Source organism: Rhodopila sp. (assembly GCF_965277165.1).
GTDB lineage: Bacteria > Pseudomonadota > Alphaproteobacteria > Acetobacterales > Acetobacteraceae > Rhodopila.
Genome location: NZ_CBDICE010000005.1, coordinates 1973621 through 2085346 on the forward strand (window position 1 = coordinate 1973621; position 111726 = coordinate 2085346).

The 111726-nt window shown below is 65.9% G+C and carries 112 protein-coding genes (2 of these 112 only partly in view); 72 read left to right on the forward strand and 40 right to left on the reverse strand.

Going from position 1 to position 111726, the window contains the following annotated elements:
• Positions 1 to 803: the 3' portion of an L-threonylcarbamoyladenylate synthase gene (locus ACQY4Y_RS09765; RefSeq protein WP_428490349.1), read on the forward strand. Its footprint begins 166 nt before the window's first position; 803 of the gene's 969 nt are visible here — the last part of the coding sequence; its start codon lies off the left edge, out of view; it ends in the stop codon at positions 801 to 803.
• A 55-nt stretch (positions 804 to 858) separates the two neighbouring features.
• Positions 859 to 1476 (forward strand): HAD family hydrolase, encoded by a 618-nt coding sequence (locus ACQY4Y_RS09770; protein WP_428490350.1) that lies wholly within the window; start codon positions 859 to 861, stop codon positions 1474 to 1476.
• Positions 1477 to 1627: 151 nt separating this feature from the next.
• Here the strand turns inward: ACQY4Y_RS09770 and ACQY4Y_RS09775 are convergent, their stop codons facing one another.
• On the reverse strand, positions 1628 to 2431 hold the full coding sequence (locus tag ACQY4Y_RS09775; RefSeq protein ID WP_428490351.1) for a glycosyltransferase family 2 protein: 804 nt from the start codon (positions 2429 to 2431) through the stop codon (positions 1628 to 1630).
• 263 nt (positions 2432 to 2694) lie between these two features.
• Here ACQY4Y_RS09775 and ACQY4Y_RS09780 point away from each other — a divergent pair, with 263 nt between their 5' ends.
• From ACQY4Y_RS09780 to fabG, 12 genes are all read left to right on the forward strand, one after another.
• Positions 2695 to 2982: a phosphopantetheine-binding protein gene (locus tag ACQY4Y_RS09780; RefSeq protein WP_428490352.1), complete on the forward strand. Its 288-nt coding sequence runs from the start codon at positions 2695 to 2697 to the stop codon at positions 2980 to 2982.
• A 24-nt stretch (positions 2983 to 3006) separates the two neighbouring features.
• A complete protein-coding gene (locus tag ACQY4Y_RS09785) occupies positions 3007 to 3636 on the forward strand; it encodes a hypothetical protein (RefSeq protein WP_428490353.1) in 630 nt (209 codons plus the stop codon).
• Entirely contained in the window at positions 3633 to 5327 is a 1695-nt protein-coding gene (locus ACQY4Y_RS09790) for an AMP-binding protein (RefSeq protein WP_428490354.1), read from the forward strand. The genes ACQY4Y_RS09785 and ACQY4Y_RS09790 overlap by 4 nt, the downstream gene beginning before the upstream one ends.
• Before the next feature lie 50 nt (positions 5328 to 5377).
• Positions 5378 to 6220 (forward strand): hypothetical protein, encoded by an 843-nt coding sequence (locus ACQY4Y_RS09795; RefSeq protein ID WP_428490355.1) that lies wholly within the window; start codon positions 5378 to 5380, stop codon positions 6218 to 6220.
• 106 nt (positions 6221 to 6326) lie between these two features.
• Entirely contained in the window at positions 6327 to 6929 is a 603-nt protein-coding gene (locus tag ACQY4Y_RS09800) for a LolA-related protein (protein ID WP_428490356.1), read from the forward strand.
• A 14-nt stretch (positions 6930 to 6943) separates the two neighbouring features.
• The gene (locus tag ACQY4Y_RS09805; RefSeq protein ID WP_428490357.1) at positions 6944 to 9304 is read left to right on the forward strand and encodes an MMPL family transporter; all 2361 of its coding nucleotides are present in this window, start codon (positions 6944 to 6946) and stop codon (positions 9302 to 9304) included.
• Positions 9288 to 9959: a hypothetical protein gene (locus ACQY4Y_RS09810; RefSeq protein WP_428490358.1), complete on the forward strand. Its 672-nt coding sequence runs from the start codon at positions 9288 to 9290 to the stop codon at positions 9957 to 9959. Before ACQY4Y_RS09805 ends, ACQY4Y_RS09810 begins: the two co-directional genes overlap by 17 nt.
• Complete coding sequence (locus tag ACQY4Y_RS09815) at positions 9959 to 11242, forward strand: hypothetical protein (protein WP_428490359.1); 1284 nt, start codon at positions 9959 to 9961, stop codon at positions 11240 to 11242. The genes ACQY4Y_RS09810 and ACQY4Y_RS09815 overlap by 1 nt, the downstream gene beginning before the upstream one ends.
• Positions 11243 to 11261: 19 nt before the next feature.
• Positions 11262 to 12446 (forward strand): beta-ketoacyl-ACP synthase, encoded by a 1185-nt coding sequence (locus ACQY4Y_RS09820; RefSeq protein WP_428490360.1) that lies wholly within the window; start codon positions 11262 to 11264, stop codon positions 12444 to 12446.
• Positions 12443 to 13258 carry a beta-ketoacyl synthase chain length factor gene (locus ACQY4Y_RS09825; RefSeq protein WP_428490361.1) on the forward strand — a complete coding sequence of 272 codons (816 nt, stop codon included), beginning with the start codon at positions 12443 to 12445 and terminating at the stop codon, positions 13256 to 13258. The genes ACQY4Y_RS09820 and ACQY4Y_RS09825 overlap by 4 nt, the downstream gene beginning before the upstream one ends.
• Complete coding sequence (locus tag ACQY4Y_RS09830; protein WP_428490362.1) at positions 13252 to 13689, forward strand: hypothetical protein; 438 nt, start codon at positions 13252 to 13254, stop codon at positions 13687 to 13689. The genes ACQY4Y_RS09825 and ACQY4Y_RS09830 overlap by 7 nt, the downstream gene beginning before the upstream one ends.
• The gene (gene fabG, locus ACQY4Y_RS09835; RefSeq protein ID WP_428490363.1) at positions 13686 to 14405 is read left to right on the forward strand and encodes a 3-oxoacyl-ACP reductase FabG; all 720 of its coding nucleotides are present in this window, start codon (positions 13686 to 13688) and stop codon (positions 14403 to 14405) included. The genes ACQY4Y_RS09830 and fabG overlap by 4 nt, the downstream gene beginning before the upstream one ends.
• A 33-nt stretch (positions 14406 to 14438) precedes the next feature.
• Here the strand turns inward: fabG and ACQY4Y_RS09840 are convergent, their stop codons facing one another.
• On the reverse strand, positions 14439 to 15782 hold the full coding sequence (locus ACQY4Y_RS09840) for an NAD(P)/FAD-dependent oxidoreductase (protein WP_428490364.1): 1344 nt from the start codon (positions 15780 to 15782) through the stop codon (positions 14439 to 14441).
• A gap of 279 nt (positions 15783 to 16061) precedes the next feature.
• On the opposite strand from ACQY4Y_RS09840, the gene ACQY4Y_RS09845 reads away from it, so the two are divergent.
• From ACQY4Y_RS09845 to ACQY4Y_RS09870, 6 genes are all read left to right on the forward strand, one after another.
• Positions 16062 to 16331, forward strand: a complete 270-nt coding sequence (locus tag ACQY4Y_RS09845) for a hypothetical protein (RefSeq protein ID WP_428490365.1) — start codon at positions 16062 to 16064, stop codon at positions 16329 to 16331.
• Between the two features lie 315 nt (positions 16332 to 16646).
• Positions 16647 to 17924: a hypothetical protein gene (locus ACQY4Y_RS09850; RefSeq protein WP_428490366.1), complete on the forward strand. Its 1278-nt coding sequence runs from the start codon at positions 16647 to 16649 to the stop codon at positions 17922 to 17924.
• 227 nt (positions 17925 to 18151) lie between these two features.
• A complete protein-coding gene (locus ACQY4Y_RS09855; RefSeq protein WP_428490367.1) occupies positions 18152 to 19138 on the forward strand; it encodes an RluA family pseudouridine synthase in 987 nt (328 codons plus the stop codon).
• 2 nt (positions 19139 to 19140) lie between these two features.
• Positions 19141 to 21678 carry an AsmA family protein gene (locus ACQY4Y_RS09860; RefSeq protein ID WP_428490368.1) on the forward strand — a complete coding sequence of 846 codons (2538 nt, stop codon included), beginning with the start codon at positions 19141 to 19143 and terminating at the stop codon, positions 21676 to 21678.
• A 10-nt stretch (positions 21679 to 21688) separates the two neighbouring features.
• Positions 21689 to 22402 (forward strand): ATP12 family chaperone protein, encoded by a 714-nt coding sequence (locus ACQY4Y_RS09865; protein ID WP_428490369.1) that lies wholly within the window; start codon positions 21689 to 21691, stop codon positions 22400 to 22402.
• Complete coding sequence (locus ACQY4Y_RS09870; RefSeq protein WP_428490370.1) at positions 22399 to 22668, forward strand: acylphosphatase; 270 nt, start codon at positions 22399 to 22401, stop codon at positions 22666 to 22668. The genes ACQY4Y_RS09865 and ACQY4Y_RS09870 overlap by 4 nt, the downstream gene beginning before the upstream one ends.
• A 158-nt stretch (positions 22669 to 22826) precedes the next feature.
• Here ACQY4Y_RS09870 and ACQY4Y_RS09875 read toward each other — a convergent pair whose 3' ends face one another.
• Complete coding sequence (locus ACQY4Y_RS09875) at positions 22827 to 23441, reverse strand: Uma2 family endonuclease (RefSeq protein WP_428490371.1); 615 nt, start codon at positions 23439 to 23441, stop codon at positions 22827 to 22829.
• Positions 23442 to 23471: 30 nt separating this feature from the next.
• Positions 23472 to 23813: a tRNA-binding protein gene (locus tag ACQY4Y_RS09880; RefSeq protein WP_428490372.1), complete on the reverse strand. Its 342-nt coding sequence runs from the start codon at positions 23811 to 23813 to the stop codon at positions 23472 to 23474.
• A 72-nt stretch (positions 23814 to 23885) separates the two neighbouring features.
• Here ACQY4Y_RS09880 and ACQY4Y_RS09885 point away from each other — a divergent pair, with 72 nt between their 5' ends.
• The 4 genes from ACQY4Y_RS09885 (at position 23886) to ACQY4Y_RS09900 (ending at position 28867) form a co-directional block, all read left to right on the forward strand.
• Positions 23886 to 25484, forward strand: coding sequence for a gamma-glutamyltransferase family protein (locus ACQY4Y_RS09885; protein WP_428490373.1), 1599 nt, complete (start codon positions 23886 to 23888; stop codon positions 25482 to 25484).
• Between the two features lie 2 nt (positions 25485 to 25486).
• On the forward strand, positions 25487 to 26977 hold the full coding sequence (locus ACQY4Y_RS09890) for an amidase (RefSeq protein WP_428490374.1): 1491 nt from the start codon (positions 25487 to 25489) through the stop codon (positions 26975 to 26977).
• A gap of 278 nt (positions 26978 to 27255) precedes the next feature.
• Positions 27256 to 27732 carry a CopG family transcriptional regulator gene (locus ACQY4Y_RS09895; RefSeq protein WP_428490375.1) on the forward strand — a complete coding sequence of 159 codons (477 nt, stop codon included), beginning with the start codon at positions 27256 to 27258 and terminating at the stop codon, positions 27730 to 27732.
• 58 nt (positions 27733 to 27790) lie between these two features.
• Positions 27791 to 28867, forward strand: a complete 1077-nt coding sequence (locus ACQY4Y_RS09900) for an extracellular catalytic domain type 1 short-chain-length polyhydroxyalkanoate depolymerase (RefSeq protein WP_428490376.1) — start codon at positions 27791 to 27793, stop codon at positions 28865 to 28867.
• A gap of 170 nt (positions 28868 to 29037) precedes the next feature.
• Here ACQY4Y_RS09900 and ACQY4Y_RS09905 read toward each other — a convergent pair whose 3' ends face one another.
• Positions 29038 to 29679, reverse strand: a complete 642-nt coding sequence (locus ACQY4Y_RS09905; RefSeq protein WP_428490377.1) for a TetR/AcrR family transcriptional regulator — start codon at positions 29677 to 29679, stop codon at positions 29038 to 29040.
• 109 nt (positions 29680 to 29788) lie between these two features.
• Here ACQY4Y_RS09905 and ACQY4Y_RS09910 point away from each other — a divergent pair, with 109 nt between their 5' ends.
• Entirely contained in the window at positions 29789 to 30199 is a 411-nt protein-coding gene (locus tag ACQY4Y_RS09910) for a VOC family protein (protein ID WP_428490378.1), read from the forward strand.
• Between the two features lie 15 nt (positions 30200 to 30214).
• Here ACQY4Y_RS09910 and ACQY4Y_RS09915 read toward each other — a convergent pair whose 3' ends face one another.
• The 3 genes from ACQY4Y_RS09915 to ACQY4Y_RS09925 all read right to left on the reverse strand — a co-directional run bounded on the left by ACQY4Y_RS09915 (position 30215) and on the right by ACQY4Y_RS09925 (position 32092).
• Positions 30215 to 30388 (reverse strand): hypothetical protein, encoded by a 174-nt coding sequence (locus tag ACQY4Y_RS09915; protein ID WP_428490379.1) that lies wholly within the window; start codon positions 30386 to 30388, stop codon positions 30215 to 30217.
• A gap of 161 nt (positions 30389 to 30549) precedes the next feature.
• The gene (locus ACQY4Y_RS09920) at positions 30550 to 30906 is read right to left on the reverse strand and encodes a DUF1491 family protein (RefSeq protein ID WP_428490380.1); all 357 of its coding nucleotides are present in this window, start codon (positions 30904 to 30906) and stop codon (positions 30550 to 30552) included.
• 31 nt (positions 30907 to 30937) lie between these two features.
• Complete coding sequence (locus ACQY4Y_RS09925) at positions 30938 to 32092, reverse strand: acyl-CoA dehydrogenase family protein (RefSeq protein WP_428490381.1); 1155 nt, start codon at positions 32090 to 32092, stop codon at positions 30938 to 30940.
• Positions 32093 to 32225: 133 nt separating this feature from the next.
• Here ACQY4Y_RS09925 and ACQY4Y_RS09930 point away from each other — a divergent pair, with 133 nt between their 5' ends.
• The 5 genes from ACQY4Y_RS09930 to ACQY4Y_RS09950 all read left to right on the forward strand — a co-directional run bounded on the left by ACQY4Y_RS09930 (position 32226) and on the right by ACQY4Y_RS09950 (position 35377).
• Complete coding sequence (locus ACQY4Y_RS09930; protein ID WP_428490382.1) at positions 32226 to 32456, forward strand: hypothetical protein; 231 nt, start codon at positions 32226 to 32228, stop codon at positions 32454 to 32456.
• Positions 32457 to 32765: 309 nt separating this feature from the next.
• Positions 32766 to 33913, forward strand: a protein-coding gene (locus ACQY4Y_RS09935; RefSeq protein ID WP_428490713.1) for an IS630 family transposase whose coding sequence is annotated in 2 segments (ribosomal slippage) — positions 32766 to 33225 and positions 33225 to 33913 — 1149 coding nt in all. Because the reading frame shifts where the segments join, the coding sequence is not laid out codon by codon here.
• A gap of 49 nt (positions 33914 to 33962) precedes the next feature.
• Complete coding sequence (locus ACQY4Y_RS09940; RefSeq protein ID WP_428490383.1) at positions 33963 to 34193, forward strand: hypothetical protein; 231 nt, start codon at positions 33963 to 33965, stop codon at positions 34191 to 34193.
• A complete protein-coding gene (locus ACQY4Y_RS09945) occupies positions 34190 to 34483 on the forward strand; it encodes a type II toxin-antitoxin system RelE/ParE family toxin (RefSeq protein ID WP_428490384.1) in 294 nt (97 codons plus the stop codon). The genes ACQY4Y_RS09940 and ACQY4Y_RS09945 overlap by 4 nt, the downstream gene beginning before the upstream one ends.
• A 519-nt stretch (positions 34484 to 35002) precedes the next feature.
• On the forward strand, positions 35003 to 35377 hold the full coding sequence (locus tag ACQY4Y_RS09950; RefSeq protein ID WP_428490385.1) for a DOPA 4,5-dioxygenase family protein: 375 nt from the start codon (positions 35003 to 35005) through the stop codon (positions 35375 to 35377).
• Between the two features lie 61 nt (positions 35378 to 35438).
• Here ACQY4Y_RS09950 and ACQY4Y_RS09955 read toward each other — a convergent pair whose 3' ends face one another.
• Together ACQY4Y_RS09955 and ACQY4Y_RS09960 are read right to left on the reverse strand one after the other, a co-directional pair.
• A complete protein-coding gene (locus ACQY4Y_RS09955) occupies positions 35439 to 36257 on the reverse strand; it encodes an enoyl-CoA hydratase (protein ID WP_428490386.1) in 819 nt (272 codons plus the stop codon).
• The gene (locus ACQY4Y_RS09960; protein WP_428490387.1) at positions 36257 to 37489 is read right to left on the reverse strand and encodes a CaiB/BaiF CoA transferase family protein; all 1233 of its coding nucleotides are present in this window, start codon (positions 37487 to 37489) and stop codon (positions 36257 to 36259) included. Before ACQY4Y_RS09960 ends, ACQY4Y_RS09955 begins: the two co-directional genes overlap by 1 nt.
• Positions 37490 to 37736: 247 nt before the next feature.
• Between ACQY4Y_RS09960 and ACQY4Y_RS09965 the strand changes: the two genes are divergently transcribed.
• A complete protein-coding gene (locus ACQY4Y_RS09965) occupies positions 37737 to 38855 on the forward strand; it encodes a hypothetical protein (protein ID WP_428490388.1) in 1119 nt (372 codons plus the stop codon).
• Positions 38849 to 40144 carry a hypothetical protein gene (locus ACQY4Y_RS09970; protein ID WP_428490389.1) on the forward strand — a complete coding sequence of 432 codons (1296 nt, stop codon included), beginning with the start codon at positions 38849 to 38851 and terminating at the stop codon, positions 40142 to 40144. The genes ACQY4Y_RS09965 and ACQY4Y_RS09970 overlap by 7 nt, the downstream gene beginning before the upstream one ends.
• Before the next feature lie 63 nt (positions 40145 to 40207).
• On the opposite strand, the gene ACQY4Y_RS09975 is transcribed toward ACQY4Y_RS09970, so the two are convergent.
• Both ACQY4Y_RS09975 and ACQY4Y_RS09980 read right to left on the reverse strand, forming a co-directional pair.
• A complete protein-coding gene (locus ACQY4Y_RS09975; protein ID WP_428490390.1) occupies positions 40208 to 40834 on the reverse strand; it encodes a hypothetical protein in 627 nt (208 codons plus the stop codon).
• A 362-nt stretch (positions 40835 to 41196) separates the two neighbouring features.
• Positions 41197 to 41844 carry a flavin reductase family protein gene (locus ACQY4Y_RS09980; RefSeq protein WP_428490391.1) on the reverse strand — a complete coding sequence of 216 codons (648 nt, stop codon included), beginning with the start codon at positions 41842 to 41844 and terminating at the stop codon, positions 41197 to 41199.
• A gap of 189 nt (positions 41845 to 42033) precedes the next feature.
• On the opposite strand from ACQY4Y_RS09980, the gene rph reads away from it, so the two are divergent.
• The 13 genes from rph to ACQY4Y_RS10045 all read left to right on the forward strand — a co-directional run bounded on the left by rph (position 42034) and on the right by ACQY4Y_RS10045 (position 52977).
• On the forward strand, positions 42034 to 42750 hold the full coding sequence (gene rph, locus ACQY4Y_RS09985; protein ID WP_428490392.1) for a ribonuclease PH: 717 nt from the start codon (positions 42034 to 42036) through the stop codon (positions 42748 to 42750).
• Positions 42750 to 43349: a non-canonical purine NTP pyrophosphatase gene (locus ACQY4Y_RS09990; RefSeq protein WP_428490393.1), complete on the forward strand. Its 600-nt coding sequence runs from the start codon at positions 42750 to 42752 to the stop codon at positions 43347 to 43349. Before rph ends, ACQY4Y_RS09990 begins: the two co-directional genes overlap by 1 nt.
• Before the next feature lie 114 nt (positions 43350 to 43463).
• Positions 43464 to 43997, forward strand: a complete 534-nt coding sequence (locus ACQY4Y_RS09995; protein ID WP_428490394.1) for a thiamine pyrophosphate-binding protein — start codon at positions 43464 to 43466, stop codon at positions 43995 to 43997.
• Between the two features lie 12 nt (positions 43998 to 44009).
• Entirely contained in the window at positions 44010 to 44624 is a 615-nt protein-coding gene (locus ACQY4Y_RS10000) for a thiamine pyrophosphate-dependent enzyme (protein WP_428490395.1), read from the forward strand.
• Positions 44617 to 45405, forward strand: coding sequence for a uracil-DNA glycosylase (locus ACQY4Y_RS10005; RefSeq protein ID WP_428490396.1), 789 nt, complete (start codon positions 44617 to 44619; stop codon positions 45403 to 45405). Before ACQY4Y_RS10000 ends, ACQY4Y_RS10005 begins: the two co-directional genes overlap by 8 nt.
• 293 nt (positions 45406 to 45698) lie before the next feature.
• Positions 45699 to 47390: a transglycosylase SLT domain-containing protein gene (locus ACQY4Y_RS10010; protein WP_428490397.1), complete on the forward strand. Its 1692-nt coding sequence runs from the start codon at positions 45699 to 45701 to the stop codon at positions 47388 to 47390.
• A gap of 33 nt (positions 47391 to 47423) precedes the next feature.
• Positions 47424 to 47972 carry a molybdenum cofactor biosynthesis protein B gene (gene moaB / locus ACQY4Y_RS10015; RefSeq protein ID WP_428490398.1) on the forward strand — a complete coding sequence of 183 codons (549 nt, stop codon included), beginning with the start codon at positions 47424 to 47426 and terminating at the stop codon, positions 47970 to 47972.
• A 52-nt stretch (positions 47973 to 48024) separates the two neighbouring features.
• On the forward strand, positions 48025 to 48387 hold the full coding sequence (locus tag ACQY4Y_RS10020) for a hypothetical protein (protein WP_428490399.1): 363 nt from the start codon (positions 48025 to 48027) through the stop codon (positions 48385 to 48387).
• Positions 48388 to 48447: 60 nt separating this feature from the next.
• Entirely contained in the window at positions 48448 to 49398 is a 951-nt protein-coding gene (locus ACQY4Y_RS10025; protein WP_428490400.1) for a hypothetical protein, read from the forward strand.
• A gap of 4 nt (positions 49399 to 49402) precedes the next feature.
• Positions 49403 to 49753, forward strand: a complete 351-nt coding sequence (locus ACQY4Y_RS10030; protein ID WP_428490401.1) for a copper resistance CopC family protein — start codon at positions 49403 to 49405, stop codon at positions 49751 to 49753.
• Positions 49754 to 50911 carry a CopD family protein gene (locus ACQY4Y_RS10035; RefSeq protein WP_428490402.1) on the forward strand — a complete coding sequence of 386 codons (1158 nt, stop codon included), beginning with the start codon at positions 49754 to 49756 and terminating at the stop codon, positions 50909 to 50911.
• Entirely contained in the window at positions 50908 to 51525 is a 618-nt protein-coding gene (locus ACQY4Y_RS10040) for an SCO family protein (RefSeq protein WP_428490403.1), read from the forward strand. The genes ACQY4Y_RS10035 and ACQY4Y_RS10040 overlap by 4 nt, the downstream gene beginning before the upstream one ends.
• 105 nt (positions 51526 to 51630) lie before the next feature.
• Positions 51631 to 52977 (forward strand): ABC transporter substrate-binding protein, encoded by a 1347-nt coding sequence (locus ACQY4Y_RS10045; protein WP_428490404.1) that lies wholly within the window; start codon positions 51631 to 51633, stop codon positions 52975 to 52977.
• Between the two features lie 125 nt (positions 52978 to 53102).
• Here ACQY4Y_RS10045 and ACQY4Y_RS10050 read toward each other — a convergent pair whose 3' ends face one another.
• Positions 53103 to 53696: a hypothetical protein gene (locus tag ACQY4Y_RS10050; protein ID WP_428490405.1), complete on the reverse strand. Its 594-nt coding sequence runs from the start codon at positions 53694 to 53696 to the stop codon at positions 53103 to 53105.
• A gap of 257 nt (positions 53697 to 53953) precedes the next feature.
• Here ACQY4Y_RS10050 and ACQY4Y_RS10055 point away from each other — a divergent pair, with 257 nt between their 5' ends.
• Positions 53954 to 55309 carry an MmgE/PrpD family protein gene (locus tag ACQY4Y_RS10055; RefSeq protein ID WP_428490406.1) on the forward strand — a complete coding sequence of 452 codons (1356 nt, stop codon included), beginning with the start codon at positions 53954 to 53956 and terminating at the stop codon, positions 55307 to 55309.
• 11 nt (positions 55310 to 55320) lie between these two features.
• Here the strand turns inward: ACQY4Y_RS10055 and ACQY4Y_RS10060 are convergent, their stop codons facing one another.
• From ACQY4Y_RS10060 to ACQY4Y_RS10070, 3 genes are all read right to left on the reverse strand, one after another.
• Positions 55321 to 56742: an MFS transporter gene (locus ACQY4Y_RS10060; protein ID WP_428490407.1), complete on the reverse strand. Its 1422-nt coding sequence runs from the start codon at positions 56740 to 56742 to the stop codon at positions 55321 to 55323.
• 164 nt (positions 56743 to 56906) lie between these two features.
• Complete coding sequence (locus ACQY4Y_RS10065; RefSeq protein ID WP_428490408.1) at positions 56907 to 57437, reverse strand: hypothetical protein; 531 nt, start codon at positions 57435 to 57437, stop codon at positions 56907 to 56909.
• Positions 57438 to 57678: 241 nt separating this feature from the next.
• Positions 57679 to 58446 carry an enoyl-CoA hydratase/isomerase family protein gene (locus tag ACQY4Y_RS10070; protein WP_428490409.1) on the reverse strand — a complete coding sequence of 256 codons (768 nt, stop codon included), beginning with the start codon at positions 58444 to 58446 and terminating at the stop codon, positions 57679 to 57681.
• A gap of 141 nt (positions 58447 to 58587) precedes the next feature.
• Between ACQY4Y_RS10070 and ACQY4Y_RS10075 the strand changes: the two genes are divergently transcribed.
• From ACQY4Y_RS10075 to ACQY4Y_RS10090, 4 genes are all read left to right on the forward strand, one after another.
• On the forward strand, positions 58588 to 59589 hold the full coding sequence (locus ACQY4Y_RS10075) for an aldo/keto reductase (RefSeq protein ID WP_428490410.1): 1002 nt from the start codon (positions 58588 to 58590) through the stop codon (positions 59587 to 59589).
• Positions 59590 to 59624: 35 nt separating this feature from the next.
• Entirely contained in the window at positions 59625 to 60530 is a 906-nt protein-coding gene (locus ACQY4Y_RS10080; protein WP_428490411.1) for a hypothetical protein, read from the forward strand.
• A 56-nt stretch (positions 60531 to 60586) separates the two neighbouring features.
• A complete protein-coding gene (locus ACQY4Y_RS10085) occupies positions 60587 to 62515 on the forward strand; it encodes an AI-2E family transporter (RefSeq protein ID WP_428490412.1) in 1929 nt (642 codons plus the stop codon).
• Positions 62516 to 62610: 95 nt separating this feature from the next.
• A complete protein-coding gene (locus ACQY4Y_RS10090; RefSeq protein WP_428490413.1) occupies positions 62611 to 63480 on the forward strand; it encodes an endonuclease/exonuclease/phosphatase family protein in 870 nt (289 codons plus the stop codon).
• On the opposite strand, the gene ssb is transcribed toward ACQY4Y_RS10090, so the two are convergent.
• Both ssb and ACQY4Y_RS10100 read right to left on the reverse strand, forming a co-directional pair.
• Entirely contained in the window at positions 63481 to 64029 is a 549-nt protein-coding gene (gene ssb, locus ACQY4Y_RS10095; RefSeq protein ID WP_428490414.1) for a single-stranded DNA-binding protein, read from the reverse strand.
• Positions 64030 to 64166: 137 nt separating this feature from the next.
• Complete coding sequence (locus tag ACQY4Y_RS10100; RefSeq protein ID WP_428490415.1) at positions 64167 to 65672, reverse strand: amidohydrolase family protein; 1506 nt, start codon at positions 65670 to 65672, stop codon at positions 64167 to 64169.
• A gap of 323 nt (positions 65673 to 65995) precedes the next feature.
• On the opposite strand from ACQY4Y_RS10100, the gene ACQY4Y_RS10105 reads away from it, so the two are divergent.
• Together ACQY4Y_RS10105 and uvrA are read left to right on the forward strand one after the other, a co-directional pair.
• Positions 65996 to 66619, forward strand: a complete 624-nt coding sequence (locus tag ACQY4Y_RS10105; protein WP_428490771.1) for a Panacea domain-containing protein — start codon at positions 65996 to 65998, stop codon at positions 66617 to 66619.
• Between the two features lie 755 nt (positions 66620 to 67374).
• A complete protein-coding gene (gene uvrA / locus ACQY4Y_RS10110) occupies positions 67375 to 70236 on the forward strand; it encodes an excinuclease ABC subunit UvrA (RefSeq protein WP_428490416.1) in 2862 nt (953 codons plus the stop codon).
• A gap of 68 nt (positions 70237 to 70304) precedes the next feature.
• On the opposite strand, the gene ACQY4Y_RS10115 is transcribed toward uvrA, so the two are convergent.
• From ACQY4Y_RS10115 to ACQY4Y_RS10130, 4 genes are all read right to left on the reverse strand, one after another.
• The gene (locus ACQY4Y_RS10115; RefSeq protein ID WP_428490417.1) at positions 70305 to 71369 is read right to left on the reverse strand and encodes a phosphotransferase family protein; all 1065 of its coding nucleotides are present in this window, start codon (positions 71367 to 71369) and stop codon (positions 70305 to 70307) included.
• A gap of 967 nt (positions 71370 to 72336) precedes the next feature.
• On the reverse strand, positions 72337 to 73014 hold the full coding sequence (locus tag ACQY4Y_RS10120) for a hypothetical protein (RefSeq protein ID WP_428490418.1): 678 nt from the start codon (positions 73012 to 73014) through the stop codon (positions 72337 to 72339).
• A 67-nt stretch (positions 73015 to 73081) separates the two neighbouring features.
• Positions 73082 to 73351 (reverse strand): hypothetical protein, encoded by a 270-nt coding sequence (locus ACQY4Y_RS10125; RefSeq protein ID WP_428490419.1) that lies wholly within the window; start codon positions 73349 to 73351, stop codon positions 73082 to 73084.
• Between the two features lie 125 nt (positions 73352 to 73476).
• Positions 73477 to 74859, reverse strand: a complete 1383-nt coding sequence (locus ACQY4Y_RS10130) for a PLP-dependent aminotransferase family protein (protein WP_428490420.1) — start codon at positions 74857 to 74859, stop codon at positions 73477 to 73479.
• 331 nt (positions 74860 to 75190) lie between these two features.
• On the opposite strand from ACQY4Y_RS10130, the gene ACQY4Y_RS10135 reads away from it, so the two are divergent.
• From ACQY4Y_RS10135 to ACQY4Y_RS10175, 9 genes are all read left to right on the forward strand, one after another.
• Complete coding sequence (locus tag ACQY4Y_RS10135; RefSeq protein WP_428490421.1) at positions 75191 to 75673, forward strand: MSMEG_0572/Sll0783 family nitrogen starvation response protein; 483 nt, start codon at positions 75191 to 75193, stop codon at positions 75671 to 75673.
• A 99-nt stretch (positions 75674 to 75772) separates the two neighbouring features.
• Positions 75773 to 76801, forward strand: coding sequence for a Nit6803 family nitrilase (locus tag ACQY4Y_RS10140; RefSeq protein WP_428490422.1), 1029 nt, complete (start codon positions 75773 to 75775; stop codon positions 76799 to 76801).
• The gene (locus ACQY4Y_RS10145) at positions 76716 to 77846 is read left to right on the forward strand and encodes an MSMEG_0568 family radical SAM protein (RefSeq protein WP_428490423.1); all 1131 of its coding nucleotides are present in this window, start codon (positions 76716 to 76718) and stop codon (positions 77844 to 77846) included. Before ACQY4Y_RS10140 ends, ACQY4Y_RS10145 begins: the two co-directional genes overlap by 86 nt.
• A complete protein-coding gene (locus ACQY4Y_RS10150; RefSeq protein ID WP_428490424.1) occupies positions 77843 to 78385 on the forward strand; it encodes an MSMEG_0567/Sll0786 family nitrogen starvation N-acetyltransferase in 543 nt (180 codons plus the stop codon). The genes ACQY4Y_RS10145 and ACQY4Y_RS10150 overlap by 4 nt, the downstream gene beginning before the upstream one ends.
• On the forward strand, positions 78385 to 79338 hold the full coding sequence (locus ACQY4Y_RS10155; RefSeq protein ID WP_428490425.1) for a sll0787 family AIR synthase-like protein: 954 nt from the start codon (positions 78385 to 78387) through the stop codon (positions 79336 to 79338). Before ACQY4Y_RS10150 ends, ACQY4Y_RS10155 begins: the two co-directional genes overlap by 1 nt.
• Before the next feature lie 10 nt (positions 79339 to 79348).
• The gene (locus ACQY4Y_RS10160; protein ID WP_428490426.1) at positions 79349 to 79612 is read left to right on the forward strand and encodes an MSMEG_0570 family nitrogen starvation response protein; all 264 of its coding nucleotides are present in this window, start codon (positions 79349 to 79351) and stop codon (positions 79610 to 79612) included.
• A gap of 5 nt (positions 79613 to 79617) precedes the next feature.
• The gene (locus ACQY4Y_RS10165; protein WP_428490427.1) at positions 79618 to 80868 is read left to right on the forward strand and encodes an MSMEG_0569 family flavin-dependent oxidoreductase; all 1251 of its coding nucleotides are present in this window, start codon (positions 79618 to 79620) and stop codon (positions 80866 to 80868) included.
• A 78-nt stretch (positions 80869 to 80946) separates the two neighbouring features.
• A complete protein-coding gene (locus ACQY4Y_RS10170) occupies positions 80947 to 82365 on the forward strand; it encodes an MFS transporter (protein ID WP_428490428.1) in 1419 nt (472 codons plus the stop codon).
• A gap of 96 nt (positions 82366 to 82461) precedes the next feature.
• A complete protein-coding gene (locus ACQY4Y_RS10175; protein ID WP_428490429.1) occupies positions 82462 to 82854 on the forward strand; it encodes a cupredoxin domain-containing protein in 393 nt (130 codons plus the stop codon).
• 20 nt (positions 82855 to 82874) lie between these two features.
• On the opposite strand, the gene ACQY4Y_RS10180 is transcribed toward ACQY4Y_RS10175, so the two are convergent.
• From ACQY4Y_RS10180 to ACQY4Y_RS10190, 3 genes are read right to left on the reverse strand one after another with little or no spacing between them, the layout of a single operon-like run.
• Positions 82875 to 83747, reverse strand: a complete 873-nt coding sequence (locus ACQY4Y_RS10180; RefSeq protein ID WP_428490430.1) for an isocitrate lyase/PEP mutase family protein — start codon at positions 83745 to 83747, stop codon at positions 82875 to 82877.
• 13 nt (positions 83748 to 83760) lie between these two features.
• Positions 83761 to 84846: a TauD/TfdA family dioxygenase gene (locus ACQY4Y_RS10185; protein ID WP_428490431.1), complete on the reverse strand. Its 1086-nt coding sequence runs from the start codon at positions 84844 to 84846 to the stop codon at positions 83761 to 83763.
• A complete protein-coding gene (locus tag ACQY4Y_RS10190; RefSeq protein WP_428490432.1) occupies positions 84843 to 86255 on the reverse strand; it encodes an MFS transporter in 1413 nt (470 codons plus the stop codon). Before ACQY4Y_RS10190 ends, ACQY4Y_RS10185 begins: the two co-directional genes overlap by 4 nt.
• Before the next feature lie 197 nt (positions 86256 to 86452).
• Between ACQY4Y_RS10190 and thrS the strand changes: the two genes are divergently transcribed.
• From thrS to ACQY4Y_RS10205, 3 genes are all read left to right on the forward strand, one after another.
• On the forward strand, positions 86453 to 88390 hold the full coding sequence (gene thrS, locus ACQY4Y_RS10195; RefSeq protein ID WP_428490433.1) for a threonine--tRNA ligase: 1938 nt from the start codon (positions 86453 to 86455) through the stop codon (positions 88388 to 88390).
• A gap of 143 nt (positions 88391 to 88533) precedes the next feature.
• The gene (infC, locus tag ACQY4Y_RS10200) at positions 88534 to 89055 is read left to right on the forward strand and encodes a translation initiation factor IF-3 (RefSeq protein ID WP_428490434.1); all 522 of its coding nucleotides are present in this window, start codon (positions 88534 to 88536) and stop codon (positions 89053 to 89055) included.
• Between the two features lie 264 nt (positions 89056 to 89319).
• Positions 89320 to 90393, forward strand: a complete 1074-nt coding sequence (locus ACQY4Y_RS10205) for a malate/lactate/ureidoglycolate dehydrogenase (protein ID WP_428490435.1) — start codon at positions 89320 to 89322, stop codon at positions 90391 to 90393.
• 37 nt (positions 90394 to 90430) lie between these two features.
• Here the strand turns inward: ACQY4Y_RS10205 and maiA are convergent, their stop codons facing one another.
• Positions 90431 to 91084: a maleylacetoacetate isomerase gene (maiA, locus tag ACQY4Y_RS10210; RefSeq protein WP_428490436.1), complete on the reverse strand. Its 654-nt coding sequence runs from the start codon at positions 91082 to 91084 to the stop codon at positions 90431 to 90433.
• Between the two features lie 155 nt (positions 91085 to 91239).
• Positions 91240 to 91689, reverse strand: coding sequence for a type II 3-dehydroquinate dehydratase (gene aroQ, locus ACQY4Y_RS10215; RefSeq protein WP_428490437.1), 450 nt, complete (start codon positions 91687 to 91689; stop codon positions 91240 to 91242).
• 166 nt (positions 91690 to 91855) lie between these two features.
• Between aroQ and ACQY4Y_RS10220 the strand changes: the two genes are divergently transcribed.
• Entirely contained in the window at positions 91856 to 92356 is a 501-nt protein-coding gene (locus ACQY4Y_RS10220; protein WP_428490438.1) for an MOSC domain-containing protein, read from the forward strand.
• 125 nt (positions 92357 to 92481) lie between these two features.
• Here the strand turns inward: ACQY4Y_RS10220 and ACQY4Y_RS10225 are convergent, their stop codons facing one another.
• A complete protein-coding gene (locus tag ACQY4Y_RS10225) occupies positions 92482 to 93024 on the reverse strand; it encodes an NUDIX domain-containing protein (protein ID WP_428490439.1) in 543 nt (180 codons plus the stop codon).
• 207 nt (positions 93025 to 93231) lie between these two features.
• On the opposite strand from ACQY4Y_RS10225, the gene ACQY4Y_RS10230 reads away from it, so the two are divergent.
• Genes ACQY4Y_RS10230 through ACQY4Y_RS10240 form a run of 3 tightly spaced genes read left to right on the forward strand, consistent with a single transcriptional unit; the run spans position 93232 to position 94632 of the window.
• Positions 93232 to 94098: a C2 family cysteine protease gene (locus tag ACQY4Y_RS10230; protein ID WP_428490440.1), complete on the forward strand. Its 867-nt coding sequence runs from the start codon at positions 93232 to 93234 to the stop codon at positions 94096 to 94098.
• A gap of 6 nt (positions 94099 to 94104) precedes the next feature.
• A complete protein-coding gene (locus ACQY4Y_RS10235; protein ID WP_428490441.1) occupies positions 94105 to 94287 on the forward strand; it encodes a hypothetical protein in 183 nt (60 codons plus the stop codon).
• A gap of 39 nt (positions 94288 to 94326) precedes the next feature.
• On the forward strand, positions 94327 to 94632 hold the full coding sequence (locus ACQY4Y_RS10240; protein ID WP_428490442.1) for a hypothetical protein: 306 nt from the start codon (positions 94327 to 94329) through the stop codon (positions 94630 to 94632).
• A 24-nt stretch (positions 94633 to 94656) separates the two neighbouring features.
• Here ACQY4Y_RS10240 and ACQY4Y_RS10245 read toward each other — a convergent pair whose 3' ends face one another.
• From ACQY4Y_RS10245 to ACQY4Y_RS10290, 10 genes are all read right to left on the reverse strand, one after another.
• On the reverse strand, positions 94657 to 96231 hold the full coding sequence (locus ACQY4Y_RS10245; protein ID WP_428490443.1) for a DHA2 family efflux MFS transporter permease subunit: 1575 nt from the start codon (positions 96229 to 96231) through the stop codon (positions 94657 to 94659).
• A gap of 26 nt (positions 96232 to 96257) precedes the next feature.
• Positions 96258 to 96710: a MarR family winged helix-turn-helix transcriptional regulator gene (locus ACQY4Y_RS10250; protein ID WP_428490444.1), complete on the reverse strand. Its 453-nt coding sequence runs from the start codon at positions 96708 to 96710 to the stop codon at positions 96258 to 96260.
• Positions 96711 to 96844: 134 nt separating this feature from the next.
• On the reverse strand, positions 96845 to 98614 hold the full coding sequence (locus ACQY4Y_RS10255; protein ID WP_428490445.1) for an NAD(P)/FAD-dependent oxidoreductase: 1770 nt from the start codon (positions 98612 to 98614) through the stop codon (positions 96845 to 96847).
• Between the two features lie 175 nt (positions 98615 to 98789).
• Positions 98790 to 99869, reverse strand: a complete 1080-nt coding sequence (locus ACQY4Y_RS10260) for a branched-chain amino acid aminotransferase (protein WP_428490446.1) — start codon at positions 99867 to 99869, stop codon at positions 98790 to 98792.
• A gap of 207 nt (positions 99870 to 100076) precedes the next feature.
• Positions 100077 to 100745: a metallophosphoesterase family protein gene (locus ACQY4Y_RS10265; RefSeq protein ID WP_428490447.1), complete on the reverse strand. Its 669-nt coding sequence runs from the start codon at positions 100743 to 100745 to the stop codon at positions 100077 to 100079.
• Entirely contained in the window at positions 100738 to 102009 is a 1272-nt protein-coding gene (locus tag ACQY4Y_RS10270) for an amidase (RefSeq protein WP_428490448.1), read from the reverse strand. The genes ACQY4Y_RS10265 and ACQY4Y_RS10270 overlap by 8 nt, the downstream gene beginning before the upstream one ends.
• 444 nt (positions 102010 to 102453) lie before the next feature.
• Positions 102454 to 104562, reverse strand: a complete 2109-nt coding sequence (locus tag ACQY4Y_RS10275) for a molybdopterin cofactor-binding domain-containing protein (protein ID WP_428490449.1) — start codon at positions 104560 to 104562, stop codon at positions 102454 to 102456.
• Positions 104559 to 105023: a (2Fe-2S)-binding protein gene (locus ACQY4Y_RS10280; protein WP_428490450.1), complete on the reverse strand. Its 465-nt coding sequence runs from the start codon at positions 105021 to 105023 to the stop codon at positions 104559 to 104561. The genes ACQY4Y_RS10275 and ACQY4Y_RS10280 overlap by 4 nt, the downstream gene beginning before the upstream one ends.
• Before the next feature lie 198 nt (positions 105024 to 105221).
• A complete protein-coding gene (locus ACQY4Y_RS10285) occupies positions 105222 to 105824 on the reverse strand; it encodes a substrate binding domain-containing protein (protein ID WP_428490772.1) in 603 nt (200 codons plus the stop codon).
• Positions 105715 to 106155 (reverse strand): LysR family transcriptional regulator, encoded by a 441-nt coding sequence (locus ACQY4Y_RS10290; RefSeq protein WP_428490451.1) that lies wholly within the window; start codon positions 106153 to 106155, stop codon positions 105715 to 105717. Before ACQY4Y_RS10290 ends, ACQY4Y_RS10285 begins: the two co-directional genes overlap by 110 nt.
• A 90-nt stretch (positions 106156 to 106245) precedes the next feature.
• Between ACQY4Y_RS10290 and ACQY4Y_RS10295 the strand changes: the two genes are divergently transcribed.
• Both ACQY4Y_RS10295 and ACQY4Y_RS10300 read left to right on the forward strand, forming a co-directional pair.
• Complete coding sequence (locus tag ACQY4Y_RS10295; RefSeq protein WP_428490452.1) at positions 106246 to 106944, forward strand: pirin family protein; 699 nt, start codon at positions 106246 to 106248, stop codon at positions 106942 to 106944.
• A gap of 225 nt (positions 106945 to 107169) precedes the next feature.
• On the forward strand, positions 107170 to 107787 hold the full coding sequence (locus ACQY4Y_RS10300) for a TMEM175 family protein (protein WP_428490453.1): 618 nt from the start codon (positions 107170 to 107172) through the stop codon (positions 107785 to 107787).
• A gap of 74 nt (positions 107788 to 107861) precedes the next feature.
• Here ACQY4Y_RS10300 and ACQY4Y_RS10305 read toward each other — a convergent pair whose 3' ends face one another.
• Complete coding sequence (locus tag ACQY4Y_RS10305; protein WP_428490454.1) at positions 107862 to 109328, reverse strand: oligosaccharide flippase family protein; 1467 nt, start codon at positions 109326 to 109328, stop codon at positions 107862 to 107864.
• A gap of 251 nt (positions 109329 to 109579) precedes the next feature.
• Here ACQY4Y_RS10305 and ACQY4Y_RS10310 point away from each other — a divergent pair, with 251 nt between their 5' ends.
• On the forward strand, positions 109580 to 110530 hold the full coding sequence (locus ACQY4Y_RS10310) for a hypothetical protein (protein WP_428490455.1): 951 nt from the start codon (positions 109580 to 109582) through the stop codon (positions 110528 to 110530).
• On the opposite strand, the gene ACQY4Y_RS10315 is transcribed toward ACQY4Y_RS10310, so the two are convergent.
• The gene (locus ACQY4Y_RS10315) at positions 110452 to 111504 is read right to left on the reverse strand and encodes a sulfotransferase (RefSeq protein ID WP_428490456.1); all 1053 of its coding nucleotides are present in this window, start codon (positions 111502 to 111504) and stop codon (positions 110452 to 110454) included. The two genes, ACQY4Y_RS10310 and ACQY4Y_RS10315, sit on opposite strands and share 79 nt — an antisense overlap.
• 201 nt (positions 111505 to 111705) lie before the next feature.
• Between ACQY4Y_RS10315 and ACQY4Y_RS10320 the strand changes: the two genes are divergently transcribed.
• A protein-coding gene (locus ACQY4Y_RS10320; RefSeq protein ID WP_428490457.1) for a S10 family peptidase crosses the window boundary here: on the forward strand, positions 111706 to 111726 show its beginning. It continues 1473 nt past the right edge of the window; only the first 21 of its 1494 coding nucleotides appear in the window; it begins with the start codon at positions 111706 to 111708; its stop codon lies beyond the right edge, outside the window.

Genomic DNA, 111726 nt, shown 5'->3' on the forward strand with positions numbered 1-111726 from the left:
GGTTCAACCCTCTGATCTGTCACTATGGCTCCGCACGGCGGGCGTTTGAGCATGTGATCGCGGATCAGCGTGCGTTGCGGGTGGCGGCGGCGTTCTGGCCGGGTCCGCTGACGTTGGTGCTGCCACGACGGCCGCAATGCCCGGTCGCGCTGCTGACCGGGGCCGGGCTCGACACCCTTGCGGTGCGGGTGCCGCGGCACGCGCTCGCGCTGGCCTTGATCGAGGCAGTCGACCGCCCGATCGCGGCGCCGTCCGCCAACCGGTCTGGACAGGTCAGCCCGACCTCGGTCCGCCACGTGATGGACGGGTTGGCCGGACGCATCGCGGCGGTGCTGGAGTGCGGCCCGTGCGAGGTCGGGATCGAGTCGACAGTGCTGGACCTGAGCGGGACGGTGCCCGTACTACTGCGTCCCGGCGGGATCACGGCCGAGGACCTGCAGGCGTGCCTCGGCCCGGTCGGACACACCGCCGTTTCCGGCGCCGCGCCCCGATCACCGGGCCTGATGTTGTCGCACTACGCGCCGCGACTTCCGGTCCGGCTCAACGCGGATACGATGGCTGACGACGAGGCGGTGCTGGCGTTCGGGCCGCCACCGCCAGGTGGCTGCTGCCGGTTTCAGCTCAGTGCCTCGGGCGACAGCATCGAAGCCGCCGCCCGGCTGTTCGAAGGATTGCGCAGTCTGGACGCCGACGGTGCCCGGCTCGGCGCGTCCAGAATCGCGGTGATGTCGATCCCGAAAATCGGGCTTGGGCCGGCGATCAACGATCGGCTGCAACGGGCGGCGGCGCCAAGGACAGGATAGGCTTACCCGCGGTACGGGGTTTGCACGGCACCCGCCAGGCCCCCAGATGAGTCCCGTGACCGAAATCTCGCTGATCCTGTTCGACCTCAACGGTGTGCTATACCTCTACGATCGCGACGCGCGGATCGCCCAACTGTCACTGGCGACGAAACGATCGCCCGACCACGTGAAGGCCGCGATCTGGGATTCGGGGTTCGAGGACACCGGCGATACCGGCGCGCTCGACGCCGTCGGATATCTGCGTGGTTTCGCCGCATGTCTCGGCTGCGATCTATCCGAGGCTGATTGGGTCACCGCCCAGCAGGCCGCCGTCACGCCGATCGCTCCGACCTTGGCACTGCTGTCGCGCATTCGGACAGGCGTGAGATGTGCCGTGCTGACCAATAACAATCTGTTGGTGCTGAAGCATTTTTCGATCCTGTACCCGGAGGTTACCGGGCTGGTCGGCGCCCGCGCCTGCGTTTCCGCTGAGTTCGGCGCCCGCAAACCCGACGCTGATGTGTATCTAAAATGCCTGGTCCGGCTGGCTGCGGCGCCGGCAGAGACGTTGTTCGTCGATGACAGTCCCGCCAACGTCGCCGGCGCCCGAGCGGCTGGGCTGGTCGGCTGTGATTATGCGGGCGCCGAGGCGCTGGCAATCGAGCTCGATAAAGGCGGTCTGCTGGAACGCTGACCCAGCCTCTATTACGTCCAGTCTGTGTGACGCCCAGTCTGTGTGACGCCCAGTCTGTGTGACGCCCAGTTTGTGTTGCGCCCAGTCTGTGTTACGCCCAGTCTGTGTTACGCCCAGTCTGTGTGACGCAATGAAAAATCAGCTTGCTATTTTATTCGTCCGCCACGAACGGTGACCGCCGCGAAACACCCGCTCCGGGTTCCAGCCTTGCCGCGGCCGACCGCAAGAGCCGCTTGATCGCCGCATCGATCAAGCGGAGATACATCCGGGTCAGTAACAGGTTGTCCCGCAGGTAGTTGAAATGCGAGACGCCGCCATCGCCTTTACTAGGATATCGCACCCGGGTCGGCAGGTGAATGAGCGGTGTGGCCTCCCAGGCGAGACGAACGATCGCCTCTGGATCGAAATCAAAACGGTCCATCCCGCGACTCGTCCGCATCACCCCAAGCAGGGCGTCGATCGGATAGACTCGGAAGCCGAACAGCGTGTCGCCGACGCGGCGCCAGGTGAGCAGAGCCGCGCTGGCGTTGCTCAGGCGCCTTGACACGACACGGATCCAGGGCGCGTCGCTGCCGAACGCCGGGCGACCCATGACCACCGCCCGTGGAGCGGTAGCCGATGTCGCCATGAAGGCGCCAATACGATCGGCGGGATGCTGGCCGTCCGCATCCATGATCAGCGCGTGACTGAAACCCGCCGCTTGCGCCGCGATCAATCCGTGCCGTACCGCGGCGCCCTTGCCCTGATTGCGGGGCAACCGCAGCACGCGCAGCGCCGGGTCGGTTCGCGCCATCGCGTCCACCGCCTGGTCCGAGCCGTCGCTGCTGCCGTCGATCACCACCCAGACCGGCGCCCAGCATGCCCGGGCCGCGACCACGGTGTCGGCCAGAATCCGTCCGCTGTTGAAGCTTGGGATAACAACCAGATGGCTGTCAGAGACTGTCGCGCGAGACATGCGGCAGACTTCGCCGGCGTCGCTCCCCCAGGCCTGCCGGTCGTCGGCGGCCAGCGATATCGAATTGGTGAAAACGCAGTTGTCCGGTTGCATACAGATCGATATGATAACATCCTGCTTAGCTCAATCGCAAGCCGAGAACTGTTGCTCGGAGTTACTCCACAAAGCTTGGTCCTGGATCGCACCAAGACCATCGCCCCAAGACGATCGCCGGTATAAAAAGCTATTTCAATTCAAGCAGCTTCTGCTATGAGGCATGGGTGATGAAGATGACCGACCAACCTCTATCCTCGGCGCTCACGCCGCAAACACTGGACCTCGCGCAGTTGATCGTTAGTACTCTGAATCTGGATGTCGCGGCCTCGTCGATCGATCCGCACGCGCCGCTGTTCGGCGAAGGTCTGGGGCTGGATTCGATCGACATGCTCGAAATCGCGCTCGCGGTGTCGCAGACCTACGGCGTGAAGCTGCGGGCCGACGACAGCGAAAATCATCGCATCTTCGGTTCCCTGGCCAGCCTGAGCGAACACATCCAGCAACATCGCGGTTGATCAGTGCCGGTGGGACGCAGCGGCATGCCGGGTTTCCTGTTTGTGATCCTGGTCTGCATCGCGCCCACCCTGATCTATCGCGCCGCGCCGAACTGGATCATCGGCGCCGCCGTGGCGGGTCAAGTGACGGCGGTGGTCTGGTGGCTCGCCGCCAATCTGGCGGTTCGATACCGGGCGTTGCTGGCTGCACTGGCCCTGGGTGCGGTAACCGCGGTCGCGCTGACGCTGGAGTTATCGGCGCGTTCCGTCGGGCTCGCGCTGGGCGGTGTTTGCCATGCTGCCGCCTACGCCTGCCTGCTGACCTGGTTTGCAACGTCGTTGCGATCCGGTCGTGATCCCGTGGTGACAGGTCTGGCCCGCCGGATGCGCCGGACCATGCCCGATAAGGTCGTGCGTTATACACGCTGGGTCACCTTTGCCTGGTGCGTCTTCTTCGCGGCCCAGCTTGCCACGTCGGCGACGTTGCTGATCACGGCGCCGGTTTCGGTCTGGTCGCGTTTCGTCACCGTTTGGAACCTGCCGCTGGTGGTGGCGATGGGGCTGACAGAATATGCCTGCCGCTGGCTGCTGTTTCGACACGAGCCGCGCACCGGTCTGCTTGCTACGCTGATCGGCCTCCGCCAAATCGGCAATTTGCCCGGCGACGGCCGATGACCATGCTTGCGTTGCTGCAGGACGGCGATGGCGCGGTCGCCCGGCAGGGCGGACAAATCATTTCGCGGGGAAGGTTTCTCGCCGAAACGGCGGCGCTCGCCGACCATCTACCGGATCGGCCGTATGTGGTCAATTTCTGCACCGATCGTTATCGATTCGTTGTTGCCTGGACCGCCGCCATGCTGCGCGGCCAGGTCACCTTGCTGCCAAGCAGCCGGGATGCGGCGGCGGTGGCTGCCCTGCAGCCCGACTACGCGGCGCTTTATGTCCTGACCGACGATGCGGTCGCCGGCGACTGGGGCACCGGCCTGCAGCTCAGCTATCCGGCGCTGGATGCGGAAGCCAGCCTGGACGCCGCGCGCCGCATCCCGGCGTTCCCCGCCGAACAACTGGCCGCGGTGTTGTTCACCTCGGGGTCTACCGGGCGCCCGAACCCGAGTCCTCGGCTGTGGGGTCGCCTGGTCGCGGGCAGCCTCGCCGCTGGCAGGGCGCTTGGGGTCGAGCGTTTCCCCAACGCGGCGGTCATCGCGACGGTGCCGCACGCCCATAGTTATGGCTTGGAGTCGGCGGTCATGCTGCCTCTACAGCACGGACTTCTGCTGACCGCCGAACGCCCGTTCTTCCCGGCTGACATCGCCACGGCGTTGGACGGCGATCGCCAGCGCGGCATCCTGGTGACCACGCCGGTGCATCTGCGGACGCTGGTGGGTGACGCCTCGGGGCCGGGTTTTGGCGACCCGGACGTCGGAACGTCGCTCCGCGTCGGCTTCGTGCTCTCCGCCACGGCGCCGCTCTCGGCGGAGTTGGCCGCACAAGCCGAGGCGGCCTTCCGCGCGCCGGTGCTCGAAATCTATGGCTGCTCCGAGGCCGGCCAATTGGCCACCCGCCGCACGATCGACGGACCGATCTGGCGCTGCCTTGAAGGCTTCCGGCTGTTCAACGATGCGGCCGGCTGCTGGGCCGCCGGTCCGGTCGAACCCGACATGCTGCTCGCCGACCGGATCGAGCCGGTCGGACACGACGGCTTCATTCTCCAAGGCCGCATCGCGGATCTGGTCAACGTCGCCGGCAAGCGCAGTTCGCTCGGCTACCTGACGACCCAGTTGCTGGCCGTCGACGGAGTAAAAGACGGCGCATTCGTCATGCCCGACGATCCCGGGATCGGCGCAACGCCGCGGCTGGCCGCCGTCGCCCTGGCGCCGGGCCTGACCGCGGCCGCGATTCTGAGCAAGCTCCGAGATCGTATCGATGCCGCGTTCCTGCCGCGTCCGCTGCTCGTCGTCGACGGCTTGCCGCGCAACGACCTGGGCAAGCTGGCACGCGCGGACCTGTTGCGACTGATCGGGCTGCCCCCAGCCGAACCGACAGCCGCCGAATCCGGTTCGGAAAAATTGCCGGAACCGACAGTGTTGACCTTCTCTGCCGACCATCCGGTCGGTCCCGGGCATTTTCCCGGCAACCCGATCATTCCGGGCGCGGTGCTATTGGACGAACTCATCGCCGTTCTGTTCCCCGCTGGCTGGTCCGGCAAGGTCGAATCCGCCAAATTCCACCATCCGGTGCGCCCAGGCGATAGCGTGGCGGTGACCCAGCGAACCGCGGACGGCCTCACCCGTTTCGAGGCTCGCCTGGCCGGTAACCAGCAACTGGTTCTATCCGGTGTTCTGAGGACCCCATTTCCAACACAGTAAAACACCCGACCCGCGAGACCCACTGGAGCGACCGTCGCGAGATCGGCTCCATGGCGGTTCTGCGGATCGCGGTCTGGATCGCCCGCTGCCTTGGCCGCCCTCTGACCCGTACGCTGCTGGGACCGGTCTGCCTGGGCTTCTTCATCCTGCACGCCGAAGCGCGCGTCGCCTCCAATCGCTATCTGGCGCGCGTGCTCGGGCATAAGCCGCGAACGCGCGACGTGCTGCGGCATTTTTTCACCTTCGCCACCACGGTGCTGGACCGGGTCTTTCTGCTGAATGACGAGGCGAATCGGTTCGACATCGCCATCCATGGCGGTGAGATCGTCGCCGACATCTTGGCGCAGGGCGGCGGCTGCCTGTTGCTGGGCGCCCACCACGGCAGTTTCGAAGTGCTGCGCCTGGTCGGGCGCCAGCAGCCGGATTTGACCGTCAGCCTTGCCATGTATGAGGAAACCGGGCGCAAGATCGGCGCCGCGCTGAACGCGATCAACCCCCATCTCGCACCCAGCATCATCGGACTGGGCACGCCGGCGGCCATGATCGAGATCAGGGACTGCCTGGACCAAGGTGGCTTCGTCGGCATGCTGGCTGACCGGACATTGCAGACCGATTCGCCCATCAGGGTTTGGTTCCTTGGCGGCGAGGCCGCCTTTCCGACCGGTCCGGCTCGGCTGGCGGGGCTGCTGCGTCCGCCGGTCGTGCTGATGGTGGGCCTGTTCCTGGGCGGCAATCGCTACGAGATCCATTTCGAGCGCCTGGCTGCCGCCTCAGCCGCGAAGCCCGATCCGGCGCAAACCCGTGCACTGATCACCCGCTATGCCGCCAGGCTGGAACATTACTGCCGGATGGCTCCATACAACTGGTTCAACTTCTTCGATTTCTGGGCCTAGAGAGCATGATCCCGCTGGGCGGAACGTCCAAGGCGCCTGAATCATGCGACAAAACAAACAGCCAGGCCAGTTACAGCGTGCACAGTCAGGCTATGGCTGGCCCGGCATGAAGCCGCTCGCGGGCATCGTCCTGCTTGGGCTTCTGGCGGCACACCCGGTTCTGGCCGCCGGGTCCGGCTCCGAAATCCCGGTCACTCTGCAGCAGATCATGGCGCAACTGCGCTCCGTTCACCACGTCGACGCCCGCTACGTCGAACATCGCTATCTGCATGTGCTGAACAAGCCCATCGAAACCCGCGGCTCATTGCTTTTCGCCGCGCCGGCGCATCTGGAAAAGGTCACCGACGCAACCGCCGACGCCCCAGCGGAGCGGCTGACGATCGATCGGGACAGGCTGACGATCGACCGTGGCACCGCCACCTCGCCGATCGTCCTGTCGCTGCGCGAGCATCCTGAAATCGGCGTCCTGGTGGAAAGCATACGCGCCACGCTGTCCGGCGACGGCGAAGCGTTGCGGCGGATCTTCGACGTCACCGCTTCGGGCACCATCGGCCACTGGCAACTCGTGCTACAGCCGCGCGATCCGGCACAGCAGGCGGTTCTACAGTGGATGCGGGTCAGCGGCTACGCGGAACGCATCACCGCGATCGATACCGCCAACGGTGCAGGCGACCGCACCGACATGGCAATCGTCGAGCAAACGCCTTGAGGACAGATGCGAGGGTGGTTCGCCGAACCTCGATCGTGATCTGGATCGTATTGATCGCGGCGTCGGCTTTGCTTGTCTCGCGGCTGCACGTCGATACCGACATGACCGCGTTCCTGCCCAGGGCGGCGTCCCCGGCGCAACGGGTGCTGGTCGATCAGTTTCGCGACGGGGTCGTCTCCCGCCTGGTTCTGGTTGCGATCGAAGGCGTCACCGCCGACCGTTCCGCGGCGATCAGCAAGCGGCTGGCCGAACGGCTGCGCGGCAACGACGATTTCGTCGCGGTCGAGAACGGCGAAGACCGCGGCTTCCAGCGCGACCGTGCCTTCCTGTGGTCCAATCGGTATCTGTTGAGCGACCGCATCGACGCCGATCGCTTCACCACCGCCGGGTTGCGCACCGCTCTGCGGCACGACCTGGCCGAGCTTGCATCCTCGGCCAGTGTGCTGGTCGAGCACATGCTCCCGGCCGATCCGACTGGCGAGATGCTGCATATGATCGAACAGCAAACCGGTGGCGGCGAAGGCCCGGCCAGGCATGACGGCGTCTGGGTTTCCCCCGATGGCGGCCGCGCCTTGATGCTGGTCCGGCTACGCGCGGCTGGATCCGATATCGACGCTGCGCAACGCGCGCTCGCGGCGATCCGTTCGGCGTTCGCCGCCGCGACGAAAGATCCGCCGGACACCGCGGCCCGCTTGCTGTTGACCGGGCCGCCGGTGTTCGCGGTGCAGGCACGCGATCGGATCAAGTCGGATGCGACACGACTGTCCGTCGCGGCCGGACTGCTGGTGGCGACGGCGCTGCTGTTGGTCTACCGCTCGCTGCGAGTTCTGCTGCTGGCGTTCGTTCCGGTCGTCAGTGGAGCCTTGGTCGGCATCGCCGCGGTCGGCCTGGTGTTCCGGGCCGTGCATGGCATCACGCTGGGCTTTGGCGCGACACTGATCGGTGAGGCGGTCGATTACGCGGTCTACCTGTTCACCCAGACCGCGCCCGACAGTCCGGTCGAGGCGACGATGGCCCGGATCTGGCCGACGCTTCGCTTAGGCGTGCTGACCTCGATCTGCGGCTTCTCCGCCATGTTGCTGTCGAGCTTCGAGGGCTTTTCTCAGCTTGGGCTGTTTACCATCATTGGCCTCGCGGTCGCGGTATGCGTGACGCGGTGGGTGCTGCCGGTGCTGATCCCGGCTCGGTTCGCCGGCGTTCGACAGTCTCCGACGATGATGCGGATCGCCACTTTGGCGATGCGTGGGCGCCGGCTTCGGATCGGCGTTCTGGCGTTGGTTGGCGTTGCCGCGGTCTCTCTCGCGATGGACCGGGGTCGATTTTGGGCGGGCGATCTTGCCAGCCTGAGTCCGGTCCCACCGGCCGAGCTGCGCCTGGACCAGTCATTGCGCCACGACATGCGGGCGCCGGACGCGGGCTTTTTGATCGTGATCCGGCGCCCCGACCAGGAAGCCGCACTGCAGGCGGCCGAGCGCGTCGGGACGGCGCTTGCACCGCTGGTCGGCCCCCACCCGCTCGGCCGGCCCGCCCTGGCCGGGTTCGACAGCCCAACTCGTTACTTGCCCAGCTTGGCGACACAGCGGGCTCGACAAGCCGCTTTGCCCGATGCGGCGGAGCTGCGGAGCGCAATGGATGCCGCGCTGCAAGGCCTGCCGTTCCAGCCGGGGCTGTTCGCGCCCTTCATCGCCGCGCTGGACAAGGCGCGTTCCGCGCCGTTGATCACGCGCAGCGACCTCGACGGCACGTCCCTGTCGCTGAAGCTCGATCAGTTGCTGACGCGGCAGCGGGAAGGCTGGACCGCGATGCTATCGTTGCGCGGTGTCACCGCGCCCGAACTCATCGCCCGATCAATCGCGGCTGTGCCGGGGGCCACGCTGGTCGACCTGCACGCCGAATCGGATCGCCTGTTGGCGGCTTATCTGCGCGAAGGGGTCAGCCTGGCTTGCCTGGGGGCAGCAGCGATCGTCCTGCTGCTGGCAGCCAGTCTGCGGTCGTTGCCACGGCTGGCGGCGGTAACGGCTCCGCTGACCGCCGCGGTGCTGGTAACGCTCGCCGCGCTCAGGTGGGGCGGCCACGCGCTGTCGATCTTCAACCTGTTCGGTGTGCTGCTGGTGGTGGCGATCGGGTCGAACTATTGCCTGTTCTTCGACCGCCAGCGAGGCGATCCGGCCGGGATGCCGCGGGTGCTGGCGTCGCTGCTGCTGGCCAACGCCTGCACCGTCGCCGGCTTCGGGGTCCTGGCGCTGTCGCGCACGCCGGTGCTGCACGATCTTGGTTTGCCGGTGGCCATCGGCACATTCCTGACCCTAGTGTTCGCCACGATCATCATGTCACCCATGCAGCCTCCCTCGCCATCCGATGCCGCCGCGCACTGAGGTCGTCTCCTACACCGACGGTGATCGAGACCGGCTTCTGGTCATGGTGCCCGGCACTGGCATCCGGGGCGCCGACTTCCAGGCCAACGGCATGATCGCGGCGGTTGACCAGCCAAACCGGCCGCTGGCGATCGCCACCGTCGATCCCGGGCTGGACGCCTACTTGGATGGTTCGGTCACGTCTCGTTTGCTCGACGGCATCGAACAGGCGAGGCGCGCGGCCGGAGCCTCGCGGGTTTGGCTGAGTGGCATCAGTCTGGGCTGCCAGGGAATCCTGCGCTGCGTCCGGGCCCGTCCCGCTTTGGCCGAGGGGCTGATGCTGCTGACGCCGTATCTGGCGAGCACCGGGCTGATCGCCGAGGTCGTGCGGGCAGGTGGCCTGCGCCGCTGGGCCGCGACGAACCCGGGGCAACAGCCCGATGGGACGCTGCTGGCCTGGCTGGCGACGACGCCGTTCGGCAAGTTGCCACCGATCCTGTTAGGACATGCGCTCCAAGACCGGTTCGCCACGACGAGTGCCCTCATGGCGGACCTGTTGCCCGCCGACCGAGTTGTTAGCGTGGATGGGGCGCATGATTGGCAAACTTGGCAGCGTCTTTGGCGGCTGATGCTGCAGCGCAATCCGTTTCCGCCGCGGCCGGCGCAGGTGCGCTGATGCGACGCCGCTGCCTGATCCTGTTTAGCTTATTGCTCTGCGCCCTGGCAGGAAGCCTGACAGGGTGTGCCACGCTGCCGCTGCCCTCACCCGAACCGCCGCATGACGAGGCTTCCTATACCGCGCTCAAGCCCTTCTATCTCGAGTTCTGCGCGCTGTCGGAAATCCAAAAAAAACCAGGCTATGGAGCGGACATCAGAGGCGGCGTCGGCGGTCACTCGACAATTTACCTCAACGGGGTCTGCCTGAAGCGAGGCGGTTATCCGGAAATCGCCGTGTGCCCGGTCGATCCGGCAGCCCATGGCGTGGGTTTGAGCGTGAACGGGCATTTCTCCAACGCCAACTGGGTGGCGATCCCGGGACGCAATTTCTTCTACCACGGTGACCTGCGGCCGGGCCAGGCGCTGACCCGTCGGATCTACGACGCGACCAAGGCGCACGCGAAACGACTGGGCATCTACGATGCCATCCGCTTCCATAACCGCGTGTTCGAGGACATGCCGCCCGGCTATGCGCGCGACGCCTTCAAATATGAGATCTCGATCGGCACCGACTACGCCATTGGCTATGCCCGCGACCGATACTGCGCCCGGGTGCCGGTTTCGGCGGCGCAGATGGCGCATATCGTCGATTACCTGAACGGACTCAATCGGCCCTATCGCGAGGGCAAGGCGAAGTATGAATGGAGTGTGCTGAACGACAACTGCATCCATGTCGCCCATAACGCCTTGTCCGCGATCGGATTCTGGCCGCTATGGCCGACCAAACGATTATTTCTGATTGCGGCGTTTGACTTCCCGGTGCCAAAGAACGAATTCGTGAATATCATGCGTCGCGCCAACGACATGCCGCTCGATCATCTGCTCGCCGTCTGGGACGACGGCCCGGCCCGACGCGCGGTGCTGGCCGGCGAGGGGCTGCCGACACGGCCGGGCGCAATCGCCACGTTCGCGCCCGTCACACGCGACAATCAGGTCTACAACACCGATCTGCAACTTATCTTCTACGATGACCCGGTTTTCGGGCCTTACGAGGGTTGGTACCGCCGGATCGCCGCGCAGCCGCGCTATACCGACCTTGCCGCCGACCTGCGCCATTTCCGTTCGCTATACGGGCGCATCGAGGCCGATCGGCGACCGTTGAGCTGGTGGCTTTCACACCATCCTCGGCTGCGATCGGCCCCGGATTTTCCGGCATTTTACGCCCGCTACTATGCGGCGATCGAAACGTCGGCGGCCTCGATCGGGGCGGCGGGACCATTGCTGGTCACGACGGGGCATTAAGGCCGTGCGACCGCTTGCGATGACCGCCATGTGTATCGCCAGCAGCCTGGGGAACGGCCTGCAGGCAACCCTCGCGGCGCTGCGGCGCGGATCCAGCGGGTTGCTTCCCTGCCGGTTCGAGACCGTCGATCTGCCGACCTATCTCGGGGAGGTACCGGGGCTGGACCAGTTGCGCCTCGATCCGGCCTTGGCCCGCTTCGATTGCCGCAACAACCGCCTGGCTCGGCTGGCCCTCGCGCAGGACGGATTCGAGGCTGCGGTTGCGGCGGCGAAAGCTCGTTACGGTGCTGCCCGGATCGGCGTTTTCCTGGGTACCAGCACATCGGGAATGCTGCAAACCGAGCAGGCCTGGCGTCGGCGCGACGCAGACGGGCGACTGCCGGATGATTTCGATTACGCCGGGACGCAGAGCATTTTCTCCATTGCCGCCTTCGTCACCGCGACGCTTGACGTAAGCGGGCCGGCCCTGGTCGTGTCCTCGGCCTGTGCGTCCACCACCAAGGTGTTCGCAACCGCGGCGCGGATGATCGAGACCGGAATGTGCGACGCGGCGATCGTCGGGGGCGCCGACAGTCTGTGCCTGACGACGCTGTATGGCTTCAACGCACTGCAGTTGCTGGCCACCGGCCCGTGCCGGCCGTTCGACGCGGGGCGCGACGGTCTGTCGATCGGCGAGGCCGCAGGCTTCGCCCTGCTGGAGCGGGTGGACCAAGCGTCGCAGGCGGCGCATGGCGGCGGCGTACTGGTGTTGGGTGTGGGCGAGAGCAGCGATGCGCACCACATGTCGACGCCGCGGGCGGACGGGGCGGGCGCCATGCTGTCGATGTCGCGGGCGCTGATTGCCGCCGGCCTGGAGCCGCGGCAGATCGACGCGATCAACCTGCATGGCACGGCGACCCGGATTGGCGACGCGGCCGAGGATCAGGCCGTGGTGTCGCTGTTCGGCGAGGCCACGCCGTGCAGTTCCACGAAAGGCCACACCGGGCACACGCTGGGCGCATCCGGCATTGTCGAGGCGGTCATCGCCGCGCTGTCGATCCGCGAGAGCTTCACCCCGGGCAGCCCGCACACCACGGCGCGCGATCCGGATTTGCACTGTTGCTACGTGACCGTATCGCAGCCGGGTCGGATCGACCGCGTGCTGTCGAATTCGTTCGGTTTCGGGGGCAGCAATGCCAGCCTGATCCTGGGGCGCGCGGAATGAGCACGGGCGCGCTTCGGGTGGCGGTGGAAGCGGTCGCCCTATGCGGCCCAGGCCTCTCGGATTGGGCGTCGGGCCACGCGGTGCTGAGCGGCCATGAACCGCATTGCGCCGCACCGCTTGTTCTGCAGGCACCGGTACAACTTTCGGCCGCGGAACGGCGACGGGCGGTGCCCTCGGTCAAGCTGGCCCTGCAGGTCGGGGCGGCGGCGGTCGCGCAGTCCGGACGCGATGCCGGCCAGCTCGCGGCGGTGTTCGCCTCCTCCGGCGCCGACGGAGAAACCATAGCGGCCATTCTGGCGGCGCTGGAAACCGTCCAGCGCGAGGTGTCGCCGACGCGGTTTCATAATTCGGTGCACAACGCCCCGTCGGGCTATTGGGGCATCGCGGTTCAGTCACGCGAACCGGTCAGCAGCGTCAGTTGCCACGATGCGAGCTTCGCGGCGGGCCTGCTTGAAGCCGCGGTGCAGGCGGTGGCGGCCGAGCGGGCGATCCTGTTGGTTGCCTACGACCTGCCCTATCCCCCGCCGCTGGATCAGATGCGACACATCGACGCCGGGTTCGGGGTGGCGCTGGTGTTGCGGCCGGGACCCCAGGATGCTTCATCGCGGGCCGGGCTGGCGGAACTGCGCCTCTCGCTAACCGACGGTGGGGTTGCGAGCGGCTGCGCCGATCGTGGCCTGGAGGCGCTGCGTCGCGGCAACCCCACGGCGCGGGCGTTGCCGCTGTTGGTCATGCTGGCCAAGCGGTCGAGCGGCACTGTCCGGCTCGACCTGAGCCGCGGCGGCCTCGATGTGGAAGTGCGGCCGTGCTGATCGACAAGCCCGATATCGCTCGGCTGATCCCCCATGCCGGGTCCATGTGCCTGCTCGACGGCGTGCTGTCCTGGGACGCGACCCGAATCACCTGCGTGAGCACGACCCATTCATGGTTGGGTAATCCAATGCGCCGCGATGGAGGCATCGGGATCCTGTGCGGAGTGGAATACGCCGCCCAGGCGATGGCGCTGCACGCGGCTCTGGCCGGCGGCGCTGGCGCAATGCCGCGCCGCGGCTACCTGGCCAGCCTGCGATCGGTTTGCTGTCACACCGATCGCCTCGACACCGTCCCGGGTGGGCTCGACGTCGATGCCGAACGCTTGTTCGGCGAGGGTGACCGGGTGATCTACGGCTTCGGCGTCCGCCACGATGGCGGCTTGCTGTTGAGCGGGCAGGCGGCGGTTGTGCTTGAACAGAGCGTCGCTTGAAACGCGCCCTGGTGACCGGCGGCAGTGGCTCGCTGGGACGAGCGATCGTGCGCCGCCTGGCTAGCGTGGGACATCATGTCGTCATTCATGCGCACCAGGGGATCGACATCGGCCGGGCGCTGGCCGACGAGCTGACCCAGCTTGGCGCGTCCGCCGAGGCCGTTCAGTTCGATATCGTTGATCCCGTTGCAACCGAAGCGGCGTTGATCCGGCTGCTGGCGGACGGCCCGATCCAGATACTGGTCAACAATGCCGGCGTGCACGACGACGCGGTGATGCCCGGCATGGCGCGGCAGCAATGGTCGCGCGTGCTGGACGTTTCGCTGAACGGCTTCTTCAACGTCACCCAACCGCTGCTGCTGCCGATGATCCGCACGCGATGGGGTCGCATTGTTTCGCTATCCTCGGTATCGGCTATCGCGGGCAACCGGGGTCAGGTCAATTACGCCGCCGCCAAAGCCGGGCTGCACGGAGCCACGCGATCGCTCGCGCTGGAACTGGCGACCCGTGGCATCACCGTGAATGCCGTCGCCCCCGGCATCATCGCATCGCCAAGCACCGAGCAGGCGTTTCCGCGCGACGCGGTCGAGCGGCTGGTGCCGATGAAACGTGTCGGCCAGCCGGAGGAAGTGGCGGAGCTGGTCGCGTTCCTGGCCTCCGACGGCGCGGCATACATCTCCGGGCAGGTCATCTCGATCAACGGCGGCATGATCTGATGCGGGTCGGCGCCCCGGCCCCCAGGATCGATATCAGCCGGCGGCCACCGGCTGGATGGTCCGTGGCACTGCGTTGGCGATCCCGCTGAACCGGCGATGCAGGGTCTTCGCGTAATACAGGCCTTTGAACAAGGCCAGCCTGCGATGCACCGGCGACGCCCCGAAAACGTCCCCCGACAACATCGAAAGCATGGCTTCCCGCATACCCAGAATGTTTCGCGGGTTCATGAACAGGTCCCGCAGCACCGGCTGGTTCATGCGGTAGATGAACCATGAAAAGCGGTCGATCCCCTGCCGCACCTCGCCGTCAAACCGAGCCAGTGCGCTCGCGGCGCGGTGCGGGGACCTGAGCACCGTGGCGAGGGTGTCGGCGGCGCGGAAGGCGCTGTTCATCGCAAGATAGACGCCGGTCGAGAATACCGGGTCGATGAACGCATAAGCGTCGCCGACCAGCAGATAGTTGCGCCCGACCATGCTGCGCGCCTGGTAGGAGTAATTCCCGGTGGCGGTTGCCGGGCCTGTCATCGTGGCCCCCGAAAGCCGTTCGGCGAGCGCCGGAGCGGCGGCGATGGTGTCGCGAAAAAAGCTGGTGATGTCGGTCGTGCGCGACTTCAGGTAGTCCGGCGGACACACCGCGCCGACACTGGTCGTGCCATCGACGAGCGGGATGAACCAGATCCAGCCATGGTCGAACCAGAAGATGCTGATGTTGCCTTCGGCGCGACCCTGCTGGCGGCGGGCGCCGGTGAAATGCCCATAGATCGCCGCGCTGGCATGGCGCCTGTTGCGGTCCTTGAGGCCGAGCTTGTTAGCGACCAGCGTATCGCGGCCCGAGGCGTCGATCAGAAACCGCGCTCGCCAATGGCGTTGTTCGCCGATGGCCGATTCCGCGGTGACCAGGACGCCGGCGCCGGCAAGGTCGAGTTCGGCCACGCGCCAGCCCTCGATCACCGTCGCGCCCTTGGCGGCTGCGTTGTTGAGCAGGATGTGGTCGAGTTCCGAACGCCTGACCTGAAAGGAATACGGCAAGGTCTTGTTCCAGGCCTTGGCGAATTCGAAGCTGACGCTGCGGCCATGGGTCGGGGAGGTGAAATCCACGCCCCATTTCGGCATGCCGATGCGTTCGATTTCGGCGGCGATGCCGAGTTGCTGGAACAGTGGCAGGTTGAGCGGAAGCAGGCTTTCGCCGATATGGAACCGCGGATGATGGTCCTTTTCCAGCAGCACGACCTTGAAGCCGCGGTCGGCAAGCAGGCAGGCGGCAGTTGACCCGGCCGGGCCGCCGCCGACCACCAGGACCTCGCAGTCGCCGGTTGTCTGGGGCGGCGATGGCCCGGTGTATGGCCCGGTGTTCGGATGGGATGGCTGGCCGGCCACGTTGCCTCCGGTGCTGAAGGCTGAACATTAGCAGGATTGTGCGAAGCGTTGCGCTGGGGATTTTTCGCCAGCCGAGGCTTGAGGGCTGTTTCCGCGAAGCCCGCACGCAGGTTGCTGGGGACCAGCGCAACCACATTCCGGTGACCAAGTTGACCATGTCGTGCCAATCACGCGGAAAAGCTTTACTCACGGACCCAGTTGGATCATCGGCAATCCCGCCGACGCAGGGTGTTGCCTGATCCGCGGTCGTCGGATTCAACAACCGGGAAGCAGGGCGCCATGGCGATCACCGACAACACAGCCGGGAAACCCAAAGACCTCGAGACGCAGGTTGCTCGGCTGCGTGGCCAGGTCGACTCGCTTGCAGTCGACCGGGTCACGCCCGCCGTCAACAAATTCAGTGCGGATGTGGGACAGTTCTTTGCCGACACCAGTTCACTGCTGCGGAACAGGCTGGAAAGCCTGGCACGGCAGGTGGAGCAACGGCCGCTGACTTCGATGCTGGTCGCGGTGTGCCTTGGCGCGGTGATCGGCCGGGCGCGCGGCTGACCGGCCGCGGGCCCGATACGGCGATTGCGGCTGCCGGCGCGGCACGGCGATTGCGGCTGCGGACGCGGTTCGGCGCTTTTGGTTTGGTTGGTCTGCGAGTTCCGGTTCGACGCAGGTTGGTGACGCCGGACTGTAAAGTCATTTGGCGCAAATCGCGCGACTGGAGGCACCGCCTCCTGCCCCATCCGGGTCCGTTTACAGGGCAGGAATTCGGCAATGCCGGCAATCGCCGACCCGTCGAACGCTGCCACCGATAACGAAGTCTCCCGCTCAAGATTTTGACGTTGGGTAAGCGAGCGTGAAGGAGGTGAGTCCATGCGAAGCAGTTTGAATGTGACGGCATTCGAAGTGGCAAGCGAAATCTGCCACATGCCTACAAAGCAACTAGCATTCTTAAAATATTTACAGTTCCGAGACTTGCTCAAAGGGTGGCGATTTGTGCTCGCGTCTGACCGTGGGCCTCAAGCTGGTTTCGCCGTCAATAGGACGTTTGGTGCAGGCGCGATCGTAAAAAGCCCTTTCGTAGGCGAGCATGTTGTCGTTGTCGATGACCGTGTGGCCACCGCGACTTTAGCCTCTCAATCCGTTGTATTTCCGATGGACTTCTCAATTTCGCTGGATACTCAAGCGGTTAGTTGCATCGAACCATATTTGGGAAGAAGAACGAGCAGATTGCCAAAAGATTTCGAGGAGGTATTCTATTTTTTGTCGAAAAGGGAGACAAATTGCGACCCCATGCCCTATATGCTGGAGAACCTCAGCAATATCGAAAATCCCAATAACTACGAGGCCATCTATCAGAAGGCTAGGGGGTACGAGATCCTTAGAACGATAGACCTAGACTTGCTCCGCACCACGGGCCAAGCACTGAGCAGATTGAGTGATCACGATCTAAACAAGAAAGCCCAAGAGACTGTCGCGTCTATGCTGCAAATGGCACGCAATACGCAATTCTATGATATTTTGGAGCGCAACCAAACTATTTTTCTTGTGATACTATTGAAATGCGCGTGTATCCAATTCGACAGGTCAACGCGGACACTTCAGCAAAAAATTAGGCAACTTATGCATTTCATGGATCAAACGTTACAATCAATGTTCCTGGCCGAGGCGGTCTTGGGAGTGAGATACTTTACGAAAGGACAGAATCTCAAGTTTTTTGGGAAGATACAGTCGGGCCGTGACGATTTGCTCCGAACTCTGAACGGCATGGCTTGGGACCTCTATCATTTCAGACAAGTGACGCATATGCTGAGTAGAGACCTTGCTCAGGAAGTTCATTATTACTTTCCAGCGATGCTAACCTTCGACAAGGGATTTGCTGAAATTCTTGATGTTTATTCTCTTCGGGCGTGCGGAATTGGCCCACTGGCGCAGGACTTTGTAACGGCCCCAGCTTTCGACTTTTTCGAGGAACTCTGTGTTGGAATGGACGAGGTTGATCGTATTGAGGTGAGATCGCTGTTCTCGCCGGAAGCCGTTGCTAGACGCACTGAGGTCGCTCGAAGTGGGGGTGTTGATTTTCGGTCAATAGCGCGCACGCTGATAGCGGACCTTTCTTCGATTACTGGCCGCTCACTGGGGCAAAACTGAAAGAGGTTCGAGACGTTTGCGCTGGCCGCTCATGCGGGTGTTTTCGGAGCGATCCAGAAATTAAACTGGCCGAAAGGGGTTGGGTGACGCAGCGGCGTCAACTGCGTTGCCAAATCTTCGAGAAAATCCAACACTGGGAGTTTCGGCGTGACGGACGGATCGCGCTGACCATCCTGACCCCCCCCCGCCTTGACCCACCTCCCCCAAAACTCCAAAACCCGCCCCCCATGACCCCCGAAACCCGCACCGTAACCGAGGACGAAGCCAACATCCGCCTCGACCGCTGGTGCCGCCGCCACCACCCCGGCCTGCAACAAAGCCTGATTCAGAAATGGTGCCGCACCGGCCAAATCCGCGTCGACGGCACCAAAGCCGACACCGCCACCCGCCTCACCCCCGGCCAATCCATAAAAATCCCTCGGATGGAAGCCCAAGCCGAACCAAAACCACCCCCCCGCATCGACCCCCACGACGCCAAGGACCTGCGCCAGGCCGTCATCTACCAGGACGACCAAATCATCGCCCTCAACAAACCCTACGGCCTCCCAGTCCAAGGCGGCCCTGGCATCACCCGCCACCTCGACGCCATGCTCGACGCCCTCCGCCAAAACTCCGAACACCGCCCCCGCCTGGTCCACCGCCTCGACCGAGACACCACCGGCCTGCTGCTGCTCGCCCGCACCCCCGGCACCGCCGCCAAGCTCGCCGCTCTGTTCCGCGGCCGCGACATCGAAAAAACCTACTGGGCCGTCGTCGCCGGCCGCCCCGTCCCGCCCGAGGGCCGCATCGACCTGCCCCTCAAACGCGTCGGCGGCGCCCGCGGCGAACGCACCGCCCCGGCCGACCGCGACGACCCCAACGCCGCCCGAGCCATCACCGACTACCTCACCCTCGACCACGCCGCCCGCAAACTCGCCTGGCTCGAACTGAAACCCCAGACCGGGCGCACCCACCAACTCCGCGTCCACTGCGTCGCCATCCGCGCCCCCATCCTGGGCGACGAAAAATACGAACAACCCGACCAGAACATGGCCTTCGCCGCCCTGGTCGAGGGCCTGTCCAGCGACCTCCACCTCCACGCCAGACGCCTGACACTGCCCCACCCCGCCGGCGGCACCCTGACCTTGGAAGCCGAGCTGCCACCCCATATGAGGGCCACCTTCAAGACCCTGGGCTTCCACAGCCCCCCGGCCCAGCCACCCCGGAGACGATGACCATGCCCCGAGCACTCCGCATCACGCTGATCGCCGCCGCCGCGGTCATCGTCCTCGCGGTCGGCGCCGGAGCGGTGTTCATCAGCCGCTTCGACCCCAACAGCCTCAAGCCGCGCATCATCGAAGCGGTCAAGCGCGCCACCGGCCGAGACCTCGCCCTCAACGGCAAGATCGGCCTTAAATTCTCGCTGACCCCAACCATCCGCGTGGACAACGTCGCCTTCGCCAACCCGCCCGGCTTCTCCCGCCCGCAAATGGCCACCCTGCAGTCGATGGAACTCGAACTCGGCCTGCTGCCGCTGCTGTCGAAACGCATCGAGATCGAACGCCTGGTGCTGATCCACCCCGACATCCTGCTGGAAAAACCCCCGACCGGCCCACCCAACTGGCAACTGACCCCGGAAGTCTCGCCCACCGCGCCAGCCGGGTCCCAGCAGCCGGCGCCAACCGCCACCGGCAAGGCAACCACCGCCGTCAGCGTCAATTCAATCCGCATCCAGGACGGCACCCTGGCCTACCGCGACGACGCCAGCGGCAAGACCACCACCCTGCTGCTGCCCAAACTGCAGGCCACCTCCGCCTCGCCCGACTCCCCGCTGCACCTGGACGCCGACGCCAGCTACAACGCCACCCCGTTCACCCTCACCGCCGACACCGGCAGCCTGACCCGCCTGCAACTGCCCGCCGCCACCTCGCCCTGGCCGGTCAAGCTGATCCTAACCGCCGCCGGAGCAAAACTCACCGCCGACGGATCGATCACCCAGCCGCTGCAAGGCAAGGGCTACACCCTCAGCCTGAACGGCAGCGTGCCCGACGCCACCGCGTTGCAGCCCTTGCTGCAAGGCTTCTCACCCCCGCCGCTGCACGACGTGACCTTCGCCGCCAAGATCGCCGACTCGGGCGCCCCCATGCCCGACATCTCCTCCCTGACCCTGCATGTCGGCGCCTCCGACCTCGGCACGCAGATGCCCGGCCTGACGCTCGACAAACTGGATCTCGACGCCGCCCGCCTCGACCAGCCAATGAAACTCACCGCCACCGCCAAGCTCGGCACCCAGCCCGCGGCAATCAACGCCACCTTCGGCCCGCCCGCACTGCTGATGCCGGGCGCCAAGCCCGCCCCCTTCCCGGTCGATGTCAACCTCCAGGCCGCCGGAGCCACCGCCTCGGCCAAAGGCACACTCGCCGACGCCCGCGCAATGTCCGGCGTGAACCTCGCTCTGGCCGCGCAAATCCCCGACCTGTCGGCACTGTCGCCGCTCGCCCGCCGCCCGCTGCCCGCAATCAAGTCGATCGCCCTCCAAGCCGGCCTGACCGATGTCAAAGGCGGTCTCCGTCACGGCGCCGCGCTGCACGCCCTGACCCTGACCAGCGCCGACGGCGACATGGCCGGCGATGCCACGCTCGGTCTGGCCGCCCGCCCGGCGCTGACCGCCGTGCTCCGCTCGAACCGCATCGACCTGGACGCGATACAGCAGGCCATCGACCAGATGCCCGCCCCCACCCCGGCCAAACCGGCCGCCGGCACCCAGGCGCCCCCCGCCCCCGCGCACCGCGGCGGGAGACTGTTCTCCGACCAGCCGATCCCGTTCGACCTGCTGCGCGCCGCCGATGCCGACCTGAAACTGAACATCGCCGACCTGCGCAGTGGAGGCGCCGACTACAAGGCGATCGACACCCACGCCGTCCTGGCCAATGGGAAACTCCAGGTCAATCCGTTCGCCGCCGACCTGCCGGGCGGCCACCTCACCGGCAACCTCTCGGCCGATGCCACCCGGCCCGCGCCACCCGTCCATCTGGTGCTGCACGCCCCCGGCCTGGCGCTGAAAACCCTCCTCGCCGCCGCCCATCAGCCGTCCTACGCCAGCGGCAACGTCGAGCTCTACGCCGACCTCAGCGGCGCCGGCGCCAGCCCGCACGCCATCGCCGCCTCACTCGATGGCTCGCTCGGTCTCGCCATGGCCTCCGGCACCATCGACAACCGACTGCTCGGCAGCCTGCTGGGCAAGGTGATGGACTCGCTCAACGCGCTCAACCTGGTCGGCAAGGGCGGCACCAGCGCGCTCAGATGCTTCGCCGTTCGCATCGACGCCAAGAACGGCGTGGCCGCGATCAAGCCGTTGGCACTGAGCTCCTCGCTGCTGACCATGTCCGGCATCGGAACCGTCAACCTCGGCGCCGAAACTCTGGCTATGGCGCTGCGCCCCCAGGCGAGGGTCGGCGGCACCGGCGTGGTGATTCCGATCGCCGTATCCGGCCCGATCCGTGATCCCTCGGTCAAGGTCAACGATCTCGGCGCCGCCGAGGCCAACGCCGGCACCGTCGCCGGCGTCGTACTCGGAAATGCCACCCCCCTGGGCGTCGTCGGCGGTCTGCTCGGCGCCGACAAGCTGCTGGGTAGCGGCACCTCCGATATGTGCCCGGCGGCGTTGGCGGCAGCGCGCGGCCAGGCCGCGCTGCCACCGGCCGCCGCCGCCAAGAACTCCCAACCCAACGCCCTGCCCAATCCGGGCGCGTTGCTGAAAAACCTGTTTCGATGAAAGCCCAAACGTGAAGCGTTTCTGGGACAGCACCGAGGTCCACCAGACCGAAAACGGCCACACCATCCTGCTCGACGGCAAGCCGATGCGTCTGCCCGGCGGATCGCCCCTTCTCGTCGCCAAGCCGCGACTGGCCCAAGCGATCGCAGCGGAATGGCAAGCGGCCGGCGGCGCAAAAGGCGGCCAGATGTCGTTCAAGGATACCCCGCTCACCCGCCTCGCCGGCACCGCGCTGGACCGCATTGCCCCTGATCCTGCCATCACCATCGACGCCATCGCCCGATACGGCGAAACCGACCTGCTTTGCTACCGCGCCGAAACCCCCCAGGCCCTGGTGCGGCGACAGTGCGACCAATGGCAGCATTGGCTGGATTGGGCCGAACGCATCTACGGCGCCAGGCTGCGCGTGGTTACCGGTGTCGGCTACCTAGGGCAGCACCACGACAGCATCGCCGCACTCAGGCAAGCCGTCGCCGCCCTCGACGTGGACACCCTGGCCGGCCTCGGCATCGCCGTCCCTGCGCTCGGCAGCCTGATACTCGGCCTCGCCTTGGCCGCCCAGCAACTCGACGCCCAGACCGCCCACGCGCTGGGTGCCCTGGACGAATTGTTCCAAGCGGAGCAATGGGGAGACGATGACGAAGCGGTCGGCCGGCGCGCCGCCGTGTTGGCCGACATCGTGCTCGCTTCACGCTATATCGACCTGACCCGGGGGGATCAGTGAACGCCAAACGACTGGTTATCGCAGGTCACGTTCAAGGCGTCGGCTACCGCGCCTGGATGACCCGCAAGGCCACCGAACTCGGCCTGTCCGGCTGGGTCCGCAACCGTGCGGATGGAACCGTCGAAGCCCTGATCGCCGGCGATATCGCCTCGGTCGAGGAAATGTCGCGCCTATGCCGCCGCGGCCCCCGCATGGCCGAGGTCTCCTCGATCGACGAAGACCTGGCGGAACTGCCGGAGGAGCCGGGCTTTCACCAGCAAGGATAGAGCCATGGCCGATGGCGCGATCGGCTGCCAATGGGACGGCCATACATCTTGATCCGCAAGCCATGCTGAGCCCAGCCTGACTGGCAATTTATCCGAGAGCGCGACCTACGCCCGAGTTCGCCACCGTGATGGCCGTCATCCTCAGCCGACCGCGCTCGCTAGCCCAACAGCGCGGCAACCGAGATGGTCGCGCCCGGCAACAGCAGCGGTTCCAGCACGCCCTCGCGCCCGACCCGCGACACCGACGCGTAATCATCGCCGGCGGGGCCGCGGCAGACGTCCACCTCACCCACCGCCAGGTTGACGATCCACAGTTCGGCGATGCCGTGTCTGGCATAGAGCGGCCGCTTGACCGCGCGGTCATAGTCCAAACTGCTGGCGGCGATCTCGATGACCAAAAGCACCTCGTTCGGACGCGGCGTCGATTGCCGATAATCGTCGGCCCGCGGCCGCAGCACGGTGAAATCCGGTTCGGGCTCAGAGCGGTCATCGAGTTGCACCGGATTTTGCACCGACACGACGCCGCGGTCACCCACCGCATGGATCAGCATGCGAGTAAGCCCGTTCACCGTCCCCGAGTGCTGACTTCCGATCGGCGCCATCGCGACCAGTTCTCCCTCGATGAGCTCGACCCGATCACGCTCCGTCAGGATGCCGACCTCGCCCATGCGATGGTATTCAGCCACCGTGAGCGGGCGCCGAGCCACCCAAGGATTGCGGGTCAGCAGACCCGTCTCGGCAGGTGGTCCAGTCTCAGCATCTTGCGTTTTCATTCACCCGTCTTTCCGCCGCACCGATCCATCCTAAAACAACTTCCCACCATTCGGCACCCGCAGATCCGGACGAATCATCACAACCGCACCGTCCTCGTCTGGCATGCCAAGCGTCAGCACCTCACTCAGGAACGGGCCGATCTGGCGCGGCGGGAAATTCACCACCGCGCAGACCTGCCGCCCGATCAACTGGTCCGGCCGGTAGTGCACCGTCAACTGCGCGCTGGATTTCTTGATCCCGATCTCCGCCCCGAAATCGATGCTCAGCTTGATCGCCGGCTTGCGCGCCTCGGGAAACGGTTTCGCCTCGGTGATCGTGCCGACCCGGATTTCCACCGCCTCGAACGCCTCGTAGCTGATCTGCTCCGCCATCTGATTGTTTCCTCTGCGTTGCTTTGGCGGCGACCTGGGTTAAGCTGACCGTCCCCTGATCCGAGGACCAAAATGCGCGATTACCAGCTACCCGGCCGCAGTCCGGTCTATTCCACCCACGGGATGGCGGCAACCTCGATGCCGGCGGCCACGCTGACCGCGCTCGACGTGCTGCGGGCCGGCGGCAACGCGCTCGACGCCGCGGTGGCCGCCGTCGCCGTGCTCTGCGTGATCGAGCCGCAATCGACCGGCATCGGCGGCGACTGCTTCTGCCTCTACGCACCCGCCGGAACCGGCCGCGTGCACGCGCTGAACGGGTCGGGCCGGGCCCCCGCCGCCGCCACCATCGATTACTACGAAAGCCGCCAGATGCGCGCCCAGGACAACACCTCGCCGCACTCGGTGACGGTCCCCGGCGCGGTCAACGCCTGGGAAACATTACTCAAGGCGCACGGTCGCAAAGGCCTCGACGAACTGCTGCAACCGGCGATCCGCTTCGCCCAGGACGGCTGGCCGGTGCATCCCAAGGTGTCCTGGGACTGGGCTCGGCTGGAGGAAAAACTGCGCAAGGGCGGCGCCACCCCGTTCCTGCCCAACGGCTCCGCGCCCAAGGCCGGCGACCTGTTCGCCCAGCCCGCGCTGGCCGAAACCCTGCGCGCCATCGCCCGCCACGGCGCCGAGGCGTTCTATCAGGGCCCGGTCGCCGCCGACATGGTGGCTACCTTGCGTGAGCGCGGCGGCCTGCACACCGAGGAGGACTTCGCCAAAGCCCTGCACAACGCCGAATTCGTCGATCCGATCAAGCTGCAGTGGAAAGGCTACGACGTCTACCAGTGCCCGCCCAACGGCCAGGGCCTGCTGGTCCTGATGCTGCTGGGCATGCTCGACGGCCTGCCCCCGGCGCCCGACGGCGCATCCGGCGTGATCCGCGCCCACCGCCATATCGAGGCCGCCCGCCTGGCCTATCGCGATCGCGATGCCTTCATAGCCGACCCCGAAGCCGTGGACGTTCCGGTCAAGAAATTGCTCAGCCCGGAGTACCTGGCGGCCCAGCGTGCGCTGATCAGCGACACCGCGGCAATGCCCACCTTGCCGGCCGCGGGTGAATCGATACTGCCGCCACACAAGGACACGGTCTATCTCTGCGTCGTCGACCGCGACGGCAACGCCTGCAGCTTCATCAATTCCCTGTTCGAGGGTTTCGGCACCGGCATCCTGGCCCACAAATCCGGCGTCATGCTGCAAAACCGCGGCCTGAGTTTCCGATTGGAGCGCGGCCACCCGAACTGCATCGCTCCCGGCAAGCGGCCGATGCACACCATCATCCCAGGCATGCTGATGCAGGCCGGCCGCGCGGTCATGCCGTTCGGCGTGATGGGCGGCCACTACCAGCCGATGGGACAGTCCTGGTTCCTGACCAATTTCCTTGAATACGGCCTGGACCTGCAGCAGTCGTTGGATCTGTTCCGGGTGTTCCCGACCGGGGGCAAGCTGCTGGTGGAACGCGGCGTGCCCGACGATCTGGTGCGCAAGCTGGCGTCCATGGGCCATGACCCGGCGCCAACCGAACGCCCGCACGGCGGCGGCCAGGCGATCTGGATCGACCACGCCCGCGGTTGCCTGGTCGGGGCATCCGAACCGCGCAAGGACGGCCTGGCCCTGGGCTACTGATCATGGACCCCTGCGACCTGACCGCCGTCGAGGCACGCCGGCTGATCGGCAGCAAGAGCCTGTCATGCCGCGAACTGCTGCAAAGCTGCATCGGCCGCATCGAGGCGGTCGATCATGCCGTCAACGCCATGGTCGCGCGCGACTTCGATCGCGCCCGCGCCACCGCCGAGGCCGCCGACGCCGCCGTGGCACGCGGCGATGCCCTGCCGCCGCTGCACGGCCTGCCGATCGGGATCAAGGACCTGGAGCCGACGGCCGGCCTGCGCACCACCTCCGGCAGCCCGTTATTTAGCAATAACGTTCCTACCAAGGACATGCGCCTGGTGGCAAAAATCCGCGCCGCCGGGGCGAACGTGATCGGCAAGACCAATACGCCGGAATTCGGCGCCGGCGCCAATACCCGCAACGCCGTCTACGGCGCCACCGGCAATCCGTTCGATCCGACCAAATCCTGCGCCGGATCGTCCGGCGGATCGGCGGTGGCGTTGGCGACCGGCATGGCGCCGATCTGCCAGGGCTCCGACACCGGCGGGTCGTTGCGCAATCCGGCGTCGTTCTGCGGCATCGTCGGCTTCCGCCCCACCCCCGGCCTGGTGCCGACCGAACGCCGCCCGCACGGCTGGAGCCTGCTTCCGGTGGTCGGCCCGATGGCCCGCACCGTCGCCGACACCGCGCTGCTGCTGGCAGCCATGATCGGCGACGACGCCGGCGATCCGCTGGCCACCACGATACACGCAAGAACGATCCGCCAACCCGGCGATTTCCACCCGCTGGCACCGATCGACCTCGCCAGCCTGCGCGTCGCGCTGACCCCGGATTTCGGCTTCGCGCCAACCGAAAGCCACATCGCTTCGGTATTCGCGGAAAAGACCGGCCTGTTTCGCCACGCCTTCGCCCGCGCCGATGACGCCACGCCCGATTGCACCGAAGCCAACCGGGCATTCGAGGTGCTGCGCGCCACCCTGTTCCTGTCTTCCCATCTCGAGAAAGTCCGCAACACCCCCGATCTGGTCGGCCCCAACGTGCACGCCAACGTCGAGGAAGGCCTGCGCTACAGCGCCGAGGATATCGCCAGCGCGCAGGCCGCCCAAACCACGCTCTACCACCGCTGGCAGTCGTTCTTTGAACAATACGACGTCATTCTGACCCCGACCATCACCATCAGTCCGCGACCCTGGCGCGAGCTCTACCCCGCCGAGATCGACGGCACGCCCACCCGCACCTATTTCCATTGGCTGGCGATGGCCTACGCCGTCACCGTGGTCGGACACCCGGCCTTGTCGCTTCCGGTCGGCCTGGATCGCAACGGCATGCCGTTCGGGCTGCAGATCGTCGGCCCGCGCGGCGGCGACGCCCTCGTGCTGCGCGTCGCCGCCGAACTCGAGATTCTGCTCGCCCAGGATCTCCGCACCGCCAGGCCGCTGCCCGACCTCGCCGCCTTGCGCGCAGCACCGCCGATCAGCGCGTCCCCGGGCTTCCTCGGTTTCGACTAGAGTGCGATCGCTTTTGGTGGCCTCGCCAAAAGTGTGAATCGCCCTCTCGAACAATCAAGAGTGCGATCGCTTTTGGTGGCATCGCCAAAAGCGTGAATCGCCCTCTCGAACAATCAAGAGTGCGATCGCTTTTGGTGGCATCGCCAAAAGCGTGAATCGCCCTCTCGAACAATCAGTTCCAAAGCATTTTCGGTTACCTGAACCAATAATGCTCTGACCGCTTGCAAGCCGGCGCTCCCGTCCCATCTACCATCCAGGTGGATGGTAAGGGGATGATGATGAGCCGGCTTCACGAATTACGGCCACGCGCATCGCGGCCACAGCCGCCCGCCCCAAAGCCGCCCGCCCCAAAGCCGCCCGCCGCAAAGCCGCCCGACAGCGAAAAAATCACCATAAACCTGGGCTTCGTCGACCTCGGCCAGGTCGATCTGATGGTGCGCGATGGCTTCTACGCCAACCGCACCGACTTCATCCGCACCGCGATCCGCAACCAGCTCGATCGCCATGCCGACGTGGTCCGCCAATCGGTGGCGCGAAAAACCCTCGACCTCGGCCTCTGTCAATACACAAGGCATGACCTCGAGGCAGCACGAAGCCGCAACGAAATGCTGCACATCAACGTGCTCGGTCTGGCCAGCATCGCTCAGGATGTGACCGCCGAACTGGCCCGCGCGACGATTTCCTCGGTCACCGTCCTCGGCGCGCTGCACGCCAGTCCCGCGGTCAAGGCCGCGCTCGCCGACCGCACCTATTGAACCGGAACAACCCAAGCCGCCGCTGGGTACCGAAGCCGTCATGCCGAAAGTAAGCATCATGAAACTCTTCTCGCCGCGAGACCTACTGAACCCGAAACGTCTCGCTCCAACCGCCCGCCTGATCGACGCAACCGCCGCCGTTCGCCGCACGCTCGGCAGCCTGAATGCCCAAGCCCCGCACGCCCGGTCGCCCCACCCCAACCCCCTGGCGCCGCACCCTGGCGCCGGCTTTCCCGACTGGACGCGCCCCGCCTCCTCGCCAGGCAGCCTGAGCGCCCAAGGCGGCGCTTTCAACGCCCGCGGCTTCAGCGGTCCCGCTGGCACACGTCCATACAAAGTGTATATACCAACCAGCTACGCCGGACAGCCCGTGCCGCTGGTTGTCATGCTCCACGGCTGCACTCAGTCCCCCGATGATTTCGCCGCCGGCACACGCATGAACAAGGCCGCCGAGGCAAACAGCTTCATCGTCGCCTACCCCGCGCAAACCGGCACGGCCAACGCGCAAAAGTGCTGGAACTGGTTCAACCCCGCCGATCAGCAGCGCAACGGCGGAGAAGCCTCCCTGATCGCCGGCATCACCCGCCAGGTGATTCACGATTTCGCCATCGACCCAAGCCGGGTGTATGTCGCCGGGCTGTCGGCCGGCGCTGCGGCCGCCGCGATCATGGCCAACACCTACCCCGAGCTCTACGCCGCCGTCGGAATCCATTCCGGATTGGCCTGCGGCGCGGCCCGGGACATGCAATCGGCATTCACCGCCATGCAGCGAGGCAACGACGGCGCTCGATCCGCTACCGGACGGATCGTCCCCGCCATCGTGTTCCACGGCGACCGGGACACCACGGTCAACGCCCGCAACGCCGACGCCGTCATCGCCCAGACGCTGCGGGGCCAGCCGTTGCGCACCCAGGTCGAGACCGCTCAGGTGCCGAACGGTCACGCCTATACGCGAACCTCCCGGATCGACAGCGATGGCAACACGCTGACAGAGCAATGGGCCGTCCACGGCGCCGGCCATGCCTGGTTCGGCGGCAGCCGGGATGGATCATACACCGACCCGCGCGGCCCCGATGCCACCGCCGAAATGCTGCGCTTCTTCCGCCAACATCCGCTCTCCCGTCCCCAAGCGTGATCGCGCTGAGGGTGAACCAGGCTCAGACGTGAATCGCCCTCTCCAACCGAACAGACCCGCCAACCGAACAGACCCGGTGGTCCGATCCCGACGCAAGCATCCCATGCGGTCGGCTGAATCGGCCGACAAAATCAAGAGCCCCAGCGTCCCACCAAACCCACCGCGCACGCTCAAATGCCGTCCTCAACCATCCCCAACAGCCGAGGAATTGCCGCCTCGATCCGTTCCGCCTCCATCCCCCGCAACGGACCGTCGATCACCAGCATCGCCAGCCCGTGCACCGCCGACCACGCCAAATACTCCGCCCCATCGCGACGCTCCGCCGGCATCACCTTCGCGGCGGTCATCCGGTCCAACGCCAGGCCCAGCAACTGAAACGGATTGAGCCCGCTGCCGCCAGCCTGCTCCACGCCCCGGCTCTGGCCAGCTTGCGGACCCGTTCCGAACGCGGTCCGGAACAGCCCCGGCTCGCTGAAGGCAAATCGCAGATAGCCACGCCCGACCGCGCGCAGGCTGGCCCTGGCGAAGGCCGCCGGCGGCAGCTCCGCCGCGATGGCGGACAGTTCCTGCTCCATCGCCACGGCAATCGAGGACAACGCCGCCGAACGCACCGCCTGCAGCAAGTCCTGCTGACTGTTGAAATGGCGGTAGGCGGCATTCGGAACCACTCCGGCGCGTCGCGTCGCCTCGCGCAGCGTCACCGCCTGCGGTCCTCCTGAGCGAGCCAGCGCGATGCCGGCGTCCAACAAAGCGCGCCGCAAGTCGCCATGGCGATAGGTGTCGCGCGCCGCGACGGTGCTGGCCGGTCTCATCTGTTCGCACACCATCGCGCGATTATGTGGACACTGTCCAGAAGTGCCGCTACAACCCGATGTGGACGCCGTTCACAAGCGGCCAACCGTCAGATGGGGAGAACCGAGAATGCTGGTGCAGCCATATCTTTCGTTCAACGGACGTTGCGACGAAGCAGTGAAGTTCTACCAGTCCGCCATCGGCGCCGAGGTTCAGATGCTGATGCGGTTCAAGGAAGCCCCCGACCAGTCGATGGTCCCGCCAGGATCGGCCGACAAGGTCATGCATGTCAGCCTGCGCATCGGTGACTCGCTGGTGATGGCAAGTGACGGCGGGTGCTCCGGAACCGCGGCATTCAGCGGCATTTCGCTCTCGCTCACCGCGGCCGACGACGCCGAGGCGGATCGTCTGTTCGCCGCCCTGGCTGATGGCGGCCAGGTCACCATGCCCTTGGCAAAGACCTTCTTCGCATCGAAGTTCGGCATGGTGACCGACCGTTTTGGCCTGAACTGGATGGTAATGACCGGTCAGCAAGGCTGATCCGGCACCCGCTGTTCAGGTCGGCGGCGGCGTTGGACGCGCGCCGCCGACCGCGCCCGATACTCCGCGGCCCAGCCGCCGCCACAGCCGCTCGGCCAGTTCGCCGATCTCACGCGCGATCACCCTGTTGCCCTGGACGGATAACTCCATCGCGTTGGCCCAATCTGTCCAAAAATCGGATTTGTGCATCTGGCACTTCCTTTCAGAAACCTGGAAAGGACGCCTCCGTCTTGTTGCAGTGCAACATAGGTCGCCGGGACCACCGTTGCAATCAAGAACCCGGCTGAAATCCCGACAAAGCCCGGCGCCAACTGCCCCGGCAAACCCGGCTCAGACCGCCGGCGCGACGATCACAGGATCTTTGCCTCGAATGGCGGCAGCAGATCGGGCGCCTCGAACTCGATAACCCAGAGGTCGGGGTCGAACGTCACCTGCCTGGCGATGTAGGCGTCGGCGGCGGCGTCATCGACCGGCAACGGTCCGGTGGCGCGCATCCATGCCAGCGCACCGGCGCCGGAGCGAACCTGCGACAGCACGCAAACCTGCTTGTCGTTGCGCAGCACCACCAGCACCCCCCCGGCGTCGGCATCGCCGCGGCGGATCACCGCGCCGTAGCGCCCCTCGGCGTTACCCTTCCGCACCGCCATGCCGACCCAGATTCCCGCCTTGATCCGCGGCGTCGGTGTCTCGCGCCCGTCGCTGCTCACCCGTCGCTGCTCACCGGTCGCCGCTCGCCGCTCATCGGCCGATGATGCGGCGCGCGATCGCCATGCGATGCACCTCTGACGGGCCTTCGTAGACCCGCATCGTGCGGACCTTCTGCGCCATCAGTTGCAGCGGCAGTTCCTTCGCCACGCCCATGGCGCCGAACGCCTGCATCGCATGATCGACGATCTCGGTGGCCATCTCGGTGCCGTAGAGCTTCACCATCGAGGCCTCGGTCCGCACGTCGTGCCCGGCATCGGACTTGGTCGCGGCGTCATACACCATCAGCCGGCAGGCATGGATCTTCACCGCGGCATCGGCGATCCACCACTGGATCGCCTGGCGGTCGGCCAGCCGCTGGCCGAAGGTCACCCGCTGCTTGGTGTGCTCCACCATCATGTCGAGCGCGCGGCGGGACATGCCGATGCACCAGGCGCCGATCTGCACCCGGCGCACCGTCAGGCGGAGCTGCATCGGCGCATAGCCCTTGCCCTCGACGCCCAGCAACTGGCTGGCCGGGACGCGGCAGTCCTCGAACACCAGTTCATAGGTGCGCTGGCCGCCCAGCATTGGGATCTCACGCTCGATAATGAAGCCTTTGGTGCCGCGCTCGACGATGAAGGCGGTCACCCCGTCGGCGCGCCTGCCCTCGCCGGTGCGCGCCATAACGATGACGAAATCGGCCTGCGGCACCCGGCTGACCCAGATCTTGCGGCCGTTGATCACCCAGTCGCCGCCGCTGCGGACCGCGCGCGTGGTCATTCCCGCCGGATCGCCGCCAGCCCCCGGCTCCGAGATGGCGATCGCGGACTGCGCGTCACCGCGCGCATAGGGATCGAGATACTTGCCCCGTTGCTCGTCGTTGGCCGCCGCGATCAGCATGTGCAGGTTGGGGCTGTCCGGGGGAAAGGTGAACGGCACGCAGGTCCGCCCCTGTTCCTCATACACCCCGGCCAGCGCCGCATACGGCAGGTTGGCGCCGCCATAGGCTTCCGGCACGTCCAGGCCCCAGAGGCCGAGCTCCTTGCACTTCGCCAGCAGCCGCTGTTCGTCCTCCGCCGGCAGCCCCGAGGTCTGCCCCGACATCTCGCGGGCCAGCACGGTCTTTTCCAGCGGCATCACGTCGCGGTCGATGAACTTCGCGACAAGCTCCTGCAGCATGCGGTGTTCTTCGGGCAGTTCGAACATTCCGGCGTGTCCTGATCAGGTTCGGGCTGGAAGTTGCATACGCCGGGGGGCCGGGGTGGGCAACATTGGGGGCCGGGGCTGGACTGCTCCCGGCTTCGCGAGGAAGCGGCGCCAGGATTTCAGGGCACCGCGCTTGATTGCGTTGATTTCCGAAAGCGCGGTCATCCATGCAGACCCGGTCATCGAGGCAGAAGCTACCCGCGCCGAATATGGCGAAACCCGTTATCGGGCAGTGCGCGGTGAGGTGGAGGAGGATGGCAAGAGACGTTATCAGGCGATACTCACTCGACACAATGAGGGCGCTACGCGACCAGAGCAAAAACCGCAGCAAAAACCGCGCCGATGCGCCAGCGCCGCCCGTTGATCCAGACATCTGGGACAGCGCCAAAGTCGTCATGCCGGCGTCAGGCGAGACCTCGGTGCGCCTGCGGCTCGATACCGACGTGCTGGAGTGGTTCAAGTCTGGGACGCGGCCACTTTGCGCACATGAACGCGGTGTTGAGATCCTGTCCTAGGCGCGCGAGCGTCAGGGACGGTAGGTGTGGCCTCGGCCGCGCCAAGGAGTGCTACGTTGCGCCGCGATCCGCTCAGCACGGCGTGCTAGTACCTCCTGTCATTGATTTCGCGGCCATTCTTCGAATCGATAGTTCCGCAACGACGGAGATGCTTCGTGATCGCGGAACGACTTGCTGGAAAAAGGTATGTGGTGAAGCTCAGCGAAGAGGAGCGGGATCGCCTCAACACGCTGATCCACGCGGGCAACCACCCGGCCCGGCAACTGACCCGGGCCCGCATTCTGTTGAAGGCCGACAGCGCGCAAGCGGGCGACGGCTGGAGCGACAGACAAATCGCAACAGCCCTCGATACCAGCGTCGACACGGTCGCACGGACCCGCCAGCAAATGGTGGAAGAGGGGTTCGAGGCCGTTCTGGTCCGCAAGCATTCCCCAGCCTCGGCCAGACCGCGCATTTTCGACGGAGCCGCCGAGGCTAAACTGATCGCGCTGGCTTGTTCCGACCCGCCGAAGGGTCGCAAGCGGTGGACGCTACAACTCCTTGAAGAGCACGTTGTCGAACTGAAGATCGTCGACCGCGCCAGCGACAACACGATCGGGCGGACGCTAAAAAAAACCTCCTTAAGCCGCATCTACAAAAGCAATGGGTGATCCCGCCGGACGCCAACGCCGCCTTTGTAGCCGGAATGGAGGACGTTCTTGAGGTTTATCAGAGGCCGCACGATCCAGAGTATCCTGTGGTCTGCGTGGACGAGACCTCGAAACAATTGGTCGCCGAAACGCGTGTAGCCATCGCTGGCAGGCCTGGGCAACCGGCACGCTACGATTACGAGTATAAGCGTAATGGAACCGCTAATCTGTTCATGATCTTCGCCCCCCTGGAAGGCTGGCGCCATGTCGAGGTGACAGATCGCCACACGGCCGTGGATTATGCTCAGATCCTCAAAGCCATAGCCGACATGAATTTTCCGAAGGCGAAGAAAATCGTGCTGATGCAAGACAATCTCAATACCCACAAGCCGGCGTCGCTCTACGAGGCTTTTCCCGCCGCAGAGGCCCGCCGGCTGGTGGAGCGGTTCGAATGGCACTACACGCCAAAGCACGGCAGTTGGCTGGATATGGCTGAATCCGAGCTCAGCGCCTTGTCGGGTCAGTGCCTCGATCGGCGGATCGCGGACAAGCAAACTCTGACCGAGGAAGTCGCCGCATGGGAGGGCAGCCGTAACAAGAAACATGTCAAAGCCGACTGGCAGTTCACCACCGCCGATGCCCGCGTCAAGCTGAAGCGGTTGTACCCCGCACTATGAACGACTCGAAGTACTAGGTTTTTTGGTGATATCCTGTTACCTCTCAACCATGACCACGCTACTTGACGATGCGCTTGAGGCAGCGCGCCGCCTGCCGCCCGACGCTCAAGACGACATCGCCCGGCTGATACTGCGGCTTGCCGGGACCGATCACGAGCCGCCTCTGGGGCTTTCGGCCGACGAACGCGCGGCGATCGCTCACTCAAAAGCCGCGGCGTCCCGGGGGGAGTTCGCGACCGACGATGAGGGGCGTGCGGTGTGGGCAAAGCATGCCTTGTGAAGCTTCGCTATACCCTTCCGGCACTTGCCGACCTTGACTCGGTCCTCGGCTACATCGCGGCTCATTCGCCCCAGGGGGCGAAGCGGGTCCGGGCGCGTATACAGGTCATCATTGATCTTCTGTTGCTTTATCCCGGCCTCGGCACTCGCACGGATGACCCGAGTATCCCGCGTATGACGGCATCACCTTATCCCTATCTCATCTTCTACCAGGTCACCGAGGCCGAGATCATTATTCATGCCGTTCGCCACGCGGCGCGCAAACCGTCCGGCATGCCGGGCGCCTCCTGATGAGGCTTTTTGTAATGAGCTCTGGATCCGGCTTCGTGGTTCCGATCATTCGAGTTCGCTTCGAGCGCTTGAGCCTTAACTTTGGAAACACCTAATCTTTCTGGAGGAGCGCGGCACGGCGTGCCGGTTGTCCTCACAGCGACAAGTCTAGGCTGCACCGGGTAACCACCCAACAGAATTGGTCTGTATATCTACCTTGAGTGCGTGCAGGCATTACGTCAGCAAGAGAATCGTTTCGCGTCTCCCTGACGGCACCTTTGCTGATGCGGCTTTGTTCGTTCTTGAAGACCTTTGCTACGATCTTACTGCGGTCATTCGCAACATCTTCATCGAGGATTTAAGTGCAATCCCCCTGTGAAGAAAAAATACTCGAAACTGGGACAACAATCCGCCTTCGCAATGGATTGGATCTCTGTTCGATGCTCAACCGAACGCGGAACTGGTCTCAGGGCGTCCACCCCTGGGCAAAACCCGGTCTTCGGCGTATATCCACCGAAAACAACCAGGGAGGATGCGCCAATGACCCGCGTCACGGGCTACCACGCCCATGTCTATTACGGCCCCGCCGACCGCCCGGTCGCCGAACGCCTGCGGCAGATCATAGCCAGCAACTTCGCCATCAACCCCGGCGCCCTCAACGACGACCCCCGAGGGCCGCATCCTATCTCCCAGTTCAACGTCACTTTCCGAGCCGACCAGTTCCAGGCCATCGTGCCGTGGCTGATGCTGAACCGCGATGGCCTCGACATCCTGGTGCACCCCCTAACCGACGACATGATCGACGACCACAGCGTCCACGCGATGTGGCTCGGCACGCCGGTCAAGCTGAAGCTTGACCACATGCAACGCACCGGCTACCGCCCCGAGCAGCTGCCGGAGGTCCAGCCGGCCTAGCCGCGCGCAACCCTGGCGGAGCAGCCAGAGACGCCGGCTTCGCCCCTACCCAACCGCGCGCTCACCGCCCAACGAAGCGCGGCGGCCGCTTCTCCATGAACGCCGTCCGCCCCTCCTTGTAGTCGGCGCTGTTGAAGCAAACCTCGCCCATGCTGCGGATCGCCTCCATGTCGCGTTCGGAGCGGTCTTTGATCATCTCGTTGATCGTCAGCTTGGACGCGGCAACCGACAGCGGGGCGTTGTCGGCGATGGTGCGCGCGATATCCAGCACCACGTCGTTCAAGCCTTCCTCGGAGGTCATCTTGTTGATCAGGCCGATGCGTTCCGCTTCCGCGGCATCGATCCGCTTGGCGGTGTAGAGGATCATCCGCGCGTGCGCAGGCCCCACCAGGTCGATCAGCCGCTTCACCGCATCCGGCGCATAGGCGATCGACAGCCGCGCCGCCGGGATGCCGAACTGGCTGTCAGCCGAGGCGATGCGCAGATCGGTCGCCATCGCGATCGCCAGTCCACCGCCCATGCAGAAGCCGCGGATACGCGCGATCACCGGCTTCTTGAACGTATGGAACTTGTCGCGCCCGATGCCGGTGGCCCGATCGTACTCCACCTGCGCCTCGGCGCTGTTGCGGTTCTTCTCGAACTGGCTGATATCGGCACCCGAAACGAACGCCTTGTTGCCGGCCCCGGTCATGATGACGACGCTGACGCTGCTGTCGTCGGAGAATTCATCCAGGATCTCACCCAGGCCGGTCCACATCTCCATCGACATGGCGTTGCGCTTTTCCGGCTGGTTGAAGGTGATCAGGCCGACGCCGTCATCCTTCGCGGCCAGCATCTTTCCGCCCGCGAAGGCGCGGGTCTCGGCGTGGTCGGGCAGCATCAGATCACTCCCTTGTGGCGCATGTCGTTCAGTTCGGCGTCGCTGTAGCCGACGCTTTTCAGGATGTCGTCGCTGTGCTCGCCGGCGTTTGGCGTATGGTCGCGGATCGCCTTGGAGAAGCCGGAGATACTGATTGCCGATGCAACCACCTGTTTGTCGCCGACATGGGGGCTGTTCATCCGCGTGGCCATGCCGAGGTGTTTCACCTGGGGATCGGCGAACACCTGATCGATCGAGTTGATCGGCCCGCACGGGATGCCATTGGCCTCGAACAGCTCGATCCAGTGGTTGGACGGCTTGGTGCGGGTGATCTCGCCGATCGCGGCGTTGATCGCGGCGCGGTCGCGTGACCGCCCGGCCTGGGTCTTCCAGTCCTCGCGGGTCAGCCAGTCAGGGCGCTCGATCGCCTCGCAGAACCGGGTGAACACGCGCGACGAACTGGCGGCGATGTTGATGTGGCCGTCGCTGGTCGGGAACACCCCGGTCGGGATGCCGGTCGGATGGTCGTTGCCGGCCTGCCCGGCCACCTCGCCTTCCATCAGCCAGCGGCTGGCCTGGAAGTCGAGCATGAAGATCTGCGCCTCCAGCAGGCTGGTGGTGACCCAGCGGCCGACCCCGGTGCGTTCACGGTCGAACAGCGCCATCATGCAGCCCAGCGCGAGCAGGTTGCCCGCGGTCAGGTCGTCGATCGGGATGCCGACGCGCATCGGGCCGCGGCCGGGCTCGCCGGTGATCGACATCAACCCGCCCATACCCTGGGCGATCTGATCGACCCCGGCGCGCGGACCATACGGGCCGTCCTGGCCGAAGCCGGAGATGCTGCCGTAGACGATGCGCGGGTTGACCGCCTTGACGTCGTCGTACGACACCTTCAGCCGGTGCTTCACGTTGGCCCGCATGTTCTCCAGCACCACGTCGGCCTTGGCGGCCAGGCGCATGAACGCCTCGTGGCCCTCCTTGGCTTTCAGGTTCAGGGTGACGGCGCGCTTGTTGCGGTGCAGGTTCTGGAAGTCGAAGCCGTGGCGGCGCCCGGCGACGTCCTCGCCCTCGCCGGGCGGCGGCTCGATGCGGATGACGTTGGCGCCCCAGTCGGCGAAGTGGCGCACCGCGGTCGGCCCGGCCCGGGCCAGCGTCAGATCCAGCACGGTGATGCCGTTCAGCGGCAGGCGGGTCTTGCTGGCGGCGAACATCGCCCGCTCCTGAGTGCCAATGTCGGCGGGGCTGTCGGGCATGGCTGGTTCCTTCTGGCAATCCGGGGCGATCATCGGCCGGTCTGGTGGATTGCTCAAGAGCCACCTGCCGTCGGTTCACGACGGGGCAAGGCTCCTGCGAACCAGCCGTCGGCCGGCGCAGTCCAACGACGATCACGGTGTGGGGCGCCGGCCGCTCCCGAAAGTAATCTTTTATCAACTATTTGGGTCTAGCTGTTGGGCAATGCTGGCGGGTTCCAAAGCGCTGGCCGCTTCTGAGGGATCAAACGTGTCCGAACCGAGCCTGCCGCCGGTACAAACCTACCATCCGACGACGTTCCTCGAACGCGGCGTCGCCGTGCCCTTCACCACGCCGCTGCTGGCCGGCACGCGCGCTCGGCCGGGCGAGAAACGCGGGTTGGAGCTGGTCATTCCCAACCCCTCGGGCGGCCGCGGGGTCTACATCATGGCGTGGAAAAGCATCAGCGCGCTGTGCAGTCCGACCTTGCACGACAGGCAGCTCAACGACCGGATCGAGGCGCTGACCAGCGTGACCCCCGGCACCATCCGCCGGGTCAGCCGGGAAATCGCCGCCGAGGGGTTGGCCGGCGACGAGGCAACGGCAGCAGCGCGCAAGGCGGCGGACAATGACAAAGGCGACCGGCTGCTGGCGAACTACCTGCTGTTGCTGGCCCTGGTCGAGCAGGTCGATGCCCCGACCGCGGAACAGAAACTCGCCGCCGTCAGCGATCCCGAGGAGATGCAGCGGCGCGCCCGCCTGGCGGTCGACCAGGTGGCGCCACTGTTGCGGCGGACCAGCAACTGGGTGGCCGCGGCGCTGGAAGCGATCGGCGACACCATGTCCTATATCGGTGTCACCGTCGGCAGCACCAGCGGGCGGGTGCCGCGGCTGATCAAACTGCTGCAGCGCTGCTCGCAGGAGGTGGCGGCGTGGAGCAGCGCGCAACGCTCCGACGACCAGGCGTCGTATGCCGAAATGATCTGTACTGTGGCCGATCACACTCTGAAGCTGGCGGAGGCCACGCTGGCGCAGGCGCGCGAGTTGACCAACGATGTTCTCGGGCTGTTGCGGACCTGGGGCAAAGATCCGGAGCCGATCGTGCGCCTGTCCGGACGTCCGGAATGGCTGCTGGACGGCTGGGAACAGATTTGCCTGCTGTGGACTCTGGCGCAGGACGATGCGGCGCGCCGCGCCGCGCTGGTCGAGATGGTTCAACTTGTTCCGGTGCTGCCCAAGGAGGCCAAGGAATGGGCTGACCAATTCCAGGAGGTCGATATTTCAATGAAACTGCGCCGGCTGATCCCGCTGAACGAGGACTGGCGCACCGGGGCGGCGGTGTTCGATACCGTTGCTCGCAACGAACACATGCGGGCACTTTCATGTTGACGGGCGCTGCTCCGCTGGCCGCGGTCCGGCCGGGGCGGTCCGGGATGGGTGCGTTGCGCGCCGATATGCTGGATGCCGACGATGCGAAGATCCGCCAGATCGTTGCCTTGCTGGAGGCATCCGCCGAACCCGGGGTGCGCCAGGCGGTGCTGGAACCGCTGCGCCGGCGGCTGTCCAGCCTGAAGCCGCCGCGCCTGCTGCGCTTTACCCGGCTGTTGTTCATGCCGCTGGATGGGCTGATCGTGCCCGCGTCGCAATGGAAGCCCGGGCAGGCGACGATCCCGCGCAGCGTGCTGGAGGCGATATCGCGCACCGTTCAGGCCGAATTGGGCGACGCGGCCAAGGCGATCGAGACAATGATCGGCGGCCACCACACCGACGAAGCCGAAATAGTCAGCCGAGCCGGACTGGCGGCATGGGGTCGGGCGGGTGAGATACTGGGCCGCGCGCCGGCGCCGCTCGGCTGGGCGGACACCGGTCTGCCGCCAGGGTTGTACGCGCCGCTAGCCCGCGCCATCGCCACCGTGCTGCGCGGTGCCTCGGTGATGCGTGACCTGGAGCGTGACGTCGAAATCGGCGTGCTGCAACCCGATGAACAGGCGATCCGCGACATCGTGGCGAGCCTGAGCGGCGAGCCGGCGCCGGGCGGCACGATGGTGTTCAAGCTGCTGCTGCGGCGTCTGCCCCACGTGGTGCCGCAGTTGCGCCAGCTTATCATCCTGAGCGGAACGCCGGCCGACCGGGCCATGCTGCAGACCGCGATGGACGAGGGCACCGACGCGCTGCTGGCCGACATGGAGGATCGATCGGAACTGACCGAGGGGCTGCGCGACGGGGTCCTCTCGGCGGTGGGAACCGAGGTGCAGCGGATCGCCACGTTGCTGCGCGACATCGACCTGGACCCCGGCGCGGCGCGCCATCGTGTCCGGCTGACCGGGATCCGCAAGAAGCTGGACGAAGTCTGCCGCGGGCGCTTCGTCGAGGGCATCACCAACGGGCTTGTCGGACCGCTGGCGGTAGCGACGGTGGCGCTCGACAGCGTCGGCCAGAAGAAGATGGAATCGTTCGCCCGGGATCTTCGCACCATCGAGACCACCGGGCGCAAGCTGGGCAACCCGGCCGCCTATGACGCGCTGCTTGAGAAGGCGAGCGAAGCAGTGCAGGCGGCGGTGCGTCAGGGCAGCATCGGGACCATGGGGGCGGTTCGGCTGGTGGAGATCCTGGCCGGGCCCGAGATGGCCGAAACGATCTATCGGAAGACTGCGGCACCGGTGGATCAGGTCGCGTAGCCCAACGGGTTTTGCGGGCTGGGTTGTCGTGGCGGCAGGTAATCGTGCGTGCGATGTCGCGGATCAGGTGGTTTGCGCGGCCGCGGTGTCCTGGGTCGCCGCGGCGGCATTCCGCTGGGCCAATCTTGCGGCGTGCGCGGCCTGGTTCTGCTTCAACTGATCGGTGATGCGCTGGGCTGCGAGGCGCTTATGAAGGGACTGGGTCATGATCGCGTTGCCGGTCCTGCCGGCCGGGTGGATCGCGTCGGGGCGGCTTTGCGCTGGAGCCACCGCGACCGAAGTGGATACGACGGGGTCTGGTCGCGCGGCCGGGACGGTGGCGGGTTGGAGTTCAGTGGGTTGCGGGTGTGAAGCGGTCCGTGGCGGTGCATCGGCCGGTTGTTCGGTGCGGCCGTCGCGGCGGGCGCGCTGCAGCTTGTCGAGCTGGCGCTGGGCCTTGTGGCTTTCGCGGCTAAGGCTGACTGCACTGCCGCGCAGGCGCAGCTTGGCGGTCAGCGACAGGTCTTCGGCGGCGGCCTGGCTGAGGGCCTCCAGACACTGGAAGCTGAGGCCGACGAGTTTGCCGGCCAGGCGGATTTCATCGTCGGTCTGGGCGTCGTGGGCGGCGAGCATCTGGGCGGCGGCTTGGCGCGCGGTGGCGAGGTCTCCGGCCGCGCCTGGCAGCAGCAGAGGGGCGAGGCGGGCTAGCACGGTGTTGAGGACGCTGGTGGTATGGGCGGCCGGGAATGAGGACGGCCGGGGCGCCGGGGAGGATATTGCGGGGGAGATCGGCGGGGAAATCGCTGGCGGGGAAATCGCTGGCGGGGAAATCGTTGGTGGGGAGATCGTTGGTGGGGAGATCGAGAGCGACATGGGATTGCGGGCCGCGTTCTGGGTTCGTTCATGGAGACAATAGTGTGTCGTTGCGGGAGGTGCAAGACTAATTTCCCAGATTTTGGCGGTGGGGGTGGATTGGACCTGGGTTTGGTTCAAGGCAACCATCTGGCAGGTCCGGCGTCCCGGAGGAGCGTCGCGGCGCTGGGCCCCGGACAATCAGACCTACTCGGCCAAACCTACTCGGCGGCCTTGGCCTTGCGGGCGGGCCAATCGTCGAGCGGTATCCTTGGCAATTCGAACCGGTCGGTGACCCGGGCGTACCAGCCCCGGCCGTGCATGCGCCCGATCAAGTCCAGCTTTGGCGTATCGATGTAGCAGCGTTCCTTGTCCAGCACGCAATCGTCGCGCACGTGGATCGCCAGCACCTTGCCGAGCACCACGGCGCGGTCGATGCCGACCTCGACGACGACCAGGCGTTCGCATTCGAAGGAGACCGGCGCCTCGGCGATGCGTGGCGGCTTGACGTGGCGCGACGGGGCCGTGGTCAGCCCGGCTTCCTTCAGTTCGTCGACGTGCTTGGGGAAATCGATCGCGGTGACGTTCATCGGTTCGGCCAGTTCGTAACTGACCAGGTTGATGACGAACTGTCCGGTGCGGCGGATGTTGCCGCCGGTGTCCTTGACGTCGCCGGGGGCGCGGCCGCCGATGCCGAAGGCCAGCACCGGGGGATTGCCGGAGACGGCGTTGAAGAACGAGAACGGCGCGGCGTTCAGCGTGCCGTCGGTATCCTGCGTGGTCACCCACGCGATCGGCCGCGGCCCGACGGTCGAGGTCAGCAGCTTGTAGATATTCTCGCTCTCGATGTTAACGAAGTCGAACAACATGGCGGCCTCATGGGATTGCTGGATGTGATTGCTGGGCGGCAGCGTTAGGCGGCGGCCTGCGCGCTGTCCAGGTGGGCATCCCGAGCGCGCGGTTCGGGGTGGTGGTTCGGGGTGGTGGTTGCGAGCATCCCGCCAGGCTGTATGGTCGGGGCCGAACCGATTGCCAAACCCATTCAGGGACCCAGGCCCATGCGCCCATCCGGCCGTAGCGCCGACGCACTCCGCGCGGTGTCGATCACCACCGGCTTCGCCCGCCACGCCGAGGGTTCGGCGCTGATCCGGATGGGCAATACCGAGGTGTTGTGCGCCGCCAGCGTGGAAACCCGGGTTCCGCCGTTCCTGCGCAATACCGGGTTGGGCTGGGTCACCGCGGAATACGGCATGCTGCCGCGGGCGACCCACACCCGGGGCGATCGGGAGGCGGCGCGGGGCAAGCAATCCGGCCGCACCCAGGAAATCCAGCGCCTGATCGGGCGGTCACTGCGTGCCGTGGTCGATCGCGCGGCAATGGGCGAGATGTCGATCACGCTGGACTGCGACGTGCTGAACGCCGACGGCGGCACGCGGTGCGCCGCGATCACCGGCGCGTGGGTCGCGCTGTCACTGGCGTTTCGCCACCTGGTGAAGATTAACGTGCTGAAGACGGTGCCGCTGATTGGGCAGGTGGCCGCAGTGTCCTGCGGCATCGTGTCCGGGGAGGCGGTGCTGGACCTGGATTACGGCGAGGATTCCGGCGCCGACGCGGACGCCAACTTTGTGCTGACCGATGGCGGGGGCATCGTCGAGATCCAGGCCACGGCGGAAAAGACCGCGTTCACCGAGGCGCAGTTCCAGCAGCTTCTGGCGCTCGCCCGAAGTGGCACCACCGCGCTGTTCGCCCAGCAGCGGGGCGCGCTTGGGGGGTGATGGTGCGCACGCTCTGCCGCGGTCAGCAACTGGTGCTGGCCACCCACAACCCTGGCAAGCTGCAAGAGTTCGAGGCGCTGCTTGGCCCGGTTGGCATCGATCTGGTGTCGGCCGCCGCGCTTGGGCTTCACGAACCGGAGGAGGACGCGGCGGATTTCGCCGGTAATGCTCGGATCAAGGCGGTGGCGGCGGCGACGGCGAGCGGGCTGGTGGCGTTGTCCGACGATTCGGGGTTCTGCGTTGCCGGGTTGGGGGGCGCGCCGGGTGTGCACTCCGCCCGCTGGGCCGGGGAGTCGAAGGATTTCGCCGCCGCGATGGAACGGGTGCATCAACGCCTTGGCGATAGTGCCGACCGGCGTGCCTGGTTCGTCGCGGCGCTGTGCCTGGCGTGGCCCGACGGCCGTACGGCGACGTTTCTTGGTCGGATCGACGGCGCGGTGGCGTGGCCGCCGCGGGGAGGCAATGGTTTTGGATACGATCCGATGTTCCAGCCGGGGGGCGCGCAGGCGACTTTCGGCGAGATGGACCCCGACGCCAAGCACGCGGTCAGCCACCGGGCCAGGGCGTTCGTCCAGGTACTGGCGTGCTGCCTGGGTTGAGCCGCGGCCGCCGGCGCGGCTACAGTGGGGTGCCGCGTTGGGGTGCCGCATCCTGGTGCTGGGCGGGGTCGTTTGGTGTGCGTGGCAAGTCGGTAACGAAGCGGGAAGACAATGATGACGCTAGGCTCGGATGCGGACGGCAAGACCAACTGGCAGGGCGCGATCTACGACCTGCTGCGAGCCAGCGGCGTCACCCAGTTCTGCTATGTGCCCGATGCCGGGCATAAGGTTCTGATCGATCGGTCGTTGGCGGATCCGGATGCGCACTCGGTGCCGTTGACCACCGAGGAGGAAGGCGTGGCGATGGTGGCCGGCGCCGATCTGGGTGGGGCGCGGGCGGTGCTGCTGATGCAGTCCTCGGGCGTCGGCAACTGCATCAACATGCTGTCGCTGACCCAGGGCGCGCGGTTTCCGCTGCTGACGCTGGTGTCGATGCGGGGCGAATATGGCGAGGGCAATCCGTGGCAGTTCGCCATGGGCCAGGCGGTCGAACCGGTGCTGAAGGCGATGGGGGTTATCGTAATGCGAGCGGAACATCCGGATGAGGTGGTGGTGGCGGTGGAGGCCGCGATCACCATGGCGTATCAGTCCGGCCAGCAGGTCGCCGTGCTGCTGACGCAGCGCCTGATTGGCGCCAAGAAGTTTTAGGGACATTCGGTCATGGCCAAATTGAACAAGCTGCAGACCGCGAGCCTGCCCGAAGCGGTGCTGGATCGTCGGCGCGCGGTGCCGGCGCTGATCGAACGCCCAGGTGACTTCCTGATGGTCGCGGGCCTGGCTGGGACGGCGTGGGAGCTGTCGGCGCTGACCTACGAATCGCCCAGCCTGTTCGGGCTTGGCGGGGCGATGGGCGCGGCGCCAATGATGGGCCTGGGGCTGGCGCTGGCGCAGCCCAAGCGGCGCGTGCTGGTGGCGACCGGGGACGGCGAACTGCTGATGAATGTCGGCGCCCTGGCAACGATCGCGCTGCAGAATCCGCCCAACCTGACCATCATCTGTGTGGACAATGGTCACTACGGCGAGACCGGCAACCAGGACAGCCACACCGGGCTGGGCGTTCGGCTGGACGTGATTGCCGCCGGCTGCGGCTTCCCGGTGGTGCATGTGATAAACTCCGAGGCCGACATGGCGGAGGGGCGCCGACTGGTGCGCGAGGGCGGCGGCCTGTCATTCATTCTGCTGCGGGTGACCGAAGGTCCGGCGACGCATGATGGCAAGAAGAACCTCGTTCCGCACGTGGAGCGAGATCGTTTCCGAGCCGCATTGCTTGGATGACGCGCTGGCATTGCTGAGCCTGCAGCTCGAGTGGGGTGCCGACGAGAGCATCGGGGTGGATCCGATCAACCGGCTGCGGCCGGTCGAGGCCAGTCCGGCGCCGCGCCGGTTGGCGGTGTCGCCACAGCCGTTGTCGGGCGCTCAGGGGTCGGGCACTCAGGGTACGCCGGGTGAGCGGGCGCTGGCGCTGGCGGGGCGGGCGGCGACGCTGGACGACCTGCGCGCCGCGCTGGCCGGGTTTGACGGCTGCTCGCTGCGCGATACCGCCAGTAACCTTGTGTTCGCCGAAGGTGATCCCGACAGCGCCACGCTGATCATCGGTGAGCCGCCGGGACGCGAAGAAGATCGCGGCGGGCATGGGTTTGCCGGACCCGAGGGCCAGTTGCTGGACCAGATGCTGGCCAGCATCGGGCTGGGTCGGGGCGAACTGATGCTGACGCCGCTGCTGCCGTGGCGCCCGCCGGGCGGGCGGCCGGCCTCGCCTGGGGAGATCGCCCTATGCCTGCCGTTCCTGCACCGTCTGGTGGGTTTGGTGAAGCCGCGGCGGATCGTGCTGTTCGGGGCCACGGCGGCGCGGGCGATGCTGCCGCAATCGCCGGCGCGGCGGCGGGGACCGCGCAATTGGGTCGAGGGGGCGTTCCCGGGGATGCCAGCGGCGCTTCCCGTGCTGGCCCTGCCGGGACTGGCGGACATGCTGAAAAATCCGCCTCTGCGGCGGGACGCATGGGCAGGGCTGCGGCTGTTGCGGCGCGCGATCGACCAGCTGCCAACAGAAACGTGACCTTGGATTAACCTGGGATTAATTCGCCGTTTTCCGCGATCTGTCTCGCCAATAGTCATTTGTCTCATCACAGGCGGTTGCGTCTCGTGGATGGAGCGGCTAGCGGAACGGCCATGCGAGGGATCGGTTACACGCTCTCCCGCCTTCCTAGGGTCCGGGCGGTTCTCGCTGGGGCGGCGATTCTCGCGGGGGCGATCACGTCCGCCGCGCACGGACAGGGGTCCGAATCGGGGAACGGCACAGGGACAGCCACGGATGGCGCGCTCACGCGGCAGGGCGAGGCTGCGCCGGCAGTGGTTCGGGATGGCGCGCCAAGCGTGGCGTTGCCGCGGCCTCTGGCGGCTGGCGACGCCGAGGCGATACGGCGGGTGTTTGCGTTTCAGGCACGTGGCGACATTCAAGACGCGATCCGTTCGCTTGCGACGGTCAGCGATCCGTTGCTGTTGGGCAGCGTGCTGGCGGATCGCTATCTCGGCCGCCACCACTGGTCCACGCCGGACGAACTGTCGGATTGGCTGGCTCGCTATGGCGACCAGCCCGAGGCGCCGGCGATCCGGGCGTTGTTGCTGACCCGGCTGCCGAAGACCGCGACCCCGCCTCCGGCCGCCGACGTTGCCAGTTTGAGCCGTTCCAGCCCGGCGGCGACGATGCCGGAGGATATCGACCCGCCGCGTGACGATATCAATCGGCAGCCATTATTGGATAGGACCGTTCTCGAACTGGCGCAGCGCGGTGCCACCGCCTCGGCGCTGCGCCTGATCGGCCGCGCGCCAGGCGTCGCGGCGGCCTATGGCGGGCAGTTGCGCGCCGAGGTGGCGCAGGTGTTATTCACTCGCAACGAAGACGCTGAGGCGCTGCGTGTTGCGCGGTTGTCGGTGAGCGGTTCGGCTGCGGCGGATCGGCCTGGGCTGGGGTTCTATATCGCCGGCCTGTCGGCCTGGCGGCTGGATCGGGTCGAGTTGGCGCGCGAGCTGTTCGAGGCGGGCGCGAACGCCGCCAGCAGTTCCACGCGCACCCGCTCGGCGGCGGCGTTCTGGGCCTGGCGCGCCGGCCGCGCGACGGGCGATCCGGTTGGGGCGCTGAATTGGCTGCATGTTGCGGCGGAACAGCGCTTTACCTTCCATGGCGTGCTGGCGCGGCGGATCCTGCGGATGGATACCGCGCCGCGGCCGGGCGGAGAGGCGCTGGGTCAGTCCGACGTCGATGCGGTAGCGGCGACCGCGAGGGGAAGGCGCGCCTTGGCGCTGCTGCAGGTCGGCCAACGCGACCGAGCCGAGGCGGAACTGCGCTCGCTGTGGCCGGTTGCGGTCGCTGATTCGGCGCTGGCGCACGCGGTGCTGCGGGTTGCCTCGGTCAGCGGCATGATGGACTGCGCCGCGCAGATGGCGGCGTCGCTGCCGGCGGGCGACGGCCAGAAGCAGGCCGAGTTGCACTTCGCGCTACCGCGGTTGCGGCCGGCCGGCGGGTTCAGGATCGATCCGACGCTGGTGTATGCGCTGACCCGGGTGGAATCGAATTTTGATCCGCGAGCGGTGTCTCCGGCCGGCGCGCGCGGGCTGATGCAGATCATGCCGGCGACCGCGCAGTATATCACCGGCGAGGGGGTCGGGGCCGCCGATCGCCTGCACCAGCCGGCGTTCAACCTTGAGGTCGGCCAGCGCTACGTCAGTTATCTCGCCGGGCTGGATGGTATCGATAACGACTTGTTACGGTTGCTCGCCAGCTATAACTCCGGGCCCGGCAATTTCACCCGTTGGGGCGCGGAGCTGCACGACCAGGGTGATCCGTTGCTGTTCATCGAAGCGATTCCGATCGCCGAGACCCGTGGTTTCGTGCAGCATGCCCTGGTGTATTCGTGGATCTACGCCGCGCGCATGCATTTGCCGGCACCCAGCCTCGACGCGCTTGCGGCCGGCGAATTCCCCCGCTTCACGCCGCCACGCCACGGGCGCAGGATGGTCTTTCTTACGTCGAACCTGCACTGACCGTTCGGCGTTTATCCGCCGGAGGTATCAGCCATGGCTCGTCCAGAGCAGAGTTATCCGTTCATCCCGATCAACATCGCGGTGTTGACTGTGTCGGACACCCGCACCCGGGCAGACGACACCTCGGGCGACGCGCTGGCCGAACGCATCGAGCGGGCTGGCCATCGGCTCGTCGCGCGCGACATCGAGAAGGACGATACGGCGGCGATCGAGGGCTTGCTGCGGCGCTGGATCGCCGATCCCGAGGTCGACGTGGTGATTACCACCGGGGGCACCGGCATCACCGGGCGCGACGTGACGCCGGAAGCGTTCGAGCATGTGATCGAGAAACGCATCGAGGGCTTCGGCGAATTGTTCCGCATGTTGAGCTACCAGAAGATCGGCACCTCGACGATGCAATCCCGAGCCATCGGCGGCGTCGCGGGGGGGACGTATCTGTTTGCGCTGCCGGGCAGCACGGGTGCGGTGAAGGACGGCTGGGACGATATCCTGGTGTCGCAGTTGGACAGCCGCCACCGGCCGTGCAACCTGGTCGAGCTGATGCCTCGGCTGCAGGAGCATCTGAAGCCGGCGGCGGAATAGCGTGCCGACAGTCTTCCCCGGCAGGTGCGAACCGGGGTAAGGCGATCCGGAGATGCTGAACCGTCGCTTCCATCCGGTCGGTCTGTTCGTGGTGCTGCTGGCGCTGATGGTTCAGCTTGGCGCCGGTGCCAGCGTGCCGCGGATCGATCCGGTGACCGGCGTGGCCGTGCTGTGCCACGCCGAGCATGGCGGCGGGCGGCCGTCGAAAGCGCCGTTGTATCCCGGCGACTGCCTGGCGTGCTCGTTCTGCGCCGCGCTGAACGGCACCGGTTTGGTGCTGGTTCCGGTCATCGAGCATCCGTTGGCGCCGGCGTTCGTGGTGGTCGGCAGGACCGCGCTGCCGCCGCCGTCGACCGCGCCGCCGATCACCGATCGGGCACCCGGACAGCCAAGGGCGCCGCCGATCCTTTCCTGAGCACAGCCGCCGGTTCGACGCGTTCGAACCGGATCCTTTGTCGCATCAGGAGTTTATCCCATGAGATCGCGTTCCCTGTTAGCCCCGCTTGCGGTCGGGTGTCTGTCCTTGAGCCATCACGCCGACGCGCACGGCTTCGCCGGAGATCATATGTTCATCAGCACGCTGCTGATCGACGACGCCAACGTCGCCGACGAGGCGAGCCTGCCGACCTTCAGCTACCAGCCGCAATCGGCTGATGGCGGCCCGACATCCAACCTGTACGGCGCCGGCTTCGAGTTCGACAAGCGCATTACCGAGAACTTCGGCTTCGCGCTGAACCAGGGCTACAACTGGCTGACGCAGCCCGGGGCGAAGACCGCCAACGGCTGGCAGAACCTGGTCGTTACACTGAAATACAAGCCGTATGTGAACGATCGGCATGAGATCCTGCTGTCGGTCGGCGTGCAACGCGAGATCGCGCGCACCGGTGCCAACGGCAGCAACGGCGCGGTGCTCGGCAACGACGACAGCGGGTCGACCACCCCGACGTTGTATTTCGCCAAGGGCTTTGGCGACATTCCGGTGGGCTGGCTGCGCCCGTTCGCGCTGACCGGGGAGCTTGGCTACCAGATCGCCGACAAGAAGCTGAAGGTCGATCCGGTCGATGACTCGGCGATCAACAACGGCATCTCGAATGGGTGGACCGGCGGGTTATCGCTGCAGTACAGCATCCGTTATTTGTCGGCTGAAGTGAAGGATTATGGGCTGCCGGACTTCGTCAACAAGCTGACGCCGGTGGTGGAGCTGGCGTGGTCATCGCCGGCGAGCAAGCCGAACCAGGACAGCACGCAATATCTGTGGGGCGTCGGGCTGAACTACACCGCCACCACCTATGCCGTCGGGGTCGAGGCACTGGTGCCCGGCAACCGCGAGAGTGGGTCCCATCTGGGTGTCATCGCCCAGTTCCACCTGTATTTCGATGACCTGTTGCCGCACAGCCTGGGCGAACCCATCGTTGACTGGTTCTGATGCCATGAAAACAATCATCATTGCCGCGGCCGCGTGCCTGCTTGGTCAGGCGGCGTGGGCGCATGCATTCCTGGATCATGCCTCGCCTGCCGTCGGGTCGGCGGTCTCGGGGTCGCCGCCGGCGGTCTTGCTGACCTACACCGAACCGGTGGAACCGCTGTTCAGTTCGGTGCAGGTGACCGATGCAGGGGGCGGCCGGGTGGATCAGGGCAAGCCGGTGGCGGAGGACGATGGACGGGTGCTGCGGGTCACGCTGAAGCATCTGGCGCCAGGGGCGTATCGCGTGGAATGGCATGTCACTTCGGTGGATACCCATAAGACCGAGGGGCATTTCAGCTTCACCGTGAAACCCTGAATGATCGGCCTCGCCGCCATCACCACTCTGCTGCGCGGCCTGCACCTTGCCGCCTGCCTTTCATTGCTGGGGGGCGCCGGCTTCATTGCGTGGATGCTGCCAGCCGGGGTGGTCCCAGCGGCTGGGGTGGTGGCGGAGCGGTTGGCGCCGCGGCTGCGGCTGGTGTGCCTGGTCAGCGGCGTCGTGGCGTTGCTGGCCGGGGCGGCATGGTTCGTTCTGGAGGCGGCAGCGATGGCTGGTGCCGATACGCTGGCCGGAGCCATCGACGTGCTGCCGGTGGTCGCGCTGCATACACGTTTTGGCCGGGTGCTGATGGCGCGGCTGGGGCTGTTGCTGGCGGCGGTGGTGCTGGTGGCAGTGCGGCCGGGGACGTTGCTGGCGCCGCGGCCGGGGACGTTGGAGGCGGCGAATGCACCGCGCCAGGGCGCGGCGCGCGGCAGGCTGCATGGCGTCATCATCCTGACCGCCGTGGCGCTGAGCCTCGAGGGCCTGATTGGTCATGCCGGGGCGACGGCGGGGGTGGTGGGCGAAGGGCTGGTGCTGTCCGAGACGCTGCATCTGGTGGCGGCGGGGATCTGGCTTGGAGCGCTGCCATCGTTGTGGTTCAGCCTGCGGGTGCTGGCGCCCCAAGCGGCGGCGGCAGTGTGCGAGCGGTTCTCGCCGATCGGCCTGGGCTGTGTTGTGCTGCTTGCCGGTACTGGGCTGGCGCAAGGGATGCAATTGATCGGCAGCCTGCCGGCGCTATTCGGCACTCGCTATGGCCACATCGCGCTGCTGAAGATCACGCTGTTTCTGGTGGCGCTGATGCTGGCCGCGGTGAACCGGCTTTGGCTGACCGACCGGCTGGCGGCGGATGCGCCGGGCGCTGCCCGGCGTTTGCGGGTGTCGGTGCTGATCGAGACCGGCATCGGCGTGGCGATCGTTGCCGCCGCGGTGTTCATGGCCGCGTCGCCGCCGGCCGATGAAAGCACGCCGGTGTGGCCGTTTGCGCCAGGTCTGATCACGAATCCGGTGCTTTGGCGCTGGGTGGCGGTCGGCGCGGCGCCGGCGCTGCTGGGCGCGGCGTTGCTTTGGCGGCGGTGGCGGCCGGCGGACGACAACCACGGCGGCTGGCATCCGCATGAACCCGATCAGCCATCCGAGCGGAGGATAAAATGAACACGACTCCTGAGCCACGGACGCCGCCGAACCGGATACTGTATGCGACGATGGGTCTCTTGCTGGCGGTGCTGCTGATCGGCGCCGGCGGGTTTTTCTGGCTCAGCGGCAACGGCGCCAACAGTCCGATCTCGATCGGCGGCCCGTTCACGCTGCTGAACGGCAACGGTAAGACGGTCACCGACCGGGATTTTCGCGGCAAGTATATGCTGGTGTATTTCGGCTATACATTCTGTCCCGATGTCTGCCCGACCACAATGAATGCGGTGGCCGATGCGATAGACAAGCTTGGGCCGGAGGCTGGTCGCATCCGGCCGCTGTTCATCTCGGTCGATCCGAAGCGGGACACGCCGGCGGTGGTGAAGCAGTATGCCGCGGCGTTCGGACCTGAATTCATCGGGCTGACCGGGACACCCAAGGAAGTCGCCGCGGCGGCGAAGGAGTATCGGGTGTACTACGCCGACCATCGGACTGGCCCCGGACCGGACAATTACTCGGTGGATCATAGTTCGGTGCTTTACCTGATGGGCCCCGACGGGCGGTTTGTTGCCCCATTGCGAGCCGACCAGTCGGGCGATCAGATCGCCGCCAACTTGAAGCGGCTGATGGGATAGGGCCAAAATCGGACCGAAGCGGGCCGCTTGCGGCGGTTTTGAGTCCCAAACGGACCCGCCTTGCCGTAGAAAGGCAGAACAACCACGCAGTCCTGGGAGTCCATAATGTCGAGATCGAGGATCATTTCACGCCGCGGCGCGGTTAAATTGGCGGCCGCGACGGCCGCGCTGCCGCTGGTGCATATCCGCACCGCCGGAGCCGCCGGGAAACTCAGTATCGGGTTCTGGGACCATTGGGTTCCCGGCGCCAACGACACCATGAGGAAGCAGGTCAAGGCCTGGGCGGACAAGAACAAGGTCGATGTGACCGCCGACTTCATCACCAGCTCGGGCGGCAAGCTGCAATTGACCCCGGCGGCGGAGACCCAGGCCAAGGCCGGCCACGACGTGATGACCTTCATCACCTGGGACGTGCAGAACTACGCCGATTCGCTGGAGCCGGTGGACGACGTGATGGCTCGGCTGATCGCGGCCAACGGCGAGACCAACAAAGTGGTCACCTACCTGGCCAAATCGAAGGGTCATTGGGCGGCGGTGCCGTCGAGCAGCGGCACCCAGACCAAGCCACCGTGCGCGCGGATCAGTTGGTTCAAGAAGAACGGGCTGGACCTGGAGGCGATGTATCCGGCGAAGGACGAGAAGAACGCGCTGCAAGACAAGTGGACCTGGGAGACTTTCCTCAAGTTCGCCGAACTTGCCGCCAAGGATCACATGACCTTCGGGATGGGCATGGGCGGCGGGCTGAACACCGACGCGACGGACACCCATGGCGCGATCTTTGCCGCGTTCGGCGGCACGCTGATCGATGCCGAGGGCAAGTCGCAGTTGAAATCCGACGGCACGCGCGCAGCGATGGAATACGCGCAGCGACTGGTGAAGTTCTATCCCGCCGATGCGGTGAGCTATGACGACGCGTCGAACAACCGGGCGCTGATCTCGGGCAAGTCGGCGCTGATCTTCAATCCGCCCTCGGCCTGGGCGGTCGCCAAGCGCGATGCTCCGACGGTGGCGGCGGATTGCTGGACGTTCCCGGCGCCGGCGGGACCGAAGGGGCGTTTTGTGCCGACTCAGGACTATTTCTGGGGGGTTTACAATTTCAGCTCGAACAAGAGCGCCGGCAAGGATCTGGTGGAGTTCCTGATGAGCCGCGACAATGTGGAGGCGCGCGACGTCACCAGTGACGGCTACGACCTGCCGCCCTATGCCAAGCTGAACGATTTCAAGATCTGGGAACAGGTCGGCCCGCCCGTCGGCACCGTGTATAACTATCCGATACGCTCGGACAGCGGGCAGGATCCGTCGCTGACCGCGATGGAAGCGGCGCCCGAGGTCGCCGTGCAGATCTACAATCGCGGCGTGCACAACCAGATCTTCGCGCGGCTGCGCGAGGGCCAGACGATCCCGCAGGTGGTTTCCTGGGCGCAGGACGAACTGGACGGGTATACGCGCTGAGCTGGGTCAGCCGGGAACCAGGTCAGCCGGGAACCAGGATAGCTTGGTCGGGCCGGCGGCGCCGTTCGAGGCGCCGCAGGCGCCCGGCGATGACCCTGGGGTGGGGCTATCTGGTAGCCAGAGGGCTACCAGCGGCGCCAGCCATGGTGCCAGCCGCCGCCCCAGCCATAGCCCCAGCCGCCACCGATCACCACTGACGGGCCGAAATATCCCGGACCGTAGCCGTAGTATGGAGCGGGGTAGTAACCGGGAGGATAGCCGTTGGCATACCCGGTCGGCGCGCTTTGCACGCTATCGCCCTTGGAATACATGCACTGGGTATAGGCGGTGTCGTAGCGGGCCTGCACGTTGCCGCCGGCCGCCTGGGCATTGTTTGCGCCGATTGCGCTGCCGGCCAGCAGGCCGGTGGCACCCCCGATCGCCGCGCCGGCACCGACCGCGCCGCCAACCGAACCCAGCGCCGCGCCGAGGCCGGCGCCCAGGGCGGTGCCGATCGCGGCGCTGCCGATCGCGCTGCCGTTGGCTGCCTGGGCTGCTGACGCGCCGCCGGTCTGCTGCGTGGCGTAGCCGCGGCAGGTGGCATCATCCTGTTGAAATGCCGCGAACGGTTTGCCCTGTGCCGGCAGTGCCATGACACTGGGTCCCTGGGGTGGTGCCACCGCGCAGGCGCTGACCGCCAGAACCGATAAGATGCCGAGTGCCGAAACCGCGCGTGCCATGTAAGGGTTCCCAAACCGATATCCGAAAACAGCCATACCGAGCGGCCTGAGGGCGATATCTAGATCGTGCTCGGTCGCCGCGATGTAACATAGTGTGAACATATGCCCAAGCAATGTGTGCGCGGCAACTTGGCGTGTTCGTGGCGGGCCGCGGTGGGTTCTGCTGTCGCCGCGCCTGCCGCATGATCGCGGCTTGGGCGGAGGGTTCGAATTCAGCCTGGTGGACACGGGGGATCAGGGCAACGGGGGATCAGGGCATGGGTGAGCAGATCGAGGAATTGGCGCGGTTCGCCGCGCGGACCGGATGGGACGACATCCCGCAAGCGGTTCGCCGGCACGCCAAGCTGGTGGTGCTGGACACGTTGGGGGTGATTCTCGCCGGGACGCAGCGGCCCGAGGTGCGGGCGTTGCGTGAGCGTCTGGAGAGTTCGGCTGGGCAGGGCGCGACGATCTACGGCTTGGGTTGGCCGACGGGCGATGCGCGCAGCGCCGCATTGCTGAACGGGATCGCCGGGCGCTCGATCGAGTTGTGCGAGGGCTTGCGGCTGGCCTCGGGACAGGCGGCGGTTCAGGTGCTGCCGGGTGTGCTGGCGATCGGGGAAGCCCTGGGGTGTTCGGGTAAGCAGATGATGACGGCGTTCGTGCTGGGCTATGACATCGCCGCGCGGCTGTGCGGGGCGCTCACTCCGAGGCCACTGGCGCATCAGAATGGGCAGGCCTGTCTGCTGGGGGCGGTCGCCGCCGGGGCTCGGTTACAGGGTCTCGACGCCGGCGGGATCAGCCGGGCGATGCGGATCGGGGTCACGCTGATGCTGACGCCGAGCTACACCGGCGTGGTGGCGGGCGCGACGGCGCTGAACGTGGCCGGTGGCATGAGCGGCTTTGCCGCTGTGCTGGCGCCCGACCTGGCCGCATCCGGCTTCGAGGCGGAGGCCGGCGCCATCGAGCAGGCGCTTGGGCAACTCGTCGGCGCCGGCTTCGATCCTGACCAGCTGTTGGACGGGCTGGGTTCGACCTGGCAGATCACGCGGAATTACTTTCGGCTGTATGCCTGCTGCAACCCGATCCATCCGGCGCTCGACGCATTGGCGGAGGTGCTTGCCGAACTGCGGCCGGCGGCGGCCGAGATTGATCGGATTGATATCGAGACGTATGGCTTTGCCTCGGTGATGCGCAACGCTGAACCGGCGAACTATTTCGCATCGAAGTATTCGTTGCCGCATGCGGCGGCGGCGATGGTAGTCAGCGGCGGGGCAGGGCATGGGTCGTTGGGCGATGCGGCGCTGAACGATGCGGCGATCAGGGCGCTGCGTGGGCGGGTGCGGATCAGCGAGGATTCGGCGATGACCGCGCGCCTGCCGGGCTCGAAGCCTGCGCGGGTTGGTGTGACGCTGACCGATGGGCGGTGTGCGACGCGGGCGGTGGAGAGCCACCGGGGCGATTTCAACCAGCCGTTTGAGGAGTCAGAGGTCCGCGCCAAATTCCGCGAGCTGGCCGGCGAGGTGCTGACCCCGGAGGGTGCCCGCGCGGTGGAGGCGGCGGTTGACGGTTGCGACCAGTGGGACAGCGTCGCCGAGTTGGTGGCGTTGCTGCGTCTGCATGGCCGAGGATGACGCGGATTGGTTCAGTGCGAGATCTTTTCCAGTTCCAGGTTAGCGGTGCGCGGGCCGAAGATGCCGATCGAGAGCACCACCATCAGCATGGCGAAGGCGATCAGGCCGAATACGCCGGTGGTGCCGTTGAAGTGGGCGAAGAAGAAACCGATGATGAAACTGGCGAACACCGTGCTGATGCGGCTGAAGGCGTAGGTGAAGCCGACCGCTCGGGCGCGCACCCGGGTGGGGAACAGCTCGCTCTGGTAGCTGTGGAATGAGTACGACAGGATGTTGTTGGACAGCGTGATCAGCACGCCGAACAGGATCAGCAGGGCCATGGTGGATTGTTGCGAGAACAAGACGCCGAACACCGCGATGCAGATCGCGGCGCCGACCAACTGCCACTTGCGCTCGACCTTGTCGGCGAAGGTCATAGCCAGCAGCGGGCCGAACGGGTTGGCGATGGCGATGATGAAGGCGTATTGCAGGCTGCCGGCGAGGTTGATGCCGATCTGCTTGGCGATCAGGGTCGGCACCCAGGCGGCGAAGCCGTAGAAGCCGAAGGTCTGGAAGAACTGGAACACCATCAGCATGATGGTCCGGCTGCGATAGGGCGGCCGCCAGATCTCGCTGAAGGCGCCGCGGGCGGACAGGTCCTCGACGTCATGGGCGGCGGGTTGTGCCAGCGCCTCGCCGCCGCGGTCGGCGACCACCTTGGCCTCGATCCGGGTGGTGATGATCTCGGCCTCGTGCAGGCGGCCATGGGTCAATAGCCAGCGCGGGCTTTCCGGGATGGCGCGGCGCAGGAACCAGACGAACAACGCGCCGACGGCGCCGATCGCCACCACCCAGCGCCAGCCGTCCCAGCCCAGCGGTTTTAGCGGCACCAGGATGTAGGCGAGCAGGGCGACCACCGGCACCACGGTGAACGTTACGCACTGGTTGAACGCGAAGGCGCGGCCGCGCATGTGCTTGGGCACCAGTTCGGCGACGTAGGTGTCGATGGTGACCAGTTCGACGCCGATGCCGATGCCGGCGATCATGCGCCATAGGCAGACGCCCCATCCGGTGTGCTGGAACGCCATCACCAGCGTGGCGGCGCAGTAGGCCAGCATGGAGAAGGTGAAGATCGCGCGGCGGCCGTATTTGTCGGCGACGAAGCCAAACACGAAGGTGCCGATGAACAGGCCGAAGAAGGTCGAGGCGACGAACAGCGCCGGGCCGGAGAAAATGCCGAACGCAATCCCGGTCAGCATGCCGGATTTGACCAGGCCCGGGATGATGTAGCCGGTCATGAACAGGTCATAGAATTCAAACATGCCGCCCAGCGACAGCAGCGCGACCATCACCCAGATGTGGCGGGTGGCTGGCAGCCGGTCGAGGCGCGCCAGGATGGCGGACGCGGTTTGAGCCTCGGCGCCGAATGGCGCCGTGCCTGTGGTGGTTGACATGATTTCCTCCGCGGGCGGTGCCGCTCTTCGTTTCAGCGTCGACGGTCGCGTCGAGGGTTTTGTGACGGGCTTGCCTTGCGGGCAATCGGCCGGCTGTGTCGCACCGGCTGGGTCGCAATAGTGGGAAACAGTGCCGGTGGGAAGATCGGTTGTTTGAGAAGACCTCAGTCGCAGATCGGCTTCGATTTGCCGTCGCCATAGCCGGCGCCGCCGCGATTGGGGGGGCATTGCAGGGTGACGTCGATCACCAGGCCGGGGGGTGATCCGGGCGGCGCGGTCTGGGGCATCGGCGCCGGCTGCAGCGTGGAGCCGAGACCGTTGAGCTGGAGGTACTGCGCCATGTTGCGGACCCGGAGGTCGCGCTGGTAGGCGGGCAGGGCGGAGGTATCGGCGAGTTGGATACGCATCAGGCTGGGATCGAGCAGGCCTTCTATGACGCTGGCGCGGACGTCGCGCCGTTGGTCGTCCAGTGCCTGTTCATCGACCGGGAACGAGGACGGACCCAGCAGGGTGACCCGCGCGCCATCGGGGATCGGCTGCAGGGCGGCGTTGCCGGATGCGATATCGGAGGCCAGCCGTTGTTGCAGCCGATCGTCGAGGCGGCGCACGGTGTGCGCCTGGCCGAACCAGCCGCAGGCGGAGAGCAGCAGAGGCAGTACGAGCAAAGCGGCGCGGCGCGGTGCGTGAAGGTGCATGGTAAAAACGATCTCCCGCCTACGATTGGCCCCCACGACGTCCGACGGGCCCGATACGAAGGGCGATCGAACTGTATGGGTTCGGTGCCGGCGAAGCAAGCGGCCGCAGGCTTCACGATTTGTCAAGCCCGGCGCCAGGCTGGCGCGTGGTCGCACGGAGTGGAACGTTCAAGGCGCGTGAATCATGCGACAAAACGAAGCGCCAGACCATTTTCGGCATGCCCAGTCAGGCCGAAATGGTCTAGCCGCGGCCCTTGCGGGCGATGAAGTCGGGAAAGGCGTCCTCGGCCCGGGCGCCGCGCATGACGTGTGTTGTGTAGGCCTTCTCGGCGGCCCACTGCGCCTCCAGGTCTTCACCCAGTTGTTGCAGCAGCAACGACTTGATGCCGGTGACCGCGCCGGTGTGGTTTTTCGCGATCATGTTGGCCAGCCACATGGTCTTTTCGCGCAACTGGGCGCGCGGCACGAGGTGGTTCAGCAGGCCGATGCGGTAGGCTTCCTCCGCCTCGACCACGCGGGCGCTGAACAGCAGTTCCTTGGCGATCGGCCAGCCGACCTGGTTGGGCAGGGTCCAGGTGCTGTTGATCCGCCCATAGGCGGCCGCGAGGAAGCGGAATTTGGTGTTTTCGCAACCCACGCGCATGTCGAGCGAGGACGACAGCACCGCGGCGCCGCCGTAGGCCAGCCCGTTCATCATGCCGATGGTCGGCTTGCGGCTGGCGCTGATTTCGTAGCCGCGGCGCGGGTCGGTCATGGCGTCGAGCTGTTCGGGGCTGTGGCGGCGATCGTCCTCGCGCTGTTCATGGATGTCGCCGCCGGCGGAGAACGCGCGATCGCCCGCCCCGGTGATGACGATGCAGCCGATGGCGTCGTCGGCGTCGAGCGCCTTCACCGCGTCGGCCAGCTCGTTCGACAGCTTGCGGTTCATCGCGTTCAGCACGTCGGGCCGGTTGAGGGTGACGATGCCGACGCCGTCCTGCCGGTCGAGCAGGATGTGTTCATAGGTCATGACGCGGTCCTCCTGAAGCGAAGCGTGGCACAGGGGGCGAGGCGCGTCGACCGGGTGTCGCGGCCTTGGTCGCGCGGCCTCGGTTGCGCGGTGGGGCGAACCGCTTCAGTGTTTGGCTGTCAGTAAAAGGAGCCTTCCGCGATGTGGGAACAGCGTCAGGTCGGGAGGACCAAGCTGCGGGTCACCGCGTTGGGTCTTGGCACCGCGACGATGGGCGGCAGCCGCATACCAATCACCCAGGAGCAGGGCCAGGCGATCGTCACCGCCGCCTGGGACGCCGGGGTGCGCTATGTCGATACCGCTCCGTTCTATGGTGTCGGGGCTGCCGAACATCGGGTGGGCGATGCGTTGCGGGGGAAGCAGCGGGACGAGTGGGTGCTGTCCACCAAGGTGGGCAGATTGTTGCGGCCAAAGACCGATAATGCGGCCTCGGCGGACGGGCGGCTTTCGCCGATGCCGTTCAATGTTGTCTATGACTACGGCTATGACGGCATCATGCGGTCGGTGGAGGACAGCTATCAGCGGCTTGGACTGGCGCGGATCGACATTCTTTATGTGCACGACATCGGGGTCTATCAGCACGGGCCGGAGCTGAACGCGCGCTATCTGAAACAACTGCGCGACAGCGGCTACAAGGCGCTGCGGCAGCTCCGCGACAGCGGCGTGGTCAGCGCGATCGGCATCGGGGTGAACGAGAAGGCGGTGCTGATCGAGGCGCTGGGGTTCGGCGAGTGGGACGCTTTCCTGCTCGCTGGGCGCTATACGCTGCTGGAGCAGGCGCCGCTGGATGATCTGATCCCGATGTGCCAGTCGCGCGGCACGTCGCTGGTGATCGGCGGTCCGTTGAACTCGGGCATCCTGGCCGGGCGGGATACCTGGAACTACGACACCGCGCCGCCCGAGATCGTGGATCGGGTGCGCAAGATCGAGGCGGTGTGCCGCGCGCATGGCGTGCCGTTGCCGGCCGCGGCGCTGCAATTCCCGCTGGCCCATCCGATGGTGGCGGCGGTGATTCCGGGGCCTCGGGACGCGGCGGAGTTTGAGGCAAACCTGCCGCTGTTCACGATGAAGATTCCGCCGGGGCTGTGGTCGGATTTGCGCAGCGAGGGGCTGCTGCATCCGAATGCGCCGGTGCCGGATTGATGTGATGGTTGCGAGGGCGTGACGGGGTAGCCGCGATGCCGATCTATCAGACCGATCCCTGGCGGGTGCAGTTCTTCGAGCATGTCGATTGCCCGGACGAGGTGATCATTCCGACCAAGGATTGGGAGGCGTGGACGCTGTATCCGCGCCACCGCTGGATTTATGACAAGCTGGCGGTGGCGTTGTCGCAGGGTCTGGAGGGGGCGCCGCATGGGGTGATCCCGCCGCGGTTCCCGGTGTTTTCGAAGCCGATAATGAACCTGCGCAGCATGGGCGCGGGCAGCCTGGCGATCGCCGACCTGGGCAGCTACCAGGCGGCGCTGAATCCGGGGCATTTCTGGTCTACCTTGCTGACCGGGGCGCATGTCAGCACCGATGCCGCGATCGTCGATGGACGCGCGGTGTGGTGGCGCCATGCCACCGGGGCCACCGCGCCTGGTGGCACCTTCGATTACTGGCACATCCACGCCGAGGCGATGCCTGAGATCGAGGACTGGTGCGGCGCCTGGGCGCTGCGGCACCTGGCCGGCTATACCGGGATGGTCAATTTTGAAACCATCGGCAGCCGCATCATCGAGGCGCATCTGCGCTTCGCCGACCAGTGGCCCGATCTGTATGGGCCGGGATGGGTCGAGGCGCTGGTGCGGCTGTACGCGAGCGGGGAGTGGGCGTTCGACGACCAGGGGCGGACCGATGGCTACAGTGTGGTGCTGTTCGGGCCGCACGGGCCAGCCTACCGCCATCCTCCGTCAGAGGCGGTGGCTCGGGCGCGGGCGATCCGCGGCGTTTCCAGCGTGCAGATTTCGTTTCATCAGGACCGCGATCCGGCGCGGCATTCGATGCCTCCGGGCGGTTTCCGGCTGGCGGTGATCAACGCGACGGCGCTGGATGCCGGACGGCGGGCGCGGGCGATAATTGAACCGATCTTTTTGACAATGTGATTGGAAAGCCGCGGCTGGCGTGGCATCTACGGCTGATCATGTATGAGGCGGAACGTATGGCCGACGGCAGCGGGCCAGCCGAGCGGCGGCCGGCGGTGGTGACGGCGGCGGAAACGCCGGGGCTCAGCGGATTGCTGACGCTGGCGGTGGCGGTGGTGGTAGTGGCCGGTTTGTATCTGGGCCGCACCGTGCTGATCCCGATCACGCTGGCGGTTCTGTTGTCTTTTCTGTTGGCGCCGATCGTCAATCTGCTGCGCCGCATTCACCTGGGTCGGGTGCTGTCGGTGGTCGTCGCGGTGCTGCTGGCATTGACCGTGATCCTGGCGTTGGGCGGGCTGATCGGCATCCAGATCGCCGGTCTTGCCCAGGATGTGCCGAAATACGCCAGCACGATCCGGACCAAGGTCGATACGGTCCAGGGGTATGCGACGAGCCGGTTGAATCGGGTGATGCGCGGCCTGGGTCAGCCGGTCGAGGCACGGAGCCAGGCGCCCGCGAAAACGCCTGGTGCCGGCGGTCAGCAGAAGCCGATGCAGGTAGAGGTCCAGCAGCCGGAACCGACCCCGGTGGAGATCGCCGAACGGGTGATCGCGCCGATCGTCGATCCGTTGTCGACCACCGCCATCGTGGTCATCGTGGCGGTTTTCGTGCTGCTGCAGCGGGAGGATCTGCGCGACCGGCTGATCCGGCTGTTCGGATCGTCGGACCTGCACCGCACCACCGCGGCGATGAATGATGCGGCCAGGCGATTGTCGCGTTATTTCCTGACCCAGCTTGGCATCAACGCCGCGTTCGGGGTCATCACCGGGACCGGATTGTTGCTGATCGGGGTGCCGTCTCCGCTGTTGTGGGGGATCATCGGGCTACTGTTGCGGTTCGTGCCCTATATCGGGGCTCCGTTGGCCGCGGTGCTGCCGCTGGCGCTGGCCGCCGCGGTCAGCCCGGGTTGGTCGATGGTGGCCTGGACGGCTGGGCTGTATGTGGTCACCGAGGCGGTCATGGGCCAGGTGGTGGAGCCTTTGCTGTATGGCCACAGCACGGGGCTGTCGCCGTTCTCGGTGGTGGTGTCGGCGACGTTCTGGACGTGGCTGTGGGGGCCTATCGGGCTGATCCTGTCCACGCCGTTGACGCTGTGCCTGGTGGTGCTGGGCCGGCATGTCGAGCGGCTGGAGTTCCTGGATGTGATCCTGGGGGACCGGCCGGCGTTGACCCCGGTGGAGAGTTTTTACCAGCGCATGCTGGCCGGAGACCCGGACGAGGCGCGCGACCAGGCCGAGGTGCTGCTGCGAGAGCGGCCGCTGTCGTCGTACTACGACGAGGTCGCGCTGAAGGGGCTGCAACTCGCCGCCAACGATGCCGCGCGTGGGGTGCTGACCGAGGTGCAACTGCAGAAGATCACGAGTTCGATGCAGGAACTGATCGACGATCTGGACGAGCACGACGACAAGGAACCCGATGCCAAGGAGTCGCTTGAGGGTGCCTCGGCGACGCTGTCGCGCAGCGAGCAGGACCTGCCCAGGCATCCGCCTCCGGGCAAGGTCGCCGAGGACGCGCTGGCGCCGGAATGGCGCGGCAGGGCGCCGGTGCTGTGCATCGCCGGGCGCGGGGTGCTGGACGAGGCGGCGGCCAGCATGCTGTCGCAGTTGCTGCACAAAAGTGGGTTGAAGGCACGCGTGATGCCGCACGAAGCGGCGTCGCGTTTGAGCATCGGCAGCCTGGATGGGGAGGGGGTTTCGATGGTTTGCCTGTGCTACCTGGACCTCGACGGCACGCCGTCGCATTTGCGCTATATGCTGCGGCGGCTGCGTCAGCGGCTGCCGGCGGCCAAGCTTCTGGTTGGGCTGTGGCCGGCGGAGCAGGCGATCCTGACCGATGATCGGCTGCGCGCGGCGGTGGGGGCGGATGTCTATACCAGTTCGCTGCGGGAGGCGGTGGAGGCGTGTCTTGAAGCCGCGCGAACGGAGGTGCACCCGATCGCGGCTTAGAGGCCGGAGCGGCGTTAACCCCTTTGGTCGGCGGTTGTGCAATGGTGCCGCTGGCGGGCGCACCCAGGCGATCCTTGCCGCGGAGCGGAATGGTCGTGAAATCTGTGCTGATGCTGCTTGTCTTGCTGCTGCCGCTGCGCGCGGTTGCCGCCGAACTGAAGATCGCGACCTGGAACCTGGATTGGTTGACCACGCGAGCGGCCGGCGATCATAGCCTGCCAAGCGACGTGACGCCTCGGTCTGATGCGGATTTCGACCGCCTTGCGCAGTATGCGCAGAAGCTGGACGCCGACCTGATCGCGATCGAGGAGGTGGATGGGTTTCGTGCCGCGTCGAAGGTGTTTCCGCACGACCGTTACTCGATCCATATGACCCACGACCATGTGGTGCAGCGGGTCGGGATCGTGGTTCGGCGGGGGTTGAAATACGATGTCAATCCGGACGTGGCCGAGTTGGGTGAGCACCATCTGCGTAGCGGGGCCGATATCACGCTGCACCTTGGCGGTTTCGATCTGCGGGTGCTGGCGGTGCATCTGAAGAAGGGCTGTCGCGATATCCCGCTGACCAAGGCGACGGGCCACGCCTGCGAGGAGCTTCGCGATCAGGTGCCGGTGCTGGCCGACTGGATTACCGCTCGGCGGGAAGACGGGGTGCCGTTCCTGGTGCTTGGCGATTTCAACCGCTGGATGGACAGCCGGGATACGATGCTGGCGGATCTGCGGCAGGCCGCGCCGCTGGTCCGAGCGACCGAGGGGCAAAGCTCGCCGTGCTGGGGCGGGGAGAACTTCATCGATCACATCCTGGCTGGCGGCGCGGCGGCGCAGTGGATGCGCCCCAATACGCTGCAGGTGCTGACATACAGCGAGACCGACCGGGCGATGAAGGATCGGTTGAGCGATCATTGCCCGGTGTCGGTGCGGCTGGCGGTGCCGGAGGCGAGCGGGGTTAGCGCTGGCGGCGGGTGATCAGAAGGGGATTTCGTCGTCCAGGTCGCCGCCTTTCGGGGCGTCCCATGACGGAGTGCCGGTGCCGCGCGCGGGTCCGCCGGCGGCGCGAGCGGCGCTGGCGGGGGCGCGCTCACGCGGGGCGTATCCGCCGCCGGGTGACCCACTGGATGACCCGCTGTCGGATCCGCCGTAGCCGCTGCCCTCACTGCCTCCGGAGCGACCGTCCAGCATGGTGAGCTGGCCGTTGAAGCGGCCGATCACCACTTCGGTGGTGTAGCGCTCCTGGCCCTGCTGATCGGTCCATTTGCGGGTCTGCAGCGAGCCCTCGACGTAGATTTTGGCGCCCTTTTTCAGGAACCGTTCGGCTACGTCGGCGACGCGGTCGTTGAAGATGACCACGCGATGCCACTCGGTGCGTTCCTTGCGTTCGCCGGAGGCGCGGTCGTTCCAGGTCTCGCTGGTCGCCAGCGTGAGGTTGACGATCTTGCTGCCGTCCTGGGTGGAGCGGACTTCGGGGTCCTTGCCCATGTTGCCCACCAGAATCACCTTGTTCACCGAACCTGCCATCGACCCAATCCTTTCCGAGACTCCGAACTTTAGCGCAAACCGCAGTGTCCGGCCACAATCTTAAGATTTGACTGACGGGCTTAAGATTTTGCTGGCGGGCCTCGGGAATCATGGCGGCGCGGTGGTGGGCGGACGGGTCAGGGGCCGACCGGTTCGGCGGCCAGCTTGCGGGGCAGGTCGTGGGCGCAGCGGCCGAGGCCCACGCAGAAATGGCTGACCACGGGTGCCAGGCGGTCGGCCGTGTGGCGGGTGCCGGCATTGACCCGGGACAGGCGTGCAGCGGCATCGCGCGCCTGGCCGGCGATGCGGGGCCAATCCAGGTCGGGCAGCCTGCCATCGCGCAGCACGAAGCGGCCGCCGACCATGACGTCGCGAACCGCGGCGCCGTCCTCGCCGTTGACCAATTGCTGGATGGCGTCGTTCAGCGGGACGAGGTTGACGTGATCGAGGTCGAGGAACACCAGGTCGGCCTTGTAACCGGCGGCGATCCGCCCGATGCGGTCAGCCATGCCGAGCACCTGGGCGCTGCCCTCGGTTGCCAGCTTCAGGGCTTCGGCGGCGCCGATCCAGTCTTGCGGAGGACGGTCGAAAACCCGTGATACGAAGGCGGCCAGCCGGGTTGCCTCGAACATGTTCTGGTTGTCGGAGGACGACGAGCCGTCGGTGCCGACGCCGACCGTCACCCCGCCGGCAATGGCGCGGCGGATGTCGGAGATGCCGTTGCCCAGCCGCAGGTTGGACCCGGGGTTGTGCGCCACCGCGCCACCGTGCCGGGCGAGCAGCTCGATTTCGGCATCGTCGATCCAGATCGCGTGGGCGGCACTGAAGCCGGGACCCAGCAGGCGCATGCGATGCAGGTGCGCGGTCAGGGTCGTGCCGTATCGTTTCAGCGCGGCGGCGCGCTGAGAGGCTGATTCCGCCAGATGGGTCTGCACCGGCAGGCCGAACTCGGCGGCGAGGTCGCGGCAGCCGGCGAGGAATTCGTCGGAACAGTGCAGCGGGATGGTGGGGGCGATCCCCAGGCGGATGCGATCGGCGGGATGGGTCCAGGTGCGGGCGGCTTCGCGGATCGGCGCCAGGGTCGCGTCCGGCGAGGCGGCGCGCATGGCCTCGGCGAGCGATCGCAGTTGGGCGGGAAAAGCGTCCAGCAGCCCCGGGATCGCCTGGTAGAACGTGCGGTCGGCGATCATCGGAGAGATCACCGCGCGCATCCCGACATCGGCGTAGGCCTGGGCCACGTCGTTTATGGCCTCGACGCTTGGCACGGGCAGCATTGCCGAGAGGTCGTAGCAGGCGGTGCAGCCCTTGCGGATCATCTCCACCGCCGAGACCACGGTGGAGAGATAGCGGTCCTGGCCGGTGCGGGCGCCGTTGATCCAGGGCCCGGCGTTGAGCAGCAGGTCCAGCGACCAGCGGTCGCCGAGGCCTTTGGCCAGGCCGCCATGGCCGTGGGTGTGGGCGTTGACCAGACCGGGGATGATCAGCCGTCCGGTGGCGTCGATCTGCCGGGGAGACTGGGCGGTTCCGGCTGGTTCGATGGCGTCGATGCTGTCGCCCGAGACGATGATGTCGGCGGGGCGGGCGGCGGTGTCGCCGTGGGCGAGCACCAGGGCGCCGTGGATGACTGTGCGATCGTTGGGCATCGGGCGGGGCTCCGGTGGTGGTCGGATTGCAGCCTACGCGACGGGGTGAACAGTTCAACGCCTTGGAGCGTGGGAGGCGAAGTTCAGGCCGGAGGACGAATTCCTGACGGCATGCAGGTCCGGCCTGCGGCGGCCCTGGGTCCTGGCGGTAATGACCGCTGAATTCTGTTTCCGGAATGATCCACAAGTAAGGCTGCCGTTTTATGGTGCCCCATTGCCTTTCTGGGAGGCCTCGCATATTACCACTTGACAATCACTTGGATTGGAGTCCTGCAACTCAGGCGTCCGAGTCGGACGCTCTGTCTGGAAGGTATGTGGTCTTGATGGATGGTATTGGGGACGTGGGTACGCCGCGCGTGGGAAACGATGCACCACGTGTAACTCTGAGACCAAATGTTGCTAAAACATTAGCGGCCATTGCGTGTCTGATCGCGAAAGCCGGCAAAGAAAAGCGTCAATTGACTCAATATGATATTCTCAAGATGCTGTTTCTTGCTGACAAGGCTCACTTTAATATTTACGGGAGACCAATAACATTTGACAATTACTTTGCCATGAAAGAAGGGCCGGTTCCAAGTTTGGCATATGACCTATTGAAACAGAGCCAGGCCACAATGAAGCGCATGCATTTGCGGAAACTTCCTTGGCGAAGAACGAAAAACCCGGAAACCGGCACGGGTAGGTATTTTTATTTTGATGCTGACTATTCGGAGTTGGAAGCTTCGCTCTCGGAAAGCGACCAGGAATCGTTGGCGAATTCGTTTATCGCTATTAGTTCACTTACTTTTTCCCAAGTCAAACGATTGCTGCATGCTGATCCAGCCTATCTTGAAGCCTGGCAGCCAGACGGCCCCAAAAAAGCGTTCAAAATGAGCTTTGGGATGCTACTGGACTCCCCTGATCATGAACAGGCGCAGGCAGTCGAGTTCATGTCTAAGCACTCGTGACATTCTCGACCGGCGAGATATATGAGTTCCACTCAGCTCAGGCCGGTTATCCGAAATACCATTTGTGCGTTAGACCGCTGTCTTCAGAAAGTAGCGCGTGTTTCCTCTTCCTGAACTCCAATCCAGGATTTAAGGACTGCTTCGTTTTAACTGATGGTGAAATCCCAGGCCTTCGGCATTCTCCAACGGGTTTCAGCGTCATAAGTTGCTCTCACGTGGTCAGGGCCAACGATCATCAGTTGCGCATTTTTTCCGCCAAACACATCACGAGACTGCCGCCGGAGATAGCCCGGCGCCTGGAAGAATTTCTCCGTAGTGTTAGGTCTCTTACGCAAGAGGAGAAGCGGATGGTTCTTGCGGCTCTAGCCCAAATATGACCGTAGCCTTATTGGTTCACCCGGTAGTAGCATCCGTCGGTCTGGCTAACCGCCTCCCCGGTTAGCGGAGGGGCCCGAACACGACCTGCCCTGGCGTTATGGTTTTCTAGGCTAGCCCGGCTCACCCCAGATAACGCCGGGATCGCAGGTGATTTGCCAAGTCAGGAATCGCCAACGAAGCCTAGCGCTTGGTGTTCCTTGGCCTGCCAGCCTCGCATAGTCCGACGGACTTCTGGGGCGCGACCCTAGCCCGATGCGTGATCCATGCCACATAAGGTATTATCCTTTCAACCTGAGCCGGAGCGTGGCATACCGGGAACATCCGCAGAACACCGGGCGCAGCCTTCCGAGGATCGATCGTTGAGGACAACAGGATTTATGGCCGGCTCCATCCACGTGCGCGGCGCGCGTGAACATAATCTGAAGAACGTCGATGTGGTGATCCCGCGCGACTCGCTGACGGTGATCACCGGTTTGTCCGGGTCGGGCAAGTCATCATTGGCGTTCGACACGATCTATGCCGAGGGGCAGCGGCGCTATGTCGAGTCGCTGTCGGCCTACGCGCGGCAGTTCCTGGAGCTGATGGGCAAGCCCGATGTCGACAGCATCGACGGGCTGTCACCGGCGATTTCGATCGAGCAGAAGACGACGTCGAAAAACCCGCGCTCCACGGTCGGCACGGTGACCGAGATCCACGACTATATGCGCCTGCTCTGGGCGCGGGTTGGGGTGCCGTATTCACCGGCGACCGGGCTGCCGATCGAGGCGCAGACAGTTTCGCAGATGGTGGACCGGGTCACGGCGATGGCCGAGGGCACGCGTCTGCTGCTGTTGGCCCCGGTGGTACGCGACCGCAAGGGCGAGTATCGCAAAGAACTCGCCGAACTGCAGCGGCGCGGCTTTACCCGGGTGAAGGTGGACGGCACGCTGCACGAGATCGCCGAAGTGCCGGCGCTGAACCGCAAGACCAAGCACGACATCGAGGCGGTGGTGGACCGCCTGGTGGTGCGCGAGGGCATCGCGTCGCGGCTGGCCGACAGTTTCGAGACCGCGTTGGCGATGTCGGACGGGATCGTGCATGCGGAAAACCCGGATTCGGGGGAGCGCACGGTTTTTTCCTCGCGCTTTGCCTGTCCGGTGAGCGGTTTTACCATCGAGGAGATCGAGCCGCGGCTGTTCAGCTTCAATTCTCCGCACGGCGCCTGCCCGGCCTGCGACGGGCTGGGGGTCGAGAGCTTTTTCGACCCCGAACTGGTGGTCCCTGATGACCGAGCCGGGTTGGCCGATGGGGCGATCGTGCCGTGGGCCGGGTCGCAGTCCCCGTACTACGACCAGACGCTGCAGAGCATCGCGCGACACTACAAGCAGACCACCAAGACGCCCTGGCACGACCTGCCGGCGGAGGTCCGGCAGGCCATCCTGTTCGGCACCGGGGATGCGCCGATCGCGTTCACCTACAAGGACGGCGTGCGCAGCTACACCGTGACCAAGCCGTTCGAGGGCGTGTTGCGCAACCTGCAGCGCCGCTGGCAGGAGACCGACAGCGTCTGGGTGCGCGAGGAAATGGCCCGCTACCAGGCGGAGAAACCCTGCGTGGTGTGCAATGGGGCTCGGCTGAAGCCGGAGGCGCTGTCGGTCCGGGTCGCCGGCAAGAACATCGCCGAGGCGTCGGACCTGTCGATCCGCTCGGCGTTGGAGTGGTTCGCCGTTGTGCTGCCGCAACTGACCGCGCAGCGGCAGGAGATCGCCGGGCGGATCTTGCGTGAGATCGTCGACCGGCTGCGGTTCCTGGTCGATGTCGGACTGGATTACCTGACTTTGTCGCGTGGGTCGGCGACGTTGTCGGGCGGTGAATCGCAGCGGATCCGGTTGGCCAGTCAGATCGGGTCGGGTCTGACCGGGGTGTTGTACGTGTTGGACGAACCCTCGATCGGGCTGCATCAGCGCGACAATGAACGGTTGTTGGGGACGTTGCGGCGACTGCGCGACCTGGGCAACACCGTGCTGGTGGTGGAGCATGACGAGGACGCGATCCGAGCGGCTGACCATCTGATCGACATGGGGCCGGCGGCGGGGATCAACGGTGGGCATGTCATTGCCGAGGGCACGCCCGCTCAGGTCTCGGCCAATCCGAAGTCATTGACCGGGGACTACCTGTCCGGCCGGCGCCAGATCGCGGTGCCGGCCATGCGGCGCCCGATGCAGCGCGATCGGGTGCTGCGGGTCATCGGCGCGCGCGGCAACAATCTGAAGGCGATAACCGCGAATTTTCCGCTGGGCACATTCACTTGCGTCACCGGCGTGTCCGGCGGCGGCAAATCCACGCTGGTGGTCGATACGCTCTACAAGTCCGCCGCCCGCCGACTGATGAGCGCCGGCCTGGTGCCGTCAGCGCACGACCGGATCGAGGGGCTGGACCTGCTCGACAAGATCATCGACATCGACCAGTCGCCGATCGGGCGGACGCCGCGGTCGAACCCGGCGACCTACACCGATCTGTTCGCGCCGATCCGCGACTGGTTCGCCGAACTGCCGGAGGCCCGGGCGCGAGGCTATAAGCCGGGGCGCTTCAGCTTCAACGTCAAGGGTGGCCGCTGCGAGGCGTGTCAAGGCGATGGGTTGCTAAAGATCGAGATGCACTTTCTGCCTGACGTTTACGTCACCTGCGACACCTGCAAAGGCAGGCGTTACAATCGCGAAACATTGGAGATAAAATTCCGCGACAAGTCGATCGCCGAGGTGCTGGCGATGACGGTGGACGAAGCGGTGCCGTATTTCAGCGCCCAGCCGCGCATCCATGACCGGTTGAAAATCCTGCAGCAGGTTGGGCTGGGCTATATCGCCCTGGGTCAGCAAGCCACCACGTTGTCGGGCGGCGAGGCGCAGCGCATCAAGCTGTCCAAGGAACTGGCCCGGCGCGCGACCGGACGGACGCTCTATATCCTGGACGAACCCACCACCGGCCTGCATTTCGAGGATGTCCGCAAGCTGCTGGAGGTGCTGCATGCCCTGGTCGACCAGGGCAACACCGTCGTCGTCATCGAGCACAACCTGGAGGTCATCAAGACCGCGGACTGGATCCTTGACCTTGGACCCGAAGGCGGCGACGGCGGCGGCCGGATCGTGGCGGAAGGAACCCCCGAGGACATCGTCGCCAATCCTGACAGCTATACCGGCCGCTTCCTGGCGCCTCTGCTGCCGGTGGTGGAAACGCCCAAGAGGACAAGGCGGCGGGCGTAACGGCATCAGAGCCTGCAATCGCGTGGCGGCCAGCAACGCGATGCCGCCGAGGGCGACGATCGCGCGGGTCAGTCAGCCAGGGGGTTGCAGAGCGTCCAGACCAGATGTCTCAGTGCCAGGTGCACCGGCCAGGCCATCGGCGAGCGGGACCATTCGCGATGTTGGGTCATGAGATACGTCGCGTTGTACAATCGCTGCCATTGAAGCAGCCGATGCGGCAGTGGCTCATTAGCGGCATCCGAATATCCCTGGCAGAACAGCTTGGTCAACTTCGGAGATTCGCGCCATCGCGCCATGTTTTGCGGCAGATAGAATTTGAGTTGCAGATGATTGAGGAAATGGGCCGCATCACGCGCGGTCGGCAAGTCGGACACCAGCTCGAGGTCGATCCCGACCAGGCGATCTTCGTGCACGATCAGGTTGGCCGGCTTGAAGTCACCATGGTGGCGCGACCAGGGTACTGGCTGGGTGGCAAGCAGCGGAGCGCCAGCGCGGAGCAGCGCGAGCGCGCGGCGGGTCAACTCCCCTGTTGCGTCAGGCTTTTTGGTAATCTCGGCCTCGAGTCGGGCGAGCATATCCGCGACATCTGGTGACCGGCGCTCGACGCCGCTGGCGTGGTGCAGATGCGCCAGCCACATCCCGGCGGCACGGATCAACGCGCGCGTCCGGGCGGCGGATCCTTCGAACAGCGATCTTGCCAGCGTTGGCCCTTCAATCCACGACGAGACGACGATGCCATGCGACTCCAGCAGCGCATACGGTTCGGCGGCGCGCAGGTCGGGCTGGGCGGTGATCTGGCCCACCTGTCGCAGGCCATGGAAGTAGCTTCGCGCGGACTCGGCGGGAGAAGCGCCAGACGGGTCCGACAGGAACTGCTTGATCGCGACGGGACCCGGGAAAATCCCCCCGTCACCGCGGAAGATGCGGGAAAAGCTGTGCGACCCGAGGGGACCGGTCACCTTGAACGGCGCTTCGGCGGCGTCGCACCAGCCGCCCTGGCCGGCCAGCAGGCGCTCGATCTGGTTCGGTTGGAGGTTTGGGGGACCAGTCGGGGCGATGCCAACCTCCCAGTCCATGGCGTGGAGGGCGGCAGGCAAGCCGACTTTGCCGGCGCCGAGTGTAAGAGTATCCATGGAACGTTCCCAATATAAAGACGATATCGACTTTATAACAAACGGCTCGGCCGCGTGTCGACAACGTCCATCTGTTCCTTACAGAAATTTACCGCCGCGCCGAGGAGGACCATCCTGGTGCCCGAGGTTGCCCTCCGGCCCGTCCTCGCCGATCGGGGCCATGACGCACGGCAGGTTTTTTGCTTCAGCTCTGGTCATCGCGGCGATCGTCTATTGAACTCGACATGCAGTGTTGACGCGATTGGCATCCACGCGACCTTGGACAGTCCGTGCCGCAAGCGCGGCTCGCGCATGGCTTGCCACTTGCCTAGGAGCATATCGGCTTCTCTGGCGATCTCCTGTGGGGACGGATCGGCGCCAGCGCCGGTCGGCCCCGGCGGCTCAATTTCCGACGGCGGAGAGAAGCCGCATGGCGCAGGTCGCCGAAAGGTTCGCCTGCCGTCTCTTTTAGCGAGAGCATTCCGCCAAGTGCGCACCGCTCGACGCCGATCGGATCGGTGCGGAAGGAAGCCGGTAGCCGCCGGATTGTCGCCCACCGCGACCGCGCACCGGATTGACCTGGGACACTCAACGGTCGGCCGGGACGTCAGACGCGAAGGCATTTGCGGTCCGTACCGCGTTGTTGTTTTTTACATCCCGCTAGTGTCTGGTCCGATCGGCTCGTGATCCAAGGCATTGACCGATGCCGCATTCGTTATGCCGCGCCAAGAAGCGTGGAGGTCGGCCGCGATCGTTACTTGTCTGCAGCGTCACGTCACAGACTCTGCCGGCGTTGGTATGACGATCTATACCAAGGCATTACCAGGTCTGGTGACCCGGCAGTGCCCTGCGAGTCATTGTTTTCGCGGGGTTTTCCTGGGTTTTTCGCGGGCGATGCACGCTTTTGGCGATGCCACCAAACGCTACCGAGCGCTAGCGGCACCTTGGCTCTGGGCGCGAGGCCTGACAGGCGGTTCCCGCTGGCGTATTACGCCAACGGATCATCCGGATGCCTTGTCTGCCCCGCGTGGTCTGGTGGGTGGCTGGCCGGGTCCGCATCATCCGGGACGCGGTCAGCCGGACTGGCGAAGTTCGTGGCAGGTGGGACACTCGGTGCCTCGGGTTCAGAGGCGATCGCGGGCATCGGGGTATGCTCCACCCCGGCACCGTGCGGCCCGGCGACCTGCGGCTGCTCTGACCGATACCAGCCAGCGGCATAGGGCGCGCGGATCGCGACCAGGCAGAGCAGAACCAGCAGGAACAGCAGGCCGAACGGAAAACCGTAAGCGATCGTCAAGACCATGTTGACCGCGCCACCGATCAGCAGGACCACCGGATACACCCAGAAGCGCCGCATATCCGGCATCGCATCGTAGCGGCGATTGAGGTCCACCAGCCAGTTGGCACCCTCGATCTGAAATTTCGCATCGGCCGCGGCCTGCGGGGACGACGCGACCCAATTCAGGACATAAGGAACGCGAAGCGCCGCTATGACGATGATTGCCAGCACCAGCAGCAACGCGAACGGAAAGTGAGCCGCCACGGTGAGCAGCATGTTGATGGCACCAATGACCAGCAACGCCCAGACTACGAGCTGGAATCGCCACTGCTCTGGAATGTTGTCGTAGCCGCGGTTCCAGCGCACCACGCGTTCGGCGAATGACATCTTTCGCTCCTTTGACCTGTCAGGGCATAACCCGTCAGGGCATAACCCGTCGGGGCGATCGAGCCGGTCAGCGGACCGGCCATGCCCACCATGGCTTATCTGCCGATGCTGCACCGTTCGACGCGCCAGCATGCGACGCGGCGCCATTCAGGGCTGTCTCATGGGGCGACGGTTCGGTCTCGTTTGGGGCCATGAGGGCCAGCCGATCAGCGGACGGACGATCCGTACTCAGAACATCCACAACGCGCTTCAGGGCTTCGCTGCGGCCAAGATCATAGGCGCGGCGGACGATCTCCCGCGCGGAGGCGTCAATTTCGTCAAGATCGTGATTTTCCAACGGACCGGACCTTCCTCTGTAGATCAGGATAGAACGCGGCGGATTTGAGCAGGTTTTGGTGACGATGGCAAAGCCGGAAATTGTGAGGATAGATCATTAATTCAGCATAACAATAACACTTCGGATCACAGGAAACTCGACGCCACCGAGGGCGATTCCGCCAGCGTGTGCGCCATGAATTCCAGCGCCCCGCGCAGCTTGAGGCGATCGGCTGGTCCGCCGAGGCAAACCCGCACCGCTTCCGCCGGGTTATCGTTGGTGGTGAAGGCGTCGCTCGCCACGATGCCGATGCCGGTGGTCCGCATGTGGCCGGCGAACGCTGACCGGGTCCACGGCGCCGGCAGCGGCAGCCACAAATGAAATCCCGCTGGATCGGCGCGGAATGGCTGCCCGCTGAGCAAGCTGCGGGCAAGCAACTGGCGTTCGGCGGATTCGCGGCGGATCGCGGCCAGCAGGGCGTCGCCGGTGCCATCGCTGATCCAGCGTGTGGCCAGCGCCACGGTGACCGGCGAGGCCATGACCGTGGCCGCCCGCAATGACGCGGCGAAGCTCCAGCCGGAGCGGTTGTCGGGAACCACGACATAGGCCACCCGCAGCCCGGCACCGAGGCATTTGGCGAGGCCAGCGACATGCCAGGTCAGCTCCGGCGCCAGCGCGGCGAACGCGGGCGGCGCGTGTTCCGGCAGCAAGCCATACGGATCGTCCTCGATGATCGCCACGCCGAAGCAGCGCGCGATCGAGGTCAGCGCCAGCCGGCGTGATTGCGAAATCGTATGGGTCGTCGGGTTGAGCAGGGTCGGGTTCAGATATAGTGCCTTTGGGGCCAGCCGGCCGCAGGCCGAGGCGAATGCGTCCGGGTCGACGCCGTCATCGTCCATCGCCAGCCCGACCAGCGACAGGCCAAGCTGAGCCGCGATCGAGCGCGCTCCAGGATAGGTGATTGCCTCGGACAGCACCACCTCGCCGGGACGCGCCAGCAGCCCGAAAATGCCCAGCAAAGCCGGATGCGCGCCGGGGGCGATGAATACGCGGTCCTGCCGCGGCACCAGGCCGCGCCGGCTGAGCCAGGCCGATGCCGCTTCCTTGTCGGCCGCCACGCCGCCGAACCCCTGATAGCGCATCAGCGACACCAGGTCGCGGCTGATCGCTTCCCAGCCATCCTGCATGCGGTCCAGCAGGTCGGGGTCGTCGGGTTCCGGGGGCAGGTTCATCGACAGATCGACGATCTCGGGGTGGCGGATCATCGCGGCGTGGCGGCGGCGGATGGCTTTGCTGACGAAGGTGCCCTGGCCGACGCGCGCCTCGATCAGGCCGCGGCGCCTGGCCTCGAGATAGCCGCGGGCGACGGTGGTGAAGTCGATGCCCAGCACGGCGGCCAAGGTGCGCTGCGCCGGCAGGCGGTCGGCCGCCGCCAACCGGCCGGCTTCGATGTCGCAGGCGATGGCATCGGCGATCGCCAGATAGCGCGGGATGCCGCGGCGGGACAGGTCGGGGATCCATTCGGTCAAGGGTCGGGTCTTCGGCGCTGTGGGTGGATTGACTGTAGATTGTTGGATGAATTTGATCCAGTCGCGCCTGTGGCTTGGGCGCTGACGATTGGTTGGCGGCATCGTACCGTCAGATCACGCTTTTTTGTGTCGAGAAGATGTGCGGCAGCCGCGAAAATGATGTTTATTTAGGCCTCTGCACAGAATGTGTGATCATATTTAAGTCGTCGTATGGTCAAATGACTGGATTATTGACTGTATAAGTGACGGTATTCCCGACCTTCTGGTTTGCAGTCAATTTGGCACGCGGCTTGCTGGCCAATGCTCCGCCACCCAAGCAAGGAGGATACTGATGGCAACCGTGACCGCCCCCGCGCACAAGAAGGGCGACTTCTTCGTCGACTACGAGGAAAAAGTATTCGAAGACGTCAAGGCCGAACCCGGCGAAAAGGCGCTGGTCACCTTCCACACCGTTGCGTTCGAAGGCTCGATCGGCCTGGTCAACCTGCTGCAGGCGGTGCGACTGGCGCGGAAGGGCTATGAGACCTCGATCCTGCTGTACGGGCCCGGCGTCACGTTAGGGATCCAGCGCGGCTTTCCCAAGATCGGCGACGAGGCGTTTCCCGGCGCGCAGAATTTCTACAATCAGCTGAAGCGTTTCATGGACGAGGGCGGCAAGGTCTACGCCTGCCGGTTCGCGCTGCAGGCGCTGTATGGCCACGGTGAACCGTCGTTGATCGAGGGCATCCGCCCGATCAACCCGCTGGACGTGTTGGATCTGGTGTTGCTGCACAAGAAGGCCAACGCCTTCATCCTGGATACCTGGACGCTTTAACCCACCCCGGTTCGGTCATGGCCGGTCGCGTCCCGTGGTCCTTTGGGGGCGCGCCTGGCCATGCGCGGATCGAGCCACTGAGCATCCCAGGATGACCCGATGACAAATAGTATTCGAGCCGCGGCGGCGCAGCTTTCGCCCGACCTGGTCAATCCCGGCGGAACCGTAACGAAAGTCCTGGGCGCCATCGCCGAGGCGGGCGACAAAGGTGTCGACCTGATCGTGTTTCCGGAAACCTTTGTCCCCTGGTATCCCTATTTCAGCTTCATCCATCCGCCGGTATCGACCGGCAAGGACCACATTCGTCTATACGAAAACGCCGTGGTAATTCCCGGACCCGTCACCGACGCCGTCGGCGCCGCCGCCAGCCGTCATGGGATCGTCGTGGTGCTGGGGGTCAACGAACGCGACCACGGCTCGCTGTACAACACGCAGATCGTGTTCGATGCCGACGGCACGATGAAACTCGCCCGGCGCAAGCTCACCCCCACCTTTCATGAGCGCATGATCTGGGGTCAGGGCGACGGGTCGGGTTTGAAAGTTGTCGATACACGTGTCGGTCGCATCGGCGCGCTGGCGTGCTGGGAGCACTACAACCCGTTGGCACGCTACGCGCTGATGGCACAGCACGAGGAGATCCACGTTGCGCAATTTCCCGGATCGCTGGTCGGGCCGATCTTCGCCGAACAGATCGAGGTGACGATCCGCCACCACGCACTGGAAAGCGGCTGCTTCGTGGTCAACGCCACTGGCTGGCTGACGCCGCAACAGAAGACCGCCATCGCCGCCGACCCCAAGCTGCACAAGGCGATCAGCGGCGGCAGCTTCAGCGCCATCGTTTCGCCCGAAGGCAGCCATGTGGTTGCGCCGCTGACCGAGGGTGAGGGATTGCTGATCGCCGAACTCGACATGAGCCTGATCACCAAGCGCAAGCGGATGATGGACTCGGTCGGCCATTACGCTCGCCCCGAATTATTGCGGCTTCTGCTCGACGACCGTCCGGCCCCTGCGATGCAGGTTTTTCCCTTTCGGAGCACTCAGGATGAACTCGCCAGCCTCGCCGGCCGGGAGGCCGAGCACCGAACAGTTGATCAACGAGTTGCAGTCGAGCGGAGTCAGGCTGATTGACCCCAAGGCGGGGGTGGAGAGCCGCCGCGGCGGCGCTGGCCCGTCTGATCACAAGGCGATCACCGTCAACGGCATCACCGTCATGGTGCCGGTGCATACCGCGCCGGCATTCGACAGCCCCTATGTCGCCGAAGCCCCCGATGCGACCGGGCGCGGCCGCATCCTGCGCGACGGCATCGGCCTGGGCACCATCAGCTTTCCGCAACGTCCGCGCTTCTACGACCTGACCACCGCGGACGGCATACCATACTGGAAGATTGCCGTGCTGCACGGCGAGGACGTGCTGGCGACGACCGTTCTACAGAGCTGCATCCGGTACCGGAGCCGCACCAGGACCTGCCAGTTCTGCGCCATCGGCCAGTCGCTTGCCGCCGGGCGCACCATCGAGCGCAAAACCCCGGCCCAGCTTGCCGCCGTCGCCAAGGCGGCGGTCGAACTCGACGGCGTTCGGCACATGGTGATGACCACCGGAACCCCCGCCGGCGGCGACCGCGGCGCCGCCATCCTGGCGGACAGTGCGGCTGCGATCAAAGCGGTGGTGGACCTGCCGATCCAGGGCCAATGCGAGCCCCCCGACGAGGATGCCTGGTTCGCCCGGATGCACGACGCGGGTATCGACACGCTGGGCATGCACCTGGAAGCCGTCACGCCGTCGGTGCGCGCGCGTATCATGCCCGGCAAGGCCACGGTGCCGCTGGCGCGCTATCTGGACGCCTTTGCCGCAGCCGTGCCGGTGTTTGGGCGCGGTCAGGTTTCCACCTACATCCTTGCCGGTCTGGGGGACAGCGCGGAGGCGATCCTGAACACAGCCAAGACGCTGATCGAACTCGGCGTTTATCCGTTCGTCGTTCCGTTCGTGCCGATCTCCGGCACGCCGCTGGAGGGCCACCCGGCGCCGAGCGCTGGGTTCATGCACGCGATCCTGGCGCCGTTGGCGGCGATGCTGCGGCGCGCCGATCTGCTGGCCACCGGCATAAAGGCCGGCTGCGGCAAATGCGGCGCCTGTTCGGCATTGTCGACCTATGAACGCGCCGCGGCCGCATGATTATCGAGCCGGTTCGCCCCTTCCTGGCCTGCGAGTTCCGCGTCAAGTCGGCGACCGAGGCGTGGGAGCGAAATCGCGCCGCGGCGCTGCGCCGCGAGGTGTTCTGCGAGGAGCAGCGCATCTTCCTCGACGACGACCGCGACGCCATCGACGACGTCGCAATCCCGCTGGTCGCGCTGTCGTCGCTGGCGATCACCCACGAGGATGTTGTCGGCACGGTCCGCATCCACCAGCAACGATCCGGCGTGTGGTGGGGGTCCCGCCTTGCCGTTGCCCGACCCTATCGCAAGGTCGGCGCCATCGGCACATCGTTGATCCGCCTCGCCGTCGGGACGGCGCGTGGGTTCGGCTGCCAGCGCTTTCTGGCGCATGTGCAAAGCGGCAATGCGCCGCTGTTCCATGCGCTGCATTGGCAGACCCTGGAGCAGGTGAGCCTGCACGGCCGGCCGCATCATTTCATGCAAGCCGACCTGATGCACTATCCGGCGCTGACAACGCCTGAGACCGGATTTTTGTCTCATTTGAAACAGGCGGCCTGATGGTCCGCCAAATCGTGGAGACCCTGCGCGCCAGCCAAGGCATTGTCGCGAAAGCCGATATCGCCGAAGTCACCAGCCGGCTTGGTCTATCGCAATCGGATACGATACGGGTAGGCGATGACTGTGCGGCGATCCCTGACGGTGACGGCTACCTGCTGTTCGCGGTCGAGGGTTTGATCAATGAGTTTGTCGCCGCCGATCCATGGTTCGCCGGCTGGTGCGGCATCATGGTCAACGTGTCCGACATTGCCGCGATGGGTGGCAGGGCGATCGCCGTGGTGGATGCGATCTGGGCCGCCGGCGATGCCGCCGCCGATCCGATGCTGCGGGGGATGCGTGCCGCTGCCGAAACGTTCGCGGTGCCGTTGGTCGGCGGCCATACCAACCTGCGCAACGATCGCGCGCAACTGTCGGTCGCCATCCTGGGCCGGGCGAAACGGCTGCTTACGTCGTTCGACGCGCGCCCCGGTGATCGCCTGATCGCCGCCATCGACCTGCGCGGCCGCTACCGCGAGCCGTTTTCCAATTGGGATTCCGCCACCGATGCTCCCGAACGGCGACTGCGCGGCGACGTCGAGATCCTGCCGCTGATCGCCGAAGCCGGTCTGGCGGCGGCGGGCAAGGACATCAGCCAGGGCGGCATCATCGGCACCGCGATGATGCTGGCGGAGTGCTCCTCGGTTGGCCTTGCCATCGATCTTGCCGCGATCCCGAGGCCGGAATCGGTGCCGCTGGAACGCTGGCTGCGGACCTTTCCAAGCTTCGGCTTCATCCTGTCGGTGGTCCCCGCCAGCGCGGCCGGCGTTATCGCCCGCTTTGCCGATCGCGGCATCGAGGCCGTCGACATCGGCGGCGTCACCGCGGACCGCGCGGTGCGCATCGGCCTTGGCGACGACGCGGAGACGATCTGGGATTTCACTCGCCAACCACTGATGGGCTGCCTCCATGCCTGAACTAAATTTTGTGATCGACTGGCCCGACGGCACGCCGCAGACGTGCTACTCGCCATCCACAATCGTGCGGGATCATTTCGAGCCGGGGGCGCACTATCCGGTCGCGGAGTTTCTGGTCCGCAGCCGGACCGCTCTGAACGCGGCCAGCGAGCGGGTGCGGCAACGCCATGGCGCGCCGTGTTCCCTGGCTTTGGCCGAGTTGGCCGGTATCGAGGCGGCCGCCGCGCGCTATCCGGCCGACGCGCTGGTCATTTTTAGATCGTTCGGGAAATAGCGGCGATGGTCCAGCACGTCAGGGTCGCGGTGATCGGCGGCGGGCAGGCCGGCTTGTCGATCAGCTACCACCTGTCGGCCAGGGCGATCGAGCACATCGTGTTCGAGAAGCGCCGCATCGCGCACGCCTGGCGGACCCAGCGCTGGGACAGTTTTTGCCTGGTCACGCCAAACTGGCAATGCAAGCTGCCGGGATACGACTACCAAGGCAACGATCCAGACGGCTTCATGGTCCGCGACGAGATCGTTGCCTATGTGGAGGACTATGCGGCGCGTATCGGGGCGCCGGTGAAACAGGAAACCGGGGTCACCAGGCTGATCCGCGGCGAACGCGGTTTCCGCATCGAGACCGCGCAAGCCGCCTACAGCGCCGACGCCGTCGTGCTGGCTGTCGGCGGCTATCATCGACCCAACATCCCGCGCCTTGCCGAACGCCTGCCGGCCTCGATCCAGCAACTGCATTCGTCGACCTACCACAACGGCGGTGAGCTTCCCGCGGGCGAGGTCATGGTGGTCGGCAGCGGCCAGTCCGGCTGCCAGATCGCCGAGGACCTGCATCTCGACGGCCGCAAGGTCCACCTGGTGGTCGGTAGCGCGCCGCGCTGCCCGCGCGGTTACCGGGGCCGGGACGCGGTGGACTGGCTGGCCGACCTTGGTCAATACGACCTGCCGGTGGACCAGCATCCAATGCGCGAGAAGGTGCGCAAGAAGGCCAACCATTACCTGACCGGACGTGACGGCGGCCGCGACATCGACCTGCGCGCATTCGCCCGCCAGGGGATGCGGCTGTACGGCCGACTGACGGATTATGCCGCTGGTTCGTTGCGATTCGCTGACGACCTCGAGGGCAGCCTCGACGCGGCCGACGCCAGCTACAACAACATCTGCGCGACGATCGACAGATACATCGAGGCCCAGGGCGTCGCTGCGCCTGCGGGTCATCGCTATACCGCCGCCTGGCGGCCTGGGGCCCCGGCGCGCGCGTTGGACCCGGCCGCGCAGGGCATCACCAGCATCATCTGGTCCACCGGGTTTTGCGCCGATTGGTCATGGGTCGAGTTGCCGATCTTCGATGGCGCCGGCTATCCCAGCCACAGCAGAGGCGCCACCTCGATGCCGGGGATCTATGTGCTGGGACTGCCCTGGCTCTACACGTGGGGGTCCGGCCGCTTCGTCGGTGTCGGCCGGGATGCCGGTTTTCTGGCCGAACGGATCGCTGAGCACCTTACCGCGGCCGGCGAACTGGCGGTGTCCTGATCCGACCACGTTCCCGAACGAACGGAACCCACGCCGCCCCTATTGCGCTGTGTCCCGACACGGGGAGGAAGACACGGCATGAGCGGCGCGGAAATCACCACCGACATTCCGGCCCGGATCGACCGGTTGCCGTGGAGCAAATTCCATCTCCTGGTGGTCGTTGCGCTCGGCGTAACCTGGATCCTGGATGGGCTGGAGGTGACCATCGTCGGCTCGATCGGGCCGATTTTGAAGGACAAGGCGACGCTGGGGCTGACCGACCAGGACATCGGCAGCATCGCGGCCTGCTATGTCGGCGGCGCGGTTTGCGGCGCGCTGGTGTTCGGCTGGCTGACCGATCGGTTCGGGCGGCGGCTGATCTTCAACCTGACGCTGGGGATCTACATGGTGGGCGTGCTGTTGACGGCGTTCGCCTGGAATTTCTGGAGTTTCGCCGGGTTCAACATCATCACCGGGCTTGGTATCGGCGGTGAATACGCGGCGATCAACTCCGCCATCGATGAACTGATCCCGGCCCGGCTGCGCGGGCGGATCGACCTGATCGTCAATGGCAGTTACTGGGCTGGTGCCGCGGTCGGTGCGGCCGGGTCGCTGTTGCTGCTGTCGGGCCGGTTCGTCGGCATCGACCTGGGTTGGCGGCTGGGTTTTGGCATCGGCGCGGTGCTGAGCGGGTTCATCCTGTATCTGCGACGCTATGTGCCGGAGAGTCCGCGCTGGCAGATCACCCATGGCCGCGAGGCTGAAGCGAAACAGAACACCGATGAGATCGAGCGCAAGGTGGGCAAGCCGCTGCCGCCGGCGAAGAACACGCTGAAGGTGCGTCCGCGGAAGGTGTTCGGTTTCGGCCTGATCATCGGTGCCATGCTGGGCAAGAACCGCGGCCGCAGCTTTCTGGCGCTGACCTTGATGGTGGCGCAGGCGTTCCTGTTCAACGCGGTGTTCTTCACCTACGGGCTGGTGCTGACGAAATTCTACCACGTGCAGGAAGCCCGAGCGGGGGTTTATATCCTGCCGCTGGCGGCAGGGAACTTTCTTGGGCCGTTGCTGCTGGGGCATCTGTTCGACACCGTCGGGCGCAAGAAGATGATCGCCGGCACCTATGGTCTGTCGGGCGTGATGCTGGTTGGGGTCTCGGTGCTGTTCGGCATGGGCGTGCTGACCGCCTGGACGCAGACATTTTGCTGGATGGCGATCTTCTTCGTCGCGTCGGCCGCCGCCAGTTCGGCCTATCTGACCGCCAGCGAAATCTTCCCGCTGGAGACGAGGGCGATGGCGATCGCGCTATTCTATGCGCTGGGCACGCTGCTGGGCGGGGTGACCGCGCCGTTGCTGTTCGGCCACCTGATCGGATCGGGCAGCCAATGGGCGGTTGCTGGCGGCTACGCCGGGGCGGCGGCGCTGATGATCGCCGCCGCCGTGTGCGAGGTTGCGCTGGGGGTCGAGGCCGCCGGCAAGTCGTTGGAGGACGTGGCGCGGCCGTTGTCGAGCAGCGGATAGGTCAGTCTCGTGGACTTGTGTCTGCCCGGGCGGCGGTCGGTCCCATTGAAGGCGCACCGATCGGGCGTAAGTGACCGGGGCGGATGGGAGTCACCGATGAAAGCCGTTCCTTGTCTTGCCCTCGCGGCGCTGGGTGTCGCCGTGGTCGTCACGGCCGGGGCCGCCGATCGTTGGTCTGGTGCCACGAAGCTGACGGTGGTCATGGTGGATAACCGCTTCGAGCCCGATCACCTGACTTTCCAGCATGGCAAGGCCTATGAACTGGTGCTGGAAAACCGCGGCAAGGACATGCACGAGTTTACCGCGCCGGGGTTTCTCAAGGCCGCCACGATCAGGGACAAACGGGCTTTGAGCAGCACCGGCGATATCGTGGTTCAGTCGGGAAACACCGCGCGGGTGTTTCTGATCGCGCCGCCGAAGGGACATTACGACCTGACCTGCGCCGATCATGATTGGGATGGGATGGTCGGCAGTATCGCGGTGAACTGAGCCCGTCGGACAGGGGCGGCTCAGTCGGATTTGGGTCCGCCCCATTCGGCTTCGAACTGGTTCACCGCGGGGAAGCCCATCATCGTATTCATCTCTGCGAATGGGAGCTGCGCCGGGCCGCCGGTGCTGGTGCCGTTGCGCTGCAGGTGGGCGTATCCGTCGCGCAGCGCTTTTGCAGCGGTCAGGAATCCGGTTCCGGGGAACAGGGCCACCTTGTAGCCGAGACCCTGCAGCTCGGATGCCGAAACGAAGGGGGTGCGGCCGCCCTCGACCATGTTGGCGAGCAGTGTCGCGCCGCCGAAGGTCTCGCCGATGCGGCGGAGTTCCTCGAGTGATTCCGGGCTTTCGATGAACAGCATGTCGGCGCCGGCCCTGAGGAAGCCCTCGGCGCGGCGGAGTGCTTCGTCCAGACCCTCGGAGTAGCGCGCGTCGGTACGGGCGACGATCAGGAAATCGGGGCTGGGACGAGCCGCCACGGCGACGCCGATCTTGCGCACCGCATCCTCGCGCGGGACGACGCGGCGGTGCTCTGTGTGGCCGCATTTTTTTGGTACCTCCTGATCCTCGAGCTGGATGCCCGAGGCGCCGGCGGCGGCATAGGCGCGCACGGTGCGATCAACGTTCAGCAGGCCGCCATAGCCGGTGTCGCCGTCGGCGATGAAGGGGACGTCGATCGCGGCGGCGATGCAGCGCACTCGATCCAGCATTTCGGTCACGCTGGCCAGGCCGGCATCGGGGACGCCCAGCGCGGAGGCCACCGCGCCGTAGCCGGTCATGTAGAGTGCCGGGAAGCCTAGCGTGCTGGCGACGCGCGCGGAAATGCCATCGTAGACGCCGGGCAGCGTCAGGATGCTGGGCGGCTTGAGGACGTCGCGCAGGGTTGCGGTGGGCATGTCGATGGTCCTTTCAGTAGGGCGTGTCGCGCATGCCCAGGGCGAGTGCCGCGCGGGCCTGGTAGGCGCGCAACTCCGGGCCGACGTTCTGGCCCTTGAAGCCGCCGCGAACGGTATTGCGCTCGACGCTTTTGTAGGCGTCGCGCAGGGTTTGGTGCAGCGGGCGGGCGTCCGGGATGGAGAGCCACAGCCGCAGCAGGTGGCGCTTGCGTTCGGGTTCCTCGAAATCCTCGAAATGGGTGCGGGAGTGGACCAGGACGTGGTTGTTGACGAACTGCATGTCGCCGCGTTCGAGCACCATGTCGAAGCGGAACTCGTCGGTTTCGGCGAGGTCCTGGATGATATCCAGGGCGCGGTGATCGGCCTCGGTCAGCCTGGGCGTATCGTCGCGCAACTGGCTGGCGCGGATATGGTTGCGGATGTAACGAGCGGCGAAATGGCCGTCTCGCCGGCTGTAGACCGGGGCCATGTAGAACGGCGGCTCGTCGTCGGCCTCCTCGTTCTGGCGGTTGTGCGGCAACGGGCGGTAGAGCCGATCGAGCAGGACGGGATCGCGGCGCAGGATTTCATTATGGATCGCGATCGAACTGGCGATCCGGCTCAACCCGCCGCTGCGGGCGGTTTGAAGGCAATAGAGTCCGACCACGTCGGTGCCGTCGACATGGTAGTCGAGTTCGGCGTTGGTGTTGTAGCCGCGCCCGCCGGCGCCGCGGTATTGGCCTCCGGCGCTTCGCACATCGGACATCAGTTGGCTTGCCTTGCCTTGTGGCCGAGCGACGCCGAGATGGGTGCCGATGGCCCAGAACAGCAGCCGGTTGTCGTCGGCGCTGAATTGGTCGGCGGGCAGGCCGCGGATGGTCTTGAAGCCGATGCCTTGTTCCAGTTTGTCGGTCACTTCGGCCAGCACGGATGCGAAGGCGCCGAGCGGGACGTCGGTCCGGGTCAGTTGCAGCATCGGTTTGGCGGTGGCGCGAACCGCTTGCAGCATCGTGGTGACGGCGTCGGCTTCCGCCGCGGTCAGGTGGCGCAGCCAGCTGCCGCCGGCGGCGACCTCGGCGGCGCGCCAGGCGGCGGGGGTTTCGATAGCGCTGTGCGTCATGGATTCTCCCGAACTGGAAGCAACCCCACGGGGTCAGGAGCGGCGTCGCCTAGCGTGCTGGCGAGGCTTTCGAGCGAACGTTGCCGGGTCTCGACGCCGGCGAGCAGGACGACGAGGGCGAGGATCACCAGCAGCGTCGCCATGCCGGCCGATACCGCGCCGACGCCACCGACGGCGAACGCCCAGACCACGCCATACTGCGCTCCGGCGGCGGCCAGGCGTCCGGCGGCGCCGGCCAGTCCGGCGCCGCGCATCCGCACCTGGGTGGGAAACAGTTCCGGGATATAGATCGCGTAGCCGACCGAGACCAGCCCGTAGGCGGACACCATAACGCCGAAGCCGATCGCCATCAGCATCGCATTGCTGCCGGCATAGGCGTAGCAGACGCCGAACGCTGCCCAGGACAACGACAGCGCGATGATGCCGGGGCGGCGTCCGTAGCGATCGGCGATCAGGCTGCCCAGCAACGAACCGACCGGCGCGCCCAGCCCCATCACCGCGGTGAATGCCAGCGTGGCGACGATGCCGTGGCCCTGTTTGACCAGGAACGTCGGCAGCCAGCCGTTGAAGCCGTACAGCACCGTAGTCGAGGTCACCGCGGTGAGCAGCGCCAGCAGGGTGCGCCGCAGCATAGGGCCGGAGAACAGGTAGGATAGACGGTCCGGCACCGGCGCCTGAACCGGGGTCGGTTCGGGGGCGGGCAGGTTGGCGGCGCCGCCGCACTCGGCTTCGATCGCGGAGAGAATGGTTTCCGCCTCGGCCAGGCGGCCGCGCGATTCCAGCCAGCGTGGTGATTCCGGCATGTTCTTTCGTGCCACCCACACCGCCATAGCGCCGAGGCCGACGATGACGAACATGGCGCGCCAACCCAAGGTGGGGATCACCGCGAGGCTGACGAAGCCGGTGGCGGTTACCGCGAGGTTGGTGAACAGCGACAACAGGCCGACCCAGCGGCCGCGATGCAATGGCGGGATGAACTCGGCCAGCGTGCCGTAGCCGACCACGATCTCGGCGCCGAGGCCGATGCCCATGACGAAGCGTAGCGCGATCAGCACGCCCATGTTGGGGGCGAACACCGCCGCCAGCGAGGCCAGGCCGAAGATCGCCAGGTTGATCTGATAGGATGCGCGGCGTCCGAATCGGTCTCCGATCAGCCCGGCGGCGCAGGCGCCGACCAGCATGCCGAGGAAGGTGTTGGACAGGAACGAGGCGTTGATCGCCGGCGTTGACCAGCCATCGTGCACCAGGGCGCCGAGCAGGCTGCCCTGCAGGTAGATGTCGAAGGCATCGAAGAACATGCCGGCGGCGATCAGCGTCAGGATACGCCGGTGAAAGGCGCCCAGCGGCAGCCGGTCCAATCGGGCGCCTGCCCCGATCGTGCCGGGCGCGGCGGTGAATGTTTCGGCCATCGTTGCCTTCCGGTGGAGTTTGCCGGCGGTGGCCGGCGTTTGGCGGTTCATGTTGCCTGGGTCTCGGGCAAGCGCAAGCCGGCGTGCGCTCGCTCTGGGGCCGGCGGTCGGCGCCGGTGATGGTCGCCACCGCTTGCTTCGGCGCCATGTTTGACTTCATAGACAGCTTGCCCAGCAACCTTCAGGACCTGCGATCGATGCCTGCTATCACCTTGCCCGACGGTTCCGTGCGCCAGTTCGATGCGCCGGTGACGGGGACCGCGGTGGCCGAGGCGATCGGCCCCGGGCTGGCCCGCGCCGCGCTGGCGATGAAACTCGACGGCAACACCGTGGATCTGGCGACGCCGATCGATCACGATGCGAGCATCGTGTTCGTCACGCGGCGTGACGCCGAGGCGCTGGCGATGATTCGCCACGACGCCGCCCATGTGCTGGCCGAGGCGGTGCAGGAGCTTTATCCGGGCACCCAGGTCACCATCGGCCCGGCGATCGAGAACGGCTTCTACTACGACTTCGCTCGCAACGAGCCGTTCACCCCGGAGGATTTCGCCGCCATCGAGCAGAAGATGCGGGAGATCATCGGCCGCGGTGCCCGGTTCGAGCGCCGGGTGATCGAGCGCGACGAGGCGATCACGTTCTTCCAGGCCAGGGGCGAGAAATACAAGGCCCAGTTGATCCAGGACCTGCCGGCCAGCGAGACCATCACGCTGTACAGCCAGGGCGACTGGATCGACCTGTGCCGTGGGCCGCACATGCGGTCTGTGGCCGATGTCGGCACCGCGTTCAAGCTGATGAAGGTGGCTGGCGCGTATTGGCGGGGCGATCACCGCAACGCCATGCTGAGCCGCATCTATGGCACCGCCTGGCGCGACCAGAAGGAGTTGGACTCCTATCTGCACCAGTTGGAAGAGGCCGAACGCCGCGACCACCGCAAGATCGGCAAGGAGATGGACCTGTTCCATATCCAGGAGGAAGCGGTCGGGTCGATCTTCTGGCATCCTAAAGGGTGGAGGCTGTATCGGACGGTGGAAGCCTACCTGCGCCGACGGCTTGATGCGGCGGGTTATCAGGAAGTGAAGACGCCACAGTTGCTGGACCGCTCGCTGTGGGAGAAATCCGGCCACTGGGACAACTATCGTGAGCACATGTTCATCGTCCAGGTCGAGAATGAGGACAAGTTTCTTGCCTTGAAGCCGATGAACTGCCCCTGCCACGTGCAGATTTTCCGCCAGGGCATGCGATCGTACCGCGAACTGCCATTGCGGATGGCCGAATTCGGCTCCTGCCACCGCTACGAACCCTCGGGTGCGTTGCACGGCATCATGCGGGTCCGGGCGTTTACCCAGGACGACGCTCATATCTTCTGCACCGAGGCCCAGATTGCCCCCGAAACCGCGCGGTTCATCGCGCTGTTGTCGCGGATTTACAGTGATTTCGGTTTTCCGGATTTTCGGATCAAATTCGCCGACCGTCCGGACGCCCGCATCGGCAGCCAAGAAACCTGGGACCATGCCGAAGGCGCGCTGCGCGAGGCCTGCGCCATGGCCGGCGTAGAATACGACTTAAATCCCGGCGAGGGTGCCTTCTACGGGCCAAAGCTGGAATTCGTCCTGCGTGACGCCATCGGTCGAGACTGGCAATGCGGCACGCTGCAGGTCGATTTCAACACCACGGAGCGGCTGGACGCTGAATACGTCGGCGAGGACGGTGCCCGCCACCACCCGATCATGCTGCATCGGGCGATCTTCGGCAGCTTCGAGCGGTTCATCGGCATCCTGATCGAGCAATATGCCGGACGGTTCCCGTTGTGGCTGGCTCCTGTCCAGGTGGTGGTGGCGACCATCGTGTCCGACGCCGACGACTACGCCGGCGAGGTCAGCGAGGCTTTCGCGCGGGCCGGACTGGCGGTTGCCCCCGACCTGACCAACCAGAAGATCAACGCCAAGGTCCGCGAGCACAGCCTAGCGCATGTTCCGGTCCTGGCGGTGGTCGGGCGCAAGGAGGCCGAGACCCGCACCGTGGCGTTGCGGCGGCTGGGCAGCCAGGCCCAGGAGGTGCTGTCCTTGCAAGAAGCTGTTGTGAGACTTGCATCAGAGGCAACACCTCCCGATCTTATTTCAGGCAGGGTGACTTGATTTTAGGCCCGTGTTTCGCCCACACTAGATACTTGGCAAACGCTGACAAAAGGCAAACGCTGCTAAAGAGCAGGTGCCGGGCGGATCGCCGCCGCCACCGAAAGTTGTAACAGAAACAGGAGAGAGCAATAGCCAGAGGACCAATGGCCGCCCCGCCAACCCGCGACGGCCCCCGCGTGAACGAGGAAATCCGCATCCCCCAGGTTCGCCTGATCGACCAGGATGGTGAAATGCAGGGCGTGCTGACCGCTAGGGAGGCCATTCAGCGCGCCTTCGCGGTCGGCCTTGATCTGGTGGAGATCAGCCCGAACGCCGATCCGCCGGTCTGCAAGATCCTGGATTTCGGCAAGTTCAAATACGAACAGCAAAAAAAGCGGAACGAGGCCAAGAAAAAGCAGAAGGTCATCGAAATCAAAGAGATCAAGGTTCGTCCGAACATCGACGAGAACGACTATCAGGTGAAAATGCGCGCCATGAAGTCGTTCATCGATGAAGGCGACAAGGTCAAGGTGACGCTGCGATTCCGTGGCCGCGAAATGGCCCACCAGGACATTGGCGTGCGGGTTCTGGAACGCATCCGGGCCGAGATGGACACGACGTCCAAAGTGGAACAGATGCCGCGGATGGAGAACCGTCAAATGGTCATGGTGCTGTCGCCGCGGTGAATGCGTTGCGCCGGCGGCCGGACGCGGTTTTCTGTCCCCGGTTTTTCCGCCGCGTCTTTTTCCGCCGCGTCTTCTCGGGACCTGCCGTCCTCTCGCACCGTCAGCGCGCGTCGTCGCCGGGCCTTGGTTCGGCGATTCGCGACCGTGCCGTCATCACTGCCTTGGTGTTATCGCCGAGCCTTGCCAGATGAGCTACGGCTTTGCCGCTGGCCCACGCGATCGGATCGTCGGGCCGCGCGGGCCCACCTACCTGAAAGCCCTGCCATGCCAACGCTTCCGCCCCGTGCGCTGAAAGCCCTGACCCACCTGATCGCCCGCCGCATGGGCAGCGAGGACGGCGAAGCCGAGCAGGTTGCCGACCATCTGGTCCGCGCCAACCTGGCCGGTCATGACAGCCACGGGGTCGGCATGATCCCGACCTATGTGCGGCTGCTGCGCGACGGTTTGCTGGTGCCCAATCAGAGCGCCGATATCGTGCTCGATGCCGGTGCGTTGCTGGTCGTCGATGCCCGTCGCGGCTATGGCCAGCGCATGGCGGCCGACGCGGTGCGCCGCGCAATCGCACGGGCGAAGGAGCTGGGGGCGTGCGTGCTGGCGTTGCGTAATTCGTCCCATATCGGCCGCGTCGGCACTTACGCCGAGCTCGCGGCGTCGGAGGGATGCGCGTTCACCGCCTTCGTCAACGTGGCTGATCATCATGACGTGCAGGCGACGTGGGCGGCGGCGGAACCGAGGCTGGGCACCAATCCGTTCTGCGCCGCGGTGCCTGGGCCGAACGGGCCGGCGGTGATGCTGGACATGGCGACAACCACGATTGCCGCCGGCAAGGCTCGGGTGGCGTTCAACAAGGGGGTGAGCGTCGCCGACGGCTGCCTGATCGATGCCGCGGGCAATCCGACAAACGATCCCGCGGGCTTCATCCGCGACCACACCGGCGCGCTGCGGGCATTCGGCACGCACAAGGGGTCGGGGCTGGCGGTGATGTGCGAGATCATGGCCTCGGCGGTCGCCGGCGGCCAGGGCGCGTTCGACGAAGCCAAGGGGGGCGTGCTGAACTCGATGCTGGCGACGTTGATCGACGTTTCGAAGCTGGGTGATCCAGCCGCGATCGCGGCCGACATCCAGGCGGTGAAGTCGCACGTCAAGTCCGCGCGCCCGGCGCCTGGCTTCAGCGAGGTGCTGACCCCGGGCGAACCCGAACTGCGCCATGCTGCGGTGCGGGCCGAACAGGGCATCGAGGTGGATGACGTGACGTGGCGGGACATTCGTGCGGCCGCCGAGACGTTGGGCATCAGTGCCGCCGAGTTCGATCAGGCGGTCGGGGCCAATCGGGGGTAGGGTTTTCAATTCCCCAGAGCAGGCGGCGGCTGCCGGTTCAGTGACGCGCCGGGGCGCCGGGCTGACGCAACGGCACCGAGCGGGCGAATTCGTCTCGTGCCAGGCAGGTTTCGACGATCCGGCTGACCACCGCCAGATCGGAGAAATCCACGCCGAAGCCGCGTGCGCCGATCGCCTGGCTGAACAGGCAGAGATCGGCGATGGTCGGGGTATCGCGATGGCAGTAATCGCCGGTTTCGGGGTCGCCGGCGAGCCGGCGTTCGCCGATCGCCAGTCCTTCACGGAACCAGTGCCGGATCCAGCCGGCGCGGGAGGCCTCGTCCTGGTGCATGACGTCGGCGAGGTAGCCCCGGATGCGTGGCACGATCAGTGGATGATGGTCCGCCGCCCACAGCAGAGCCAGTGACCGGACCCGCGCCCGGGCGGCGGGATCGGGCGGCAACAGAGCAGGCGTGGGATGGGTCTCCTCGAGGTATTCCAGGATCGCCAGCGACTGGGTCAATCGCGGTCCGGCATCGAAGATGACCGTCGGCACCGCCGCCTGCGGATTGACCGCGCGATAGGCGGGGGCGTTCTGCTCGTCGGCGTCGAGGTCGATCATCTGCTCTTCGAACGCCAGGCCCTTCAGGTGCAATGCGATGCGGACCCGGAACGAGGCTGCTGAACGCCAGAAGCCGTACATCTTGATCATCGGCGAGGTCCCCGAGGGGGTGAAGCGGTAGCATGTGGCCTAACATCCGGCGGCGGGCGGGCGCAAATCAGCCGCGGCCTCGGCGCCGGGACATCGCGCTGACGGATCGGCCTAGGCGCCGTGAAGCGGCGACGGATCGGCCTCGCCGCGGGCGGTTATCCGGCCTTGTCCTCGATCAGCGTGGCGACCCGGCGCAGGGCCAGCAGATAGCCCTGGGTGCCGAACCCGGCGATCACTCCGTCGGCGCGGGTGGATACGAAGGAGTGGTGACGGAATGCCTCGCGTTTGTGGACATTGGAGATGTGAACCTCGATCACCGGCGGGTCGAAGGTGTTCAGCGCGTCCAGGATCGCCACCGAGGTATGGGTGAACGCCGCCGGATTGATGACGATGGCGCCGGCGGCATCGCGTGCCTGGTGGATCCAGTCGATGATCTCGTATTCCCGGTTGCTCTGGTGGAAGCGTAGTTCCAGCTTCAGTTCGGCGGCCAGGGCGCGGCATTCGCGCTCGATGTCGGCCAGCGTCTCGTGGCCATAGATGTGCGGCTGGCGCCTGCCGAGAAGATTGAGGTTCGGGCCGTTCAGGACGTAGACCAGGCGGCTCATCGGGCGGTTCCTTATGTCGTGCGGTGGCCGTGTGTCGGTGTTTCGTTCGGCCTGATGGGGCCGGGGGCTTTGATCGGGATCACTATCGCGCGGCGGCAAGTCGGACGGAAGCGGTTGCGATCGGGTGCGAGTGTGGTGGTTGCGGCATGAACAGGGATATCGCCGAATGAAGCCGTGCTGTCCGCTTGGGCGGCTGCTGAATGCGCCGATGCGTCCGGGCACGGTCGCCTGGATCGGTCTGCGGCCGGCGCGGCGGCAGGGGCTGATCGCGGTGGCGCGGGCCGAACTCGACCCCGATGGCGGCCTGATCGGCGACCACTACCAGGGCCGCGCCAATCGCTGCCGGCAGGTGACGCTGATCGGGGCCGAACACATCGCCGCAATTGGCGCCTTTCTGGGCATTGGGCCGATCGAGCCGGACCTGTTGCGTCGCAACGTCGTGGTGTCGGGCATCAACCTGCATGCGTTGAAGGGGCGGCGATTCAGCCTGGGGTCGGCGCTGCTGGAGGCAACCGGGGAGTGCCATCCCTGCTCACGCATGGAGCAGGCGCTGGGTGTCGGCGGCTACAATGCGGTGCGCGGCCAAGGCGGGGTGACCGCGCGGATCGTGCGCGCCGGAACTGTGGCGGTCGGTGATGCGATATGCCGCCGCGATGAGGCTGACTGAGGGTATGCCGGGACGGCGGCGGGCTTCGGAGGTGGGGTTGCCCCAGCTGGCATGCGGTCGGGCCGGGCCGGCCGGGTTTGGCGGCCGGGGCCCGGGCGGGCGGCGCGTGGTGGCCGGTGCCTGTGTTATAGCAAACGCTTGATCCGCAGCAGCCCGAACGCCGCGATCGTCATGGCCTCGCGCAGCGTGCCGTCGCCGATCATGGCCTCGAACTCGGCCAGCGCGAAGCTTCGGCACACCATGTCCTGTTCGGTGGCCTCGCGATCGGGTTCACCCTGGGTCAGGTCGGTCGCCAGAAAGATGTGGCCGCGCTGGTTGCAGTAGCCGGGGCCCTGGAAGATTTCTCCGGCATGGATCATGGTTTTGGCGGTCAGCCCGGTTTCCTCGCGCAGTTCGCCCACGGCCAGTCGCATCGGGTCGATGTCGGGTGCCTGCTCCCACATGCCCATCGGGAACTCCCACACCCGGGCGTTGACCGGATAGCGGTATTGCTGGACCAGGGTCAGCCGGCCGTCCTGCCACGGCGCGATCACCGCGAAGTCGGATCGCTCGACCACGCCGTAGAGCCCATCGGACCCATCGGGGCGGCGGATGCGGTCTTCGCGGATCCGGGTCCAGCGGTTCTGATAGGCGATGCGGCTGGAAAGTGTGGTGTATGGGTTGGTCATCGTGTCGCGCTGCCTGTGTTTGCCTGAGCGGCTGGTAGCACAGGCGATGCGGCGGATTTGGCGTCCGGCGTCATGGCGAGCGATTTTCATACTCCGATAATCAAACGCCGAGTATATTTTTACCAATACATCCAAATAACCGGTGTTCGCTAACTGTTCCTTAAATATTTGATGCGATATCTGTGTGGACTTGAAGGAGATGTGGCCATGACAACCGGAATACATTCGCACCACTTGCAGGATGATGGTGTTTCCTGGTCAGCCGATACGGGTGGCGGTTCGCTGGCCGATCTGTCGGTTGATGCCGTGGCAGCGTCGAAAGCGATTTTGGCAAACCCATTTGGCGCGAACCCGTCGACCGCTTTGACACAAACGCTGTATCTGACCGAACCGGGCACCGCCGCCCCGGTCAGTGTGTTCGATATCAACCAGGGGCAGCTTGGCGACTGCTTCCTGCTTTCGCCATTGGGCGAGGAAGCGTTGTACCATGCGGCTTCGATCACCAACATGATCCATAACAATGGCAACGGCACCGAGACCGTAACCCTCTACACCGATCAGAGCGGGCGCCTGCCTGGGTTTGGCAGTTCCGGCTTCAAGCCCATCGGGGTGACCGTCACCAACAGCTTTTCCGCGGCCTCGGTCAACAATGGCCCGACCCAGGATGTTTTCGCCGGACAGAAGGAGATCTGGCCGCAGGTGGTGGAGAAAGCGGTCGCTACGCTGAACGGCGGATATGCCGCGATTGCCAACGGCGGCTATCCGGTGCTGGCGATGGAGGAACTGACCGGTCACACGGCCAGCGCGATGTCGCCGGCGGCGCTGAGCTTGGCGTCGCTGCAGCAATTCGTCGCGGCGGGTGACCTGATCACCATGGACACGTCATCGAGCGGGCGGCTGCCGTATGGCCTGGTCAACGGCCATTGCTACATGTTCGACAAATTGACTGGCAGCGGGACTTCGGCCAGCGTTCAACTGCTCAACCCGTGGGGACTGGATCAGCCGTCGGCGATTCCGCTGACCCAGCTTGCGCAAGGTGGCATCGTCGAGATCGACATCGGACACGCCGCTTGAGAAGGCTTGGCGGAAGAAGGCTTGGCAGAAGAAGGCTGGGCAGAAGAAGGCTTGGCAGAAGAAGGCTGGGGCGGGGATAAGAACGACGCTCCGCCGGATGGTTCCGCTCCGGACCCGACAACGGTCACGTCTATTTTTGCGATAACTTTCCAATTACCTCCGCAAAATTTTCTCGACTTCGGCCTGTGATCCGCGAAAAGCTCCGGTCCTCGATAACCGGAGGTCGAGTTGCACGCAGTTGCCCTGCCTTGGATTGACGAAGCCGACTACCCGCTGTTCCAGGCCTTGATCGTGGACCTTCCCCCCACGCACAAGGTTTGGGTCGATCGGCAGAGGACGGTTGCCGCCTTTTTGCAGGTGCGGGGCGGGGCTCCGGAAATCGCCATCGAACCCGCTGCGTTCCAGTGGCATCTGTGGGCGACCGGGCGCGAACGGCTGGAGCAGGAACTGTGGATCCTTGCCGCGATGTGGGTCAGCGGGTTGCCGCCCGCTGCGGTTGCGGACCCCGAGCGACAGCCGATATCGTATAATTAGTGTCGATCGCTTTTGGCTCCGGCATCAGTTCTTGGACCCGGACGCCGTCGGTTTCAATGCTTGTTTCCGGGGCGGACGTGTCAGCAGCAACAGCGGCAGCACCGCGATGGCAAGGATCAGCATCAGCTTGAAGTCATCGACGTAGGCGATGATTTGGGACTGCCGTGTGATCTCGTGGTTCAGCATCGTGGCGCCGCGGACCGACAGCGGGTTCCAGTATCGCGCGACGGCGGGGGCCTGCAGCGCTCGATTGAACGGGGTCACCCCGGCGGCGATGATGGCATGATTGACCTGGGTGTTGGTCGCCAGCAGCGCGCCGGTTACGGTAATGCCGATGGCGCTCCCCAGATTGCGCATCAGGCTGTAGATGCCGGCCGCTTCGGTCCGCAGCGCCGACGGCAGCGTCGCGAAAGTGATGATATTGATCGGGATGGTCAGGAAGCCGATGCTGAGGCCCTGCAGAAAACCGACGCTTACCATGGTCCATTCCGAGACCGCCGGGGTCCAGCCGGTCATCAGGTGCAGTGCGTAGGCGCCGGTGATAAAACCGATGCCGACCAGCAGGCGGGCGCTGATCTTGCCGATCAGGCGTCCGCAGACCAGCGCGGCGAGCATCAGTCCGGCGCCGCGCGGCGCCAGCACGATGCCTGCGGTCACCACCGGATAGGCCATCAGTGTCTGCAGATAAGGCGCCAGCAGCGCCAGGGTCGCATACATGATCAACCCCATGGTGAAATACAGGCTGATCCCGACGACAAAATTCCGGTCGGTGAACAATCGGGGTGAGAGGAACGGTTTCGGTGCCAGGAAAAATTGCACGAGAAACAGGTACAGGCTGATGCCCGCCAGGAACGCTTCCACGATGATTTCACCGGAACCGAACCAATCCAGCGTCTCACCCCGGTCGAGCATGGTCTGAAACGCGCCGATCGCCAGGCTGAGAGTGGCGAAGCCGATCCAGTCGAGCCGGACTGATTTGCCGTAAGGTGTCTCCTTCAGGAAGGTCAGCAATCCGATCGCGGTCACCACGCCGAACGGGACGTTGATGTAGAACACCCATCGCCAGCTATAATTCTCGGTCAGCCAGCCGCCGAGGATCGGGCCAAAGATCGGCCCGATCATGACCCCCATGGTCCACAGCGCCATCGCCTTGCCGCGCTGCTCGATCGGATAGATGTCGAACATCACCGATTGCGACAACGGCACCAGGGCGGCGCCGCACATGCCTTGCAGCACTCGGAAGATGACGATCTCGTTCAATGACTCGGCAAGGCCGCACAGGACCGATGCCAGGGTGAAGCCGACGACGGCGATCACGAACAGCCGCGTGCGGCCGAACCTGGAGGCCAGGAAGCCGGTGGGCGTGGTCATGATCGCGGCCGCCACGATGTAGCTGGTCAGCACCCAGTTGATCTCTTCCTGGCTGGCCGACATGGTGCCCTGCATGTAGGGCAGCGCGACATTGGCGATGGTGCTGTCGAGCGACTGCATCAGTGTCGCCATGATGGTGCACACCGTTATCACCAGGCGAAGCCCCGGGGTCAGTCCGGCAAGCGGAGATTCCGGGCGCGCGGTCCTGACCGGGCTTGTCTGCGGCATGGTATCGGGGTCCGCGCTGGACGCCGTCACTCCTCGATGCCCTGCTGCTTCGCGAGATTCTGGCAGACCAGTTCCAGAGCCCGGGTGGCGGCTTCGACATCATCAAGGGACAGCCCGACAAGGGTTGCGTTGCGGACCTCGCGCGAGGCGGCTTCGACCCTGTCGATGATCGACAATCCGCGTTCGGTCACGCTGATGGTCTTTGCCCGGCGATCGCCGCTCTCCTCGCGCCGCTCGATCAGGCCGGCCACTTCAAGTGCGTCGAGCAGCCGCACGACGGAGGATCCATCGAGCACGAGCGAGCCGGCGAGATCCTTCTGGCGCACCGGAGCGGGGGCACGCGCGAGGTGGATCAGCGGCAGCCAGGTTGCCTCGGTTAGGCCGAACGGCTGCAGGCGGCGATCCACCGCGCGTCGCCATTGTCGAGCGGCGCGGGCGATGAGGCTGGCGAAACCGTCGCGGAGCTGTTGCTCGCGCATTTTCACTGCGGGCCCTTTAACTGGTATCGCATTATATGGTACGCCATCGATTGCCGCAACGGCCGGACCCGTCGACTGCCTCGAGCACGACCCGGACGGCGGTCACCGGCGGTTCGAGATGCGGAGATACGCGGCTATCCGTAGGCGACCGCACCCTGTTCCCGGGTCATCCGCTCAGCCAGCGGCACGCCGAGCAACCAGCAGGCGACCGCCTCGGCCACCCTGATTCCATCTACCCCGGCGGAGAGGATGCCGCCGGCGTAGCCCGCGCCCTCGCCGGCCGGGAACAGACCTTGGGTGTTCAGGCTTTGGCCGTCGCTGCCGCGGAGGATGCGGATTGGGGAGGAGGTTCGCGTTTCCACCCCGGTCAGCACTGCGTCATGCATGGCGAAGCCGGGGATGTCGCGGGCGAACCGACCCAGCGCCTGGCGGATCGCCTCGATCGCGAAGCCGGGCAGGCAGGCGGCAAGGTCGGCCGGCTGGACCCCGGGTTGGTAGGACGGCACCACCTCGCCCAACGCCACCGAGGCTCGGCCGGCAAGCAGGTCGCCGACAAGTTGGGCCGGCGCGGCATAGGTCGCACCGCCGGCGTCGAACGCCCGGCGTTCCCAGTGGCGCTGAAAGCCGATGCCAGCCAGCGGTTGGCTCTGCGCGGTGTCGTCGGCCGCGCGGTCCGCTGTGTAGTCGGTTGGGGTGAGGCCGACCACGATGCCGGCATTGGCGTTGAATTCGGCGCGCGAATACTGGCTCATGCCGTTGGTTGCGACGCAGCCGGGTTCGGAGGTCGCCGCGACCACCCGCCCGCCTGGGCACATGCAGAAGCTGTAAACCGAGCGGGCGTTGGTGGCGTGATGCACCAGCTTGTAGTCGGCGGGACCGAGTTGTGGGTGGCCGGCGAAGGCGCCGAACCGGGCGCGGTCGATGAGCGACTGCGGGTGCTCGATGCGGGCGCCGATGGAGAACGGCTTGGCCTCGATGCGGACGCCGCGGCGGTACAACATGGCGAAAGTGTCGCGGGCGCTGTGGCCGATCGCCAGGATGACGGCGTCGGCCTCGATCTGCTCGCCGCCCGCCAGGGTTAGGCCGCGGACGTGGCGGTCCCGGTCGAGCAGGATGTCCTGGACGCGGGCCGAGAAGCGGTACTCGCCGCCAAGCGAGCGGATCTTGGCGCGCAACCCTTCCACCACGCTGACCAGGCGGAAGGTGCCGATATGGGGTTTGCTGGCGGTGAGGATGTCTTCCGGCGCGCCTGCCTCGACGAACGCCTGGAGCAGGCGACGCCCAAGGTGGCGGGGGTCCTTGATGCCGGAATAGAGCTTGCCGTCCGAGAAGGTGCCGGCGCCGCCCTCGCCGAACTGCACGTTGGATTCGGCGTCGAGGCTGCCGCGACGCCACAGGCCCCAGGTATCGCGGGTGCGGTCCCGGACCGGCTTGCCGCGTTCGAGGATAAGCGGGCAGCAGCCCATTTCTGCCAGCGTAAGCGCTGCAAGCAGGCCGCACGGGCCGGTGCCGATGACGACCGGGCGTCTGGTCGGCGGGCGTTTGGCTGGGACATTTCCGGCTGGGACGTTTCCGGTTGGGAGGTTTCCGGCTGGGACGTGTCTGGGTGGGGCGCGTTCGGGTGGGGCGCCGAGTTCGATCGGGGGGCGGTAGCTCGTATCCGGGGTGGGGCGAAGCCGCGGGTCGATTGCGTGGCGGGCCATACAGGCTGCCTCGTCGCGAAGGCGGACATCGACCGCGTAGACCAGGATGATGGCGGAGCGGCGGCGAGCATCGTAGCCGCGGCGGGCGATGGCGAGGCTGAGCAGGTCGTCGGGCGGGATGTCGAGGCGGGACAGCACGGCCTGGCGCAAGGCGTCAGGTGCGTGGTCCAGCGGCAGCTTGACTTCGGTCAGGCGGAGCATGGCGCGTGGTTACGAAGCCTTGGAGCGGTCTGGCACCAACTGCTCGGGCCGCATGCGGGGTCGCGGTGCGGAAGCCGGACCGGGGCGCCGGTCCGGGGGCCAGGGGTCGGGTCGGCCACACCGGCGGCGAAGCAGGGCGGCCGGCGGTCGAGGCGATAGATCTGGGACTGTCCGCTTATCCGCCCAACCGGTTGCCCAGCGGGCGGGCCCAGCCGTGCGGGTCGGGGGCGGTTCCATACTGGATGCCGACGATGGTGTCGTAGAGTTTTTGCGTTAGCGCGCCGGTGCGGCCGCCGTTGATGATGTAGCGCTCGCCTTTGTAACCCAGCTCGCCGACCGGGGAGATCACGGCGGCGGTGCCGGTGCCCCACATCTCCAGTGTGCCGGCGCGGGCGGCGGCCAGCACCTCGTCGATCGCGATCGGGCGTTCCGACACGCGCAGGCCCCAGTCGCGCATCAGCCTGAGTGCCGAATCGCGGGTGATTCCGGCCAGGATGGCGCCGTTGAGCGCCGGGGTGATCACCTCGTCGCCGATCTTCAGCATGATGTTCATGGTGCCGACCTCGTCGAGGTATTTGTGTTCGGCTCCGTCGAGCCACAGCACCTGGGTGTAGCCGGCCTTGTCGGCTTGTTCGGCGCCGTACAGCGAGGCCGCGTAGTTGGCCATCGTCTTGGCCGCGCCCAGGCCGCCCTGCACGGCTCGGACATGGGTGTCGGAGGCCAGGATGCGGACCGGGTTCATGCCCTCTTTGTAGTAAGCCCCGACCGGGCCGACGATCACGTAGTACAGGTAGCTGTCCGAGGGATGCACGCCGAGGAAGGTTTCGGTGGCGATCACCGTGGGGCGGATATAGAGCGAGGTGCCGGGCAGCGACGGCACCCAGCGCTGGTCGACCTCGACCAGGGCGCGGATCGATTGCTCGACCATCGTCGGGTCGAGTTCGGGGATGCAGAGGTAGCGCGCCGAGGTGTTGAGACGGCGGGCGTGATCGGGCAGGCGGAACAGGCGGACGCGGCCGTCTGTGCCGCGGAACGCCTTCAGCCCGTCGAAGATGGCCTGGCCGTAGTGCAGCACGCAGGTCGCGGGGTCCAGGGTGAACGGGTGATACGGCTCGATGCGGGGGTTGTGCCAGCCCTTGCCGGTTTCGTAGTTCATCAGGAACATGTGGTCGGAGAACACCTTGCCGAACGCCAGCGTTTCGTCGGCCGGGGTCTTCTGGGGGGTGGCGGTTCGGGTTATTGCGATCTGGTTCACGTCTGTCTCGTGGATGCGGGGGGCGGATCGAGCGGTCGAACACTACGATATCATGACGGTGAAAACCAATGCCTGGTTTGATCGGCCGCCATGCGGGGCGGTGTTCCCGGACGTTGAGCCGTTGGGTTTGGTGGTAGAACGCGGGTTGTGAGCCCGACGCCTCGCGATGGCCTGGTCCGGCGATCCGGTCTGGCGATCCGGTCTGGCCTATCGGGTCTGGCGGTCCAATAGCCACGGCTCCGCCAGACCCAGGCCGCGGACGCGGATCGCGTTGGGCAGCACCGCCTGGTAGGACTGGTGGTGGTGGCCGTGCACGATCAGTGTGGCGCCGCAGGCCTCGGCCAGCGCATCGATGGCGGCGAAGCCGTTGGGATGGCTGGAGGGCGCTTCGTGTGACACCAGGATGTCGCAGCCGAGTGCGGCGAGACGTTCGAAGTCCTCGGGAAATATCGTATCGCGGTGGAACAGAGGCAGTCCGCCGCGCCAGGCTTCGTCAGGCCGCAATGCCGCCTGGAAGGTGGCGCGGGTGGGATAGCCTGGCGGCGCGTCGGGTTGCCAGACCCTGGGCTTGAACACTCCGGGCAGGCCGCCGACCCGCAGACCGTCGATGTCGGTCACGCGCAGGCCCAGGTCGCCGGGGTGGGTGGTCAGGTTGTCGTAGGCGGCCTCGGTCTCGGTATCATGATTGCCGAGGATCCAGCGCAGGTCCCAGCCGCGTTCGACCGCCGGCTCCAGCAGCTGTGCCAGCGGCGCCGAACAATCGCAATCGCCGACCAGGATCAGGGTGCCGGGGGGAAGCGCCAGGCAGGCGCGCAGGATCGGGTTGAAATTGCGGTGCGGGTCGCCGGCGAACAGGATCGGCGCCGGGTCATGCAATCGCCGCCTCCACCCAGCGCGCCCAGGCCAGCACGGCCCGGTCGTCGCCTTGGCGACCGACGATCTGGATGCCGAGCGGCAGACCGTTCGGGCCGCTGCCGGCGGGGACGGTGACGCAGGGGACGTGCAGCGAGGTCCAGATCAGGTTGAACGCCGGGTCGCCGGTCCATTCCAGGCCTTTTGGAGCCTCACCGGGTGCGGACGGCGTGACCAGCACGTCCAGCCCTTCGATCGCGTCGGGGAAGCCGCGCTGGGTGGTCTCGAACACCTGATAGGCGTGCTGTAGTGCCGATGGCGGCTGATCGAGGCCGAAGGCAAGCCGTTCGCGCAGGCCTTCGCTGATCTGGTCGGGGTGGCGCGCCAGTTCCCAGCCCAGGGCACGGGCGCTTTCGTTGTTCATGATGATGGGGTGGGCATCGACCAGTTGGTTGAAGTGGGCGGGCAGTTCGCGTTGGCTGACCTGGCCGCCGGCGCGGCCGAGGGCCTGGGTGACGCGGGCCAGCAGCGCCTGGGTTTCCGGCGCGGCGAGGTCCCAGGCGGGGGATTGGCAGATACCGATACGCGGCGGCGTGGCAGGCTTGGTTTCGGGATCGCCGAGGTCGCGGCCGGACACGGCGGCGGCGAACAGCGCGCAGTCGGCGGCGCCGCGAGCGATGACGCCGACCGTGTCCAGGCTGTCGGACATGATTTTCATGCCGTTGCGGTTGATCAGGCCGTAGCTCGGTTTATAGCCGACTACACCGCAATAGGCGGCGGGGCGGATCACACTGCCGGCGGTCTGGGTGCCGTAGGCCAGCGGAAACATCCCCGCGGCGACGCCGGCGGCGGAGCCTGAGGAGGAGCCGCCCGGGGTATGGGCAGGATTGACCGGGTTGGTGGTGGGCCCGGGTTTGCGCGTGGCGAACTCGGTGGTGACGGTTTTGCCGATGACGATGGCGCCGGCGGCGCCGGCCCAGGCGACCGGGGCGGAGTCGGCCTTCGGGCGGTGGTTGGCCCAGATCGGGGAGCCGTACTGGCTGGGCATGTCGGCGGTGTCGAGCACATCCTTGACGCCGACCGGGAGGCCTTGGAGGGGGCCGGGTTTGGTCGCGGCCGCGGCGGCTCGGGCCTGGGTGGGATCGAAGTGGGCGAAGGCGCGCACGGTCGGATCGCGACTGGCGATGCGGTCGAGATAGGCTTGCAACAAGTCCGACGCGGTCAGCCGCCCATCCCGGATCATGCGTACGGCGGCGACCGCCGACAGGGTGATCAGATCGCTCGACATTGATGGTGCTCCGGTTTTGATGCACGCAACACTGGCATGGTGAGGCTCGTCAACTGCGCGTGCAACGGTGTGGGGTGTCGGCGGCGGCTAGAAGGTTCGACGGCATTGGTCGGCGCTGGTCGACGAAATGGTGGCTTGATCCGAGGCAGGTTGGCGTTGCCGCTTCGGCTTTTGTTAAGGTTTAGCACGGAGCAGGCGGAGCGTCACGAAGGCCACGGAGGTATCCGGCGGCAGGGCGGCATCGCCGTGGCTGAAAATGTAGGTGCGTCGCGGTCGCCCGCAGCCGCCGCCGAGGTGTTCGAGTGGTAGATTGTTTGAGCGGTTCCAAGGGCTCGCTCTTGGCGGGTCCAGGACGGACCCCTGGCGCTGTGGCTTGCTTGCCGGCGGCGCGCAGGAAACCGATAGACCGCCGGGAGCGCTTTTGGCGGCGACCTGATCGTGGGATCAGCGCACCAGTGCGGCGGCGATCCGTTCGCGGGTCAGCGGCATGTCGCGGATGCGCGCGCCCAGGGCGTGGGCGACGGCGTTGCCGATGGCGGCGGCGGTGGGGCCGAAGGTGCATTCGCCCATGCCCAGCGTCGGCTGGTCGGGGTTGGGCAGGATGGTGACGTCGATTTCCGGCACCTCGGAGAATTTCAGGATCGGGTAACGGTCCCAATCCAATGAGGTGATGCCGTCGCCGTCCAAGGTCACCTGTTCCTTGAGGGTCATGCTGGCGGCTTGGACGATGCCGCCCTCCAGTTGGTTGCGGGCGCCGTCGGGGTTGATCACCAGGCCGGCGTCGGCGGCGCACCAGACGCGGCGCAGGGTGATGTCCTGGTCGACATCCAGCTCGACCGCGACGCAGGCGTAGGCCGCCTTGTTCTTGTAGCGGCTCCAGGCCAGGCCCAGCCCGCGGCCGGTGCCGGCGGTGCCGCGGCCAGTCCAGTTGCAGCGGTCGGCGACGTTCTCGATCAAGCGTCGGGCCCTGGGGTCGGACAGCAGCGACAGGCGGTAGACGACGGGGTCGATGCCGGCGCGTTCGGCCAGCTCGTCGATGAAGCATTCCAGCGCGAAGACGTTGGGCAGAGCGCCGAGGCCGCGCAGCGAGGAGGTGCGCACCGGGGTGGTCAGCGCCAGGTGGTGGATCACCCGCTTGGCAGGAAAATCGTATAGCGGGAAGGCGTTGCGGGTGCCGCCGCCGCCGTTGGCCTCGGTGGGGTCGTTAGCCTTGGCCGGGGGCGGCGGATTGGGCATCGCCTCGTGCGCCAGCATGGTGCCGCCGAACACCGGGCGCTGCACGTGGGAGCCGGCCCAAACTTCTGCGGTCCAGTCGATCGGGCGGCCGGCGTCGTCCAGCGCGGCGGACAGGCGAGTCATGTGGGCGGTGCTGACCGGTTCGAAGCCGAATTCCTCTTCGCGGCGCCATTGCACGCGGATGCAGTGATCGGGGATTTGCAGGGCGATGACGGCGGCATCGAGGGCTGCGTCGTCGGCGCCGTTGTGGCCGTAGCAGCCGGCGCCGTGGGCATGGCGGACGCTGACTTGCTGGCGCGGCAAGCCGATTATGTCGGCCACGGCGTTGCGCAGCGGGTAGACGCCCTGGGTGTGCGACCAGATCGATAGATGGCCAGCGCGATACTCGGCCAGCGCGCAGGATGGCGCCAGTGCGGCGTGGGCGACGAAGGGACGCGAATAGGTCTCGCTGACGATCGTGCCGGTCGGGGACTGCGGCAGGGGGTCGCCGAGGTGGCGGTCGTCGGCGGGTTGGTCGCGAAACCAGGCGGCCTCCTGCTGTGCCGGGGTCAGCACGCGCACCCCGGTCCATTCGGCGTGCGCCGGGGCGACGCTGGCGGCGCGCTGAACGGCGGTTTCATCGGTGCTGACGAAGGCGACGAAGTCACCGACGCGGACGACGCGGATGTCGCGGGCCGCCGCCTTGAGGATCGCCGCCTGGTTCAACGAGCGCAGCCTGGCGTCGCGAGACGGCTGGCGCAGGGTTCGTGCGTGCAGCATGTCGGGGCGGACGATATCGTGGATGAACGCGGCACCGGTCAGCTTGGCGATCAGGTCGCGTCTCGGAACCGGCTGGCCGACGACCTTGTAGGCGGCTGGCGGCTTGGGTGTCGCGGTGCCGGCGATGTCGGCGGCGAAGTCCTCGGCGGCGGCGAAGCTCCAGTAGTCTTGTCCGGTGGGGTTGCCGTCCTGGTAGAACGTGCCGTCGTCGACCGACAACTGGTCGGGCGAGCAGTTCAGCCGCTGCGCCAGGCGCGAGAGCACGCGGGTGCGCAGTTCGGCGCTTACCAGGCGGACGGAGCGGCCGGACACCTCGATCGACTGGCTGGAGCTGGTGGAGCCTTCGTCGGGGGCGTGTTCGGTGTCGCCGGACAGGATGTCGATGCGGTCGATGGCGACGTCGAGTTCCTCGGCGGCGATCTGGGACAGCGCGGTGAGCACGCCCTGGCCGATTTCGACCTTGCCGACGGCGAGCTTGACGGTGCGATCGGGCGCGAACCGCAGCCATTTGTCGATGCGGCGGTTGTTGAGGATGCTGAGCGGCAGGGTTTCGTTCATGGCGCGGTCATTTCGGCGGCTTGCTGGATGGCGGAGATGATGCGGGTATGGGTGCCGCAGCGGCACAGGTTTTGGTCCAGCGCGGCGGTAATGTCGGCGCGGCTGGGGTGGGGGTTGCGGTCGAGCAGGGCCTTGGCGCTGACGATGATACCGGACAGGCAGTAGCCGCACTGGCCGGCCTGATGCTGCAGGAAGGCGCGCTGCAGGGGGTGCGGGGCCTGCGGGGTGCCGAGACCCTCGATGGTGGTGACGTGGCGGTGGGCGACCGAACCGAGCTCGCGGGCGCAGGACGGCGCTGCTTCGCCGTCGATCAGCACCATGCAGGTGCCGCACTGTTCCAGTCCGCAGCCGTAGCGGGTGCCTTTCAGATCGAGATGATTGCGCAGCACGTCGAGCAGCGGGGTGGTGGGGTCGGCGTCAACGGACACGAGACGTTCGTTGACGGAGAGGTCGGTGGGCATGGTGCGGTTTCTCCCGTGCTGGGCGGATGGGCGAGCGGGACGGCGGCGCTGGGCGCGGTGTGCGTATCATCTGGACCGTTCCCGGTCATTCCGTCAAAATCGCGGGTGGCGGCCGGGTCAGGTGATGACGCGAAGCGCGGGTTGGCGGGTGGCAGTGGCGCCTGGGATGCCGTCGATCATCAGCATAGTCGTTGCCAATCACCCTTGGGCGGCGGCCCAGGGGGGCCGGGCGAGTGATCGCGCCAAGTGTTCGACCAGCATCTGCACGCGCAGCGGGCGTAACGGACTGGGCGGCATGAGCAGGTGCAGCCCGAGCGCCGGAGTCGACCAGTCCGGCAGTGCAACCTCGAGCAGGCCTTGGCGCAGTTCCCGCCAGACCAGGAACTCGGGTTGAAGCGCGAGTGCTTGTCCGGCGACAAGAGACGGCGTCAGCAGATCGGCGTTATCCGCCCATAATTGCGCAGGCGGCTCGACCATCACGTCGCCGAAGGCGGGATGACTGAAGCGCCAGACCCCGCGCGTCGAGTCGCCCGAATAGACCAGGCACCTGTGCTGGGCGAGCTGACCGGGGTGGGTGGGCCGGCCGTGCCGATCAAAATAGGACGGCGCCCCGACGAGCAGGATGCGCACGGTGCAGAGCCGGCGAACGAGCAGGGTCGAAGCCTCCAGGTTGGCGATCCTAATCGCCAGGTCAAATCCGTCGGCGACCACGTCGACATGACGGTCGCTCAGCGCCAGATCGAGCACCACCTCGGGGTAGGCTTGCAGGAAATCGGGAAGCGTGGCGCCGAGATAGGCGATACCGAACGAGAGCGGCGCGCTTATGCGTATGCGCCCGCGAGGGGTCGAGGACTGGGCGAGGGCCTCTGCTTCTGCCGCCTCGCCCGTCGGTCAGGATGCGGGTGGCACGCTCGAGCGAGGCGCGTCCACTTTCGGTCAGCGCGAGCCGTCGGGAGGTGCGGCTCAGGAGCGAGGCGCCGAGATGCGCCTCGAGGCGGGTGATCGCCTTTGAGACGGTCGGCTTGGAAAGGCCGAGCTGGTCGGCCGCCCGAGCGAACGAGCCGAGTTCGGCTACCTTGGCGAAGATGGCCCAAGCCTCGAAGTCGGGCAGGCGTTGCATAAATTCCGGCATCGGTGAGGTGCGGACGTTTCTATTTCACTGCCCGTCCGCCGTCTGCATATTTCGTGGGTCGGAGCGGCTCACGCTCCTAGGAGAACCCGGATGATCGAACGCAGACCTTTTTCGAAGCTCGGTGGCGCCGACCACGGCTGGCTGGACGCCAAGCACCACTTTTCTTTCGCCGGCTACCACGACCCGGCCAGAATGGGCTGGGGCCCGATCCGGGTCTGGAACGACGACACTATCGCCGCGGGCACCGGCTTTCCGCCCCATCCGCACGCCGACATGGAGATCGTCACCTATGTGCGGGAGGGAGCGATCACCCACCAGGACAGCCTGGGCAATCTTGGGCGCACCGAGGCGGGTGACGTGCAGGTGATGAGCGCGGGGTCGGGTGTGCGCCACTCTGAGTACAACCGCGAGCCGGGGCCGACCACGATCTTCCAGATCTGGATCGAGCCGACAACGCACGGAGCCGCTCCCGCCTGGGGCGCCAAGCCGTTCCCGAGGGGCGAAAGGTCGGGCCGCTTCGTCACGCTGGCCAGCGGCTTCGCCGACGACGGGGACGCTCTGCCGATCCGCGCCGACGCCCGGGTGCTCGGCGCGACGCTGAAGGCGGGCGAGACCGCCGAGTATCGGCTTGGCGAGGGTCGGCATGCCTACCTGGTCCCGGCCAAGGGCTGCGTCGCGGTCAACGACGTGCGCGTCGATGCTCGGGACGGGGCGGCCATCGCCGAGGAGGACGTGCTGCGGGTCACCGCGGTCAACGACGCGGAAATCGTCCTGGTCGACGCCGCCTAGTGTCCCGCGTCCGAAGTTCGCCATATCGGGCGAACATCAGCCTCGCGACAGTCGCTTTTTGTTTTCAGTGGCCTGCCGATCCCATGCGTCCGCCGCGGAGTGCGGCGAACTTCTGGGGCAGGACACCGGGGGCGATCGCATGGTGTCCTTGGAACCACGCGATCTCGGCGCGGGCCGATCCAACTGCGGCGGTCGGATCAATCCCTTGCCCGAAAGGAGACGAGCATGGGTTCGGAGCGCCTGACCGCGCTGACCGATGGGTTGATTGCGGTCGTTATCACCATCATGGTTCTTGAACTGAAGCCGCCGCACGGGGCGGACCTGGAGAGTCTGGCCGAGCTTTGGCCGACATTCCTGAGCTTCGCGCTGAGCTTCATTTATGTGGCGATCTACTGGAACAACCATCACCATTTTTTCAAGCTGGTGCCGCATGTGAACGGTGCGGTCATGTGGGCCAACCTCAATCTGCTATTTTGGTTGTCGCTGATTCCGTTCACGACGGCATGGATGGACGAGCACAACCTGTCGCCGGTGCCGGTGGCGGTCTATGGCGGATCGCTGCTGTGCACCGCGTTGAGCTGGTATCTGATGCAGGCCACGATCGTCGGGATGCAGGGATCGGAGTCGTCGCTTCGCCTGGCTTTGGGGCGCGACCTGAAGGGCAAGATGTCGCCGTTGCTTTACCTTGCGGGCATGCTCCTTGCCTTTGTCACGCCGCTGGCTTCCTATGCGGTTTATGTTGGCGTGGCGGTCGTCTGGTTGATCCCCGATCGCAGGATGGAAGCGGCTCTGCGCGAACCCGCGGTGCTCAAGCGAAAGGCCGATGAGGGCAGCGCTTCATGACGCTTGCCACGGCGGCTATTTGTTTTGTCGCATGATTCGCGCCGTTTGAACGTTTCGCTCAGCGCGATCATGCTTTAGTCGGTCAGTGCCGGGACATTCGGGGCGAAGCGCTTGCGCAAGGCCTTGCGGCCGATCGAGCGGACGTCGCCGACATCGAGGGTGATGGCGGTGACGAGATAGACCGCGCCGCCCAGCAGGATGGCCTCGAACAGGCCGAACCAGTTCAGCGGGAAGCGCATCCAGGTCAGCACGGCGGCCATCGGCACGACCGCGAGCAGGCAGCGCACCACCTGTCCGATGGGCAGCCAGACCGGGAACAGCGAGGTGCCGAGGAACCATCCGCCGACAACTGTCCCGGCTTGGCAGAGCAGCGCGGTCCAGGCCGCGCCGAACATGCCGTAGCGCGGCACGATCAGGAGATTGAGCGCGATGTTCACCACCGTGGCGGGTAGGTAGGTCCACAGCATCTGCAGTGGCCGGCCGGAGAGATGGAAGGCGTGGTCGATGAAGTGGGAGCGCAGTCCGCGGGCCAGCGCGGTGAAGCTCATGATTGGCATCAGGGCGACGACGCCGGTGCGGAATGCCGGCCCGACCAGGGAGGCGGCAATATAGTCGGCGGTCAGCGCCAGTCCGACGCAGGCTGGCAGGGTGACCACCAGAAGGGCGATGCCGTTGCGGCCGTTTTGCAAGCGGGCCGCCTCGAGGCCTTGGTTTTCCAGCACCTGGACGACCAGGGGGAAGGTTGCGGTGGAGATCGAGGAGCAGATCAGCGTGGTCGGCCGCTCCACCAGGTTATAGGCGACGGCGTAGATTCCCAGCGCGCTGGTACCGGCGAGCGATCCGATCAGGAAGCGGTCGCTGCTTTGCAGGATGACGGCGGTAGCGGCGACCGCGACCAGTGGCCAGGCATATGCGACGAGCCGCACCAGTTCGGTCTTGTCCAGCGTGCCGGCGGCGCGGCGGATCGGTGAGGCAAGCAGGCGCAGATCGATCGAGGAGCAGAGCACGGCGGCGATCAGCAGCCCGACGATGATTGCCTCGGCGCCACGGCCCAGCACTGACATCGCGGCAAGGCCCAGGCCGAGGCCGAGCAGGGCGTGCATACACTCAATGGTGTTGAAGCGCCGCATCTGGTTGGCAGAGCGGTTGACCGACTGGTTGAGTTGCACCAGCGAGCGGAACAGCAGCAGGGGCAGGGCGAGCCAGGCGGCGATGCGATAGTCCGCCGGCAAGTCGATCAACAGACCTGCCGCGACGCAGATCGCGGCGACGGCGAGCCCCATCAGGTAGAAGACGGAATAGGCCTCTTTCAGCAGGCCGTCCTGGCGGTCGGCGATCGCGGCGGCGGGGTAGAACCGCATCACCGCGATCGGCAGCGCGTAGAACATCGAGGTCTGCAGGATGAGCACGGCGGAGAACACGTAGCTGTAGCCGCCGAAGGCCGCCGGCGAGAGTAACCGAGTATAGGCGTACACCATCACAACCGAGACAAGCGCCGGGATCACGTTTGACGGGATATAGCCGATGATCTGGCGATACACGATTGGGCAGCCTCGCGAACGACGGTGATCGGGCCGATGACATTTTTCGGCCGCTGTTACTACTATTGGTTGGGCGCGTCGGTGACTACGCTCGCGAGGGCGGAAAGTTCAATGCAAAAAATCGCCGGAACGAGACAGATTCGGATGACGATTACAATCATAACGAATCGATCTGGGGGGGTCCAAATCACGTTGCCATGACGCTGGATGGGAGATGCTTGCGCGACTCGGAATACGGCGGGAGCGAAGCGATGATACAGCATTACGTCGCGCTGACTACATTGACCGATCGGATTTTTCCAGAGGAATTGGCCGCGGTCGCGGCGGCGTTGCAGTGTCAGGTGTTGCGTGACATCGCGCCCGAATGGGGTGTGTCGGCGCTAGTTGCAGCGGCTCGGTTCGAAACCATTCCGGTTGGCTATACCCCGCTGATCGTGCATGACACATTGGAGGCGGACGGCGCCAACGGCTTCCACCGCACGCGTGGCGACGACACGCCATACATGCTGGTGCCGTATGGTCCGAACTGGTCGCTGGCGGCCAGTCACGAGTTGTTGCGCCTGCTGGTCAATCCCAGCGGATCGGCGCGCCGGCCGGGGCCGTCTTGCCTGCCGGGACAGGGCACGGTGGAGTATCTGATCGACGTCTGCGGGGCGTGTCCGGACGTGTCGGCGGCCTATGTCATCGATGGCGTGGTGGTGTCGGATTTTTGCACCCAGGCGTTTTTCGGCCAGGCGGGTCGGCCGTTCAGTTTCACCGGCGCGGCCACGTCGAGGTTGGCGCCGGCAGCAAACGGGGTGGTCAGTTGGCTGGCCGACGATGCGCTGTTGTATCAGACGCGCGCCGATCGTCAGGGCCGGGTGCGGGTGCATGGCGGTTTTTCCACGGCGAACCGGGCGCGCATGCTGTTGCGGGAATTGGTGGACATGCTGATGCCGGAAAGATTGCCTCGGTTGTCGAGTGCGCCGCTTACCAACCGTCTGCTCCAGGCGGTGCAGAATGATCGCCGGGCACGGCTGGCTACTCTGACCCGGTTCCAGGAGGACATTGCCTGGCGGTTCGGGCATGCGTCAGCGGAGGCGACCGATACGATGCCGCGACGGCCGGGCCGGCGGCCTAAATTTTATGCTGCCGGGGACGCCAGGTCCGGCCAAAATTCACCGAGCGAGGACGTGGCGATGACGGCGCGCACGGCGTCCTGATCGGCCTGGGTCATGGTCTGGCGCCAGCGGTCGGCAACGAGGCTGGTCGATCGGAACACGTCGAAGTAGCCGTTCGACCGGTCATTATGGGTGCTGATTCCAAGGAAGTCGCTGGTTTGCGATTGCCAGTCGAGGCCGGCGAAGGCGAACAGGTCGCGCGCGGTGTGTTCGGGCTGGCGGCAGAGGTCCTCGTAGATGACGATTCGTGCGTTGGGCAGATCGCGCAGCGCCTCGACCGCCGGATCGTTGAAGGCGCGCCAAGCCCATGCGTGCCTGGCTGGTGCGGGCAACGCCTGGAAGCTGTCGCGATCGATGCCATGGTGTTCGGCCCAGGCGGCGGCCATCAGGTCGTGCGGGGCGCTGGGGTGGTTTGGTTTGGCGTCGAACTGCCGTTTGGCGAAGCCCGCCATCAGAGAGGCGACCTGACCACAAGGATGGCGCAGGATGAACACACAGCGTGTGTCTGGCATGCCGCGGGCGACGTGGCTGGCGTCCCAGTTGACGATTTTGACGGCGGCGCGAACCGTTCCCCAGCGGGCCGGGGCGACCAGATCGGGAACTCCCGCTCGCTGTGCGATGCGGGCCAGACCGGGCACCCGCTGCGATGCCGCTATGACCGCGGAGATGGTTTCCCGGGTGGCCTCCAGGGCTGTTGGACGCCAGGCCTTCCTAAACGCAGGACGTTTGTCGGCAGCGCGGCGTGCGCGTTGGCGGAGCCACAATCTGATTTGTTCGGCCGGGTCGAGCCCCGGAATTGAGGGCATCACCTCATCGGGTTCGTGTCGGTAGAGGATGGTGGGATGACTATCGAATATTTTGGCCAACCAGGACGTTCCGGAGCGGGCAGCTCCGAGAACGACTATAGCCGATTTGGCGAGACCTAGCCATTGATCACTACCGCTCCGTGTATCACGGAGATTATACTCCCTTGTTAAGGTAAATTCATCTGTTTCGGCGGAAACAGTGCCCGGCATGATTTGCCTATGCTCCAATGAGACGAGTGGGGACTTCCTCGACCATATGGCTTAACTAGCGGGTTGGGCTGAGGGTTTAAGGGTTAAATTCGCGTGTTGGGTCCCGGTACGCGGGCATTTGTAGTTTGTAGTATACTGTAACGGCACCCGTAGTGATTTACGAGGGGTTTTGGTTTGATAACGAGATATGTAATCGCGGTTTTGACCGGCTTGATCGGCTTT

Bases quoted from the DNA above. Each gene is read 5' to 3' on its own strand.
- ACQY4Y_RS10075 (WP_428490410.1), top strand. From the start codon at position 58,588: ATGTGGGAACAGCGTCAGGTCGGGAGGACCAAGCTGCGGGTCACCGCG.
- ACQY4Y_RS10220 (WP_428490438.1), top strand. From the start codon at position 91,856: ATGAAGCCGTGCTGTCCGCTTGGGCGGCTGCTGAATGCGCCGATGCGT.
- ACQY4Y_RS09895 (WP_428490375.1), top strand. From the start codon at position 27,256: ATGAGCCGGCTTCACGAATTACGGCCACGCGCATCGCGGCCACAGCCG.
- ACQY4Y_RS10145 (WP_428490423.1), top strand. From the start codon at position 76,716: ATGAACTCGCCAGCCTCGCCGGCCGGGAGGCCGAGCACCGAACAGTTG.
- rph (WP_428490392.1), top strand. From the start codon at position 42,034: ATGCGCCCATCCGGCCGTAGCGCCGACGCACTCCGCGCGGTGTCGATC.
- ACQY4Y_RS10155 (WP_428490425.1), top strand. From the start codon at position 78,385: ATGGTCCGCCAAATCGTGGAGACCCTGCGCGCCAGCCAAGGCATTGTC.
- ACQY4Y_RS09850 (WP_428490366.1), top strand. From the start codon at position 16,647: ATGCGAAGCAGTTTGAATGTGACGGCATTCGAAGTGGCAAGCGAAATC.
- infC (WP_428490434.1), top strand. From the start codon at position 88,534: ATGGCCGCCCCGCCAACCCGCGACGGCCCCCGCGTGAACGAGGAAATC.
- ACQY4Y_RS10315 (WP_428490456.1), bottom strand. From the start codon at position 111,504: ATGCCGGGCACTGTTTCCGCCGAAACAGATGAATTTACCTTAACAAGG.
- ACQY4Y_RS09905 (WP_428490377.1), bottom strand. From the start codon at position 29,679: ATGAGACCGGCCAGCACCGTCGCGGCGCGCGACACCTATCGCCATGGC.
- ACQY4Y_RS10250 (WP_428490444.1), bottom strand. From the start codon at position 96,710: ATGCGCGAGCAACAGCTCCGCGACGGTTTCGCCAGCCTCATCGCCCGC.
- ACQY4Y_RS10300 (WP_428490453.1), top strand. From the start codon at position 107,170: ATGGGTTCGGAGCGCCTGACCGCGCTGACCGATGGGTTGATTGCGGTC.
- ACQY4Y_RS09815 (WP_428490359.1), top strand. From the start codon at position 9,959: ATGCGACGCCGCTGCCTGATCCTGTTTAGCTTATTGCTCTGCGCCCTG.
- ACQY4Y_RS09910 (WP_428490378.1), top strand. From the start codon at position 29,789: ATGCTGGTGCAGCCATATCTTTCGTTCAACGGACGTTGCGACGAAGCA.
- ACQY4Y_RS09780 (WP_428490352.1), top strand. From the start codon at position 2,695: ATGAAGATGACCGACCAACCTCTATCCTCGGCGCTCACGCCGCAAACA.
- ACQY4Y_RS09875 (WP_428490371.1), bottom strand. From the start codon at position 23,441: ATGAAAACGCAAGATGCTGAGACTGGACCACCTGCCGAGACGGGTCTG.
- ACQY4Y_RS10185 (WP_428490431.1), bottom strand. From the start codon at position 84,846: ATGACGCACAGCGCTATCGAAACCCCCGCCGCCTGGCGCGCCGCCGAG.
- ACQY4Y_RS10310 (WP_428490455.1), top strand. From the start codon at position 109,580: ATGATACAGCATTACGTCGCGCTGACTACATTGACCGATCGGATTTTT.
- ACQY4Y_RS10000 (WP_428490395.1), top strand. From the start codon at position 44,010: ATGGCCAAATTGAACAAGCTGCAGACCGCGAGCCTGCCCGAAGCGGTG.
- ACQY4Y_RS09880 (WP_428490372.1), bottom strand. From the start codon at position 23,813: ATGGCGGAGCAGATCAGCTACGAGGCGTTCGAGGCGGTGGAAATCCGG.
- ACQY4Y_RS09940 (WP_428490383.1), top strand. From the start codon at position 33,963: ATGACCACGCTACTTGACGATGCGCTTGAGGCAGCGCGCCGCCTGCCG.
- ACQY4Y_RS09990 (WP_428490393.1), top strand. From the start codon at position 42,750: ATGGTGCGCACGCTCTGCCGCGGTCAGCAACTGGTGCTGGCCACCCAC.
- ACQY4Y_RS10150 (WP_428490424.1), top strand. From the start codon at position 77,843: ATGATTATCGAGCCGGTTCGCCCCTTCCTGGCCTGCGAGTTCCGCGTC.
- ACQY4Y_RS10060 (WP_428490407.1), bottom strand. From the start codon at position 56,742: ATGTCAACCACCACAGGCACGGCGCCATTCGGCGCCGAGGCTCAAACC.
- ACQY4Y_RS10180 (WP_428490430.1), bottom strand. From the start codon at position 83,747: ATGCCCACCGCAACCCTGCGCGACGTCCTCAAGCCGCCCAGCATCCTG.
- ACQY4Y_RS09955 (WP_428490386.1), bottom strand. From the start codon at position 36,257: ATGCTGCCCGACCACGCCGAGACCCGCGCCTTCGCGGGCGGAAAGATG.
- ACQY4Y_RS10115 (WP_428490417.1), bottom strand. From the start codon at position 71,369: ATGGATACTCTTACACTCGGCGCCGGCAAAGTCGGCTTGCCTGCCGCC.
- ACQY4Y_RS09970 (WP_428490389.1), top strand. From the start codon at position 38,849: ATGTTGACGGGCGCTGCTCCGCTGGCCGCGGTCCGGCCGGGGCGGTCC.
- ACQY4Y_RS10085 (WP_428490412.1), top strand. From the start codon at position 60,587: ATGGCCGACGGCAGCGGGCCAGCCGAGCGGCGGCCGGCGGTGGTGACG.
- ACQY4Y_RS10020 (WP_428490399.1), top strand. From the start codon at position 48,025: ATGCTGAACCGTCGCTTCCATCCGGTCGGTCTGTTCGTGGTGCTGCTG.
- ACQY4Y_RS09820 (WP_428490360.1), top strand. From the start codon at position 11,262: ATGACCGCCATGTGTATCGCCAGCAGCCTGGGGAACGGCCTGCAGGCA.
- ACQY4Y_RS10290 (WP_428490451.1), bottom strand. From the start codon at position 106,155: ATGCCGGAATTTATGCAACGCCTGCCCGACTTCGAGGCTTGGGCCATC.
- ACQY4Y_RS10255 (WP_428490445.1), bottom strand. From the start codon at position 98,614: ATGCTCCGCCTGACCGAAGTCAAGCTGCCGCTGGACCACGCACCTGAC.
- ACQY4Y_RS10025 (WP_428490400.1), top strand. From the start codon at position 48,448: ATGAGATCGCGTTCCCTGTTAGCCCCGCTTGCGGTCGGGTGTCTGTCC.
- ACQY4Y_RS09900 (WP_428490376.1), top strand. From the start codon at position 27,791: ATGAAACTCTTCTCGCCGCGAGACCTACTGAACCCGAAACGTCTCGCT.
- ACQY4Y_RS09800 (WP_428490356.1), top strand. From the start codon at position 6,327: ATGAAGCCGCTCGCGGGCATCGTCCTGCTTGGGCTTCTGGCGGCACAC.
- ssb (WP_428490414.1), bottom strand. From the start codon at position 64,029: ATGGCAGGTTCGGTGAACAAGGTGATTCTGGTGGGCAACATGGGCAAG.
- ACQY4Y_RS09995 (WP_428490394.1), top strand. From the start codon at position 43,464: ATGACGCTAGGCTCGGATGCGGACGGCAAGACCAACTGGCAGGGCGCG.
- ACQY4Y_RS10165 (WP_428490427.1), top strand. From the start codon at position 79,618: ATGGTCCAGCACGTCAGGGTCGCGGTGATCGGCGGCGGGCAGGCCGGC.
- ACQY4Y_RS09890 (WP_428490374.1), top strand. From the start codon at position 25,487: ATGGACCCCTGCGACCTGACCGCCGTCGAGGCACGCCGGCTGATCGGC.
- moaB (WP_428490398.1), top strand. From the start codon at position 47,424: ATGGCTCGTCCAGAGCAGAGTTATCCGTTCATCCCGATCAACATCGCG.
- ACQY4Y_RS10230 (WP_428490440.1), top strand. From the start codon at position 93,232: ATGACAACCGGAATACATTCGCACCACTTGCAGGATGATGGTGTTTCC.
- ACQY4Y_RS10040 (WP_428490403.1), top strand. From the start codon at position 50,908: ATGAACACGACTCCTGAGCCACGGACGCCGCCGAACCGGATACTGTAT.
- ACQY4Y_RS10170 (WP_428490428.1), top strand. From the start codon at position 80,947: ATGAGCGGCGCGGAAATCACCACCGACATTCCGGCCCGGATCGACCGG.
- maiA (WP_428490436.1), bottom strand. From the start codon at position 91,084: ATGATCAAGATGTACGGCTTCTGGCGTTCAGCAGCCTCGTTCCGGGTC.
- ACQY4Y_RS10100 (WP_428490415.1), bottom strand. From the start codon at position 65,672: ATGCCCAACGATCGCACAGTCATCCACGGCGCCCTGGTGCTCGCCCAC.
- thrS (WP_428490433.1), top strand. From the start codon at position 86,453: ATGCCTGCTATCACCTTGCCCGACGGTTCCGTGCGCCAGTTCGATGCG.
- ACQY4Y_RS09950 (WP_428490385.1), top strand. From the start codon at position 35,003: ATGACCCGCGTCACGGGCTACCACGCCCATGTCTATTACGGCCCCGCC.
- ACQY4Y_RS10120 (WP_428490418.1), bottom strand. From the start codon at position 73,014: ATGTCATTCGCCGAACGCGTGGTGCGCTGGAACCGCGGCTACGACAAC.
- ACQY4Y_RS10245 (WP_428490443.1), bottom strand. From the start codon at position 96,231: ATGCCGCAGACAAGCCCGGTCAGGACCGCGCGCCCGGAATCTCCGCTT.
- ACQY4Y_RS09960 (WP_428490387.1), bottom strand. From the start codon at position 37,489: ATGCCCGACAGCCCCGCCGACATTGGCACTCAGGAGCGGGCGATGTTC.
- ACQY4Y_RS09860 (WP_428490368.1), top strand. From the start codon at position 19,141: ATGCCCCGAGCACTCCGCATCACGCTGATCGCCGCCGCCGCGGTCATC.
- ACQY4Y_RS10080 (WP_428490411.1), top strand. From the start codon at position 59,625: ATGCCGATCTATCAGACCGATCCCTGGCGGGTGCAGTTCTTCGAGCAT.
- ACQY4Y_RS10105 (WP_428490771.1), top strand. From the start codon at position 65,996: ATGGATGGTATTGGGGACGTGGGTACGCCGCGCGTGGGAAACGATGCA.
- ACQY4Y_RS09885 (WP_428490373.1), top strand. From the start codon at position 23,886: ATGCGCGATTACCAGCTACCCGGCCGCAGTCCGGTCTATTCCACCCAC.
- ACQY4Y_RS10140 (WP_428490422.1), top strand. From the start codon at position 75,773: ATGACAAATAGTATTCGAGCCGCGGCGGCGCAGCTTTCGCCCGACCTG.
- ACQY4Y_RS09855 (WP_428490367.1), top strand. From the start codon at position 18,152: ATGACCCCCGAAACCCGCACCGTAACCGAGGACGAAGCCAACATCCGC.
- ACQY4Y_RS10050 (WP_428490405.1), bottom strand. From the start codon at position 53,696: ATGGCACGCGCGGTTTCGGCACTCGGCATCTTATCGGTTCTGGCGGTC.
- ACQY4Y_RS10270 (WP_428490448.1), bottom strand. From the start codon at position 102,009: ATGTCGAGCGATCTGATCACCCTGTCGGCGGTCGCCGCCGTACGCATG.
- ACQY4Y_RS09790 (WP_428490354.1), top strand. From the start codon at position 3,633: ATGACCATGCTTGCGTTGCTGCAGGACGGCGATGGCGCGGTCGCCCGG.
- ACQY4Y_RS09785 (WP_428490353.1), top strand. From the start codon at position 3,007: ATGCCGGGTTTCCTGTTTGTGATCCTGGTCTGCATCGCGCCCACCCTG.
- ACQY4Y_RS10070 (WP_428490409.1), bottom strand. From the start codon at position 58,446: ATGACCTATGAACACATCCTGCTCGACCGGCAGGACGGCGTCGGCATC.
- uvrA (WP_428490416.1), top strand. From the start codon at position 67,375: ATGGCCGGCTCCATCCACGTGCGCGGCGCGCGTGAACATAATCTGAAG.
- ACQY4Y_RS10295 (WP_428490452.1), top strand. From the start codon at position 106,246: ATGATCGAACGCAGACCTTTTTCGAAGCTCGGTGGCGCCGACCACGGC.
- aroQ (WP_428490437.1), bottom strand. From the start codon at position 91,689: ATGAGCCGCCTGGTCTACGTCCTGAACGGCCCGAACCTCAATCTTCTC.
- ACQY4Y_RS09980 (WP_428490391.1), bottom strand. From the start codon at position 41,844: ATGTTGTTCGACTTCGTTAACATCGAGAGCGAGAATATCTACAAGCTG.
- ACQY4Y_RS10225 (WP_428490439.1), bottom strand. From the start codon at position 93,024: ATGACCAACCCATACACCACACTTTCCAGCCGCATCGCCTATCAGAAC.
- ACQY4Y_RS09915 (WP_428490379.1), bottom strand. From the start codon at position 30,388: ATGCACAAATCCGATTTTTGGACAGATTGGGCCAACGCGATGGAGTTA.
- ACQY4Y_RS10135 (WP_428490421.1), top strand. From the start codon at position 75,191: ATGGCAACCGTGACCGCCCCCGCGCACAAGAAGGGCGACTTCTTCGTC.
- ACQY4Y_RS10280 (WP_428490450.1), bottom strand. From the start codon at position 105,023: ATGCCCACCGACCTCTCCGTCAACGAACGTCTCGTGTCCGTTGACGCC.
- ACQY4Y_RS10055 (WP_428490406.1), top strand. From the start codon at position 53,954: ATGGGTGAGCAGATCGAGGAATTGGCGCGGTTCGCCGCGCGGACCGGA.
- ACQY4Y_RS10045 (WP_428490404.1), top strand. From the start codon at position 51,631: ATGTCGAGATCGAGGATCATTTCACGCCGCGGCGCGGTTAAATTGGCG.
- ACQY4Y_RS10275 (WP_428490449.1), bottom strand. From the start codon at position 104,562: ATGAACGAAACCCTGCCGCTCAGCATCCTCAACAACCGCCGCATCGAC.
- ACQY4Y_RS10190 (WP_428490432.1), bottom strand. From the start codon at position 86,255: ATGGCCGAAACATTCACCGCCGCGCCCGGCACGATCGGGGCAGGCGCC.
- ACQY4Y_RS09810 (WP_428490358.1), top strand. From the start codon at position 9,288: ATGCCGCCGCGCACTGAGGTCGTCTCCTACACCGACGGTGATCGAGAC.
- ACQY4Y_RS10065 (WP_428490408.1), bottom strand. From the start codon at position 57,437: ATGCACCTTCACGCACCGCGCCGCGCCGCTTTGCTCGTACTGCCTCTG.
- ACQY4Y_RS09825 (WP_428490361.1), top strand. From the start codon at position 12,443: ATGAGCACGGGCGCGCTTCGGGTGGCGGTGGAAGCGGTCGCCCTATGC.
- ACQY4Y_RS09775 (WP_428490351.1), bottom strand. From the start codon at position 2,431: ATGTCTCGCGCGACAGTCTCTGACAGCCATCTGGTTGTTATCCCAAGC.
- ACQY4Y_RS10030 (WP_428490401.1), top strand. From the start codon at position 49,403: ATGAAAACAATCATCATTGCCGCGGCCGCGTGCCTGCTTGGTCAGGCG.
- ACQY4Y_RS10175 (WP_428490429.1), top strand. From the start codon at position 82,462: ATGAAAGCCGTTCCTTGTCTTGCCCTCGCGGCGCTGGGTGTCGCCGTG.
- ACQY4Y_RS10205 (WP_428490435.1), top strand. From the start codon at position 89,320: ATGCCAACGCTTCCGCCCCGTGCGCTGAAAGCCCTGACCCACCTGATC.
- ACQY4Y_RS09795 (WP_428490355.1), top strand. From the start codon at position 5,378: ATGGCGGTTCTGCGGATCGCGGTCTGGATCGCCCGCTGCCTTGGCCGC.
- ACQY4Y_RS10035 (WP_428490402.1), top strand. From the start codon at position 49,754: ATGATCGGCCTCGCCGCCATCACCACTCTGCTGCGCGGCCTGCACCTT.
- ACQY4Y_RS09925 (WP_428490381.1), bottom strand. From the start codon at position 32,092: ATGTTCGAACTGCCCGAAGAACACCGCATGCTGCAGGAGCTTGTCGCG.
- ACQY4Y_RS09845 (WP_428490365.1), top strand. From the start codon at position 16,062: ATGGCGATCACCGACAACACAGCCGGGAAACCCAAAGACCTCGAGACG.